This window comes from Exiguobacterium alkaliphilum, from assembly GCF_018138125.1.
Taxonomy (GTDB): domain Bacteria; phylum Bacillota; class Bacilli; order Exiguobacteriales; family Exiguobacteriaceae; genus Exiguobacterium; species Exiguobacterium alkaliphilum.
Genome location: NZ_CP073101.1, coordinates 1,272,782 through 1,388,124 on the forward strand (window position 1 = coordinate 1,272,782; position 115,343 = coordinate 1,388,124).

Annotated in this window: 107 protein-coding genes, 1 pseudogene, 1 riboswitch and 2 other annotated features (2 of these 111 running past the window's edge); of the genes and pseudogenes, 78 read left to right on the top strand and 30 right to left on the bottom strand. The window is 53.1% G+C overall.

Going from position 1 to position 115,343, the window contains the following annotated elements; genetic code table 11:
- Positions 1 to 831 (top strand): annotated as a pseudogene (ptsG, locus tag KB235_RS06615) (glucose-specific PTS transporter subunit IIBC); its annotated part reaches 669 nt to the left of the window's first position; the annotation flags it as partial.
- Positions 832 to 969: 138 nt separating this feature from the next.
- Positions 970 to 3,000 carry a glucose-specific PTS transporter subunit IIBC gene (gene ptsG, locus KB235_RS06620; RefSeq protein ID WP_211780810.1) on the top strand — a complete coding sequence of 677 codons (2,031 nt, stop codon included), beginning with the start codon at positions 970 to 972 and terminating at the stop codon, positions 2,998 to 3,000.
- A 46-nt stretch (positions 3,001 to 3,046) separates the two neighbouring features.
- Here the strand turns inward: ptsG (KB235_RS06620) and ptsP are convergent, their stop codons facing one another.
- Positions 3,047 to 4,765, bottom strand: a complete 1,719-nt coding sequence (gene ptsP, locus KB235_RS06625; protein WP_034814656.1) for a phosphoenolpyruvate--protein phosphotransferase — start codon at positions 4,763 to 4,765, stop codon at positions 3,047 to 3,049.
- Between the two features lie 330 nt (positions 4,766 to 5,095).
- On the opposite strand from ptsP, the gene KB235_RS06630 reads away from it, so the two are divergent.
- Positions 5,096 to 6,535 carry a leucyl aminopeptidase gene (locus KB235_RS06630; protein WP_034814658.1) on the top strand — a complete coding sequence of 480 codons (1,440 nt, stop codon included), beginning with the start codon at positions 5,096 to 5,098 and terminating at the stop codon, positions 6,533 to 6,535.
- A gap of 135 nt (positions 6,536 to 6,670) precedes the next feature.
- Positions 6,671 to 7,330: a DUF429 domain-containing protein gene (locus KB235_RS06635; protein WP_034809149.1), complete on the top strand. Its 660-nt coding sequence runs from the start codon at positions 6,671 to 6,673 to the stop codon at positions 7,328 to 7,330.
- A 4-nt stretch (positions 7,331 to 7,334) separates the two neighbouring features.
- On the opposite strand, the gene ytvI is transcribed toward KB235_RS06635, so the two are convergent.
- Entirely contained in the window at positions 7,335 to 8,465 is a 1,131-nt protein-coding gene (ytvI, locus tag KB235_RS06640) for a sporulation integral membrane protein YtvI (RefSeq protein WP_211780811.1), read from the bottom strand.
- 84 nt (positions 8,466 to 8,549) lie between these two features.
- Between ytvI and KB235_RS06645 the strand changes: the two genes are divergently transcribed.
- Entirely contained in the window at positions 8,550 to 9,326 is a 777-nt protein-coding gene (locus KB235_RS06645; protein ID WP_211780812.1) for a MazG nucleotide pyrophosphohydrolase domain-containing protein, read from the top strand.
- Positions 9,327 to 9,453: 127 nt separating this feature from the next.
- Positions 9,454 to 11,367, top strand: coding sequence for an N-acetylmuramoyl-L-alanine amidase family protein (locus tag KB235_RS06650; RefSeq protein WP_211780813.1), 1,914 nt, complete (start codon positions 9,454 to 9,456; stop codon positions 11,365 to 11,367).
- A gap of 199 nt (positions 11,368 to 11,566) precedes the next feature.
- On the opposite strand, the gene KB235_RS06655 is transcribed toward KB235_RS06650, so the two are convergent.
- The 3 genes from KB235_RS06655 to KB235_RS06665 are packed head-to-tail and all read right to left on the bottom strand — an operon-like array spanning position 11,567 to position 15,370.
- Entirely contained in the window at positions 11,567 to 12,607 is a 1,041-nt protein-coding gene (locus KB235_RS06655; RefSeq protein WP_034814664.1) for a ribonucleotide-diphosphate reductase subunit beta, read from the bottom strand.
- Positions 12,564 to 13,070 (bottom strand): flavodoxin domain-containing protein, encoded by a 507-nt coding sequence (locus KB235_RS06660; RefSeq protein ID WP_034814666.1) that lies wholly within the window; start codon positions 13,068 to 13,070, stop codon positions 12,564 to 12,566. The genes KB235_RS06655 and KB235_RS06660 overlap by 44 nt, the downstream gene beginning before the upstream one ends.
- 23 nt (positions 13,071 to 13,093) lie before the next feature.
- Positions 13,094 to 15,370: a ribonucleoside-diphosphate reductase subunit alpha gene (locus tag KB235_RS06665; protein WP_211780814.1), complete on the bottom strand. Its 2,277-nt coding sequence runs from the start codon at positions 15,368 to 15,370 to the stop codon at positions 13,094 to 13,096.
- Positions 15,371 to 15,870: 500 nt separating this feature from the next.
- On the opposite strand from KB235_RS06665, the gene KB235_RS06670 reads away from it, so the two are divergent.
- The 12 genes from KB235_RS06670 to KB235_RS06725 all read left to right on the top strand — a co-directional run bounded on the left by KB235_RS06670 (position 15,871) and on the right by KB235_RS06725 (position 25,829).
- Entirely contained in the window at positions 15,871 to 16,104 is a 234-nt protein-coding gene (locus tag KB235_RS06670; RefSeq protein WP_211780815.1) for a DUF1871 family protein, read from the top strand.
- Positions 16,105 to 16,116: 12 nt separating this feature from the next.
- Complete coding sequence (locus tag KB235_RS06675) at positions 16,117 to 16,365, top strand: NifU N-terminal domain-containing protein (RefSeq protein ID WP_034809163.1); 249 nt, start codon at positions 16,117 to 16,119, stop codon at positions 16,363 to 16,365.
- Positions 16,362 to 17,162: a glycosyltransferase family 2 protein gene (locus KB235_RS06680; RefSeq protein WP_211780816.1), complete on the top strand. Its 801-nt coding sequence runs from the start codon at positions 16,362 to 16,364 to the stop codon at positions 17,160 to 17,162. Before KB235_RS06675 ends, KB235_RS06680 begins: the two co-directional genes overlap by 4 nt.
- 4 nt (positions 17,163 to 17,166) lie before the next feature.
- Positions 17,167 to 17,661 carry an Lrp/AsnC family transcriptional regulator gene (locus tag KB235_RS06685; RefSeq protein ID WP_034809167.1) on the top strand — a complete coding sequence of 165 codons (495 nt, stop codon included), beginning with the start codon at positions 17,167 to 17,169 and terminating at the stop codon, positions 17,659 to 17,661.
- Positions 17,658 to 18,842 (top strand): aminotransferase, encoded by a 1,185-nt coding sequence (locus tag KB235_RS06690; protein ID WP_034814671.1) that lies wholly within the window; start codon positions 17,658 to 17,660, stop codon positions 18,840 to 18,842. Before KB235_RS06685 ends, KB235_RS06690 begins: the two co-directional genes overlap by 4 nt.
- 58 nt (positions 18,843 to 18,900) lie before the next feature.
- On the top strand, positions 18,901 to 20,151 hold the full coding sequence (locus KB235_RS06695) for a lysine N(6)-hydroxylase/L-ornithine N(5)-oxygenase family protein (RefSeq protein ID WP_211780817.1): 1,251 nt from the start codon (positions 18,901 to 18,903) through the stop codon (positions 20,149 to 20,151).
- 194 nt (positions 20,152 to 20,345) lie between these two features.
- Complete coding sequence (yugI, locus tag KB235_RS06700) at positions 20,346 to 20,738, top strand: S1 domain-containing post-transcriptional regulator GSP13 (protein WP_024371302.1); 393 nt, start codon at positions 20,346 to 20,348, stop codon at positions 20,736 to 20,738.
- A 90-nt stretch (positions 20,739 to 20,828) separates the two neighbouring features.
- Positions 20,829 to 21,827, top strand: a complete 999-nt coding sequence (locus KB235_RS06705) for a Gfo/Idh/MocA family protein (protein ID WP_211780818.1) — start codon at positions 20,829 to 20,831, stop codon at positions 21,825 to 21,827.
- Between the two features lie 68 nt (positions 21,828 to 21,895).
- Positions 21,896 to 23,059: an iron-containing alcohol dehydrogenase gene (locus tag KB235_RS06710; RefSeq protein ID WP_034809175.1), complete on the top strand. Its 1,164-nt coding sequence runs from the start codon at positions 21,896 to 21,898 to the stop codon at positions 23,057 to 23,059.
- Between the two features lie 106 nt (positions 23,060 to 23,165).
- Positions 23,166 to 24,518, top strand: a complete 1,353-nt coding sequence (locus KB235_RS06715) for a glucose-6-phosphate isomerase (RefSeq protein ID WP_034814677.1) — start codon at positions 23,166 to 23,168, stop codon at positions 24,516 to 24,518.
- Positions 24,519 to 24,616: 98 nt separating this feature from the next.
- Positions 24,617 to 25,090 (top strand): RNA deprotection pyrophosphohydrolase, encoded by a 474-nt coding sequence (gene ytkD / locus KB235_RS06720; protein ID WP_034814679.1) that lies wholly within the window; start codon positions 24,617 to 24,619, stop codon positions 25,088 to 25,090.
- On the top strand, positions 25,071 to 25,829 hold the full coding sequence (locus KB235_RS06725) for an alpha/beta hydrolase family protein (RefSeq protein ID WP_211780819.1): 759 nt from the start codon (positions 25,071 to 25,073) through the stop codon (positions 25,827 to 25,829). The genes ytkD and KB235_RS06725 overlap by 20 nt, the downstream gene beginning before the upstream one ends.
- Positions 25,830 to 25,859: 30 nt before the next feature.
- Here KB235_RS06725 and pckA read toward each other — a convergent pair whose 3' ends face one another.
- Positions 25,860 to 27,431: a phosphoenolpyruvate carboxykinase (ATP) gene (gene pckA, locus KB235_RS06730; protein ID WP_034814683.1), complete on the bottom strand. Its 1,572-nt coding sequence runs from the start codon at positions 27,429 to 27,431 to the stop codon at positions 25,860 to 25,862.
- Between the two features lie 316 nt (positions 27,432 to 27,747).
- A riboswitch (SAM riboswitch) is annotated at positions 27,748 to 27,864 on the top strand.
- 130 nt (positions 27,865 to 27,994) lie between these two features.
- On the opposite strand from pckA, the gene metK reads away from it, so the two are divergent.
- Entirely contained in the window at positions 27,995 to 29,203 is a 1,209-nt protein-coding gene (metK, locus tag KB235_RS06735; RefSeq protein ID WP_211780820.1) for a methionine adenosyltransferase, read from the top strand.
- Between the two features lie 39 nt (positions 29,204 to 29,242).
- Here the strand turns inward: metK and KB235_RS06740 are convergent, their stop codons facing one another.
- Positions 29,243 to 29,740: a hypothetical protein gene (locus tag KB235_RS06740; protein ID WP_211780821.1), complete on the bottom strand. Its 498-nt coding sequence runs from the start codon at positions 29,738 to 29,740 to the stop codon at positions 29,243 to 29,245.
- Positions 29,741 to 29,904: 164 nt separating this feature from the next.
- Here KB235_RS06740 and KB235_RS06745 point away from each other — a divergent pair, with 164 nt between their 5' ends.
- Together KB235_RS06745 and KB235_RS06750 are read left to right on the top strand one after the other, a co-directional pair.
- Positions 29,905 to 30,372 (top strand): GNAT family N-acetyltransferase, encoded by a 468-nt coding sequence (locus KB235_RS06745; protein ID WP_034809183.1) that lies wholly within the window; start codon positions 29,905 to 29,907, stop codon positions 30,370 to 30,372.
- 88 nt (positions 30,373 to 30,460) lie between these two features.
- The gene (locus tag KB235_RS06750; RefSeq protein WP_034809184.1) at positions 30,461 to 31,177 is read left to right on the top strand and encodes an alpha/beta fold hydrolase; all 717 of its coding nucleotides are present in this window, start codon (positions 30,461 to 30,463) and stop codon (positions 31,175 to 31,177) included.
- Positions 31,178 to 31,202: 25 nt separating this feature from the next.
- Here the strand turns inward: KB235_RS06750 and mnmM are convergent, their stop codons facing one another.
- Entirely contained in the window at positions 31,203 to 31,772 is a 570-nt protein-coding gene (mnmM, locus tag KB235_RS06755; protein WP_211780822.1) for a tRNA 5-(aminomethyl)-2-thiouridylate-methyltransferase MnmM, read from the bottom strand.
- Positions 31,726 to 32,709: a tRNA modification radical SAM protein MnmL/YtqA gene (gene mnmL / locus KB235_RS06760; RefSeq protein ID WP_211780823.1), complete on the bottom strand. Its 984-nt coding sequence runs from the start codon at positions 32,707 to 32,709 to the stop codon at positions 31,726 to 31,728. The genes mnmM and mnmL overlap by 47 nt, the downstream gene beginning before the upstream one ends.
- Before the next feature lie 170 nt (positions 32,710 to 32,879).
- Here mnmL and KB235_RS06765 point away from each other — a divergent pair, with 170 nt between their 5' ends.
- The 5 genes from KB235_RS06765 (at position 32,880) to KB235_RS06785 (ending at position 39,371) form a co-directional block, all read left to right on the top strand.
- Positions 32,880 to 34,070 (top strand): MDR family MFS transporter, encoded by a 1,191-nt coding sequence (locus tag KB235_RS06765; protein ID WP_246514383.1) that lies wholly within the window; start codon positions 32,880 to 32,882, stop codon positions 34,068 to 34,070.
- Positions 34,071 to 34,187: 117 nt separating this feature from the next.
- Entirely contained in the window at positions 34,188 to 34,943 is a 756-nt protein-coding gene (locus KB235_RS06770; RefSeq protein ID WP_034809188.1) for a bacteriorhodopsin-like, read from the top strand.
- A gap of 57 nt (positions 34,944 to 35,000) precedes the next feature.
- Positions 35,001 to 35,217 (top strand) — a binding site (T-box leader).
- A gap of 41 nt (positions 35,218 to 35,258) precedes the next feature.
- On the top strand, positions 35,259 to 37,661 hold the full coding sequence (gene leuS / locus KB235_RS06775) for a leucine--tRNA ligase (protein ID WP_211780824.1): 2,403 nt from the start codon (positions 35,259 to 35,261) through the stop codon (positions 37,659 to 37,661).
- A gap of 118 nt (positions 37,662 to 37,779) precedes the next feature.
- Positions 37,780 to 38,847, top strand: coding sequence for a hypothetical protein (locus KB235_RS06780; RefSeq protein ID WP_211780825.1), 1,068 nt, complete (start codon positions 37,780 to 37,782; stop codon positions 38,845 to 38,847).
- Positions 38,848 to 38,861: 14 nt separating this feature from the next.
- A complete protein-coding gene (locus tag KB235_RS06785) occupies positions 38,862 to 39,371 on the top strand; it encodes a pyrophosphohydrolase domain-containing protein (RefSeq protein ID WP_211780826.1) in 510 nt (169 codons plus the stop codon).
- 26 nt (positions 39,372 to 39,397) lie between these two features.
- Here the strand turns inward: KB235_RS06785 and KB235_RS06790 are convergent, their stop codons facing one another.
- The gene (locus KB235_RS06790; protein ID WP_200871122.1) at positions 39,398 to 40,669 is read right to left on the bottom strand and encodes a BaiN/RdsA family NAD(P)/FAD-dependent oxidoreductase; all 1,272 of its coding nucleotides are present in this window, start codon (positions 40,667 to 40,669) and stop codon (positions 39,398 to 39,400) included.
- A 140-nt stretch (positions 40,670 to 40,809) separates the two neighbouring features.
- Here KB235_RS06790 and KB235_RS06795 point away from each other — a divergent pair, with 140 nt between their 5' ends.
- Complete coding sequence (locus KB235_RS06795; protein ID WP_211780827.1) at positions 40,810 to 42,507, top strand: putative polysaccharide biosynthesis protein; 1,698 nt, start codon at positions 40,810 to 40,812, stop codon at positions 42,505 to 42,507.
- Complete coding sequence (locus KB235_RS06800) at positions 42,507 to 43,217, top strand: pseudouridine synthase (RefSeq protein ID WP_034809201.1); 711 nt, start codon at positions 42,507 to 42,509, stop codon at positions 43,215 to 43,217. The genes KB235_RS06795 and KB235_RS06800 overlap by 1 nt, the downstream gene beginning before the upstream one ends.
- An 84-nt stretch (positions 43,218 to 43,301) precedes the next feature.
- On the opposite strand, the gene KB235_RS06805 is transcribed toward KB235_RS06800, so the two are convergent.
- Positions 43,302 to 43,523: a DeoR family transcriptional regulator gene (locus tag KB235_RS06805; protein ID WP_034809203.1), complete on the bottom strand. Its 222-nt coding sequence runs from the start codon at positions 43,521 to 43,523 to the stop codon at positions 43,302 to 43,304.
- Between the two features lie 306 nt (positions 43,524 to 43,829).
- Between KB235_RS06805 and pepV the strand changes: the two genes are divergently transcribed.
- From pepV to KB235_RS06835, 6 genes are all read left to right on the top strand, one after another.
- Positions 43,830 to 45,215, top strand: a complete 1,386-nt coding sequence (gene pepV / locus KB235_RS06810) for a dipeptidase PepV (RefSeq protein WP_034814696.1) — start codon at positions 43,830 to 43,832, stop codon at positions 45,213 to 45,215.
- A 61-nt stretch (positions 45,216 to 45,276) separates the two neighbouring features.
- Positions 45,277 to 46,428 carry an MFS transporter gene (locus KB235_RS06815; RefSeq protein WP_200871123.1) on the top strand — a complete coding sequence of 384 codons (1,152 nt, stop codon included), beginning with the start codon at positions 45,277 to 45,279 and terminating at the stop codon, positions 46,426 to 46,428.
- Between the two features lie 5 nt (positions 46,429 to 46,433).
- Positions 46,434 to 47,009 (top strand): RNA 2',3'-cyclic phosphodiesterase, encoded by a 576-nt coding sequence (gene thpR, locus KB235_RS06820; RefSeq protein WP_034809497.1) that lies wholly within the window; start codon positions 46,434 to 46,436, stop codon positions 47,007 to 47,009.
- Complete coding sequence (locus KB235_RS06825) at positions 46,979 to 47,818, top strand: NERD domain-containing protein (protein ID WP_034809211.1); 840 nt, start codon at positions 46,979 to 46,981, stop codon at positions 47,816 to 47,818. The genes thpR and KB235_RS06825 overlap by 31 nt, the downstream gene beginning before the upstream one ends.
- Before the next feature lie 21 nt (positions 47,819 to 47,839).
- Positions 47,840 to 50,005, top strand: a complete 2,166-nt coding sequence (gene pulA / locus KB235_RS06830; protein ID WP_211780828.1) for a type I pullulanase — start codon at positions 47,840 to 47,842, stop codon at positions 50,003 to 50,005.
- Positions 50,006 to 50,055: 50 nt separating this feature from the next.
- Positions 50,056 to 50,841 (top strand): phosphotransferase family protein, encoded by a 786-nt coding sequence (locus tag KB235_RS06835; protein WP_211780923.1) that lies wholly within the window; start codon positions 50,056 to 50,058, stop codon positions 50,839 to 50,841.
- 48 nt (positions 50,842 to 50,889) lie between these two features.
- Here KB235_RS06835 and cydS read toward each other — a convergent pair whose 3' ends face one another.
- Positions 50,890 to 51,000 (bottom strand): cytochrome bd oxidase small subunit CydS family protein, encoded by a 111-nt coding sequence (cydS, locus tag KB235_RS15820; protein WP_420834626.1) that lies wholly within the window; start codon positions 50,998 to 51,000, stop codon positions 50,890 to 50,892.
- 136 nt (positions 51,001 to 51,136) lie between these two features.
- Here cydS and trmB point away from each other — a divergent pair, with 136 nt between their 5' ends.
- Entirely contained in the window at positions 51,137 to 51,784 is a 648-nt protein-coding gene (trmB, locus tag KB235_RS06840; RefSeq protein ID WP_034814706.1) for a tRNA (guanosine(46)-N7)-methyltransferase TrmB, read from the top strand.
- 105 nt (positions 51,785 to 51,889) lie between these two features.
- On the top strand, positions 51,890 to 52,399 hold the full coding sequence (locus KB235_RS06845) for a hypothetical protein (RefSeq protein WP_235193473.1): 510 nt from the start codon (positions 51,890 to 51,892) through the stop codon (positions 52,397 to 52,399).
- Positions 52,400 to 52,702: 303 nt separating this feature from the next.
- Here KB235_RS06845 and dhaM read toward each other — a convergent pair whose 3' ends face one another.
- The 4 genes from dhaM to KB235_RS06865 form a co-directional block, all read right to left on the bottom strand.
- Positions 52,703 to 53,065: a dihydroxyacetone kinase phosphoryl donor subunit DhaM gene (dhaM, locus tag KB235_RS06850; RefSeq protein WP_211780924.1), complete on the bottom strand. Its 363-nt coding sequence runs from the start codon at positions 53,063 to 53,065 to the stop codon at positions 52,703 to 52,705.
- 1 nt (position 53,066) lies between these two features.
- Positions 53,067 to 53,657 (bottom strand): dihydroxyacetone kinase subunit DhaL, encoded by a 591-nt coding sequence (gene dhaL / locus KB235_RS06855; RefSeq protein WP_034814709.1) that lies wholly within the window; start codon positions 53,655 to 53,657, stop codon positions 53,067 to 53,069.
- Positions 53,658 to 53,676: 19 nt separating this feature from the next.
- Positions 53,677 to 54,654, bottom strand: a complete 978-nt coding sequence (dhaK, locus tag KB235_RS06860) for a dihydroxyacetone kinase subunit DhaK (protein ID WP_211780829.1) — start codon at positions 54,652 to 54,654, stop codon at positions 53,677 to 53,679.
- Between the two features lie 100 nt (positions 54,655 to 54,754).
- Complete coding sequence (locus tag KB235_RS06865; protein WP_024371334.1) at positions 54,755 to 55,057, bottom strand: PepSY domain-containing protein; 303 nt, start codon at positions 55,055 to 55,057, stop codon at positions 54,755 to 54,757.
- A gap of 134 nt (positions 55,058 to 55,191) precedes the next feature.
- On the opposite strand from KB235_RS06865, the gene KB235_RS06870 reads away from it, so the two are divergent.
- From KB235_RS06870 to KB235_RS06880, 3 genes are all read left to right on the top strand, one after another.
- On the top strand, positions 55,192 to 56,265 hold the full coding sequence (locus tag KB235_RS06870; protein ID WP_211780830.1) for a M42 family metallopeptidase: 1,074 nt from the start codon (positions 55,192 to 55,194) through the stop codon (positions 56,263 to 56,265).
- 110 nt (positions 56,266 to 56,375) lie between these two features.
- Positions 56,376 to 57,703 (top strand): IS3 family transposase gene (locus KB235_RS06875; protein ID WP_211780831.1). Its coding sequence is split into 2 segments (ribosomal slippage): positions 56,376 to 56,775 and positions 56,775 to 57,703, totalling 1,329 coding nucleotides; the frame shifts between segments, so codons are not numbered across the junction.
- Positions 57,704 to 57,852: 149 nt separating this feature from the next.
- The gene (locus KB235_RS06880; protein ID WP_211780832.1) at positions 57,853 to 58,869 is read left to right on the top strand and encodes a PTS sugar transporter subunit IIC; all 1,017 of its coding nucleotides are present in this window, start codon (positions 57,853 to 57,855) and stop codon (positions 58,867 to 58,869) included.
- Positions 58,870 to 58,904: 35 nt separating this feature from the next.
- Here the strand turns inward: KB235_RS06880 and KB235_RS06885 are convergent, their stop codons facing one another.
- Positions 58,905 to 59,237, bottom strand: a complete 333-nt coding sequence (locus KB235_RS06885; RefSeq protein ID WP_081825909.1) for an MLKL N-termimal domain-containing protein — start codon at positions 59,235 to 59,237, stop codon at positions 58,905 to 58,907.
- Positions 59,238 to 59,352: 115 nt separating this feature from the next.
- On the opposite strand from KB235_RS06885, the gene KB235_RS06890 reads away from it, so the two are divergent.
- The 6 genes from KB235_RS06890 (at position 59,353) to KB235_RS06915 (ending at position 64,024) form a co-directional block, all read left to right on the top strand.
- Positions 59,353 to 59,664: a thioredoxin family protein gene (locus KB235_RS06890; protein ID WP_034809227.1), complete on the top strand. Its 312-nt coding sequence runs from the start codon at positions 59,353 to 59,355 to the stop codon at positions 59,662 to 59,664.
- Between the two features lie 4 nt (positions 59,665 to 59,668).
- Positions 59,669 to 60,463, top strand: coding sequence for a DUF1444 family protein (locus KB235_RS06895; RefSeq protein WP_211780833.1), 795 nt, complete (start codon positions 59,669 to 59,671; stop codon positions 60,461 to 60,463).
- 48 nt (positions 60,464 to 60,511) lie between these two features.
- Positions 60,512 to 61,132, top strand: a complete 621-nt coding sequence (ytpR, locus tag KB235_RS06900; protein ID WP_034814718.1) for a YtpR family tRNA-binding protein — start codon at positions 60,512 to 60,514, stop codon at positions 61,130 to 61,132.
- Positions 61,133 to 61,185: 53 nt separating this feature from the next.
- The gene (locus KB235_RS06905) at positions 61,186 to 62,079 is read left to right on the top strand and encodes a hypothetical protein (protein ID WP_034814720.1); all 894 of its coding nucleotides are present in this window, start codon (positions 61,186 to 61,188) and stop codon (positions 62,077 to 62,079) included.
- Between the two features lie 87 nt (positions 62,080 to 62,166).
- Complete coding sequence (murC, locus tag KB235_RS06910) at positions 62,167 to 63,474, top strand: UDP-N-acetylmuramate--L-alanine ligase (RefSeq protein WP_034814722.1); 1,308 nt, start codon at positions 62,167 to 62,169, stop codon at positions 63,472 to 63,474.
- Positions 63,475 to 63,571: 97 nt separating this feature from the next.
- Positions 63,572 to 64,024, top strand: a complete 453-nt coding sequence (locus KB235_RS06915; protein WP_034814724.1) for a Dps family protein — start codon at positions 63,572 to 63,574, stop codon at positions 64,022 to 64,024.
- 33 nt (positions 64,025 to 64,057) lie between these two features.
- On the opposite strand, the gene KB235_RS06920 is transcribed toward KB235_RS06915, so the two are convergent.
- Complete coding sequence (locus KB235_RS06920; RefSeq protein WP_034814726.1) at positions 64,058 to 65,170, bottom strand: aminopeptidase; 1,113 nt, start codon at positions 65,168 to 65,170, stop codon at positions 64,058 to 64,060.
- 170 nt (positions 65,171 to 65,340) lie between these two features.
- On the opposite strand from KB235_RS06920, the gene KB235_RS06925 reads away from it, so the two are divergent.
- The 4 genes from KB235_RS06925 to ccpA all read left to right on the top strand — a co-directional run bounded on the left by KB235_RS06925 (position 65,341) and on the right by ccpA (position 68,937).
- Positions 65,341 to 65,856 (top strand): DUF948 domain-containing protein, encoded by a 516-nt coding sequence (locus tag KB235_RS06925; RefSeq protein WP_034814728.1) that lies wholly within the window; start codon positions 65,341 to 65,343, stop codon positions 65,854 to 65,856.
- A gap of 23 nt (positions 65,857 to 65,879) precedes the next feature.
- Positions 65,880 to 66,572 carry a YtxH domain-containing protein gene (locus KB235_RS06930; protein ID WP_034814730.1) on the top strand — a complete coding sequence of 231 codons (693 nt, stop codon included), beginning with the start codon at positions 65,880 to 65,882 and terminating at the stop codon, positions 66,570 to 66,572.
- A 133-nt stretch (positions 66,573 to 66,705) separates the two neighbouring features.
- On the top strand, positions 66,706 to 67,797 hold the full coding sequence (locus KB235_RS06935) for a bifunctional 3-deoxy-7-phosphoheptulonate synthase/chorismate mutase (protein ID WP_034814732.1): 1,092 nt from the start codon (positions 66,706 to 66,708) through the stop codon (positions 67,795 to 67,797).
- Between the two features lie 126 nt (positions 67,798 to 67,923).
- Positions 67,924 to 68,937, top strand: coding sequence for a catabolite control protein A (gene ccpA, locus KB235_RS06940; protein WP_211780834.1), 1,014 nt, complete (start codon positions 67,924 to 67,926; stop codon positions 68,935 to 68,937).
- A 40-nt stretch (positions 68,938 to 68,977) separates the two neighbouring features.
- Here ccpA and KB235_RS06945 read toward each other — a convergent pair whose 3' ends face one another.
- The 3 genes from KB235_RS06945 to KB235_RS06955 are packed head-to-tail and all read right to left on the bottom strand — an operon-like array spanning position 68,978 to position 71,417.
- Positions 68,978 to 70,147: an acetoin utilization protein AcuC gene (locus tag KB235_RS06945; protein ID WP_211780835.1), complete on the bottom strand. Its 1,170-nt coding sequence runs from the start codon at positions 70,145 to 70,147 to the stop codon at positions 68,978 to 68,980.
- Complete coding sequence (locus KB235_RS06950) at positions 70,144 to 70,776, bottom strand: acetoin utilization AcuB family protein (protein ID WP_034814736.1); 633 nt, start codon at positions 70,774 to 70,776, stop codon at positions 70,144 to 70,146. The genes KB235_RS06945 and KB235_RS06950 overlap by 4 nt, the downstream gene beginning before the upstream one ends.
- A gap of 11 nt (positions 70,777 to 70,787) precedes the next feature.
- Positions 70,788 to 71,417 (bottom strand): GNAT family N-acetyltransferase, encoded by a 630-nt coding sequence (locus KB235_RS06955; protein WP_034809260.1) that lies wholly within the window; start codon positions 71,415 to 71,417, stop codon positions 70,788 to 70,790.
- A 155-nt stretch (positions 71,418 to 71,572) separates the two neighbouring features.
- On the opposite strand from KB235_RS06955, the gene acsA reads away from it, so the two are divergent.
- Positions 71,573 to 73,279: an acetate--CoA ligase gene (gene acsA / locus KB235_RS06960; RefSeq protein WP_211780836.1), complete on the top strand. Its 1,707-nt coding sequence runs from the start codon at positions 71,573 to 71,575 to the stop codon at positions 73,277 to 73,279.
- A gap of 44 nt (positions 73,280 to 73,323) precedes the next feature.
- On the opposite strand, the gene KB235_RS06965 is transcribed toward acsA, so the two are convergent.
- The gene (locus KB235_RS06965) at positions 73,324 to 75,783 is read right to left on the bottom strand and encodes a transglycosylase domain-containing protein (protein ID WP_211780837.1); all 2,460 of its coding nucleotides are present in this window, start codon (positions 75,781 to 75,783) and stop codon (positions 73,324 to 73,326) included.
- 165 nt (positions 75,784 to 75,948) lie between these two features.
- Positions 75,949 to 76,146 (top strand) — a binding site (T-box leader).
- Positions 76,147 to 76,194: 48 nt separating this feature from the next.
- On the opposite strand from KB235_RS06965, the gene tyrS reads away from it, so the two are divergent.
- Positions 76,195 to 77,442: a tyrosine--tRNA ligase gene (gene tyrS / locus KB235_RS06970; RefSeq protein ID WP_211780838.1), complete on the top strand. Its 1,248-nt coding sequence runs from the start codon at positions 76,195 to 76,197 to the stop codon at positions 77,440 to 77,442.
- Positions 77,443 to 77,544: 102 nt separating this feature from the next.
- Positions 77,545 to 78,171 carry a GTP pyrophosphokinase gene (locus KB235_RS06975; protein WP_211780839.1) on the top strand — a complete coding sequence of 209 codons (627 nt, stop codon included), beginning with the start codon at positions 77,545 to 77,547 and terminating at the stop codon, positions 78,169 to 78,171.
- A 42-nt stretch (positions 78,172 to 78,213) separates the two neighbouring features.
- Here KB235_RS06975 and rpsD read toward each other — a convergent pair whose 3' ends face one another.
- Positions 78,214 to 78,813, bottom strand: coding sequence for a 30S ribosomal protein S4 (rpsD, locus tag KB235_RS06980; protein WP_034814744.1), 600 nt, complete (start codon positions 78,811 to 78,813; stop codon positions 78,214 to 78,216).
- A gap of 222 nt (positions 78,814 to 79,035) precedes the next feature.
- On the bottom strand, positions 79,036 to 79,518 hold the full coding sequence (locus KB235_RS06985; protein ID WP_211780840.1) for a GAF domain-containing protein: 483 nt from the start codon (positions 79,516 to 79,518) through the stop codon (positions 79,036 to 79,038).
- A 236-nt stretch (positions 79,519 to 79,754) separates the two neighbouring features.
- Between KB235_RS06985 and ezrA the strand changes: the two genes are divergently transcribed.
- Positions 79,755 to 81,485, top strand: a complete 1,731-nt coding sequence (gene ezrA / locus KB235_RS06990) for a septation ring formation regulator EzrA (RefSeq protein WP_211780841.1) — start codon at positions 79,755 to 79,757, stop codon at positions 81,483 to 81,485.
- Positions 81,486 to 81,560: 75 nt separating this feature from the next.
- Positions 81,561 to 83,132: an amidohydrolase gene (locus KB235_RS06995; protein WP_211780842.1), complete on the top strand. Its 1,572-nt coding sequence runs from the start codon at positions 81,561 to 81,563 to the stop codon at positions 83,130 to 83,132.
- Positions 83,133 to 83,172: 40 nt separating this feature from the next.
- On the opposite strand, the gene KB235_RS07000 is transcribed toward KB235_RS06995, so the two are convergent.
- Positions 83,173 to 83,991, bottom strand: coding sequence for an NAD kinase (locus tag KB235_RS07000; protein ID WP_034814752.1), 819 nt, complete (start codon positions 83,989 to 83,991; stop codon positions 83,173 to 83,175).
- A 152-nt stretch (positions 83,992 to 84,143) separates the two neighbouring features.
- On the opposite strand from KB235_RS07000, the gene tpx reads away from it, so the two are divergent.
- From tpx to KB235_RS07020, 4 genes are all read left to right on the top strand, one after another.
- Positions 84,144 to 84,632 carry a thiol peroxidase gene (gene tpx, locus KB235_RS07005; RefSeq protein WP_034814753.1) on the top strand — a complete coding sequence of 163 codons (489 nt, stop codon included), beginning with the start codon at positions 84,144 to 84,146 and terminating at the stop codon, positions 84,630 to 84,632.
- 98 nt (positions 84,633 to 84,730) lie between these two features.
- Entirely contained in the window at positions 84,731 to 85,618 is an 888-nt protein-coding gene (locus tag KB235_RS07010) for a class I SAM-dependent methyltransferase (protein ID WP_034814755.1), read from the top strand.
- A 125-nt stretch (positions 85,619 to 85,743) separates the two neighbouring features.
- The gene (locus tag KB235_RS07015; protein WP_034814757.1) at positions 85,744 to 86,955 is read left to right on the top strand and encodes an acetate kinase; all 1,212 of its coding nucleotides are present in this window, start codon (positions 85,744 to 85,746) and stop codon (positions 86,953 to 86,955) included.
- 443 nt (positions 86,956 to 87,398) lie between these two features.
- Positions 87,399 to 87,989 carry a 3D domain-containing protein gene (locus KB235_RS07020; RefSeq protein ID WP_034814759.1) on the top strand — a complete coding sequence of 197 codons (591 nt, stop codon included), beginning with the start codon at positions 87,399 to 87,401 and terminating at the stop codon, positions 87,987 to 87,989.
- 39 nt (positions 87,990 to 88,028) lie between these two features.
- On the opposite strand, the gene KB235_RS07025 is transcribed toward KB235_RS07020, so the two are convergent.
- Entirely contained in the window at positions 88,029 to 88,466 is a 438-nt protein-coding gene (locus KB235_RS07025; RefSeq protein WP_034814761.1) for a universal stress protein, read from the bottom strand.
- 183 nt (positions 88,467 to 88,649) lie between these two features.
- Between KB235_RS07025 and KB235_RS07030 the strand changes: the two genes are divergently transcribed.
- Positions 88,650 to 89,375: an SDR family oxidoreductase gene (locus tag KB235_RS07030; protein ID WP_211780843.1), complete on the top strand. Its 726-nt coding sequence runs from the start codon at positions 88,650 to 88,652 to the stop codon at positions 89,373 to 89,375.
- A 10-nt stretch (positions 89,376 to 89,385) separates the two neighbouring features.
- Complete coding sequence (locus tag KB235_RS07035) at positions 89,386 to 90,108, top strand: metallophosphoesterase family protein (RefSeq protein ID WP_211780844.1); 723 nt, start codon at positions 89,386 to 89,388, stop codon at positions 90,106 to 90,108.
- Positions 90,109 to 90,144: 36 nt separating this feature from the next.
- On the opposite strand, the gene KB235_RS07040 is transcribed toward KB235_RS07035, so the two are convergent.
- On the bottom strand, positions 90,145 to 91,242 hold the full coding sequence (locus tag KB235_RS07040) for a M24 family metallopeptidase (protein ID WP_034814879.1): 1,098 nt from the start codon (positions 91,240 to 91,242) through the stop codon (positions 90,145 to 90,147).
- Positions 91,243 to 91,402: 160 nt separating this feature from the next.
- On the opposite strand from KB235_RS07040, the gene KB235_RS07045 reads away from it, so the two are divergent.
- Positions 91,403 to 92,713 (top strand): DRTGG domain-containing protein, encoded by a 1,311-nt coding sequence (locus KB235_RS07045; RefSeq protein ID WP_034809290.1) that lies wholly within the window; start codon positions 91,403 to 91,405, stop codon positions 92,711 to 92,713.
- A 41-nt stretch (positions 92,714 to 92,754) separates the two neighbouring features.
- Here the strand turns inward: KB235_RS07045 and KB235_RS07050 are convergent, their stop codons facing one another.
- Positions 92,755 to 93,069: a YtpI family protein gene (locus KB235_RS07050; protein ID WP_034809293.1), complete on the bottom strand. Its 315-nt coding sequence runs from the start codon at positions 93,067 to 93,069 to the stop codon at positions 92,755 to 92,757.
- Between the two features lie 77 nt (positions 93,070 to 93,146).
- On the opposite strand from KB235_RS07050, the gene KB235_RS07055 reads away from it, so the two are divergent.
- A complete protein-coding gene (locus tag KB235_RS07055) occupies positions 93,147 to 94,112 on the top strand; it encodes a DHH family phosphoesterase (RefSeq protein ID WP_051690242.1) in 966 nt (321 codons plus the stop codon).
- Between the two features lie 16 nt (positions 94,113 to 94,128).
- Here KB235_RS07055 and KB235_RS07060 read toward each other — a convergent pair whose 3' ends face one another.
- On the bottom strand, positions 94,129 to 94,320 hold the full coding sequence (locus KB235_RS07060; RefSeq protein ID WP_034809296.1) for a YtzJ family protein: 192 nt from the start codon (positions 94,318 to 94,320) through the stop codon (positions 94,129 to 94,131).
- A 101-nt stretch (positions 94,321 to 94,421) separates the two neighbouring features.
- On the opposite strand from KB235_RS07060, the gene dnaE reads away from it, so the two are divergent.
- The 15 genes from dnaE (at position 94,422) to coaE (ending at position 114,050) form a co-directional block, all read left to right on the top strand.
- Positions 94,422 to 97,592: a DNA polymerase III subunit alpha gene (gene dnaE, locus KB235_RS07065; protein WP_211780845.1), complete on the top strand. Its 3,171-nt coding sequence runs from the start codon at positions 94,422 to 94,424 to the stop codon at positions 97,590 to 97,592.
- Positions 97,593 to 97,669: 77 nt separating this feature from the next.
- Positions 97,670 to 98,224 carry a FadR/GntR family transcriptional regulator gene (locus KB235_RS07070; protein WP_034814771.1) on the top strand — a complete coding sequence of 185 codons (555 nt, stop codon included), beginning with the start codon at positions 97,670 to 97,672 and terminating at the stop codon, positions 98,222 to 98,224.
- 14 nt (positions 98,225 to 98,238) lie between these two features.
- Positions 98,239 to 99,093, top strand: a complete 855-nt coding sequence (gene accD / locus KB235_RS07075; RefSeq protein WP_211780846.1) for an acetyl-CoA carboxylase, carboxyltransferase subunit beta — start codon at positions 98,239 to 98,241, stop codon at positions 99,091 to 99,093.
- Positions 99,086 to 100,021 carry an acetyl-CoA carboxylase carboxyltransferase subunit alpha gene (locus tag KB235_RS07080; protein ID WP_211780847.1) on the top strand — a complete coding sequence of 312 codons (936 nt, stop codon included), beginning with the start codon at positions 99,086 to 99,088 and terminating at the stop codon, positions 100,019 to 100,021. The genes accD and KB235_RS07080 overlap by 8 nt, the downstream gene beginning before the upstream one ends.
- A gap of 160 nt (positions 100,022 to 100,181) precedes the next feature.
- Entirely contained in the window at positions 100,182 to 101,150 is a 969-nt protein-coding gene (gene pfkA, locus KB235_RS07085; RefSeq protein WP_034814773.1) for a 6-phosphofructokinase, read from the top strand.
- A gap of 95 nt (positions 101,151 to 101,245) precedes the next feature.
- Positions 101,246 to 102,988: a pyruvate kinase gene (pyk, locus tag KB235_RS07090; RefSeq protein ID WP_211780848.1), complete on the top strand. Its 1,743-nt coding sequence runs from the start codon at positions 101,246 to 101,248 to the stop codon at positions 102,986 to 102,988.
- A gap of 68 nt (positions 102,989 to 103,056) precedes the next feature.
- On the top strand, positions 103,057 to 103,521 hold the full coding sequence (locus KB235_RS07095; RefSeq protein WP_138859195.1) for a DUF441 domain-containing protein: 465 nt from the start codon (positions 103,057 to 103,059) through the stop codon (positions 103,519 to 103,521).
- 185 nt (positions 103,522 to 103,706) lie between these two features.
- Positions 103,707 to 104,819, top strand: a complete 1,113-nt coding sequence (citZ, locus tag KB235_RS07100; protein WP_211780849.1) for a citrate synthase — start codon at positions 103,707 to 103,709, stop codon at positions 104,817 to 104,819.
- A gap of 113 nt (positions 104,820 to 104,932) precedes the next feature.
- A complete protein-coding gene (gene icd / locus KB235_RS07105) occupies positions 104,933 to 106,201 on the top strand; it encodes an NADP-dependent isocitrate dehydrogenase (protein ID WP_156028763.1) in 1,269 nt (422 codons plus the stop codon).
- 30 nt (positions 106,202 to 106,231) lie between these two features.
- Positions 106,232 to 107,167 (top strand): malate dehydrogenase, encoded by a 936-nt coding sequence (gene mdh / locus KB235_RS07110; RefSeq protein WP_034814780.1) that lies wholly within the window; start codon positions 106,232 to 106,234, stop codon positions 107,165 to 107,167.
- A gap of 185 nt (positions 107,168 to 107,352) precedes the next feature.
- Complete coding sequence (locus tag KB235_RS07115; protein ID WP_034814782.1) at positions 107,353 to 108,057, top strand: response regulator transcription factor; 705 nt, start codon at positions 107,353 to 107,355, stop codon at positions 108,055 to 108,057.
- Positions 108,054 to 109,781, top strand: coding sequence for a two-component system histidine kinase PnpS (gene pnpS, locus KB235_RS07120; protein ID WP_034814784.1), 1,728 nt, complete (start codon positions 108,054 to 108,056; stop codon positions 109,779 to 109,781). Before KB235_RS07115 ends, pnpS begins: the two co-directional genes overlap by 4 nt.
- Before the next feature lie 208 nt (positions 109,782 to 109,989).
- Positions 109,990 to 112,587, top strand: coding sequence for a DNA polymerase I (polA, locus tag KB235_RS07125; protein ID WP_211780850.1), 2,598 nt, complete (start codon positions 109,990 to 109,992; stop codon positions 112,585 to 112,587).
- Between the two features lie 20 nt (positions 112,588 to 112,607).
- Positions 112,608 to 113,432 carry a DNA-formamidopyrimidine glycosylase gene (gene mutM, locus KB235_RS07130; RefSeq protein WP_034814787.1) on the top strand — a complete coding sequence of 275 codons (825 nt, stop codon included), beginning with the start codon at positions 112,608 to 112,610 and terminating at the stop codon, positions 113,430 to 113,432.
- Between the two features lie 12 nt (positions 113,433 to 113,444).
- Positions 113,445 to 114,050 carry a dephospho-CoA kinase gene (coaE, locus tag KB235_RS07135; protein WP_034814789.1) on the top strand — a complete coding sequence of 202 codons (606 nt, stop codon included), beginning with the start codon at positions 113,445 to 113,447 and terminating at the stop codon, positions 114,048 to 114,050.
- A 45-nt stretch (positions 114,051 to 114,095) separates the two neighbouring features.
- Here the strand turns inward: coaE and KB235_RS07140 are convergent, their stop codons facing one another.
- Positions 114,096 to 114,578 (bottom strand): site-2 protease family protein, encoded by a 483-nt coding sequence (locus tag KB235_RS07140; RefSeq protein WP_034814791.1) that lies wholly within the window; start codon positions 114,576 to 114,578, stop codon positions 114,096 to 114,098.
- A 154-nt stretch (positions 114,579 to 114,732) separates the two neighbouring features.
- Here KB235_RS07140 and KB235_RS07145 point away from each other — a divergent pair, with 154 nt between their 5' ends.
- Positions 114,733 to 115,343: the 5' portion of a glyceraldehyde-3-phosphate dehydrogenase gene (locus KB235_RS07145; protein WP_211780851.1), read on the top strand. Its footprint extends 421 nt past the window's final position; only the first 611 of its 1,032 coding nucleotides appear in the window; the start codon lies at positions 114,733 to 114,735; its stop codon lies beyond the right edge, outside the window.

A 115,343-nucleotide genomic window follows, 5' to 3' on the forward strand; every position in this document is an offset into this window, starting at 1 on the left:
CCGTTCGGTCTCCACCACATCTTCTACTCACCGTTCTGGTTCGAGTTCGGTCAATACACAGATGCGGCGGGTAACATCGTCCGTGGTGACCAAGCGATCTTCTTCGCACAGATTCGTGATGGCGCTGAGTTGACAGCTGGTACGTTCATGACTGGTAAATACCCGTTCATGATGTTCGGTCTTCCGGCTGCAGCACTCGCGATGTACCATGAAGCACGTCCAGAACGTAAAGCAGTCGTCGGTGGTCTCTTGGCTTCGGCAGCACTCACATCGTTCTTGACTGGTATCACTGAGCCGATCGAGTTCTCATTCTTGTTCGTCGCTCCACTCTTGTTCGCTGTACACGCCGTTTTCGCTGGCCTTTCATTCATGGTCATGCACATCTTGAACGTCAAAATCGGGATGACGTTCTCGGGCGGTTTGATCGACTACCTTCTCTTCGGTGTACTTCCTAACCGTACAGACTGGTGGCTCGTCATTCCGGTCGGTCTCGTGTTCGCAGTCGTTTACTACTTCGGATTCCGTTTCGTCATCCGTAAGTTCAACCTTAAAACACCGGGCCGTGAAGATGAAGTCGTTGAGCAATCAACTGCTACAGGTTCGGAACTTGCACAAGATATCCTCGTTGGGTTCGGTGGTTCACAAAACATCAAACACTTAGACGCTTGTATCACACGTCTTCGCGTCGAAGTGAAAGATAAGAACCAAGTGAACAAAGAAGAGTTGAAACGTCTTGGGGCAGCTGGTGTCCTTGAAGTCGGAAACAACATTCAAGCCATCTTCGGACCACGCTCGGATGCATTGAAATCAGAAATGCAAGCCGTTATCGCGTCAGGTAACGAAAAGAAAGCCAACTAATTCTAGTGGAAAGCCAATCCTTCAGGGGGTGGCTTTTTTGTGTCCGGAAACGGTTTCAGGCATATGTCAGATGGGGAAAAGTAAGTATTCTGACAAAAGGAGGGAACCAAGATGTGGAAGAAAGTGTTTGGTGTCTTGCAACGGATCGGGAAGGCACTCATGCTTCCGGTTGCGATTTTACCGGCAGCCGGTCTTTTACTCGCGTTCGGTACCGCATTCCAAAACCCTGATCTCGTCGCGCTCTTACCTTTCTTGGCAAACGATTCACTCGTCCTCGTCTGGCAGGTCATGACCGATGCCGGGGATATCGTGTTTGCCAATCTCGGCTTGCTGTTCGCCGTCGGTGTCGCCATCGGGCTAGCCAACGGGGACGGGGTTGCCGGGTTAGCAGCTATCGTCGGGTATTTGATTATGAACAAAGTTATTAGCACATGGAACGGGATCACTGCAGAAATCGTCCAAGGGGACCCACAGTATGCGACCGTGCTCGGGATTCCGACGCTCCAGATGGGGGTGTTCGGGGGGATTATCGCCGGTCTCGTCGCCGCATTTGCCTACAACAAATACTTTAACATCAAGTTGCCAGAGTTTTTAGGGTTCTTTGCCGGCAAACGGTTCGTCCCGATCGCCACTGCGGCGTTCAGTTTGATTATCGGGATCGCACTCGCCTATGTCTGGCCGCCAATCGGGGTCGCGATTAACACGTTCTCGCGTACGATCATCGAAGCGAACGTGGCCGTCTCGGCTTTCGTTTTCGGTCTGGTCGAGCGTTCGTTGATTCCGTTCGGGCTTCACCACATCTGGTACTCTCCTTTTTGGTTCCAGTTCGGTGAATATACGAACCAAGCTGGTGACCTCGTCCAAGGGGACCAGCGCATCTTCTTCGCGCAGCTTCGTGACGGGGTCGAGTTCACAGCCGGGACGTATATGACCGGGAAATTCCCGTTCATGATGTTCGGGTTGCCGGCTGCTTGTCTTGCGATGTATCATACCGTACCGAAAGAACGTCGGAAAAACGTCGAAGGCCTCTACTTCTCGGCAGCGCTCACGTCGTTCCTTACAGGGATCACAGAGCCGGTCGAGTTCTCATTCGTCTTCGTTGCGCCACTCTTGTTTGCGATTCACGCCGTCTTCGCCGGTCTCTCCTTCATGACGATGCACTTACTAAACGTCAAGATCGGGATGACGTTCTCCGGTGGATTGATTGACTACTTGTTGTTCGGGGTGTTACCGAACCGGACCGCATGGTGGCTCGTCATCCCGGTCGGTCTCGTATTCGCCGTCATCTATTACTTCGGATTCCGTTTCGCGATTCAAAAATTCGACTTGAAGATTCCGGGTCGTGAAGCCGCGGTCGAAGGGAAAGAAGGGCGTACTTCCGTCGGAGACGATTTACCGCATGAAGTACTTGTCGGTCTCGGCGGTCCAGAAAACATTAAACACCTTGACGCTTGTATCACGCGCCTACGTGTCACGGTCAACGACGTCAAGCAAGTCGATAAAGATTTGCTGAAAGACCTCGGCGCAGCGGGCGTGCTCGAAGTCGGGGATAATATCCAAGCGATCTTCGGACCGAAGTCGGACACGCTCAAGTCACAGATTGCTGCGATCATCGAAGGAGGCGAATATAAGCCGAAAGAAAAAGCGGTCATCACATCGGAAGCTGCCGAACAGGCGGACCATCGCTTCCTCGCACCGATGTCCGGTGTCATCCTCTCGCTCGATGACGTGCCGGACCAAGTGTTCTCGGGCCGCATGATGGGTGAAGGTTTCGCCATCGAGCCGAGCGCGGGCCAAGTCGTGTCACCGGTCACCGGTCAAATCACGACGTTCTTCCCGACGAAACATGCGATCGGGTTGCTCGCGTACGATGGACGCGAGATTCTCATCCACGTCGGTCTCGATACGGTCAATTTGAAAGGGGAAGGTTTCACCTCGAAAGTGAAAGAAGGCGACCGGGTCGAGGCGGGAGACGTGTTGCTTGACGTCGACCTCAACCTCATTCGCGACCGGGTGCCATCGCTCATCACGCCGATTATTTGGACGAACGGGGATGGCAAACGCGTCATCGTACCGTTCGGGGAAACCGTCGTCGCCGGTGAGGCGCTCGATTTCAGAACGGATGACAAAGGAGCAGAATAAATAACAAAAGATGGCTCTCGCACACTCGCGAGAGCCATCTGTTTGATTACGCTTTAATGTCGAACTTTTCGCTTAAGAAGTTCACGACTTCTTCTGCTGTGTCCATGTTGAGTACTTCGTTGACGATCGCTTCTGTTTCTGACTTCGTCAAACGCTTCACGAGGCTACGTGCACGCAAGACGCTCGAAGCCGACATCGAGAACTCGTCAAGTCCAAGTCCGAGAAGGATTGGAATCGCGAGCTCTTCCCCTGCCATCTCGCCACACATGCCGACCCATTTGCCTGCTTTGTGTGCTTCTGTGATGACGTTGTGGAGAAGGTTCAAGATGGCCGGGTTGAACGGCTGATACAAGTACGAGACCTTCTCGTTCATGCGGTCCGCTGCCATCGTGTATTGAATCAAGTCGTTCGTACCGACCGAGAAGAAGTCGACTTCTTTCGCGAACTGCTTCGCCATGACGGCAGTTGACGGAATCTCGACCATCATCCCTGTCTCATAGTTACCGACAGCGATGCCTTCTGCTTTCAATTTCGCTTCTTCTTCGAGAAGGAGGGCTTTCGCCGCACGGAACTCTTCGAGTGTCGCGATCATCGGGAACATGATGGCGAGGTCGCCGTGAGCCGACGCCCGGAGAAGGGCGCGGAGCTGAGTGCGGAACAAGTCCGTCTCTTCGAGGCAAAGGCGAATCGCGCGATAGCCGAGGAACGGGTTCATTTCTTTCGGCAAGTCGAGGTAAGACAATTCTTTGTCGCCGCCGATATCGAGTGTACGGATGACAACTTGTTTGCCTTCCATACCTTCGAGCACTGATTTGTAGGCGTTGTACTGTTCTTCTTCTGTCGGGAACGTCTCAGAGTCCATATAAAGGAACTCGGTACGGTAGAGGCCGATTGCGTCTGCTCCGTTTTTGAGTACGCCTTCAAGGTCGTTCGGTGTCCCAATGTTGGCCGCAAGTTTCACTTTATGACCGTCCGCCGTGACCGACTCTTCGTTGACGAGTTGCTTCAATTCTTCTTTGTATGCTTCGAACGACTCACGTTTTGCAACGTATTCGTTGAGGAGCTCTTCTGAAGGATTGACGAACACGTCGCCTTCTGTTCCATCGATGACGACGACATCGCCATTTTTGATTTCTTCAAGTGCCACTTTCGTTCCGACGACAGCCGGGATTTCGAGTGAGCGTGACATGATTGCCGAGTGAGATGTACGTCCGCCAATGTTCGTTGCGAACCCTTTGACGTACTTACGGTTAAGTTGTGCTGTGTCAGATGGCGTCAAGTCTTCTGCGATGATGATGACTTCTTCAGAGATTGAAGCCGGTGTCATGAATGTCACGCCGAGGATGTGGGCCATGACGCGTTTTGTGACGTCACGTACGTCTGCTGCCCGCTCACGCATGTACTCGTTGTCCATTGATTCAAAGATCATGATCATCGTCTGCGCGACTTCGTCGAGCGCTTTCGCAGCGTTCATGTGTTCGCTTTCAATTTTCTCGTTCACTTGGGAAACGATTTCCGGATCTTCCACGATGAGCAAGTGTGCCGAGAAAATCTCTGCCTTGTCTTCGCCGAGCTCACGGAGTGTGATTTCGCGAATTTCTTCAAGTTCGACTTTCGATTGCGCGATTGCCGCATCGAAGCGAGCCTTTTCAGCTGCTACATCCTCGATTTTGTTCGTTGGGATGTCGAATGAAGGTGTTTCCATGACGAATGCTTTTGCGACTGCGATTCCTGCAGATGCGCCAATACCTTTAATGTGTGACATAAGCGTAGTCCCTCTCTTCAAAGAAATAGTGTGCTTCCGACGTTACCTCGTTAGTTCTTACCCGAAATGAAAAAGGAATTAACGAAAGTGCGGAAGATTAGAGTAGCAACGGTCTGCGACTAGGGGAAGCCTCGACCGAACAAAATGGCCTCACCTCAACTGTGAGGGATGCCGGATTGCGTACTTACCTATCCTATCATAAAATAAATCGTCGTCACAACGAGGAGATAGCGCTTGAATTCGAAGATTTCTTGACTCTTGCGCATACCGTTTCATTATTTCAGAGAAGTTCGTTATGCTAACTATATATAAAGAAGGGAAGTGGCACATATGTATCAAGTGAAAGAGCTAGATTGGAACGGGTCGTACGAGACGATCGTGGTCGGAATCGGGGCGGCCGATACGATTGAGGAAGGACTCGACACGCTTTATAACGGGCGCGTCAAGTCGCTCATCCAAACCGCTGACATCTCGACGAAGACAGGGGAAGTCTCAATCGTCCCGACGTTCGAAGGTTCAGTGAAGCGCGTCGTCTTCGTCGGCCTCGGACAACGAAACGACATCACGACGGAACAGATGCGCAAATGGTTCGGCAAAGTCGCCAAGGAAGTCAAGACACGAGGATTCGCGGACGTCGCCATCGCCCTCGAGACGTTCGGTGCTTCCGGTGAGCTTTTCGCTGAGGCGTATGAGTTGGCCACGTATGAGCATCCTACATACAAATCGGACCCGAAATCGGCCGTGGCTGACGTGACGATCACCCTTTGTGGTGACGTCGACGAGGCCGCGGTCCAAAGAGGCGCGGCAAGAGGCCGTGGTGTGAACATCGCCCGTTCGTTGACGATGATGCCGGCGAACATTTTGACGGCCGAAGCACTCGCTGACTATGCGGTCGAATTGGCGGAGCGGAACGGATTCAAGCATCGTATCCTCGACAAGGAAGAGATGGAGGGGCTCGGGATGGGGGCGCTCCTCGCCGTCAACCAAGGGTCGACGTTGCCGCCGAAGCTGATCGTTCTCGAATATAACGGCGCAGGGGAAGACGCGCCGATTGCGATCGTCGGGAAAGGCGTCACGTTTGATACGGGCGGTTACTCGATTAAACCAAAAGACGGAATCGTCGGCATGAAAGGCGACATGGGCGGTGCGGCGACGGTGCTCGGCTTGTTCGAGACGCTTGCGACGACGAAACCTGCCGTCAACGTGCTCGGTGTCATCCCGGCGACAGACAACATGATTTCAGGTGATGCGTTCAAGCCGGATGATGTCATCACGGCGATGAACGGGAAGACGATTGAAGTGTTGAACACGGACGCGGAAGGACGCCTCGTCCTCGCGGATGCGGTGACGTTCGCGAAGACGTATGAGCCACAAGCAATCATTGACGTGGCGACGCTCACGGGCGGTGTCCTCGTCGCACTTGGTACGGAAGTGACGGGCTGTTTGACGAATGATGATTCGCTCTATGGTGCGCTCGAGACGGCGAGCCGGGAAACGAACGAGCTCGTCTGGCAGATGCCGTACTTTGACGTGTTCATCAACCAAGTGCGGAAGTCGGAAGTGGCCGACTTGAACAACTCGCCAGGCCGTTACGGGCATATGATTTTCGGTGGCGCGTTCGTTGGTGAGTTCGTCGGCGACACGCCGTGGCTTCACCTCGATATCGCCGGCACGAGCGATCGTGCTACGGCGAACGAACTCGGTCCAAAAGGACCGACGGGCGTCATGGTCCGCACACTTTCTACTTTACTCGACGGGTGGAATCGGTGAAACTAGGATTGGGATTGGTTGGCCTTGCCGCTCTGACCGGATTCGGTTACACGGCTTGGCCATCCCAATGGTTGTTAGGGATCACCGTGTTTTGTGCGGTGTTCGGGATATTGGTTTTCATGCAGGAGGTACGCCGTGGTAGGAGTAGGAATTGATGGGGCACGCGGGAGCTGGGTACGCATCACGTACGATAGCATCTCGCTTTGTCTGACCATCTCAGAGCAGTTAGAAGATTTGTTGATCGATGGGGCCGTCCATTTCGTCGACATGCCGAAAACGTTAGGTACGGTCGCACAACCGGATCGAGCGTGCGATGCGTATATGCGATCAGAGTTGACGAAGCGGAAGTCGTCCATCTTCACCCCGCCGATTCAAGAGGTGTTAGGAGAAGCGACGTACGACGCGGCGAACACGATGAGCCGCGAGCTCGTCGGAAAAGGAATCAGCAAGCAGGCGTGGAACCTCACGCCGCGCATCCGTGAGTTCCAAAAGCTCGACCGTGACGACGTGTACGAGTCGCATCCGGAAGTATGCTTTGCCGTGATGACCGGGCAAGAAGCGCAGTTTAGTAAGAAGACGGCGGAAGGCGAAGCGGAGCGGATTGAAATGCTTCGCCGTTACTCGAACAGTTCCCCGTGGAAGTGGAAGATGTCGAACGTGCAGGTCGACGACATTATCGACGCCTGTATCCTCGCCGTCGCTGCTTACGAGGCCGGTACGACAGGTATTACGACGGTGCCAGACCAAACTGAAGGCGCGCCTTACGTGGCGGTCCCGACAAAGAAAGAGCGATGATGCGTCATCGCTCTTTTGGTATGGGCGCGGGGCCGATGATGAAGCGCCAAATGTAGTGAAACACTTGGGCGTTGTACAACGCCTTGAGCAAGACGGCGAACACGGGTCCCAAGATGAAGCCGAGGACGCCGAACAGTTTCAACCCGACGAAAATCGAGACGAGCGCCGCGAGCGGATTCAATCCGATATGCGAACCGACGATTTTCGGTTCGGCCAAGTTGCGCTGCACGATGACGATCAAATAGAGAACGAGCACGCCGATGGCGACGAACCAGTCACCCGTGATGGCGGCATAGGCCGCCCACGGAATCAAGAGCGTGCCGACCCCGAGATACGGCAACAGGTCGAAGAAGGCGGCGAGGAGCGCGAACGAGAGTGGGTTGTCGACACGAAGGATGAACATGCCGATGAGGACGATGACGAACGTGATGGAAATGAGCGTCACTTGGGCCCGGGCGTAGCCGAACAAGGCGGAGCGCAAGTTGAACATGACGGCCTCGAACTCTTTGAACCCTTTGCGTTCATTCAACCGTTCGATTTGGCGCATGTAAGACGGCCAATCTTTCGTGATGAAAAACCAGGCGAGCACGATGACGATGAAAAGCAACAAGACGAGCGGTAACGCGCTCAGTAGTCCTTGGAGCGTGCCGGCGATGCCGCGAGACAAGACCCCGATCGCTGCGCCGAGCTGGACGCCGAGCTCGGTGATTCCACCTTCGATGGAAGTCGTCTGGCTCGGATTTAGCTGTTCGAGGCTGTCGTAAGCATCGTTGACGAACGGCGCGATGCGTTCATTGAATACGCGTTGAGCGAAACTCGTCAGCGTCTCGATTTGATTAGGAAGTCTGTCCGCCGCAATCGTGGCGTACCGAATCAACTGAGAGATCACGATCACAATCATCCCGGACACGATTCCGATGACGATTAATAAGGAAGCGAGCGTCCCGAGCGCACGCGGCAAGTTCGCCTTCCGTTCGAACCAGTTGACGAGCGGCACGGTCAACAAGGACAACAAGAAGGCGAGGACGAAAGGATACGTGTAGGCGAAGATGATTCCGAGCCCCCAAATGACGGCCGCGGTACCGGCGATGACGAGGATAAGCCGAACGAGTTGCCACAGTTTTGCGGATGACATGAGGCACTGCCCCTTTCCGAACGTTTCGATTGAGCATAGTATACCATGAGGCCGGTTAATAGAGCAGAAGGATAGGTGAAGGAAATGAGAGAAATTCAGCAACAAGTCGATCACATGATTATTCATTTAGGTGGCTATTGGCGACCGCTGTCGGGCCTGGCTCGATTGTTAGAAGAAGTGGGGGAAGTCGGTGCGGCCCTCTATGAAGGCGACTCTGCGGCGCTTGACGAGGAACTGTTAGACGTCTTCGTCATCTCGACATGTCTGGCTAACCAATATGCGATTCGTCTCGATGCTCCTAAAACGCCAGATGGTGACGTCCCCGTTCACGTGACGTATTACGCGCTCGTCCGTGAAGCGGGTGAGGTCGCTAGAATTTTAAACGCCTATGAAGGCGACAAGAAATTGAAAGCGACGGCGAAGCCTGGGTCGCTGCAACGTCATCTTGAAGGGGTGCAACAAGCTGTCTTCGAAATCGCGAGAACGATCGGACTCGACGTCTATGCGTCAATCGGGGCGCTCGTCGAAGCGAAGTCGTCCCGTGACTTTGGTCGATTCGATCACACCCCGGACCCAATCACGGAAAATTCGGTCCGAACTTATCCGCTCCGAGCAGAGGGACGATATTGGGGTGGAATTGAGGCTAAAGAAAACGAATCGTTCGACCGATATATTGAACGAGAATATAATTTACGTCGCTTTTTAAAGATTGCTTCTGTCGAGGGACTCGACGGGTTCGTCATTTCTCCGCCTGTATCAGGATGGAACTTGACGGCAGCGAAGCACGAGCTTCCTGGAGTGGATGTGCAGGAAGAAAATTTTGGGAATGGGGATTTCTTAGTCATTCGACACGTTAACTAAAAATTATTCCCCTTTTTATCAAAAATATTCATCTTTTTTTCAAATACTTACTTTTTTTTTAAAAGCATTATGCTAATATGAACTTGTTGTTAGTAGTAAATAGCGCGAGAGGAAAGGAATATTTTGAATGAAAATGAAGCTATTAAAGGTTGCCCTCATTCTTTCGCTTCTCTTGTTCGGCGCCCAACTGCCAACGGTTGAGGCCTCGACTTTAGATGGCGAGACGACTGTCAACTTGAACGTCCGCTCGACAGCGAGCACAACGGGAACGCTCATTACGACGTTGCCGAAAGGTACGAAAGTGAAATATGGTACTCATAACCAATCATGGCATAAAGTGTATCTAAACAATCGTACATACTATGCCTCGGCGCAGTACATCAAACCGTTAGCGCCGGCTCCAATCACGACACAAGCGGCATCATCGACAGGGGTGACGACGGAGAACTTGAACATCCGGATCACGTCCCATCGCGATGCCCAAATCGTGACGACACTTAAAAAAGGGACGGAAGTCCAGTACGCTGCCCATAACACGTCGTGGGTGAAAGTCTTTTTGAGTGGCAAGACATATTATGCGGCAAAAGCGTACATTGCACCGAAAGTCGTCACAGCGACACCGCAAAAACAGACAGGCTACACGAACCGGACAATCGAGTTGTTCAACCGGACGTTGCAGACGTCTCCGGTCGTCAAAACGATTCCGGCTAACCGTACCGTCACGTTCAGTATTCACAACTCAAGTTGGTCGGTCATCTACGAAGGGACGAGCACGTTCTTTACCCCGACACGAGGGATTACGGCCGGAACACTTCAACCTTCGGTGACGAAAGAGAACGGGTATGCGAACCGTGAGATGAAGTTGTTCGAGACGCGCAATCAAGCTTCAAAAGTCATGAAGGTGCTTCCAATCAACTCACCGGTCGTATCGAGTAAATACAACTCGAGCTGGTCGGTCGTCTATGACGGGAACGCCACGTACTACACACCGACGGCATGGATCACACCTGGTCCGGCACCGGTTCAACCACCGACGACGACGACGCCTGAACCGGCAAAAGTGCAAGGTTATGCAAACCGCAATGCCAACTTGTTCGGTCAGACGCATCAGAGCTCACCGGTACAACTCGTCTTGCCGCAATATACGGCTGTGACGTATAGTGCCCACAACTCGAGCTGGTCGGTCGTCTATATCGGGACGAAGACATACTTCACGCCGACGTCTTGGTTGACTGCCGGTAAAGCCCCGGCCGCACCAGCTCCGGCACCGCAAGGAAAAGTGTATACGAACACGCCAGGTGACGCGTTGAACGTACGTTCAGCTGCCACAGTAAACTCGACGGTTCTCGGGAAGTTAGCACATGGAACAGAAGTTGAACATTACGGTTTGACGAGCGGATTCTATAAGATTAAATACAACGGCCGTGACGGGTTCATCTCGGCAGGATTCACGATGGCGACGAAGCCATCTGTCTCAAAAGGACCAGTTATCGTGATTGATCCGGGGCACGGTGGGAAAGACCCAGGTGCGTTGAACGGATCGCTTTACGAAAAGACAGTCGTTCTCGATGTGTCAAAACGTATCGAATCGTACCTCAGTTCAAAATATAACTACCAAGTACGTTTAACCCGTTCGACTGATATTTATTACACGCCACAACAACGTCCGACAATCGCACGAGATCTTCGCGGTGAATTATTCGTTAGCATTCATGCGAATTCATCAACAGATAAGACAGCGAATGGAATTGAAACGTTTTACTCAGGTTCGACATCTCAAAGTGCTCGTAGCCGTGTATTGGCAACGAACATTCAAAACAATCTTGTTTCGAGTATGTCAGGAACCGGCATGCGGAACCGTGGTGTGAAGACGGCTAACTTTGCTGTTATTAACCATAGCTTGATGCCATCAGCACTCGTTGAGCTCGGATTCATCACGTCACCGACGGATGTCGTCCACCTTCGCAGTGAAGCGTCACGCCAACGGATGGCGCAAGGGATTGCGGAAGGCATTGCCCAATACGTAAGAACTTATTATTGATCCGTTTCTGCTCGCGCAGGACAGCGAACCCTCGACGAATCAGTCGAGGGTTTTTCGGTACACCAAAACGAGGCTGGGACATAACTAGCCAGTTCTAAAGTATTTCAATCAAAAGGAGAAGAGGCCACCTGGCGCGAACGAGTCGCGCCAGGTGGCCTCTTTCTTATAAATCTACTGAGTTATGTCCCAGCCTCGTTTGTTAGAGGTCGTCGAAGCCGTTGGCGTCGGTGACTTTCGCGTAAGAGCGTGATTTTTGCTCGAAGAAATCGGATTTTGTCGCGTTGAGCGAGTCATCCGAATAGGCGCGAATCCAAGGCATGACGTCTTCGTTGAACCCTTCATACAAGTCGTTCAATCCGATTACCCGGAGTCGCTTGTTGGCGAGGTACTTCACGTAGTCGCGCATCTCGCTCACGTCGAGTCCGTCGAGGTCGCGGAGCACGTACTCACACCATTCGATCTCTAAGTCGACGGCTTGCTTCATCGTGTCGTAGACGAATTCGCTGAAGCCACCGTCCGCGTCAATCTGTGGATTTTCTGTCAACACGGCACGGAGCAACTGGCTGACGAAGTAAGAATGTTGCATCTCGTCACGCTGGATGTAGCTGATCATCGTCGACGTGCCGACCATCTTCTGATGGCGGGCCAAATTGTAGAAATAGGCGAAGCCTGAGTAGAAGTTGATTCCTTCGAGAATGATTGAAGCGACGAGCGATTTTGCGAACGTCTCGGCCGTCTGTTCTTCCCGGAAGTCTTCGTATAAGTCCAAGATGAATTGATTGCGTTTCATGACCATCTCATCGTCCTTGGCGATATCGAAGATTCGATTCTGTTCGCTGAGCGGGACGAGGCTTGAGAGGACGTAGCTGTAGGATTGATTGTGGACGACTTCTTGCTGGGCGATGACGGCGAGAACGGCGTGCACCGACGAGTCCGACGAGAACATCGACGACTCGAGGATGTAGCGCGTTTGCACCGAATCGAGAATCGACAATAAGCCGATGATGCGTTTGAACGCGTCTTGCTCGCGTTCGCTTAACTGCGGCCATTGCTGCATGTCTTTTGACATCGAAATCTCATCTGGAATCCAGAAGTTTGAGAGCAGTTGCTTATAAATCGTATAAAATTGCGGATAGGCGATGTCATTCCAGTTGACGATAGAACTTGTCTCGCCCCCGATAATCGCTGTCGCCCGGTTAGGATGTTTGGGCGACAGTAGTTTGATCTTTTGAATGGTCATTGGCGTATACTCCTTCTTCGGCGTTTCGTGCCAACCGTTCGGCCCAGTGTCGGACGTTGTATGGTTGGTTGCGCGGCGACTGTTCAATTTTAAGCAGTTCACCGGCGAGGGGAATCCCGTATTTAGACAGGTGGTACGCCATCTCGTCGACGGCCCGGCAGAAGTGGACGAACATTTTGTCCCCGGTACCGAAGACGGCCGCTTGGCGAATCGGCACGTTAAGTTCTTTTAAGATGAGACGGAACGTGTCTTTCATCTCATCTGGCAACACGCCGTCGGCCCACGTGTACGAACCGAAATAGACGAGGTCGTACGATGCGAGGGCAGCCGCCTCGCGATGCCCGATTCGGTCCGACTCGAACAGGGCGACATGGTCGCCTCGTTCGATATGGGCCGTCTCAACGAGTGACGCGACTTCTTCCGTATTTCCGCTCATTGAACTGTAGACGATTGCGATGTTCATGGTCGGTCCCACCTTTCTTTATATTACGAAGCGCATGATTCGCACTCATCGACTTCGACGGTCGTTGAGCGTGTGTAGTAAATCGACTTCATGCCGAGCGACCACGCCTCAAGGTGCATCGTGAGGAGTTCCGTCGCTTTGACATCGTTCTTGACGTACAAGTTGAAGCTGATCGCTTGGTCGATATGACGCTGACGCGCCGCGTTTTGGCGGATGCTCCATAACTGGTCGACTTCGAACGCTGATTTATAGAACCAGTTCGTCTCCGGGTTGAGATCGGGTACTGTGACCGGAATCTTGTAGTTTTTCTTCTCTTCTGAATACACTTTTTTATAGACCGGATCGATCGATGCCGTGCTGCCTGCGATGATGGCAGTCGACGAGTTCGGCGCGACGGCCATCATGTAGGCGTTCCGGACGCCATTTTGATGGACTTTTGCGGCGAGTCCGTCCCAGTCGAGGTCGTCGTGCGAACGATAGTTACGACGTTTGAAGTACTCACCGGTATGCCATTCCGAACCTTCAAACACACCGAACGCACCTTTCTCTTTCGCAAGTTCCATCGAAGCTTGAATCGTGAGGTAAGCGATTTTCTCATACAGTTTTTCTGCGTATTGCACTGCATCGACCGATTCCCACCGAATTCCTTCAAGGGCGAGCAAGTGGTGCCAGCCGAACGTTCCGAGACCGACGGCACGATATTTTTGGTTCGTGATCATCGCTTGCGGCACTTCGATCGTGTTCAAGTCGATGACGTTGTCGAGCATACGCATTTGAATCGGGATGAGTCGCTCGAGCACGTCCGACTTGACGGCACGGGCGAGCGCGATTGAGCTCAAGTTACAGACGACGAAATCGCCTGGCGTCTTCGTGATGACGATTTTCCCGTCTTCCGTATACTCCTCGTCGATGACGGTCGGTGACATGTTTTGCGCGATCTCTGAACAGAGGTTCGAACTGTAAATCATGCCGGCATGTTTGTTCGGGTTGGCACGGTTCACCGCGTCCCGGAAGAACATGTACGGCGTCCCCGTTTCGAGTTGCGAGCGCATGTAACGTTTGACGAGATCGATTGCCGGTACGGTCACGCGGGTGAGTTCTGGCGTGTTGACACATGCCATATATTTCTCCGTGAACGAACCGCCGTTCTCTGTCTCGTCATAGAAGTCTTCGAGACTGAAGCCCATGACCGTACGAATCTCGTGCGGGTCGAACAAATGCCAGTCACCTCGGGCTTCGACCGTGCGCATGAACAAGTCTGGCAGACAGACCCCTGTGAACAAGTCGTGCGTCCGGAGGCGCTCATCGCCGTTATTCAATTTCGCATCGAGGAACTCGAAGATATCTTTGTGCCAAATGTCTAAATAGACCGCAATCGAACCTTGGCGCATGCCGAGTTGGTCGACCGAGACGGCCGTGTTGTTCAATTGTTTCATCCAAGGGAGTGCCCCGCTTGAGACGCCTTTGAACCCTTTAATGTCGCTGCCGCGTGAGCGAATCTTGCCGAGATAGACACCGATTCCACCGCCGCCTTTCGAAAGGGTGGCCACGTCTGTGTTCGAGTCATAAATGCCACGAAGTGAATCGTCGACCGTGTCGATGAAGCATGAGCTGAGCTGACCATATGATTTCCCGGCATTCGAGAGCGTCGGTGTGGCCACGGTCATATACAAGTTCGAAAGGGCCCAATATGCTTCTTCGACGAGTTTCACGCGCTGTGCCGGCGCTTCTTTTTGCATGAGCGTCATCGCGATGACCATGAACCGTTCTTGTGGAAGCTCGAACAAGTTTTTGACGTGATCGCGTCCGAGGTAACGGTCAGACAATGTGCGTAAGCCGATATACGTGAACAGGCGGTCGCGCGACGGGTCGATTAACGTCTCCAAATAGTCGATATCTTCTTTTGAGTACGTGTCGATGAGGGCGGATGTGAAGATGCCCTTGTTCGTCAGCGTCTCAATCATCGGATAGAGCGCACCGTAACGCATCGAGGCATCGTAGCCACGATTCCGTGCAGCTTCTAAGTAGAGGCGGTTCAAGTACATCTCTGTCGCGACGAACGTCCAATCCGGTTCTTCGGCCTGCAACATATCAAGGGCGTGCATCGTCAAGAGTTCATATACTATATCTTGTGTCAGCGTTTTAGACTCGAGCGCCCGAATCGCTCGTTCTTCATATCGTTCCACACTCAGTTGTGGGTAGCGTTGTTTGATGGATTGAATCAGTTTCGAGACGTCTTCAAGCGTTGGCGCGTGGGCCAACATCGTCTCGTGTTGGATAGGGGATGTCAAAACGATCACTCCTTCGTCAGATGTAGATGTTATCAAGATATAGTAGAACGTGTCCGATTTAACGTCAATAGCCATTACGCGTAGTAAAGTACCGTTAACTATATATTGACGTTTTTTTGTCTTTTTAATCATAAATCACCTATATTTAGTTTTGCAATCCTTGACATTCGATGAACTGCAGTGTGATGGATTACTTTCACCCGAAAACGGCGCTGTCATCCGATTTGAGATGAGATTTGAGATAGAAAAAAGTTTGGTATCGAAGCGAGGTCGTATAGCTTGTGTTTTATGTAAGCGGTCAATTCCAAAAAAACGTCGACATCATCCGGTTCAAAGTGACAATTTTCACACGATATCTTAAGTGGCGAGTTATGTGAGTCACCACTATATATGGTAGTGCTCGTTTTTGAAAAATAGGGGAATCCGGGGCCGAGGTAGCGTCGAGGACGAAAGTGCGGTAGATTGAGGAGGTAAGGTTTGAAAATCGTATCAAAAGAAGGGTTTAACAAATGAGAGCAGAAGACTTATTATTAGCATGGGACCCACTCGGTTACGGAGTCGGGTCGTATGGACCTGAGTTCGATGATATCGCCGTGGCGCTGACCGAAGTCGGGACAGAGGAAGAACTGTCTATGCGGATCCGTCATATTTTGACGGATGCGTTCGATGAATGTCCGACCGAGTCCGACACGCGGGCCATGGCGAGACGACTACTCGCGTCTTCACAATCTTGTCAACTATAAGGGGGAACTTACATGTTACGCATCGATCCAACACCGAATCCAAACGCAATGAAAATCACACTTCCGGAAAACGTCTTCGGGGCGAAAAGCCAGAGCGTGAAAGCTGGAGAAGCGACGGACCAGCCGCTCCTCGCGAAACTCGTTCAAATCGAAGGTGTCGAGAGCGTCTTCGCTTACGGCGACTTCGTCACCGTGTCAAAAGAGAACGGCGTCAGCTGGGAAACGATTTTGCCGCACGTCGAGACAGCTTACCGCGGATGAGTCCGCTCGTCACGATCGTCATTCCGGTCCATTCGCGTGAAGCGGAATTGACGGAACTGTTAGACAGCCTCGTTGTCCAGACGTATCAGCAGTTTGAAGTCGTTGTGATCAATAATGACGGGCCGCCAAAACAACATCTTTTGGCGCCTTTTTTGAACCGATTGACGATTCGCTACATTGAGCTCGGTGAGAACCATCACGTCAAGGCACGCAATCGCGGCGTGCGTGAGGCGGCCGGGGAGTATATCTTGCTGCTCGACGATGATGATTTGCTGATGCCGACCCATATCGAGCAAGCGCTCGAGGACATTCGTTCGGCCGACCTCGTCTTCACGGACGCCGAACTGTTTCGCTTCGAGTGGCAAGACGGTCATCGTGTCGTCACGGACTGGGAAGCGTTCGCTTACGACCTCGACTTGGTCCGGTTGCGGCAAGATTCGACGTATATTCCGTCGGGCACGCTCTACCGGAAACGGCTGCACGATGCGATTGGACCGTTTGACGAGGATGTCTATAATTATTGGGACTGGGATTTCATATTACGCGTCAGCGAACAGGGGACGATCACGCATCCGGCACGGGCGACCGTGCTCTATGCCTTCAACGGTACCGACAACTTATCGGCGAAACAAGACGAGACGCGGCGGCGATATTTTGACCGTTTTTGCGAGAAGCACGGTCTCGTCAACATGGAGATGAAAAACTTTCATATCGTCCAAGCCGAACGGCGTGATTATGTGAGACAGACAGAGAGAACGTTCACGGGAGCGTTCCCCGGTAGAACGGAAGGAGAATGACAGAATGTATACAACAAAAGAGTTAGAACTGCTCGAGCTACTCGAGGAAAAAGGATACATGGAAACGAAAGTCCTCGCGGATATGCTTTCGACCGACGAAGCGACTGTCGACGCGATGCTTGAGAAGTTCAAGCAAGACGGGATTTTGCTCGGCTTTCGCGCGATGGTCAACTGGCAAAAAATCAATCGGCATGACGTGACGGCGTTCATCGACGTCAAAGTGACGCCGAAACGCGGTCGTGGGTTCGATGAAGTCGCCGAACGGATTTACCGCTTCCCTGAAGTGACGGCGCTCTACTTGATGTCAGGGGCGTACGACCTTCAAGTCGTCATCCGGGCTAATTCGCTCCAAGACGTGGCGTCGTTCGTATCGGATAAACTGTCGCCGCTCGATTCGGTCGTTTCGACGACGACCCACTTCAAACTGAAGACGTATAAACATGATGGCATCTTGTTCACCCCACAAGTCGAAGACAAGCGGTTGAACATCACGCCATGAAGTCACTCTCGAATCAAGTCGTCTCGATGAAGCCGTCGGGCATCCGCCGTTTCTTTGACTTGGCACAGACGATGGAGAACGTCGTCTCTCTCGGGGTGGGAGAGCCGGACTTCATCACGCCGTGGAACGTGCGCGAAGCGAGCTATGCGGCGCTTGAACAAGGTTATACGGCGTATAGTGCCAATGCCGGACTTCTCGAGTTGCGGCAAGAGATCTCGCATTATATGAAGCAACGGTTCGACGTCGCGTACGACCCGGCGACCGAGCTCATCGTCACGACAGGCGCCTCACAAGCGCTCGATATCGCATTTCGGGCCCTCTTAAACCCGGGCGACGAAGTCATCGTCGTCGAGCCGGCGTTCGTCTCCTACGGCCCGCTCATCGAGATGGCGGGAGGGACGGTCGTGCCGGTGGCGTGTCGTCCTGAATCCGGGTTCCGCTTGAGCCGGGAAGACGTCGAGGCCGCCATCACCGAGCGGACGAAAGCGATGCTCCTCTGTTTCCCATCGAATCCGACAGGGGCGACGATGACAGGGGAAGAGCTCGCGGACATCGCCGAACTCGCGACGAAGCACGACCTCTGGGTCGTCAGTGACGAGATTTATGCCGAGCTGTCGTATGATGAACCGTTCACGAGCTTTGCGACGTTACATGATATGCGTGAGCGCACGATCGTCGTCAACGGGTTCTCGAAAGCGTTCGCGATGACCGGTTGGCGCCTCGGTTTCACGTGTGCCCCGGAGGTCGTGACGCGCGAGATGCTCAAAGTCCATCAGTACGGCATGATGTGTGCACCGACGCTCGTTCAGTTCGGCGGTCTTGAAGCGCTCCGGAGCCGAGAACAACACGTGCCGAAGATGGTGAAGAGCTATCGCCAACGCCGCAACTATTTCATCCAAGCGCTGAACGACGCCGGCCTGCCGACACATATGCCGGGAGGCGCGTTCTATGCGTTCCCATCGATTCGCCATACCGGTCTATCGAGCGAGGAGTTCGCCGAGCGGCTCTTGCTCGAAGAGCGTGTTGCGGTCGTCCCAGGCAACGCCTTCGGTGCGAGCGGAGAAGGGTTCGTCCGCGCGAGTTACGCGACATCGATTGAACAACTGCAAGAAGCGATTCGTCGCATCGATCGGTTCATGAGCCAGTTCGAAGTGACGGTGACGACAGACTCTCAGCAATGAGGGTCTGTTGACGTTTTAGCGGTATAGTGAGCGGGAAAGAATAGGCGAGGTGAAACATATGGAACAAGTAGATTTTGTCGCCATCGGTTGTGGACCGTACAATTTAGGGTTGATGGCGTTAGCGGAGAAGACGACGTTACGAGGCGTTTGTTATGAACAACGACCTGAGATGATGTGGCATGAAGGGATGCTCATCGACGGAATGACGATGCAAACGCATTATTTGCAAGACCTCGTCACGGTCGCCGACCCGACGAACGAAGCAAGCTTTTTAAATTATTTGAGTGAGGCAGGACGACTTCAAACGTTCATCACGCAAGAGCGGAATACGATTCCCCGGACGGAATATAATCGTTACCTCAGGTGGGTGGCCGAAAGCTTGTCGACCGTCAAGTTCGGGCACCGGGTGTCGGATGTGACGGCCGACGGGGAAGGGTATGTCGTGACCGTGGAGTCAGCCGGAGAGACGATTCAGATTCGCGCTACACACGTCGTGCTCGGTACGGGCATGACGCCGCTCGTTCCAGACGGATTCGAACAAGTCATCCATACGAGCGAATATATGACATATCGAGATGTGTTGAAGGACAAGTATCGTGTCGCCGTCGTCGGTAGCGGACAAAGTGCGGCGGAAGTGTTCCTCGACTTGCTCGGCGACGCGACAAATGAGCAACGGGTCGACTGGATTACACGGTCGGACCATTTCGAGTCGCTCGAGGCGGGGAAGTTAGGTGATGAGATTTTTAGTGTGGACTACGTTCGGTACTTCCACGCTCTATCGTACACGTCACGTCAAGCGTTGCTCAAGTCGTTCGAACGGTTCCGTCACGGGGTGAACCCAGAGACGATGACAGCAATTTATGAGACGTTGTATCATCGGACGGCAGAAGGAGAGTCGACCGAGCAACAGGCGGCGTTACTCACGCAAGTTGAAGTCGAAACGATCACGTACGACTGGCTGACGCATCGGTTGACGGGTAAACACGTGTATACTGGGGAAGCGATTGAACGGACGTACGACCTCGTCGTCGTCGCGACAGGATACCGACCGTTGCTTCCGTCTTGGATTGACCGATTGCCGATCGTCTGGGAAGCCGAGAAGGAATGGCGAGTCAATGAGACGTATGAGATTCAGATGGAAGGTCGATTCGGTGGGAAGTTGTTCACGCACACGAACATCGAACACTCACACGGTCCTGCGGCGACCAACCTCGGCATGGCCGTGTATCGAAACGCGATCATCTTGAATGAGATGGCGGGAGAAACCCTGTATGAAGTGAGTGTCCAGAAGCCGTTTACAACGTTTTGAACAAAAAAAGGGCTAGGCCAAAGCCTAGCGGAATCAGGGGGGAATACTTGAAGTCTTGCTTGATTTGTATTTACCCCGCCTTTAGACTTTGAAACGTCGAAATCTTTCCGAATAATCTTTTTTACTAATTTCTACACTTTATCGAAAAAAGTATGTTATAGTAAGTTGATGAATTTAGCATAGGAGTGTTTGTAATGGCAAAATACGAAAAAGATCAAGTTTTAAAAGGTAAAGTAACAGGAATCCAACCTTTCGGTGCGTTCGTCGCACTCGACGACGAGACACAAGGTCTTGTCCACATCTCTGAAATCTCACACGACTACGTGAAAGACGTGAACGAGTACGTTCAAGTCGGTCAAGAAGTTGAAGTGAAAATTCTTGAAGTTGATGAAGCTTCTAAGAAAATCAAGCTTTCGATGAAAGCGACTCAAGAAGCTCCAAAACGCGAAAAGTCGGCTAAACCGGCTCGTCGTGGTGGCCAACGCCGCAACGAAGCTTCTAACTTCAAGCAAGAAGAAGCACCAGGCTTCACAGTCCTCAAGGACAAGCTCGAAGACTGGATCAAAAACACGAACTTCAAGAAGTAAGTGATCGAGGCGACCTAGCGATAGGTCGTCTTTTTTTGTACAGGAAAACAAGTCGCTTGTCCCGAACAGTACAAAAAAGGAGTGAACGCGATGAACATTGGAATAATCGGAACAGGTGGGATTGCCACGACGGCACACATCCCGCAATACATCGCCGCCGGTGCGAACGTCGTCGCCGTCATGAACCGCACGCGCGCGCGAGGAGAGGCGGCGGCACGACAATTCGGAATCGAACGCGTCTATGAGACGGTCGAAGAGATGCTTCAAAATGAATCGCTTGATGCCGTCAGCGTCTGCACGCCGAATGCGCTTCACAAAGACCAAGTTCTCGCGGCGCTCGCAGCGGGATGCCACGTACTTTGTGAAAAGCCGCCGGGCATTTCGGCTAATGAAGCGAGCGAGATGCGGGATGCTGCCGAACGTGCGAAGCGGACGCTACATTATGGCTTCCATTATCGACATCGAGCGGATACGGTACTGTTGAAGCGAATGATTGAAGCCGGTGAACTCGGTCAGATTTATGCGGCGACCGCCGTCGCCCTTCGGCGTCGCGGCATCCCGGGATGGGGTGTGTTCACGGATAAAGAGCTTCAAGGCGGTGGGGCGCTCCTCGACCATGGCGTCCACATGCTTGATTTGGCGCTTTATTTGATGGGGTACCCGAAGCCAATCGACGTGATGGGCCACATCGGGCAATATCTTGGCACGCGCCCGGGCGTCGGATTGATGGGAACGTGGGACGCCGAAACATTTTCTGTCGAAGACACGGCGCGGGCGATGGTGAAATTCGAAAACGGAGCTTCCCTCATGTTCGACGGCAGCTTCATGGCGAACGTCGGACCGCGTGACACGATGCGTGTCGAATTGCGCGGGACGGAAGGAGGTGCGACACTGTTTCCGCTCCATCTCCATACGGAGGCGCACGGTGCGTTGTTCGACCAAACCCCGGCGCATTTGGAGCATGTCGACCCGTATGCGGTGCAAATCCAAGCGTTCCTCGAGGCGTGCCGACACGAGCCGACCTACGAACAGGCCGATCAAGCGGTCATCTTACATTCCATTATCGATCGTATCTACGAACAGGCATGATGCTTTTCATTCAGGAAAAACAGGGTATATAGTGTAGGTGTTACATATTTTCTTGAGGAGGCTGACTTATGCACAACTTTGAATACAAAAACCCGACGAAACTTATCTTCGGGACGCATCAGATTGAAAAACTTGCTGACGAGCTTCGATTGCTCGACGCGAAGAAAGTGATGCTCGTCTATGGAGGCGGGAGCATCAAGAAGAACGGGACGTACGAGGAAGTCGTCGCGGAATTGAACAATGCGTCGATCGACTTCGTCGATTTCGCTGGTGTCGAGCCGAACCCGCGCATCGAGACGGTACGCCGTGCCGTCAAACAGGCGCGTGAAGAAAACATCGACGCGTTGCTCGCCGTCGGTGGCGGGTCGGTCATCGACTGTACGAAACTCATCTCGGCGGCCATCCCGTACGAAGGCGATGCGTGGGATATCGTCCTTCGCGACCACATCCCGACCGAGGCGGTCCCGTTTGGTACCGTGCTCACGCTCGCTGCGACAGGTTCAGAGATGAACTCGGGCTCGGTCATCACGAACTGGGAGACGCAAGAGAAATACGGCTGGGGCCACCCGCTCGTCTATCCGACGTTCTCAATCCTCGACCCGCGCTATACAGTGTCGGTCCCGAAAGACCAGACGATTTACGGCATCGTCGACATGATGAGCCACTGCTTCGAGCAATACTTCCATCCGAATCACGCCCCGGTCCAAGAGCGCATGACGGAAGGCGTATTGAAGGCGGTTGTCGAGTCGGCACCAAAGCTTGTCGACGACTTAGAAAATGTCGAATTACGTGCCATCATCTTGTTCGCCGGGACGATCGCCTTGAACGGCGTCTTGCAGATGGGCGCATCAGGGGACTGGGCATCACACAACATCGAACACGCGGTGTCGGCCGTCCATGACATCCCGCACGCAGGCGGACTCGCCATCTTGTTCCCACGTTGGATGGAGCACGTCCTTGACGCGGACAATGCAGCGCGCTTCGCACGACTCGGCACGGAAGTGTTCGACGTCGAACCGGCAGGAGACGACCTCGAGACGGCGAAACAGACGATTGAGGCAATCCGGGCGTTCTTTGACAAGCTCGGTGCTCCGAGCTCGCTTCGCGATTATGACATCGATGCGTCGTCGTTCGACGCAATCCTTGATTCTGCGATGAAACGTGGGGCGTTCGGTAATTTCCGTACACTAGAACGGGAAGATGTGGCACACATTCTTGAGTTGAGCAAATAAGGCGATTTGATGCCTATTTCGCAATAATGATTGAACGAATCCAACGTTTCCGTTTATGATGGGTCATGTATGGCTCTTAAATGAGCGATTTAAAGGAGGAAATGACATGTCAACTGTACGTTTCGATTATTCAAACGCCCTATCTTTCGTCGGGGAACACGAAATCGATCAAATGCAAGAAACGGTGAAAGCACTCCACTCGGTCATCCACGACCGGAGCGGGGCAGGCAGTGATTTTCTAGGATGGGTCGACCTTCCGACGAACTTCGATACCGATGAGTTCGCCCGCATCAAAGCGGCAGCGGAGCGTATCCGTGACAACTCGGACGTCCTCGTCGTCGTCGGGATCGGCGGTTCGTATCTCGGTGCGCGTGCGGCCATCGAGATGCTCCAGCACTCATTCTTCAACGTCTTGTCGAAGGAAGAGCGTCAAGCGCCACAAGTGTTCTTCGCCGGACATAACATCTCGTCAACTTACATGACAGAATTGCTTCACGTCTTAAAAGACAAAGAAGTGTCGGTCAACGTCATCTCGAAATCGGGGACGACGACAGAACCGGCCATCGCGTTCCGTGTCCTTAAACAGTTCATGGAAGACAAGTATGGACAAGACGGTGCCCGTGAGCGCATTTACGCGACGACGGACCGTGCCCGCGGTGCTTTGAAGACGCTCGCGGATGCGGAAGGGTATGAGACGTTCGTCATCCCGGATGACGTCGGCGGACGTTTCTCGGTCCTCACACCGGTCGGCCTCTTGCCGATCGCTGCGGCCGGCATCGACATCGACGCGTTGATGGAAGGTGCACGTGACGCGCAAGAAGCGTATAGCTCACCTGAACTTTCAGAGAACGAGGCGTACCAATACGCGGTCGTCCGTAACGCCATGTACGCGAAAGGGAAATCGATTGAGCTTCTCGTCAACTACGAGCCGGCACTCCATTACGTCTCGGAATGGTGGAAGCAGCTTTACGGCGAGTCGGAAGGAAAAGACAACAAAGGGATTTTCCCGGCGGCGGTCGACTTCTCGACAGACCTTCACTCGATGGGACAATACATCCAGGAAGGGCGTCGTGATTTGTTCGAGACGGTCATCCGTGTCACAAACGTGCGCCATGCGATGAACGTGCCAGAGGATGCACAAGACCTTGACGGCTTGAACTTCCTCGCCGGTGAGACGATTCAATTCGTCAACGACAAAGCGGCAGAAGGAACGCTTCTCGCCCACACGGACGGCAACGTGCCGAACCTCGTCGTCGAATTGCCGGAGATGACGCCATACCACCTCGGCTTCTTGTTCTACTTCTTCGAGAAGGCGTGCGCGATGAGCGGCTACATCCTCGGGGTGAACCCGTTCAACCAGCCGGGCGTCGAAGCATACAAAGCGAACATGTTCGCGCTTCTCGGAAAACCTGGCTACGAGGAACAAAAGGCAGAGCTCGAAAAGCGTTTGAACCAATGATTTTACGTCGGTCCACTTCGGTGGGCCGATTTTTTTGTTTGAAACTAGGGTGAGACAAGGTAAAGTGAGAGTAGACACGGGAAAGAAAGGGATGGACTATGTTGACATTCACGGACTACTATCATAATCAAGTCGAGTTGAGCTTCACCCATTATCCGTTCTCAGATACACCGCTCCACGTCTGGGTCGTCGCCCGTTACGGGGACAAATGGGTGTTGACGAAACATAAGCAGCGCGGTCTCGAGTTCCCCGGGGGCAAAGTCGAACCGGGCGAACACGAGGATGATGCGGCGATACGCGAAGTATTCGAAGAGACGGGGGGCATCGTCAAATCGCTCCATTACCTCGGCCAATATCGGGTGCTCGGACGAGGTGACACGGTCATAAAGAACATATACTTTGCCGTCATCGACCGTTTCGAGGACCATCCGGCCGTGGAGGAGACAGACGGTGCCGTACTCCTTGACGAACTGCCGAAAAACCTGCTCCGCAACAATCAATACAGTTTCATGATGAAAGATCGCGTCTTGCCTGAGACGATGAAGGTGCTGCATGCAAAAAACATGGTTTGACCGGATTGAGCCCCTCGCTCCCTACGCGGGCTATCGCATTCATCGAGGGTGGTACGAGACGCGTGACGGGGAAGACGTCGTCGCGTATACGATCACGTCGAAACGCCCGAACGGCCATGTTCTGTTTTACTTGAGAGGCGGGACGGGCCGCATCGGGGACGTCCGCTTGCCACGCTTGATGCAATTCGCGGCGCGTGGCTTTCACGTCGTTGCCCCGGTGTATCGGGGCAATCACGGCGGGACCGGCAAAGAAGATTTCGGGGGCGACGATTTAGAGGACGTCTTGTCGCTCTATGACCGGGTGCAGCAGACGAATCCACGGATTCATGCACTCGGCTTCTCACGGGGCGGGATGATGGCGCTATCGCTCGCTTCCGTCCGTCCGCTCGTCTCCGTCACATCATGGGCCGGTGTGACGAATTTGAAATGGACGTATGAGGAGCAACAGACGATGCGCAAAATGCTTCGACGGATGACGGGCGGGGACCCGGAGACGGCGAGTGCGGCGTATATTGAGCGGTCGCCGCTCTATAAAGACTGGGACGCGCCGACGCTGTTGATTCATGGGACGGACGATGAGCAAGTCCGGCTCCGCCATGCGACGGCTGTCGCCGAAAAGCTCGGCGCACAGGCCGAGCTTTGGGTCGTCCCGTTCGCGCACCAATTGCCGTTTTGGGACAAGTGGGAGACGACGGAGCGGGCGATGGATTGGATGCTGAAGCAAACGAAACAGGGCTAGTGCCACATGTGCACTAGCCCTTTCTTTAATTTAGAAGACGATTGGTCCGGCCGCGATGACCGACTCGTTCGCTTTCGTGAACCGTTTGAAGTTATCTTGGAACTTGATCGCGAGCGCGCGCGCCTCGGCGTCGTACTTCGCTGAATCTTTCCATGTGTCACGCGGGTTGAGGACGTCGCGTGGCACACCTTTGATGTCGACTGGGATGTCGACATTGAAGATGTCGTGGCGGATCGTCTCGACGTCACGGAGTTCTCCGTTGACGGCCGCGTTCACCATCGCGCGCGTGTAAGCGAGCTTCATCCGCGACCCTTCGCCGTATACGCCGCCCGTCCAGCCTGTGTTGACGAGATAGACGTCGACGTCGTGCTTCTCGATCAACGTGCCGAGCATATCAGCGTAGCGTTCTGGTGCGAGTGGCAAGAACGGAGACCCGAAGCAAGTCGAGAACGTCGCTTGCGGCTCGGTCACACCGCGCTCCGTACCAGCCAGTTTCGACGTGTAACCAGACAAGAAGTGATACATCGCCTGCTCTTTCGTCAATTTGCTGATTGGCGGTAATACACCGTACGCGTCAGCCGTCAAGAACACGATCGTGTTCGGATGTCCGGCGCGTGATGGGAGCATGGCGTTATCAATGAAATCGATCGGATAGGCGGCTCGCGTGTTTTCCGTCAAGGAAATGTTTTTGTAATCAGGTGAACGGTCATCATTCAAGACGACGTTCTCGATTAAAGATCCGAAACGGATCGCGTCATAGATTTGCGGCTCGTTCTCACGCGACAAGTTGATCGTCTTCGCATAGCAGCCACCTTCAATGTTAAACACGCCGTCTGGAGACCAGCCGTGCTCATCATCACCAATCAAGTGACGTTCTGGGTCGGCCGATAACGTCGTCTTCCCGGTTCCCGATAGCCCGAAGAAGAGTGCGGTCTCGTTGGCGTCGTTGACGTTTGCCGAACAGTGCATCGAGAGGACGTGTTGCTCCGGGAGCAGGAAGTTCATGACAGAGAAGATTGATTTCTTGATTTCACCACCGTACTCTGTTCCCCCGATCAGAATCGTACGTTTGGCGAATGAGACGAGAATGAACGTCTCGGAGTTCGTGCCGTCGACAGCCGGATCTGCCTTATAGCTCGGTGCATAGATGACCGTGAACGGGTCGAACGCACCTTTTGTCGGCCATTCACGAAGGAACAGTTGCTTCGCGAACAAGCTGTGCCATGCATATTCTGTGATGGCGCGAACCGGAAGCGTGTAATGCTCATCCGCACCTGCTGACGCTTCAAGATAGTAGAGCTTTTGTTTTTGCTCAAGATGGGTGAGCACCTTATCGAGCAACGCTGTGAACTTCTCTTCGGCGATCGGTTGGTTGACCGGTCCCCAGTCGACTAAGTGATTGCTGACTTCATCTTGCACGACGAATTTGTCTTTTGGTGACCGGCCTGTGAATTTGCCTGTACTGACAGATAAAGCCCCGTCTTTCGTCAGCACACCTTCCCCGTTTTGAATGGCTTCTTCCACCAATTCTGGAACCGTCAAGTTCCGTTTCACGTCGGCACCGTTAATTAATTCTTCGATTTTCAGGAGCGTTGTCGCCATCCCGAATCCCACCTTTCCCCTAAATAGATGTGGATGAAATCCGCATACTTCCGCAGTTAATTAGTATGACGTTTTTATTATATGTGACACACTAATTAAAAACAAGCGTTTCTTCACTTTAACAAGTAAGCGCTTTCTTACATTGTCATTCTAACATATTCTGTACCAGGTCATAGAACAAAATCGGAAACCGTCATAAAAATGTTTGTTATTTCACAAACATAACTATTTGCCCGTTCGTGAAAAGTTTTACGAATTCGGTCGATACGCTTGACAGAACGGTACGTCATTTATATGATGGTGTTCGTAACGGATACTCTTATTCTGAGCGGTGGAGGGAACAAGGCCCTACGAAGCCCAGCAACCGTCCGACGGAAATGTAGTCGGAAAAGGTGCTATCCTGAAGCGAAGCGTAAGCTTCGAACGATAAGAGGGTAAGGAAGAACGATTCAACCTTTCCCATTGAACGTGGCGAAAGGTTTTTTTCATTACCGTCCCAAAGCAACGCGTAAGGGGAACGAGTACCGTCCACACATCACCCTTATTATAGGAGGTTTTTTGAAATGTCAAACTTGAACCGTCGACTTTTCACTTCGGAGTCCGTCACTGAAGGACACCCGGATAAAATTTGTGACCAAATCTCAGACTCGATTTTGGACGCGATTTTAGCAGAAGATCCAAACGCCCGCGTTGCGGCTGAGACGTCTGTCACGACAGGTCTCGTGCTCGTAGCTGGTGAAATCACGACATCGACATACGTCGATATCCCGAAAGTCGTCCGTGAAACGGTCCGTGAGATCGGTTATACACGCGCGAAATACGGCTTTGATGCCGAGACATGTGCTGTCTTGACGTCAATCGACGAGCAGTCAGTCGATATCGCCCAAGGTGTTGACCAAGCGCTCGAAGCACGTGAAGGTCAAATGACTGAAGAAGAACTCGATGCAATCGGTGCAGGGGACCAAGGTCTCATGTTCGGTTATGCAACGAAAGAAACGCCTGAACTCATGCCGCTTCCAATCTCGCTCGCACACAAATTGTCACGTCGTTTGGCGGAAGTCCGCAAAAACGGCACGCTCCCTTACCTCCGTCCGGATGGTAAGACGCAGGTGACAGTCGAGTACGATGAAGCGAACAACCCGGTTCGCATCGACACAATCGTCATCTCGACGCAACACGCCGAGGAGATCACGCTCGAGCAAATTCAAGCCGACCTTAAGAAACACGTCATCGATGCGGTCATCCCGACTGAACTAATCGATGCGGAGACGAAATACTTCATCAACCCGACTGGCCGTTTCGTCATCGGCGGACCACAAGGGGACGCAGGTCTCACAGGACGTAAGATTATCGTCGACACGTACGGTGGATACGCACGTCACGGTGGCGGCGCGTTTTCTGGTAAAGATCCTACGAAAGTTGACCGTTCTGCAGCATACGCGGCTCGTTACGTGGCGAAGAACATCGTCGCAGCTGGCCTCGCGGACAAAGCAGAAGTTCAACTTGCATACGCAATCGGTGTCGCACACCCGGTATCGATCGCGGTCGATACGTTCGGCACTGGTAAATTGAGCGAGACCGAGCTTGTAGAACTCATCCGTGAGAACTTCGACCTCCGTCCGGCCGGCATCATCAAGATGCTCGACCTTCGCCGCCCGATCTACAAGCAGACAGCAGCATACGGCCACTTCGGTCGCACGGACGTGGAACTCCCATGGGAGCAAACGGACAAAGCAGCAGTACTTGAAGAAGGCGCGAAACGCTTCGCGTAATCAAAGAAAAACGACCTTTCACGCGAAAGGTCGTTTTTGTTATGCCTGTGGCTTATGGTCAGTCGACTCGTGTCCTTGTCCTAACGCGGTATCTTTCGCCTCGACGACTTTCTCGCCGATCGATTGTAAATCCGATTTCGCCTCTTGGGCCGTCTCGACGACTTTATTGACGTCTTGTTTGACCGTGTCGGCTTCGCCGGCCACTTTTTCATAGACGTTTTGGACGTCTGTCGCGACTTCTTGGATGATGCCTGAGGCCGCCTTCACTTGATCGATGACTTGTGAGGCCTTACCGGCCGGATCTTCTTTCACCGTCTCGACGAGTCCGCCGACAGAAGCTTTCGCACTCGAGAATGACTGTTTCGTGTTCTCTCGGTTTGATGAGCTGAGGAGGGCGAGGAGCCCGCCGACGAGGGCACCGAGCACCATGCCGGTGACGACGTTGATTTTTGGACCGTTCGACGACTCATGGTCGAATTGACGGTTCGGGTTGTTCGCTTGTGTAGCATGCGAGTCGTGTTGCAATGGTGGTTGCATAAAAACACTCCTTTTCTGTAAGTTGGCATTGGTACCTTTATACCCGTGTCAAATTGGAACATAACCCGTTCGCTCATTTCGTCATGAAAAAGTAATGAAGGGGCAGGATATTTTTGGCGGGATGGGGAATGATAGTACTAGATTGGCCAAAAGGGGGAGCTGTCATGAAGATGAGGGAAGCCGTGCCGGAAGATGCCGCTCTAATTCGAGAAATCGCGCTCGCGACGACCGACGCGGACAACGCGCGTGCGCGCGTGATGGAACGGGCGTATCAGCTCGAGGAAATCGTGCGCGCCATCAGTTCGAGTGAAGAAGCGAAAGAACAGTTGTTCATCGTCGGTGAGACGGACGGCGACGTCATCGGGTTTTATCATGCGATTGACCGGGGCGATACGTGGGAAGTGCTTCGTCTTTACCTCCATCCGGCCCATCACCGTCAAGGGTTAGGGGCAGAGCTGTTGACACACCTTGCAGGACGAAAACGCCAACCGGTCGAACTGTACGTTGAGAGTTCGAACGAGCAGGCGCTCGCCTTCTTGAACCATCAATCGTTCGTCGAATTGAACCGGATTCAAGAAGAAGTGTACGATGAGCCGATGGAGCTCGTTCACTTGCGATACGACCCACGCTAAGACTCCAGACGGATTTTGATTGAAACATCAGTCTCGGCTGATGTTTTTTGTTAGAATAAAACAGACATACTAATAATGAGGTGACAGCATGACATACGAAGAACCATCACGAAAAGGGGTCATCGTGATTGTATACCCGCTCCAGTTCACGTCTCGTGTCAGCGAGGCGTTCCTCGATCGGTTGCGGACGGACTACGAAGTGCTCGTCGTTGCCGGGCCGACGCTCGGCTTGACGGCTGAAGACCATAAACTGCTTATTAAGAACACGCTCCGTGAAGCCGGACAGTACAAATTGCCGATTCACGTCGTCGCCTTCAGCCTTGGTGCGCTGTTGACGAACCGACTGTTACAGGAGTATGATGTCCCGCTCGGCAGTTTGACGTACATCTCCCCGCTCTTTGACTGGCATTCGTCCCGTCAAATCGGCGGATTGAAACAAGTCGTCGCTTCCGCCGTCGATCGCTTCCGCCCCGATTTGCCGCTCGGTATGATGACGTTCACCGGGGGCGGCGAAGAGTCATCCCGGTTCGGCGAGATCACGTACGCCCAGTACCGGGAGATTGAAGAAGAGATCGTCGAGCATCAGGAAGAGAAAAAACATTTGCCGCGTTTACCGCTCGCCTGTTTTTACGCGCCGGACGACCGTTTCGCCGATGTGAAGCTGACGCTGAACGTCTGCCGAAAAATCGGAGGCGACCAAGTTTACATCCGTCGTCTCGAAGGTTTCCCACACTTCGGCTATGAACGACTGAACACGAAGTTCGCCGAGACGCTGTTGACGTTTTACGAATTGATTCAAGAATAAAGGCGACTCGTCCGAGTCGCCTTTATCATGCCCGTTTTTCGATTGCGATGATGAACGGGGGATGATTTACTTGATTGATGAAGCCGTATCGCAGGACACCGGCTTGTTTTTGGTCGAGCGACTCGACGTAAGCGAGCACCTCGTCCCGTTCGATTTTACCGCTGTCATGCCCATGGTAGATGACGACGACGATGACACCGCCGATCGCCATGACGTCCTGTAACTGGCGCAGCGCGTCAATCGTCGTCTCGCCTATCGTCGTGACCGTCTTGTCGCTACCCGGTAAGTATCCGAGGTTGAACACGGCCGCGGTGATCGGACGGGTCTCGTCTGCGACGACGGTTTGGACGGTGTGGTGGCTGTCGTGGATGACGCTGACCCGTTCGGACATGCCGGCTTCCTCGAGTCGCTGTCGTGTCGCCACGACCGCTTCTTCTTGGACGTCGAACGCATAGACGTGCCCGTCACCGACGAGCTCGGCTAAAAATAATGTATCGTGCCCGTTACCGGCCGTCATATCGATGGCGACCGTGCCGGGGACCACATGTTCACGTAACAGATGTTTCGCGAACGGCAACACTCTCATTAATCCCATATCTCTCATCCTTCTTTTTTCCTTGGAAGGAATCACGGCGTTCCAATTCGGCATGAATGGCGTTCAAGACGGCCATCTTCTGCCGGCTCCACATCGGCCCAATCAATAAGTCGGGCGGACCGTCACCCGTCAACCGGTGGACGATCACGTCTTCCGGTAACAGTTCGAGCTGGTCGCAGACGAGCGAGACGTACGTCGTCTCATCCATCAAATCGAGGAGCCCTAATTCATATTGCCTTGCGAGCGGCGTCCGTTTCAAGACGTGGAGCAAATGGATCTTGATTCCTTGTATGTCCATTTTAGCAACTTCTCGCGCCGTGTCGAGCATCATCTGTGGCGTCTCGCCCGGTAGTCCGTTGATGATATGGACGCACACCCGGATATTGTGGCGGCGAAGTTTCGCCAGTCCGTCACAGAACGTCGCATAATCGTGGCCGCGGTTGATCTTTTTGCCGGTCTTGTCGTGGATTGTCTGCAGACCGAGTTCGACCCAAAGCGACGTCCGCTCGTTCAGTTCGGCGAGGTAGGCGACGACTTCGTCCGGGAGGCAGTCGGGCCGTGTCGCAATCGATAGTCCGACGACACCTTCTTCTTCGAGCGCTGACTCGAACAGTTCACGTAGACGTGTGACCGGGGCGTACGTATTACTGAACGCTTGGAAATAGGCGATATACCGTGCTTCTTTCCATTTACGGTGCAACCGGGCCTTCCCTTCAGCGAACTGGACCGAAATTGGGTCACACGCATTCCCGGCAAAGTCGCCGCTCCCATCATCGGAACAGAACGTACATCCTCCTTTTGAAACGAGGCCGTCCCGGTTCGGACAAGTGAACCCACCGTCGAGCGGGACTTTGAACACCTTTCCGCCATACTCCCGGCGATACGCTTCGTTCAACTCATTGTATCTGGCTTCACCAAATGGGTTAATCATCTTCATCCTCTCCTTCTTTGCTCATGTTATCACATACTGTTTGATGCAAAACTTCAGAATGAGTACTTTTTCTTGACAGTTATGGACCGTTCCGTTAGCTTGGAGAAGGACTAATTTTGGATTCGGCCGTCGTGCCGAATTTTTATCGTTTAGGCGATGGGAAAGGAGGAGTTGGCGTGAACAAGAAAATGCCGATCTCAATATGGATTTTGGTCATCGCGATGGCGCTCAATACGACGGCGGCGTCTTTTTTATGGCCGTTCAACACGTTATATATTAATGGATATTTAGGAGAATCGATGACGCTCGCCGGTATCGCCCTCCTCGTCAACTCCGCCCTCGCCATCGTCGGGAACTATATCGGCGGGACGTTGTTCGACCGACTCGGTGGCAAGACGACGCTCGTGATCGCGGTATCACTGCTCCTTGCCAGTTCGCTCGGATTTCTGTTGTTCCATGCGACGTTCTTCGGATACTTGGTCTGGCTCGGGCTCATCGGCTTCTCGGGCGGGCTCGTCTTCCCGACAGTGTATGCTTTCGCCGGCTTGATTTGGCCGGAAGGGGGGCGCCGTTCGTTCAATGCGATATATGTCGCCCAAAACGTCGGTGTCGCGCTCGGTACGGCGATGAGCGGACAAGTGGCGCGCATCAACATCGAATGGATCTTTTATGCGAACTTCTTTTTGTCGGTCTTGTTCGTCGTCGTGCTTTTGTTCGGCTTCCGTTACTTGAAAGAAACGACTCGTCCGGTCATTCAGTCGCAACTTGAGGCGGCCGCGACGACGTTGTCCGGTGCGACGATGAAATCGATGTGGTATGTTGCCATCGGTTACGCCGCCCTCTGGTTCGTCTACGTCCAGTGGCAAGGGACGATCGCCGTCCACTCGCAAGGGCTTGGCGTGACGATTAGTGAATACTCGCTACTCTGGACGGTGAACGGGGCGATGATCGTGTTCGCCCAACCGCTCCTTAACCGGATGTTGCGTCAATTTGAAGACGACTTGAAGCGCCAGCTCATCATTGGTGGCGTCATCTTCCTTGCGGCCTTCCTCGTTGTGCCGTTCGCCGGAGGTTTTGCGATGTTCATGGTCGCGATGATCGTCATGACGGTTGGCGAGATGTTTATCTGGCCGGCGGTCCCGACGATTGCCGCCAAACTCGCACCGGCAGGGAAAGCCGGTCAATATCAAGGACTTGTTAATATCGCGGCGTCGGTCGGGCGCATGATTGGCCCGACGATGTCCGGGCTATTATATGACGTGTTCGGTATCAATGCGGTCTTCGGACTCATGATTCTTCTCAGTGCAATCGGTCTCTTCTTCTTCATTAAAACGGGTTCACTGAATCGACAAACATCGGAAGAATGAGCATATTTGCTGCATCTTCATATACGTTGCACCATTGAGTTGTGCATTAAAATGAAGTAAAGGATCCTTTCACATCGTAACGCCGGGTCGTCTTTCGTCTTGTCTCATGTGAAGGAGATGGACAATGTGAGTGAAGAAGTGAACTTACTTGTATTGGCGACACAGTATATGTTTTGGGTCGGCTTTGTCGGCATGGCTGCGGCAACGCTATACTTTTTGGTGGAACGAAACAGCTTAGACCCTGAATATCGTTCCGTCGCGACGGTTGCAGCGCTCGTCACGTTCGTCGCAGCGATTCATTATTACTTTATGAAAGATGCGGTCGGCGATTCAGGTCTGCTATCGGAAATCACAGGATTCCCGACGGAGATTCGCTATATCGACTGGCTCGTCACGACGCCGCTCTTGCTTGTGAAGTTCCCGTTGCTGTTGAGTTTGAAAGGGAAGATGAAGACGGGGTTACTGACGAAACTGATCGTGGCCGACGTCATCATGATCGTGGCCGGTTATCTCGGGGAATCGTCAATCAACTTGAACGGTGGCTTCACGCAGCTTGGGCTATGGGGTTATTTAGTCGGTTGTTTCGCTTGGCTCTATATCATCTATTTGTTATTCACGAACGTCACGAAAGCGGCGGAGTCGTCTCCGGCACCGATTCGGAAAGCGCTCCTCAACATGCGTCTCTTCATTTTAGTCGGGTGGGCGATATATCCGATCGGCTATGCGGTGACGCTGTTTGCGAGCGGCGTTGAGGTCCAGCTCGTACGGGAGCTGATTTACAACGTGGCGGATTTAGTGAACAAAGTCGGGTTTGGACTCATCGCGTTCTTTGCGGTCAAAACCATCTCGACGATGAAACAAATTAAGACGTAACGAAAAGTTCACATTGACGCGGTTTTTTATCTTGGGATAGAATGAAAGGGTAGATAAACTATCGCGATGAAAAGGAATAGTATCGTCTTGTCTGTATCGTAGAGAGCCGGTGGTTGGTGCGAACCGGTATATGGACGTCGAGAACTCGCCTTGGAGCAGTTTGCCTGAACGAGAGTAGGGTAAACCGGAGTTACGCCACGTTATCGGCGTCTCAAGTGGCAGAAATGCAACATGGGTGGTACCGCGGAGAGCTTTCAAGCCTTTCGTCCCATTACCGGGGAGGAAGGCTTTTTATTATGCAGAGGAGGATGAATTTTGGACTATTTTAAACATCAAGACATCGAGCCGAAATGGCAAAAGCGTTGGGAAGAGAAGGATGCGTTCCGGACGACAGAAGATCCGGACAAGGAGTGTTTCTACGTCCTTGACATGTTCCCATATCCGTCAGGAGCCGGACTTCACGTCGGTCACCCGGAAGGTTACACGGCGACGGACATCATTGCCCGCATGAAACGGATGCAAGGCTTCAACGTGCTCCATCCGATGGGATGGGACGCGTTCGGTCTTCCGGCCGAGCAGTATGCGTTAGACACAGGGAACGACCCGCGCGAGTTCACAGAGCGCAACATCGGCACGTTCCGACGCCAGTTAAAAGAACTCGGTTTCTCATACGATTGGGACCGTGAAATCAGCACGACGGACCCGAAATACTATAAATGGACGCAATGGATCTTCACACAGCTCCACGACCGCGGACTCGCCTACGTCGACGAAGTCGCCGTCAACTGGTGCCCGGCCCTCGGGACTGTGCTTGCCAACGAAGAAGTCATCGACGGGTTATCGGAGCGCGGAAACCATCCGGTCTATCGTGTGCCGATGAAACAGTGGGTGCTTCGCATCACGGAATACGCCGAGCGCTTGCTCGACGATTTAGAGGGGCTTGACTGGCCAGACAGCGTCAAAGAGATGCAACGCAACTGGATCGGCAAGTCGGTCGGGGCCGAAGTCGATTTCAAAGTCGACGGTCATGATAAAGTCGTGACGGTGTTCACGACACGTCCGGATACACTTTACGGCGCGACATACGTCACGCTCGCACCGGAACACCCATTCGTGAAAGCGATCGCGACACCTGAACAAGTCGTCGCCATCGAAGCGTACGTCGAAGAAGTCTCGAAAAAGACAGACCTCGAGCGGACCGACCTCGCCAAAGAGAAGACGGGTGTATTCACCGGCGCTTACGCGATCAACCCGGTCAATGGCGAGAAACTTCCGATTTGGATTGCCGACTATGTGTTGTCGACATACGGCACGGGCGCGGTCATGGCCGTACCTGGACATGATGACCGCGACTATGAGTTCGCGAAGACGTTCGACCTCCCAATCCGCGAAGTCGTCACAGGCGGCAACTTGGAGGAGGCGGCTTACGTCGAAGACGGCGTTCACGTCAACTCAGGCTCGCTTGACGGGCTCAACAAAGCCGATGCGATTGCCAAAATCATCGAAGAACTCGAATTCGCCGGCACGGGCCGCGCCAAGACGACGTATCGTCTCCGCGATTGGTTGTTCAGTCGCCAACGCTATTGGGGCGAGCCGATTCCAATCATTCATATGGAAGATGGCACACTCAAGACGGTAGCGGTCGAAGAGCTTCCGCTCGAACTCCCGATCATCGATGAAATCAAACCGTCGGGTACGGGCGAATCACCGCTTGCGAACGCGGACGAGTGGTTGACGTACACGGACCCGGTGACAGGAGAGAAGGGTCGTCGCGAGACGAACACGATGCCACAGTGGGCCGGCAGCTGCTGGTACTACATTCGCTTCATCGATCCGCATAACGAGGACATGATCGCCGACCCAGAGAAGTTGAAGCGCTGGCTCCCGGTCGACTTGTATATCGGTGGTACGGAGCATGCGGTCCTTCACTTGCTCTACGCACGTTTCTGGCATAAGGTGCTCTATGACATTGGCATCGTTCCGACGAACGAGCCGTTCCAAAAGCTCTATAACCAAGGGATGATCCTCGGTGAGAACAACGAGAAGATGTCGAAGTCAAAAGGCAATGTCGTCAACCCGGACGACATCATCAAATCGCACGGTGCCGACACGCTCCGTCTATATGAGATGTTCATGGGACCGCTCGACGCGGCCATCGCCTGGTCGACGAACGGACTTGACGGCGCTCGTCGCTTCCTCGACCGCGTCTGGCGCTTGTTCGACCAAACGGAGCTCACAGACGGCGCGCCGACGGCCGACTTCGAGCGGACGTATCATCAGACGGTGAAAAAAGTGACCGAAGACTACGAGGCGCTCCGTTTCAACACGGCCATCTCGCAACTCATGGTCTTCATCAACGAGGCGTACAAACAAGACACGCTTCCAAAACAAGAGATGGTCAACTTCATCAAGATGCTCGCCCCGGTCGCGCCACACTTGGCCGAAGAGTTGTGGGAGCGTCTCGGCATGACGGAAGACTTGACGTACGCGGCCTGGCCGACGTTCGATGAGTCGAAACTCGTCAGCGACACGATTGAAGTCGTCATCCAAGTGAACGGGAAGCTTCGTGCGAAGATGCACGTGGCCCGTGACGCTTCGAAAGAAGTACTCGAGGCTGATGCGCTCGCGAACGAACGCGTTCAAGAGTTCACGGAAGGAAAGACGGTCCGCAAAGTGATTGTCGTACCTGGTAAACTCGTCAATATCGTCGTAGGATGACCGGAGAGAACGTGTGACATTGTCACATGTTCTTTTCTTTTTCCTGACGCCGTTTTCTTTTTCGAGAGGGTTTGTTACACTAAAGGGCGATACTGCAGAAAAAGGGGACAAACCGTCCATGAAACGTTCTTACGTACTATATACGACCTCGTTCGCCTTGTTGGTCGGGATGATTCTCTGCTACGTGCTCGTCTTTTCCGACGAGGAGATTCAACGACAAATCGGCGCGACGTTTGATAAAATCGAGATTCAGACGAGCCATCAAGCGACACCGCTCCCGCCGGTCGAGGCCTCGCCCGACGATGAGGACATCGATACGACCGATGCGCTCGAACAGATTCAAAAGATTGACGAAGTGTACTACAGCGACACGATTGGTGCCTACCTCGTCTTGACGGATAATCGTGAGTTCTTCGAAGTGAGCGGAAACGCCAACCGTGTCATCGCTTCGCTCCAACTCGAAAACGAAGGACAAACGTTGAAGCTGAGCGAGTTCATCGGCATGCGGATGATCACCGAGACGAAAATCTTTGCGGTCACGGACAAGGGCGTCCTCGTGACGATTGAACGGGAAGGCGGTCGCTGGGTCGAGCAAGAACGAAAAGCGATTGCCGGCATCCGACCGAACGACCGCTTGTTCGGTCTCGGCTTTGACCAGACGACCGAACGCTTAATCATCATGAACCGTGAATCGGGAACGACCGACGTCGAGCTCCTCTACATCGAAGAGCGCATCACGGAAGTCGAGACGGAGGAACGGGACGAGCCAGAGGGCGAGTCAAGCGCTGACGACGAAGCAACGGGAGAAGAGACGATTGATGTCGATGCGGTCTCACCAGAAGACGAAGCGTTACAGACTGAGGCCGAACCTGATCCGGAACCGCTCAGCGAGTGGGCGATTGAATCGCGCAAAGCGCTCACGACGACCGGTATGAGCGCCTCGATTCAACAAAAATTCGAGAAGTTCCGCGGCGTCGGGCTCGTCGAACGACAAGGCCGGATTTACGTCCTTGACTCCGAAGAGCTCGTCTTATACACCATCAACCCGAATGAAGGAACGATGAACGGCCAGATGGTGACACCACGCGTGTACGGATCGACCGGGATGTTCCTGCAAGACAACGAGATTTTTGCAATCGTACGACCAGACGTGTTCGACCTGGACGCTTTCGTCTCGGTCGACTGATAGGAGAGGGTACTATGAGTAAACGCTATTTTTTTGAAGAGGTCCGCCAGTTCCATGAGACGTTCGGACACCCGGAAGCGAAGACACCGGAACCACTCGTCCTTGACCGTGCCGTCAAACGCTCGGTCTGGACGGCCGAAGAAGCGGTCGTCGAGTTTTTACACCAATCGTCTCGTAACGAAGCGGAATTTTTAGAGGCCGTCGCCGCATTCAAGCAAGGTCTAGACCAAGCGGTCGAGAAGTCGTTATCGATGCCGTTGCCCGAATCGGACGTCGAGCGTCTCGTCGGACAAGGCGATGCGCTTACGGACGCGCTCTACTTCGTCATGGGCAGCTTCGTCGAGCTCGGGCTTGACCCGGTGCCGTTGTTTGAAATCGTACAACGGGCGAATATGGCGAAACTCGGTCCGGGCGGCAAACCGATTTTGCGCGAATCGGACAATAAAATCATGAAGCCAGAAGGGTGGATGCCGCCTGAGCCAGAGCTCGAGGCTGAAGTGCTCCGACAGATGGCAAAAAAATAAGAGTAGGTGGTCGCGACCACCTACTCTTATTTTGCTTCAACAGAAGCGAACTCGGCTGCATGCGACCCCGCGCAATGCCCGGTCGTGAATGCCGCCGTGATGTTATAGCCGCCCGTATAACCGTGGATATCGAGCACTTCGCCGGCGAAGAATAGGCCAGGTGCCTTTTTCGACATCATCGTCTGCGGGGCGATCTCTTTGACGGAGACACCGCCGCCGGTGACGAACGCCTTGTCGAAGTCGAGCGTGCCGATGGCATGAAGCTCGAACGCCTTCAGCTGAGTCGCGAAATCGAGGACCGATTGCTTCTTCAACTGGCTCGCGTCTTCTTCACCGAACGCGAGTGCCGCGAGCAACAAGTCGAGCATCCGTTCCGGGATGAAACCTTTCCAGACGTTTTTGACGGCTCGTTTCGGTTGCGACTGAACTTGTTTGAGTAGTTCTTGATACAGTTCGTCGCGCGCCATGTCCGGGAACAAGTCGAGCGACAACGTCACGACACGTTCTTTACTACGCTTACGCTCTTTAATCGTATACTGGCTGCAACGAAGGGCAATCGGTCCGGAGATACCGAAGTGCGTGAAAATCATGTCCCCGCGATGCGTCTTGATCGGCTTCCCTTTTTTACCGTGGACGGTGAGGGCGACGTCTCGTAGCGAGAGGCCTTGCAGTTCCTTCGTCCCGATGAAGGCGTCGTTCAATTTGATGGGCACCTCGGTCGGGAACAGTTCGGTGATCGTGTGACCGGCCTTTTCGGCCCAAGGGTAGCCGTCGCCAGTCGATCCGGTATGCGGGACCGACTGTCCGCCGACGGCAATCACGCATGCGTTCGCCTCGATACGTTCCCCGTCTTCGAGTTCGACGGCTGTGAACTCGTTTTCTTCATTAAAATGGAGCGTCTTTACTTTGGCGTTCTTTCGAATCTCGACGCCGAGGTCGTCGATGGCACGGAGCAACGTATTGACGACGTCTTGTGCCTTGTCGGTCACCGGGAACATCCGACCGTTGTCTTCTTCTTTCAACGGGATGCCGAATCCGGTGAACAAATCAATGATGGATTGATTGTCGAACTGGGCGAGGGCGCTGTAAAGGAAACGACCGTTCCCGGGGATGAACTGGACAAGTTCGTCGACCGGTTTCCGATTCGTCACGTTACAACGGCCGCCGCCAGAGATCGCGAGCTTGCGCCCGAGTTTTGAGCCTTTGTCGATGAGGAGCGTGCGCGCGCCGGCTTTCGCCGCGGCATAAGTGGCCATGAGACCGCTCGGCCCGCCTCCGATGATGATGACGTCTTTCATGATGGTATACCTCGTTTCTATCAAATCGATCGGTAAAATTATCGTAACTTTATTATCCGCAACAGTAAGAGTATAATGAGAAACAGTTGTTTTGTAAAACGAAGTCATTTCATGATGAACCGAATAGATGGAGGTAACGCATGTCATCAAGCGTCAAACAAGATTCAGGAAGAGAGTCGTTCGTCAGAGGGACGCTCCTTCTATCCGCCGGGAACTTGATTTCTCGGATGCTCGGGTTGTTATATACGTTCCCGTTCCAAGCGATGGTCGGGATTGCCGGTGTCACGCTCTATCAGGCGGCGTATACGTATTACGCACTCATGATCGCCATCTCGACGGCGGGCATTCCGGTCGCCGTCTCGAAGTTCATCGCCAAGTATAACGCGCTTGGCGAATACGGGACGAGTCAACGCTTGTTCCGACAAGGGATGAAACTTATGCTCGCTACCGGCGTCGTCGCATTTCTCATCTTATTTTTTGCGGCACCTTGGCTCTCGGAGCTGATGGTCCGTAACTCCGACAACAATCAGCAATATGTCGACTCGCTCACGCTCGTCACGCGCAGCGTCAGCTTCGCACTCCTCCTCATCCCGGCGATGAGCATGGTCCGTGGTTATTTCCAAGGTCATCAAGACATGGCACCGACGGCAATCTCACAAGTGATCGAACAGATCGTCCGCATCTTGTTCCTGCTCAGCGGGACGATGCTCGTCTTGTTCGTCTTAGCGGATTCGGAATTGATTCGACCGCTCGCCGATACGCTCGGCGGAACCGGTGCGGTCGAGACGACAGAGTTGAACGGATTAAAAGTGCTCGCCGTCACGATCGCGACGTTCAGCGCGTTCATCGGAGCGATCGGTAGTATCGTCGTGTTGGCCATTTACTGGCGGAAACGAAAGCTGATCCACACGAATACGGAAAATCCGGAAGGAACGCCGGTCCGGTCGATGAAGTCGCTCTTGCTCGAGCTACTCAGCTATTCGATTCCAATCGTCATGGTCGGACTGTCGACACCGCTCTATCAGTTCGTCGACCAGTTGACGATGGTGAACACGCTTCTCAATTCAGGGAAGACGGTGTCCGAGGCGACGTCGGCGTTCGGATTCTTGACTGGGAACGCCCATAAAATCGTCTTGATTCCCGTGTCGATTGCAGCGAGTGTGTCGATGGCGACCATCCCGCTCGTCACGCGTTCGTTTACGCACGGAGACATGACGAAAGTGCGCAACCAAGTGAATCACATCTTCCAAGTGTCGTTCTTCGTGACGATTCCAGCCGTCATCGGTCTCGTCGCATTGGCTGAACCGTTGTTCGGGACGTTGTTCCCGCGTGACCGGGAAGGGTGGGTGTATTTACTTCACTACGCGCCGAGTGCGTTCTTCTTGGCGTACTACTCGGTAGCGGCCGCGATTCTACAAGGAATCAATCGGCAATATTTCACCATCTTTGCCACGGCGATGGGACTCTTCGCTAAAGTCGTCTTGAACGTCCCGTTCGTCTATTTGCTCGGCGGCATCGGGGCCGGTTATGCGACGATTGCCGGCTATATCGTCGCCATCGTCCTCATGGTTTGGAAGATTCAACGGGCGCTCCAGTTCCCGTATAAACAGTTGCTCCGCCGAACGATGCTCATGTTCGCGATGGGGGCTGTCATGTTTATCGTCGTCTATGGGTCGTTGTTCGTTACGTTGAATCAAGAACCGAGCTGGGGGAATGACATTCTCGCGACGTTCGTCGGCTTCGGTCTCGGCCTCATCGTCTACGGCTATCTCGGTTGGAGAAGTCATTTGGCCGGTAAGTTGTTAGGGAAACGATTCGAGTATCGGAGGAAAGCATAATGCGGATTGATAAATTATTGGCCAATATGGGGTATGGATCCCGAAAAGACGTCAAGCTGTTATTGAAACAAGGCGCTGTTCAAGTGGATGGTCAACCGGTGAAAGATGCGAAGCGGCATGTGAAACCAGAGACAGAGGTTGTGACCGTGTTCGGTGAAGCGGTCGACTATAAACCGTTCGTCTACCTGATGATGAACAAACCGGAGGGTGTCGTCAGCGCGACCGAGGATCAAGTCGAGACGACGGTTCTCGAATTGATTGATCCGTCCTACGCACATTACGAACTGTTTCCGGTCGGACGGCTCGACAAGGACACGACCGGGCTACTGTTGTTGACGAATGACGGGGCGTTCAATCATGCGCTCATGTCCCCGCGAAAGCACGTCGATAAAGTGTATGTCGCTGAAATCGATGGCGAGATGACCGTCGACGATGTGCGCCGGTTCGCCGAAGGCGTCGAGCTCGAAGACGGATACACGACGAAACCGGCCCGTCTTGAAGTGATTAGCCGGAACGGTCGTCGCTCGATGATTCGCCTGACGTTGTCTGAAGGCAAGTATCATCAGGTCAAACGGATGGTCGCGGCCGTCGGGAAACACGTCGAACGGCTCGAACGGATTCAAATCGGGACGCTCGAACTAGACCCGACGCTCGAGCGGGGTGCTTACCGGGAGTTGACGCAAGAAGAATATGACGCCTTGTTGGCGTGATGAAGCGACCGATGGACGAGTTGTCCATCGGTTTTCTTGCGCAAAAAAAGAAGCCTCAACTTGAGACTTCCACGTAATTTTTATTCAGTTTGCCGTCTTCAGCGACCGTTTCGATGCGGTCCACGTTCCGCGGCTCGGACTCTCAACAAGATTATTGTACTCAAGCACGTTCAAATCACGCTGGACAGTGCGCGATGTGATTCCGAACTCTTCTACTAGTTCTGAAGTGGTGACGCATTCCCTTTCGTTTATGAACAAATAAATGGACTTGATGCGGGTTAGCATACGATCTGTTGAACCTTTCATTGGATGACCTCCCAATGCGTAGAATGGTAAAGACATAACCGACGAACGACAAAATGAAATATGAAATTGTTATTTTCTAAAATTACACCTTTAGTATACCGCTCTCGGATAGAATTGCAAGTGAAAAGCACGAACGTTTCAAATGTAAAGTTGATGTTACGAACGTAAAAATCGAATGAATAATTTGTAAAACAGGTAAAATCAAGCTAAAAGACGAACGAAAAAAACTTTTCGAAATGAATGTTCGTCTTTCTAACATTTGGATATACTAATATAGGAGACAACATTCGCAAAGGGGAGATTGACATGAACTGGAGACAAGAAGTCGATACACGAAAAGAGGCATTTCTAGACGACTTACACGGATTGCTTCGCATCCCGAGCGTGCTCGACGAATCAAAAGCAGGACCGAATGAGCCGTTCGGACCGGACGTGCGCCAGGCCCTCGACTACATGCTCGAGCTCGGTCAGCGGGACGGGTTCACGACAAAAGACGTCGGCGGATACGCCGGACACCTCGAATACGGGGAAGGGGACGAACTCGTCGGCATTCTTTGCCACTTGGACGTTGTGCCGGCCGGGGAAGGTTGGACGTATGGGGCGTTCAACCCGACGGTCGCGGACGGGAAAATTTTCGCGCGCGGCAGCAACGACGATAAAGGGCCGACACTTGCCGCGTATTACGGGTTAAAGATCGTGAAAGAGCTCGGTCTGCCGCTCTCGAAACGGGTTCGGCTCATCGCCGGGTGTGACGAAGAGAGTGAGTGGCGTTGCGTGCGCGAGTATTTCAAACAAGAAGAGATGCCGACGTACGGATTCGCCCCAGACGCGGACTTTCCCATCATCAACGCGGAAAAAGGATTGTATGACGGGGTATTGAAACAAGTCCCAATTCAACGGGTACCGGGAGTGAAACATCAATTGATCTCGTTCATGAGCGGGGAACGTCCGAACATGGTCCCGGATTACGCGACGGCCGTCTTGAAGACGGACGATGTGCTCGAGGAGAAGTTTGAAGCTTACCTTGAAAAATATGAGGCGGACGGGACGTGTGTCTACGATAAAGGGGAGTACACGCTCACGATGCGTGGTGTCGCGGCCCATGCGATGGAGCCGGATAACGGCGTGAACGCGGCCTACGTCCTCGCTGGATTCTTGTTGCCGCTGCCACTTGATATTCAAGGAGAGCGTTACATCGAATTCATCCGCCACGTCTTTGCCGATTCGCGGGGCATCTCCCTCGGAATCGAAGCGAGTGACGAGACGGGCGACTTGACCGTCAACGGCGGCGTGTTCCGTTATAACGAGGATGAGCGCACAGCGACGCTCAACATCCGTTATCCGTACACGGCGAAATTCACGGAACGGTTGCAAAACTTGAAAGAAATCGCCTTGTCGTTCGGCTTCGAACTGTCAACACGTCACCATATGCCACCGCATCACGTCGCGGAGGATCATCCACTCGTCAAGACGCTTCAAGCTGTATATGAACGGCAAACGGGCGAGTCGGCCAACTTGATGGCGATTGGCGGGGGGACTTACGCCCGTTCGCTCGAGGCCGGTGTCGCGTTCGGCGCGCTGTTCCCTGGTGCAAAAGATGTGGCCCATCAAGTCGATGAATACATGGAAATTGAAGATTTGTTACGGGCGGCTGCGATTTATGCGGAAGCCATCTATGAGCTCGCTAAATGAAAAACACTCGGAGAGCTGACTGAATCGGTCAGCTCTCTGTCTATTCGAAAGGAAGTTTATTGTGAATCAGCAAAAACGGTTATACCAATCGATTTATGTCGCCATCTTTTTCGCCCAAGGTGCGTTAATTCCATACATGACGTTATTTTTCTCTCAATCCAGATTTGATTTGTCTCCGAGTGAGGTCGGGACGATCGTCGCGATTCTGCCGATTCTCTCCATCGGGGTGCAGCCGCTATGGGGAATGCTCGCCGATCGGACCGGTCGCGTCCGAGCTTGGCTCGTCCTCGCGATGATTGGCGCTGCCGCCATCTCGATCACGTTTTTGTTCGCGACAGCTTACTTGTGGATCGTTCTGTTGATGGTCGCCTGGTCGATTTTCCAATGTGCCCACATCCCACTCGTTGACATGATGACGCTCGACTATACGGCCCGCGCTAAAATCGATTACGGTGCGATTCGACTCTATGGCTCCGCCGGGTTCGCCATCGCTGTGTTCATGATGGGCCGAATCGCCGACACACCATGGGGGCTTTCGAGCACGTTCCTCCTCAGTGCGATCGTCCTCGTCCTTGGGAGTATCATCTTGCGGCGAATCGACGAACCGGGGTTGGCCCGGACGACGACCGTCGCGCCATTCGCCTGGTCGGCCGTGTGGAACGTCCCGTTCGTCGCTTTTTTAATCGGAGGGATGCTCGTCTTCGGTCCGATTTATGCGAACAACTATTACTTCGGCATTTACGTGACGAGTATCGGTGGGTCGACGACGCTCGTCGGGACATTATTTTTAGTCGCCGTGCTCTGTGAGATCCCATTCATGAAAGTCGCGTATCAAATCGTCGCAAAACTCGGCACGGTGAACGTGCTCGCGGGCGCCGCCTTCATCTCGGCCATCCGAAACGGCTGGCTCGCCCTCGAGCCGCCACTTCTCGTCGTCTGGATCTTGGCAATCGTCCAAGGGCTCGTCGTCGGCTTGCTCATCCCGGTAGCGCTTCAGTTCGTAAGGAGCCTCGTCAGTCTGAACGTGACCTCGACGGCGATTGGCGTCTATATGGCACTCACGTCAGGTTTGGCGACGGCTGCCTTCAACCAATTGAGCGGAATCATCATTGAAGTCGACAGCATCATTGGTGTATTTTGGATGTACACCGCAGTCAGTCTTCTTGGAGCGGCTTTGTTTTTAGGCATGAGACGGTTCCGTGAGAAAGGATGATTCCGATGACGACACATTATTTTATCGCCTTGCCGATAGAAGCAGACGAGTTCGCACGCATTCAACGGGAAGTACTCCCTTATTATTCCTACCGCCGTGTCTATCGACCGGACGAGTTCCATTTGACGCTTCAGTTTCTTGGGGCGCTCGATGACGATCAAGTCGAGGCCGTGAGAGAAATCACGAAACAAGTGGCGAATGAGACGAGACCGTTCACGTTGACGTTCGAACAGATTGATTTCTTCGGTCGACCGGATCGTCCGCGCGTCTTGACGATCATTCCAGAAGCGTCGCCTGCACTCACCGCGTTCGTGAGCACGTTGCGGGGACGATTGCACGATGAAGTACCGGGGCTCGACCGAAAAACGTTCGTCCCGCACGTCACACTCGCAAAAAAATGGGACAGTGGCCATGTCGTGCCGCACATGGCACCGACGTTCCATGTTACCGAAACGATTGACGCGGCCGTCTTGTATCGAATCAACCCGAGTCACACCCCTGCTTATGAAGCGGTGGACGTATTCCCGTTAACACGCTCAGAGGAGGACACATGGCGATCCCGATTAAAATTTTTGACGTGACGTCGAAGTATGAACGAAACGTCTTGGACCAATATAACCGTTACCAAGAATATGTGGAGTCCGATACGGCCCGCATGCGACGCTTGCACGAGCTCAATCGTTTGAATCCGCCCGAAGTCGTCGAGTTCGACAACCCGTGGTGGAAATTTTGGCGCAGAACCGAACGCATCGAACTCGAGCCGACCCCGTTGACCGATTCACAGTTTCAGGCGCTGTTGGCGTCGCGAAAGAAGATGCAAAAGTTGCAGTTCGCGTGCGAGGGTGCGACCGAGGCGGACGCCCCGTTGCTCGCATTTTTACGTGACTTCGGCTACCGGAACATGTTGACGGAATGGAATGAACACCATTTCTTCATGTTCCGTCCGGTCGTCCGTTGGAACGGGGCGACGGTGGAGTTGAGTCATCTCATCATCGGTCCGTCCCATCTCTATATCGTCGAATGGCTCGAAGGGGACCGGAGCATCTATCACATATCAAAAGAGAAGACATGGATTCATCAGCCGCTCAAAGGGGAAAATACCCGTGTAGTCAATCCGCTCATCGCTTTGACGCGAACTGAGGAGATTGTCCGTCTGTTTCTTCCGTCCTATGACGGGGTCTTACAGAAAGTGACGGTGGCCCCGAACGGCTATTTCGATCATGTACCTACATCAAGCACGACCCAGTTCATCTCACGGTCGGACTATGACCAGTGGCTCAAACAAGTGAACGGGCGTGCCCCGATCGTGAAAGCCCAACAAATTCGAGATGTGGCGACACTTCTAGACCAGACAGCTCAGATGCCGTTTCGACAATTTATGGATCAGTAGGTAGGAGAGGATGGAACGCGTATGCATCACACACCTGACCAACAGACGACGACACATGCGACAATCGAGCGAGCGTCTTTATTATCGTTCGAATTGATTCGGCTCGAGGTCGTCCCAGAATATGAAGCCATTCCAGTGCAGATCGAACAAAATGGGCGCCCTGTCGACTATACGATTGTCGACGAACGTTGGACCGAGACGGGGACGATGGAACGGGACGTGAGATTGAGCCGGCCCGTCTCGCTCGAGACCGTCTATACCGTCTTCCACCCGGGCCATAAGACGATCGTCGCAGTCCCAAGAGAGATCGTCCAGACCAAAGAGTTCGAGCGGCGTTATGCGTATGACGGCCCGCTCGGTCTCGTCTTTGGTGCAACCACGATTGAAGCGTTCATTTGGTCACCGGTCGCCTTCTCGATATGGGTGACGGTGCACGATGAGACGACCTCCCGTGAAATTGAACGGTTTCGGATGACGCGACAAAGTCGCGGCGTCTGGCATGCCGACATTCCGCGATTATATGAGGGGCTCCTCTATCGGCTGCACGTGAAGACGCCGGTCGAGACGAACGATGTCGTCGACCCTTACGCGAAAGCCGTCAGTCTCAACGGCGAGTTTGGCGTACTGGTCGATGTCGAGTCCCATCTCGCCTCAAGCGTCGAACGAGTGGAGCGGCCGCCGCTTCGAAAAGCGACAGATGCCGTCATTTACGAGTTACACATCCGTGATTTCACGAGCCATCCGTCATCGACGAGCCGCATGAAAGGGTTGTACGGAAGCGTGGCAGAGACGGGACTCACGACACAAGCCGGACATAGTGCCGGGCTCGACTATATCAAACAGCTCGGCGTGACCCACGTCCAACTGCTTCCGGTCCATGATTTTGGAAGTGTCGATGAGGCGACCCGCATGCCGTACAATTGGGGATATGACCCGATTCATTGGTTCGCGATTGAAGGCAGTTACGCGAGCGAACCGAGGGCGCCGTTGTCCCGCGTGACCGAGTACGCCGAGCTCGTCACCGACTTGCACCGCGCCGGCCTCCGGGTCGTTGTCGACGTCGTCATGAATCACGTTTACGTTCGGGAGCAATCCGCCCTCGAGGCGCTCGTCCCGTATTATTTCTTCCGCTACGAACATGACGGGACTGTGGCGAACGGCACCGGGGTCGGGAACGATACCGCGTCCGAGCGCTACATGATGCGGCGCATGATCGTCGACTGTGTGACCTATTTCGCGTCGGCATATCACGTGGATGGATTCCGGTTCGACTTGATGGGGATCCATGACGTAGAGACGATGAATCAAGTGCGCATCGCGCTCGATAAAATCGATCGCTCCATCCTGATTTATGGGGAAGGGTGGGACTTGGCGACACCGCTCAGTCCGTCAGTGAAAGCGACGTCGCATAACGCTTCCCATATGCCGCGCATCGGTCACTTCAACGACATGATGCGGGATGCGCTCAAAGGCTCGACGTTCAACGACCGCGAGCGTGGGTTCGTCTCCGGTAATGAGTGGCGAGAGTGGGAACTGAGAGAATGTTTGACCGGTGCCGTTCAAATTCCGAACGTGACGGTCGGCCGCTTCCCGAGCCCGCAATATACGATCAATTATGTCGAGGCGCACGACAACTACACGACGTATGACAAGTTGAAGCTCGCATGCGAGGACATCGACGAGGCGACACGGCTACGGATGCAACGATTTGCCACGGCCATCGTCCTCACCTCCCAAGGCGTGCCCTTCTTACACGCAGGACAGGAGTTCGGTCGGACGAAGCATGGGGTCGAGAATAGTTATAACGCACCCGACCGAATCAACCATCTCGACTGGGACCTCCGCGACGAGCGTGCTTGCGAAGTCGAATATGTGAAAACGTTGCTCAAGCTGCGGCGTCGCCATACGTGCTTCCGGTATGACACACGACAAAAAGTCATCGAGCAGTTCAAGTTTTTACCGTCTCCCGCTGGCGTCATCGCCTACGAGGTGACGGCGAGCCATTCGTATGATGCGTGGCAACGTGTCCGCGTTTATTTGAACGGGACGTTTGAAGACGTGACGTTCCATGCGGAAGGGGATTGGAACGTGTTCGTCCAGGGCGAGACGGCGAGCTTGACGCCGATTGACCGGAATCCAGCCGAGATTCGAGTCGAGTCGTTGTCAATGACGATTATCGCGTGTTAATATGGTGATTGTATCTTTTTAACTTCTTATGAGATTTGAGCGTGATGACTATGTATTCAGATATAATCGGTGCGCTCGGCGAGGAATGGACGGTCGCCTCCGCAGGCGGCATCACTGGCGAGGCATACGTGGCGACGACGCGCCAACAAAAAATCTTCGTCAAGCGAAATTCGTCTCCATTCTTGGCGATTTTATCTGCCGAAGGCATCGTTCCAAAATTGTTATGGACAAAACGGATGTACAACGGTGACGTCCTCAGTGCCCAACAGTTTATCGAAGGTCGTGAACTGTCGCCAGCCGATATGCAACGTTCGGACGTGGCGGCACAACTTGGAAAAATCCATCATTCGAAAGAGCTATTATTCATGTTACAGCAATTAAATCATACACCCGTCACGTCGTCGCTTTTGCTCCGGCAATGTGTCGCCTACGGCCAAGATGAGTCGAACCGAATAATCGACGAGGCCATACAGTGGCTCACCCGCCATCAGCCGGCCGATGACGACCGAGAGCTCGTCGTCTGTCATTCGGACTTGAATCATAACAACTGGCTAGAAGATGAATCCGGCCAACTGTACTTGACCGACTGGGACGATGCGATTATCGCTGATCGTGCCTTCGACTTGGCGATGGTGCTCTACAGTTACGTCGATGAGGCGGGCTGGGAGGATTGGTTCCGTCAATACGGCGTCGACTTGACGCAGTCGTTGCATGAACGCATGCATTGGTACGCCGTCGCGCAAACCGTGCTTACGATTTATGGGGAACAAAGTGATCTCGAGCGGCTCGAAGGTCTCGCGGTGTTGAAAGAACTTCTCGAGGAAGCCGATGAATGAACGAAAAAAGGGATGGCCCGGTAATCGGGTCATCCCTTTCCATATGCATCACACATCATCTGGTTTCATAAAGAACGCCCATACGAACGTCGCGATGACGGCGCCGAAAAATGTTAACGGGGCCGCATAAAAAATCAAAAATTGGTCCAACGTGCTCATCAATCTAACCTCCCTATGAAGGATGATATACGTTCATTAAACAATGTTTTCGTGTATAATCGCAAGGGGACTGCTTGCTCGATGGGCCACAGTCGGAATAAACTTGAACATTTCATGAACGAAAGGTAGGATTTTCATGCGATTACGCCATAAGCCTTGGGCGAAAGATTATATGCAAGCTCAAGAACACGTTTTTATCTCCGAACCAGAGACGCTGAAAGGGAAGTGGAACGAGGAGTTCGGTAACGAAAACCCGCTCTATATCGAGGTCGGGTCCGGGAAAGGTCAATTTATTTTTGGGATGGCCACACAATTCCCAGACGTCAACTTCATTGCCATCGAGTTGTTCGAGAGCGTAGCTGTGTCAATCGTTCAAAAGTTGGTCGAGACGCCGATGCCGAACGTGCGCGTCTTGACGGTCGATGCGAAACAGCTCGTTGACTATTTTGATGCCGGTGAAGTCGATCGCATCTACTTGAACTTCTCGGATCCATGGCCGAAAACACGTCACGCCAAACGACGCTTGACATATAAGACGTTTCTCGCCACGTACGAGGCCGTATTGCCGCGTGGGGGCGAGATTCACTTCAAGACGGATAACCGCGGTCTATTCGAATACTCACTCGAAAGCATGAGCCAGTACGGCATGTACTTCACCGATATTTCACTTGATCTTCACGTAAATGAACCGGCCGATAACGTTAGAACCGAGTATGAAGAGCGGTTTAGCGCCATGGGGCAACCGATCTATCGTATGGAAGCCGCGTTCCGATCGAAAATTTGACACGCTTTTTTCTTATTTTAATAGCATTTTCTTCACACTTTTTTCTTTCTTCTTGGTACAATAGGAATGACGCTAAATTGGAATTAAAGAAGGGGGAACATGGGGATGTTGAAAAAAGCATGGGCAAGCCTGCTTGCAGTAATCTTCATTCTGACAATCGCACCACTGAATCCGTCGGCGAACGAGGCGTTCTTGGACGCCCTCGAAGAGGATTTAAAAGCCACGCACTATGATTACAAAGAAGGAACGGCTGAAATTATCAAGCAAGAGACGCTTACGTCTTCGAACGGTAATGAAATCATTGCGGCGGTCGTCGAACTCGATACGATTCGTGACGGGATCTTCATCACACGCAAGACCGAGTTCCATTATTTCGATGCGACAGAAAACAAGATTTTAGAAACGGCGGACCTTGCTGAAGTCGAGGGTGCGACAGAGTTTTCAGATGCGAACATCGATTTGCTCGGACAAAAAGTCGTTTACTGGTTACCAGTTTTAATCATGTTATTGTTGATTGCGATTCCAGCACTCATCTTGTTCTTCGTCGTGCCACGTTTCTACTCGACGACTGAATACATGAACCCGATTTACGAGAAAAACGATAATCCACGCTAAAAAAGAGCCAAAAGGCTCAGCTTGTTGACTTACATCAATTGAATCGCTCGTCCTTCCGGCGCTTACGTTTTCCGCAGGCAATCCCGGAGCCGCATCGCGACTCGCGTCGCTGCCGGGTCTCCGTCGGATTGCTTTTCCTGCCGGAGTCGGGGCGCCGTCGGACGAGCAACACAAACGGTCGCCGTCGGGTGGCCGTTTGTGTTTTTCTAGGGGGGCTCGATCTCTTAGAACACAAAAAAGACGAACCGATCCGCTTTTTGCGAAGGGGTTCGTCAACAGCTTGAGAGCCGAAAGGCTTTTTTTTCATGCTTCTTGTTTCAGTTGATCCATGATTTGATCGAGCTCCATCCCGTTTCCAGACGAGACGGCTGCGACGAACGCACTCTCGACAATCGGACCGTCATAGAACTGGACGGCTTTATCGCCTTCATACATATCGATTGCCAATTCGGCGTTCATCGTCGCCGAACCGATATCGGATAAGAGGAGCGCCTCTTTGTCGACGGCTTCAATCGCCTCGAGGATTCGAGTCACATCGGTCCCGATGCTCCCATCTTCGAGTCCGCCGGCGAGATGGATTGGGACCGTCGGCGCCATTTCTTTCAACAAGTCTTGGATCCCTTCAGCAATTTTTTTACTGTGGGAGACGATGATAAGTTCGACGATGTTAACCGACCTCCTTCATGATGGCTTTCAAGATGATGGCGCTCGACATTGCACCGGGGTCGACCGTGCCCCGAGAGTTCTCTCCGAAGTATGAAGCACGGCCTTTCGTCGCTTTCATATCTTCCGTGTCATGGACGAGACGGTCGAGCTTTTCTGCGTAATCGTCCGAATCGGACAACCCCTTCAAAAACGGTTCCCATACATCGACCATCGTCTTTTGACCGACCTCGGATTTTCCGCGTGCCTTGATGGACGCGGCGCCTTCTTCTAACGCTTGCTTGACGAGCGGGAAGTCGGCCTCGGTCGCATCGCCGAACGCTGTCGCGGCTTTGACGAAAGCGGACCCGTAAAGCGGACCGGCTGCTCCGCCGACTTTTGCCATGAGCGTCATGCCGACTTTTTTACTCAGCGCGCCTAACGATTCATAGTCGTCATCAAGAATGGCGGAGACGGCATCGAACCCACGGGACATGTTGATCCCGTGGTCCCCATCGCCGATAGCGCGATCTAGGTCGGTCAACGTGTCTTTATGTGCTTCGATCTCTGATTGGGCGTTTCGTAGCGCTTTTTTCAATCCATCAATCGTTAACATGCGATCAACACCTCGTTTGTTAAATTTTAAATCCGTGTGCGGCCGAAGGCGCGTCTAAATATCTTGTGATTTCATCGTCGAGCGGCAAGAGCGTGATGGAGAAACCATGCATCTCGAGCGATGTCATATAGTTGCCGACGTATTTCCGTATGAGCGTATAGCCGGCGGCTTCTAATTTTTTGGCGACGAAATGATACGTCACGTATAGTTCGGACAGCGGGGTGCCGCCCATTCCGTTGACCATGACGGCCACTTCGCCGGGTTCGACTTCTTGTTTCAAGTGATCGAGTAAGTCGTCAACGATTGAATCAACGCTCGTCGTCGGTTTGCGCTCGACGCCGCGCTCCCCGTGAATCCCGATGCCAATCTCCATCTCTTCCTCGTTCAAATCGAAGCCTGGTTTACCGCTCACCGGCATATAACAAGGCTCGACGGCCATCCCCATTGAGCGGACGTGGCTCGCGACTTTCTCAGCGACGGCTTTCACTTCTTCGAGCGACTTGCCGCTCGCTGCTGCCGCACCGGCGACTTTATGGACGAATACAGTCCCGGCAACACCACGGCGGTCGTCTTTGTTTGAGATGGCGACATCGTCGGCGACGACGACGTGGTCGACTTTGATCCCTTCGGCGTCAGCGAGTTCGGCCGCGAGTTCGAAGTTCATGACGTCACCGGCATAGTTTTTCACGACGAGGAGGACACCGTTTCCGCCGTCCGCTGCCTTGATGCCCTCGAGCACCATATCCGGTGTCGGTGAAGTGAACACTTCTCCACACACCGCCGCATCGAGCATCCCATCGCCAACATAACCAGCGTGCGCAGGCTCGTGACCGCTTCCGCCGCCTGAGACGAGACCGACTTTTCCAGACTTCGCACCATCGGCCCGACAGATGACGTTTACCCCTTCGACACGACCGTACACGTCGGGATGGGCATGGACCATCCCTTCCACCATTTGCGATACGAGCTCATTTGCTTCACCGATCAGTTTTTTCACGTGGGATCACTCCTTTTCGATTTAAAAAAGTACCAATTACATTTTTCCACTCTTTCTAGACGTTTAAACAAAAAAAGCCGGCGAGTGTTCGCCGACTTGATTACGCATATTCAAGTAGTGCACCAGTCTCTGAATCGACTGTGAACTGGTACGTTTTTTCTTCGTCATTCTCGAGAACCGAGATGCCGCCTTTGAAGACGTCATACTCGCGCCCGTCATACGTGTACACTTCTGGTGATGCCGAGATCCATGCCCCTTGGACATGACCTTTGGCAGAAAATGCGCGTTTCGTGTATTCGAGTGCGTCCTCGGCCGATAAGCTTCGTTCATCCAAAACTTTCTTCGTCATAAGTGCGGCAACGACAGCGACCCCGATTCCAACTAACCAATACCTTTTCTTCATATGACTACCTCCCTTGAACTATGGCTATCATGTATATCGTACCAAAACCTGTACCCCATTGGAATGAAAAGCATTCGCATCTCATGAAAACTTCTGTATATAATGGTGGCACAACGGTTGAAGGGATGAGACAGATGAAACAAAAAACGAGAGACTTATTCAAGACGCTGACCGAGCTGCCGGGGGCACCGGGGTTTGAGTCTGACGTCCGTCAGTTTGTGCGCGACCGCATCACACCGCATGCGGATGAAATCATGACGGACGGCATCGGCTCGATTTTCGGAAAACGGACCGGGGACGAGGCGGGACCACGCATCATGGTCGCAGGCCATTTGGATGAGGTCGCGTTCATGGTGACGCGCATTACGGACAACGGCATGCTATACATACAACCACTCGGCGGCTGGTGGAGCCAAGTGCTCATGGCGCAACGATTCGACATCGTGACAAACGATGGCAAAATCCCTGGCGTCGTCGCTTCGACACCGCCGCACTTGCTCGGACCGGATGCGATGAATAAACCGATGGACATGAAACAAATGTTCATCGATATCGGTGCCGACTCGAAAGAGGAAGCGGAATCGTGGGGCGTCCGACCAGGTCTTCCGGCCGTGCCTACGAGCGACTTCACGCCGCTCAAACATCCGAAAAAAATCATGGCGAAAGCGTGGGATAACCGATACGGTGTCGGGCTCGCCATCGAGTTGCTCGAGGAGACGACGAAAGCCGACCACCCGAACATCCTCTTCTCAGGAGCAACCGTTCAAGAAGAAGTCGGCCTTCGCGGTGCGCAGACGGCTGCCGAAATGATTCAACCGGACGTCGCGCTCGTACTCGATGCGTCACCCGCGAATGACGCGTCAGGCAACAAGACGGAGTTCGGCCAACTCGGGGAAGGGGCGCTTATCCGAATCCTTGACCGCGTCATGGTCATGTCACCGGAAATGCGCGATTTCTTGCTCGATACGGCGTCGGACGAGAACATTAAAACGCAATATTTCGTCTCACCAGGCGGGACGGATGCCGGACGGATTCATTTGAGCGGACAAGGGGTGCCGACGGCGGTCATCGGTGTCGCGGCGCGATACATCCATACGCATGCCTCGATTTTGCATACGGATGATTACGACGCAGCGAAGGCGCTTCTCAAGGCGCTCGTCAAGCGACTCGATCGTTCGACGATGGAGACGCTGCACGGCTCACGTTAAAAGGGGAACGTCACTTCTAAACTGTACCCTGAGTAGTAGACACTAAAAAAAAGTCTACTGCTCAGGGTTTTTGTGTACACTGGACTAAATCATATTGGGAGTGAATTCGAGTGTCGAAGAAGATATTTACGTCAAAAGAAATAGATGCGCTAGCCGCAAATCCTTACGTTAAATCTGTGAGCCCGAAAGGGATCACGTATACCGATGAGTTTAAGGAACTTTTTATAGCACAGACGTTGGAAGGAAAGTTCCCTGTGGAAATCTTCCGGGGATGTGGATTCGATGTGGAGGTACTCGGTGAACGGCGTATGAGTTCTTGTAAAAATCGTTGGACACGAGCTTACCGAAAAGATGGGGTAATGGGGCTGCGCGATACACGATCAAGTAATTCAGGACGTTGGAGAGATAAAGAGCTGTCGACAGAAGAACGGTACGCGAAGCTCGAGGCCGAAAACAAACTGTTGAAAGCAGAGGTCGAACTATTAAAGGAGATCCGCCTGGCGGAAGGGAGAGGAAAGCTGGACTTAACGCATCGCAAAAGTATGAGCTGATTCAAGGTGTCATCATCAAGCACAAAATGAAGGGGATGGTCAGCCATCTCTGCCAGGTGGCCGGGGTGTCACGTCAGGGATACCACGCCTATTTCTCGAAACGGAGGAGACAGATCAGACAGGAGCGCGAATCGAAAGACGTGGCTCTTCGTGACCTCGTTCTGAAGGCGTTCCACTTCAAGAAGCGCAAGAAGGGTGCTAGGCAGATCAAGATGGTGCTGTCTGGTCATTTCGGTGTGACGATGAACCTGAAGTGTATCCGACGTATCATGCGGAAATACAACATCGTGTGTCCAATCCGCAAGGCGAAGCCATACAAACGGCTCATTAAGGCGACGGCCGAGCACCGGGTGGTGCCGAATCGCCTCAAACGCGAATTCAAACAGGGCACTCCCTACAAGGTGCTTCTCACCGATATCACCTACATATTTTACGGGAACGGTAAGCGGGCCTATCTTTCGACCATCGTGGACGGTTCGACCAATGAGGTACTGGCGCATCAACTCTCTGAGAACATCAATCTCGACATTGTATTGGATACGTTGAAGCGTTTACGGAAGAACCGGAGGATTCGCTTGGACAAGGACGCATTCATCCATTCAGATCAAGGAGGGCACTACACGAGCCCGACCTACCAGAAAGAGGTGAAGCGTATGAAGCTAGGTCAATCCATGTCCCGACGGGGCAACTGTTGGGATAACGCTGTCCAGGAATCATTCTTTGGACATTTCAAGGATATCGTCGAGTTAAAGGCCTGTACCACGTTCGATTCACTACAGCGTGAAATCCGAAAAGCCATTAACTATTACAACCATCATCGTTATCAATGGAACATGGAAAAGATGACTCCCGTACAGTACAGGAATCATCTCCTTGAAGCAGCATAAGTTTTTTTATTAATGTCCTTTACAAGGGGTACAGATTATTCTAAAGTGGCGTTTTTTTTTTATTGCTATTTGCCTAGAAACGCTTATACTAAAAAACGTGTGAAGACATAAACTTTACGACTGACAAGACAATGAAAAGAGGAAGGTCCATGTTAAAGAAGAAAGGCATTACGTTAAGCCCGTCGCTGTATTTCGTGACGGCGCTCAGTTATATGGCGCTCGGTCTATTCAGCACGCTCATTATCGGGCTGATCATGAAGACGATTGGGGGACAACTGAGTGAGGCGGGAATCGGTCCGTTCGGTACGACGCTCATCGCCATCGGAGACGTTGCGATCAGCTTGACCGGGCCGGCCATCGGAATCGCCATCGCCTATGCCTTGCAGGCACCGCCGCTCATCTTGTTCGCCGCGCTCGTCGTCGGGACGTTCGGCTATGAGTTCGGACCGGCCGGAAGCTACGTGGCGACGCTTCTCGCCGTCGAAGTCGCAAAACTCGTCTCGAAATCGACGAAACTCGATATTCTCGTGACCCCGTTCACGACGATCGCTGTCGGCTATATGAGCGCGACGTATATCGGAAAGTATGTCGGTCTATTCATGACGCAGCTCGGGACGTGGATTGAATGGGGGACGGAACAACAGCCGCTGTTCATGGGGGTCGTCGTTGCCACACTCATGGGACTCGCATTGACGGCGCCGATTTCGAGTGCGGCCATCGCCCTCATGCTCGGTTTGAGTGGAATCGCCGCTGGGGCCGCCACCGTCGGATGTGCCGCTCAAATGATCGGCTTTGCCGTCACTAGTTATCGGGATAACGGTATCGGCGGGGCCGTTGCCCAAGGGATTGGCACGTCGATGCTCCAAGTCGGAAACATTGTCAAAAATCCATGGATTCTTTTGCCACCGACGCTCGCTGGAGCCGTGCTCGCACCAATCGCCATCTTATTGTTCGAACTTGAAAGCGTCGCGGCGGGCGCAGGGATGGGGACGAGTGGCCTTGTCGGACCAATCGTGATGCTCGAGACGATGGGATTCAGTTGGCATACGGTCATCGTCGTCGCAGGCTTCCTGTTCGTCGGACCGGCGCTTCTCAGCTTTGCGGTTTATCAAGTGCTCACTCGTATGAACCGAATCCGGCCGAACGATATGAAAATCGAATATTGAGCACAAAAAAAGCGTTTCTTGAGCAGAAACGCTTTTTAGATTCCAAAAAATTGCCGAACCGCCTCGACCGTCTCGCGGGGCACACGAAAGCTCGCTAAGAAGAGGGCGAGGAGCAAAACGTAGACGGGGATGAGGAACCGTTTCCGAACGATTGGTAAATAACGGGCCGCCTTTTTGAACGCCTTCTCGACAACGTAAATGACCGCGAAGCCGACGACGAGCCATATTAAAATCTCGGTCCGACTCTTGTCCGTATCGATGAACAAATAGCCGTAACGGAGTATGGCGAGCATACCGACGACGCCGACGAGTTGCTCGAGCGGATGTTTCATTTCCGGGTTCAATTGTTCCCGCGTCCATTTAGTCATATCGTCACCTTTTTCTAATAGTCTTCGCCCTCGATTATAGCAAAACGTGAGAGCGGAATGTAAGAACGGACATATGCTATCATGAATGAGGAAAAAAGAACAGGAGTGGTGAAAAATGAATCAATTGACATCTTTAGAACAGTATACGAATGCGAAACAAGAAAAGAGCGTCTTCATGTTCTCGGCGACATGGTGTGGCGATTGTCGTTTCCTCGACCCGTTCATGCCGGAGATTGAAGCAAAATTCTCCGATTGGACGTTCTATTACGTCGACCGCGACGAATGGATGGAACTCGCACAAGAGCATGACATCTTCGGGATTCCAAGTTTTGTCGCTTTCAACAACGGGCAAGAGGTCGATCGTTACGTCGGCCGTGAACGGAAGACACCGGAACAGGTCGAAGCGTTCTTGAACGGATTAGGGTGATCCCATGGAACGGAATGAACTGAGACGACACATCGAACGTCATTTCGCGGAAGGGTACCGGACGTCTTATGATCGCGAGAACGAAGTGCTCCGCATTGAACGGACGAGCGATCGCGTCGGCGTCAACATCCGACTTGCCCCACTCGTCGCGAAAGCAAAAGTGCGTGGCGTCGTCGCCATCGAGGAAGTCGTCGAATACATTCAAACGGCCCTCGCGGCAGATGAGTCGGTCACGCTGATTGGTAATGAGAAAAACATCTATCCGGTCATCCGGGCCGCCTCGTTCGCGAAAGAGACGAAACAAGGCGAGGCGCTCGTCACAACACCGCATACGGCCGAAACGGCAATCTTTTATGCCCTCGATTTCGGGAACGGATATCGTTTGATTGAAGAGCGCCATTTGACGGAATCGATGACGCGCAAGCGTCTTGAGGACATCGCGCGTGACAACGTCATGACGTTGCCGACCGAGTTGAAACGAGACGAGGTTGCCGGGAATACGTTTTATTTCTTGGCAGCCCGTGACGGGTACGAGGCGTCTCGAATCTTGAACGATGATTTTTTACGGGTCATGGAGCGACGGATGGAGGGGGACATGCTCGTCGGTGTCCCGCACCAAGACGTGTTGATCATCGCTGACATTCAAAATGATGCCGGCTACGATGCGATGCAACAGCTCATGTTCGACTTTTTCACGAACGGACGCATCCCCGTCACGGCGCTCGCGTTCCATTATGAGGCCGGGACACTCGAACCAATTTTCATTGTTGGAAAAAAGAACCCACCAACCGACGCATAATCTGCTAAACTATGTGTGTCTAGTTTGAAAGAAGGGGCGTATTTACGTATGCAAATCAATGCTTTTTATAACCGTCAAGGAATCGGCGATGTGCTCATGGTGTTATTGAGAGAAGGCGATCGTCATCGCCAAATCGTCGAACGGAAAGACGATGTCGCCATCGTCAAGTCGACAAATGGAAAAGTGAACGGATACAACATTTTCAATGCGAGCAATTACTTTAACGTGGCCGACTGGCACGGGCCGGTCGAATTGACGGCAGAACTGATTGAAACGCTCGGTGTCATCTTGCGCAAGCAAAACATCGAGGCCGATCTTTCTGGCGTCGATTTCACGCCGAAGTTTGTCGTCGGGTACGTCGAATCGGCAGAGAAACACCCGGATGCGGATAAATTGTCGATATGCCAAGTCGAGACCGACCAAGGGACCGTCCAAATCGTCTGTGGCGCCCCAAACGTCGCGACCGGACAAAAAGTCGTCGTCGCCAAGCCGGGAGCGGTCATGCCGTCAGGGTTGATCATTCGTCCGTCTAAACTTCGTGGTGAGTCGTCACAGGGAATGATTTGTTCGGCCCGCGAACTCAATTTGCCTGACGCACCGCAAGAAAAAGGGATTTTAGTATTAGATGACGAATATGAAGTAGGGAAAGCATTTGAAATCGGTCGCTAAACTCGACCGATTTTTTGCTAAATAGGATTGAGTGAAAAAGCGAGGAATCGAGTATGGATGCATATGAACGTTCATTAAAACAACAGGCCGAGCGTATTCGCCGGGAATTGTCCCAAGAAGGAAAAAAGGCGGTGCCGGTCCCGAAAGTCGAGACACCAGAAGAGTTCATCCCGTCGGACGTCCCGTCACCGATTTACGGCTACGCGCGTCCGAAACCGAAAATCAATTTGCCATCTGAACATTCGCCGGAGACACGCTCCGATTTGAACGCTGATTCAAAATATGTGGAAGAGGCATCGACAGCAGAACCGTTCGTACCAGAGGCGACCGAGGAAACGGTAAATCGGGCCGAGCTGTTCCACGGGGCGCAATCGCCCCCAGTCGTCTCGGAGACGGTCGAAGAGGAGACAGAGACGGAAGAGTCGGTCGATGAAACGGTAGACGTCGAACGTGACTTGGCAGTCGAGCCAGAAGCTGCGCCGGAGACATTGGTTGAAGTGCCGGCGAACGAGGTCACGATTTCCCCGGAAATTGAAGAACCGACCTTCGATGCTACGCAAGGAGAGCCAGTTGACGAGATTGAGGAGAAGACGGGTCTTGGCGACGTATCCATCCTTGAAGGCGGATTTGCTTCGGTATTTATGGGGTCGACTGAGTTATCACCTTCAAAAGTCGTCATCCGTGACGAGAAAGAGGCCGCGTCATCCGAACCGATCAACGTCGAGGAAACTTCTGTTGAACAAGTCGCACCGATTGTCGAGGATGTTGCAAAGACATTACAGACCGACACCGAGCAGACTGTAGTAGAAGATGGAGCGGAACTGACGCCTGCTGTTAGCGTATCCTACAAAGCAGAAGGCCCGCCGCTGAACGTCATGATGACACCGCAAGACCGAATGGCGATGTATCGCAAGCGGCGTCTCGATCAAAAAAACAATAATCTGTAATAGCATGACACCTAGAGTTTTGCTATAATGACAAAGGTTTGTCGCATTTTTTCGCAAACCGCAATGAATTAGGGGGGCTATTTACAGATGAACCGTTATCACTTCGTCGGAATTAAAGGAACGGGCATGAGTCCTTTAGCGCAAATTTTAAATGATATGAATAATGAAGTCCGAGGCTCGGACGTTGAAAAAGCATTTTTTACTGAAGAAGCATTGAATCGCAAAGGAATCGAGATCCTGCCGTTTGATCCTGAAAATATTACAGAAGGTCAAATCGTCGTGCAAGGGAACGCGTTCACTGACGACCATCCTGAAGTCGTCCGGGCGCGCGAGCTCGGATTGACGATCTATAAATATTACGAGTTCCTCGGTGAACTCGCGGATCATTACACGAGCGTGGCCATCACCGGCTCACACGGGAAGACATCGACGACAGGTCTGTTGGCCCACGTCATGCGCGGCATCGAACCGACGTCGTTCTTGATTGGCGACGGGACGGGCGAAGGGGTCGAAGACTCTAAAAACTTCGTTTTCGAAGCGTGCGAATACAAGCGCCACTTCCTATATTATCGTCCTGACTATGCCATCATGACGAATATCGACTTTGACCATTCGGACTATTTCTCTGGACTCGATGATGTCATTGACGCGTTCCAAGAGATGGCGAAACAAGTCAAAAAAGGAATCATCGCATGTGGAGATGATGAGAATCTCCAACACATTCAAGCAAACGTACCAATTGTGTATTACGGATTCGGTGCGCACAACGATTTCCGGGCTGAAAACGTTGAATCGACCGATCGCGGCACGACGTTTGACGTGTTCCTACGGGACGACTTCTACGGTACGTTCCGCATCCCGGGTTACGGTAACCATAGCGTCTTGAACGCGCTCGCTGTCATCGCGACGTGCGACTACGAGAACTTGCCAAAAGAGCTCGTCAAAGATCGCCTCGAGACGTTCAATGGCGTAAAACGTCGCTTTAGCGAATCGACGCTCGGGAATCAAGTGCTTGTCGATGACTACGCGCATCACCCGCGGGAGATTAGTGCGACCGTCGAAGCAGCTCGCAAGAAGTACGCGGGCCGTGAGGTCGTGGCTGTATTCCAACCGCACACGTACACCCGTCTCAAATCGTTCATGGACGATTTTGCGGCGTCGCTCGCTGAAGCGGACGCGGTCTACTTGTGTGACATTTTCGGTTCGGCTCGCGAGCAAGAAGGGACGGTCACAATCGAAGACCTCCAATCACGGATCGAAGGGGCGAACGTGTTGAAACGTGGCGGCACACAGGTGCTTCGCGCACACGACAACGCCGTGCTCTTGTTCATGGGCGCTGGGGATATCCAGACGTATCAACGAGAGTATGAAGAGATTGTTCGTCAAGAAGCATAAGTTGCGAGCGGCTGCGGCCGCTCGTTTTTTCGTGTTTAATTTTCTTATAAGACGGAAATAATACTATCGACTGATTACGGAAAAGGAGATGTTATGAATGGCAAGTCAAGGCGCATTGAACACGTTAAACAAAGAAGTGGCCAACTATGGCCTCTTGTTCGTGAAACTCCACAACTATCATTGGTATATTAGCGGGCCACACTTCTTCACGTACCACGAGAAGTTAGAGGAACTGTATAACCTCGTCGCGGAACTTTACGACGACGTGGCGGAGCGACTGCTCATGAATGACGGCGAACCGTATGCGACGATGAAAGAGTATTTAGAGCATTCGACGCTTCAAGAAGGAGATCGTCACGCCGAGACGGATCAGATGATCAAAGACATCATCGGCGACTTCAAACAGATTCGCCAAGAGATGCAAGATGCGATGGAGAACTTCGAGGACGGGGACGAAGCGATTGAGGACACGTTCGTCTCTCACATCGAGCGTCTCGAGAAAGAGATTTGGATGATGTCGGCAGCGCTCGGCAAGAAGACGAAGCTGTAAGCAAAAAAGCGTGCCACCGGGGCACGCTTTTTGTTATTTCAAATTTTCTGGATTGAGTGGCAAGAGCGAGTCGACGACGAAGCGACCGTCTTTCCGAATCAACACGTCATCGAACCAAATCTCGCCGCCGCCGTAGTCCGGGCGTTGGATGTTGACGAGGTCCCAGTGGATGGACGAGTCGTTACCGTTATAAGCGTCGTCATACGCCTGACCCGGTGTGAAGTGGAAACTACCATCAATCTTCTCATCAAACAAGATGTCTTTCATCGGGTGTTGGATGTATGGGTTGACGCCGATGGCGAACTCGCCGACGTAACGGGCGCCTTCGTCCGTATTGAACACGTCGTTGATACGGTCCGTATCGTTTGCCGTCGCCTCGACGATCTTTCCGTCTTGGAACGTCAATTTCACGTTCTCGTACGTGAACCCGTGATACGGTGACGGCGTGTTGTACGTGATGACGCCGTTGATTGAGTCTTTCACCGGCGCTGTGAACACTTCACCGTCCGGGATGTTCATTTGGCCCGAGCATTTGATGGCCGGGATGTCTTTGATGGAGAACGTGAGGTCCGTTCCCGGTCCTGTAATCGTCACGCGGTCGGTCTCGTTCATGAGGCTGACGAGGGCGTCCATCGCCCGGTCCATCTTGCCGTAGTCGAGCGTGCAGACGTTGAAGTAAAAGTCTTCGAACGCCTCGGTCGATTTCCCGGCGAGTTGGGCCATCGACGGCGACGGATAGCGGAGTACGACCCAGCGCGTCCCTTTGACGCGGTCTTCTGTGTGCATTTTCCCGATTGTCGCGCCGACAAGTTTTTGCTGTTCGGCCGGCACATCGGATAATTCATTGATGTTGTCCCCGGCACGAAGACCGATATAGGCGTCCATTGCTTGCATCTGTTTCCGTTCGATATCTGCCATCAGCTCGAGCTGTTCTCGGCTCGCTCCCATGTAGAGCTTGCGCAGGATTCGACTCTCTTTCAACAAGACGAATGGATGACCACCTGCTTCGTACGCCTTCTCGACGAGTGCCTCGACGAGCGATTCTTCGACTCCAAAATTCTCGATTAGCACGCGTTCCCCCGGCTTCAATTCAACCGAATAGTTGATTAACCCATCCGCGAGTTGCGTGATTCTTGGATCTCTCATACGTCCACCCCTTAACTTTTTTAATTTTTTTCTATTTTAGTGTAATCGAAAACATAAAAACGGGTAAAGGAATAATCAGACCGGATGGCGAAAACGGTTGAGACAAATCTTTTCAGTCATAATGGTGCTATAATGAAACCACCATATTATTGAACAGGAGGAATGATTGGATGGAAATCACATTGGGAGGCATCGCGGGACTGATTGCCGCACTCGCGTTTGTCGTACTCGTCTTTTTCTTGGCGCGTGTCTTATCGAACGTGAACCGGACACTCGGTAGCGTCGCGAACACGACCGAGAATTTAGAACGACAGTTGGATGGGATTACGATGGAAGTGACGGCGCTCTTACATAAGACGAACCGTCTCGTGGATAACGTAGAAGAGAAAACAGAATTGCTCGCACCAGTGGCTCACGCCCTTGACGAGCTCGGCACGTCACTCAATGAAGTGACCGAGTCAGTCCGGACAGTGTCTTCGTCTGTACACGTGGCAGCCGATGAAAACAAAGAACAAATCGCGCAAGCGGTCCGATGGGGATCGGTCGCTGTGGAATTATTCAAGAAAAACAAAAGCGAGACTGGCAACGAACGTCCATCTCGTCGTCGTGGACGACGTGAACGGAAAGAAGAAACACCGTCTGTCTCACCGGGTGTCGTCGCAACGGATGACACATTAAAATCTTAATCATCTCTAGGAGGAACGTACACATGACATACGACAAAAACAATTCACAACACACACAACAGTCATCAGGCGGAGGCTTTTTAGCCGGAGTCGTACTTGGGGGAGTCATCGGGGCGGCGGTCGCGCTTCTCACGTCGCCGAAGAGTGGACGTGAAGTACGGACGTACCTTGATGAGAAGACGGCCACTTCACGTGAGCGTTTGACGGTCAAATCGAAAGAAGTCCGTGAGAAGGCCGAACCGGTCGTCGGAGAATGGATTAAAGTCGCAAGCGACAAGTCGGCTCCGCTTCTTGAGAAAGCAGCACCGGTCCTTAACCTCGTGAAGGACAAAGCCCGTGAAGCGGCCGAGCTCAAACAGCAGGTCGACGAAGATGAACTGTCGATTGAAGAAGCGATGGAGAAGGCCGACCAACTCGTCGCTGAAGCAGAGGCGGAAGTGAAAGAGCAACTCGATCGAGCGGCAGACGAGACATCGAACGACTCGAAGGAAGCAACGAAAGATGACTCGAAGAAAGCAACGAAAGATGACTCGAAGCAAGCTGACTCATCTTCTGGCCAAGCCAAGAAACAAGAACAGGCCAAACCGGAGAGTAGTCGTGATGAGTCAACGAACCATGAATCGGAGTTTGAAGCACCGATTAAGGATTTGCTCGATGACGAGTCGAAACAAGAACTTAAAGAGTTGAAACAAGATTTGAAGAACGGCAAGAAATAAACGGTGATACCCAGGTCTCCTGGGTATTTTTTTTGTGGAATCTGTGTCGGCGACCATTTGTCTATGACAAAGCGAGAGAAGTTCGATATAATTAGGTTTCTGGAAAGAACGGCTTAGAAATGAGAGGGTAATTATGAGTCCACAAGATCAATTGAACCGATTACGTCGTGAAATGGATGAATTGAACCGAGAAATGCTTGATTTGCTCAGTCGTCGAGGAGAACTCGCGGTCGAGATTGGTAAAGTGAAACGTCTTCAAGGCGTCGAACGATACGATCCCGTACGCGAACGCGAGATGCTCGATTTTATTGCGGCCGAGAATCGAGGTCCTTTTGAGACGCCACGTCTTCAACATCTATTTAAAGAGATGTTCAAAGCGTCTGCCGAGCTGCAAGGGGAGGACCGTGATAAAACGCTCCTCGTCTCGCGGAAACGTCAAGCTGAGGATACGGTCGTCACGCTTGGCGGGGCGACGATTGGCAACGGACGCCCCCAATTGATTGCGGGGCCATGTGCCGTCGAATCATTCGAACAAGTGAACGCCGTCGCTGAGAAACTCGCCTTGTCCGGTGTGAAGATTATGCGCGGTGGCGCGTATAAGCCACGGACGTCGCCATACGATTTCCAAGGGCTCGGCTTTGACGGGCTCAAGCTGTTGAAACAAGCGGCCGACCGTCACGATTTACGAGTCATCTCTGAAATCATGACGCCAGGTGCGATCGACTCAGCGCTTCCATACGTGGACATCATCCAAGTCGGGGCCCGCAACATGCAGAACTTCGATTTGCTAAAAGAAGTCGGGAAGACGGATAAACCCGTGCTCTTGAAACGCGGGCTGTCGGCTACAATCGAAGAGTTCATCTATGCGGCGGAGTACATCATGGCGAGCGGGAACCATCAAATCATCCTTTGTGAGCGCGGCATCCGGACGTATGAACGGGCGACGCGCAACACACTCGATATCACGGCCGTGCCGATTTTGAAGCAAGAGACACATTTGCCGGTTATGGTCGATGTCACCCATTCGACCGGGCGCCGCGATTTGTTGCTTCCGGCTGCGAAGGCGGCACTTGCTGTCGGGGCCGACGGTGTCATGGTCGAAATGCATCCGAATCCGGCCATCGCCTTGTCCGATGCCCAGCAACAGCTCGATTTCGACCAGTTTGATGAATTTGTGAACGGTTTGACGACACAATTCCCTCAACTTGATTTGGTAAAAAAGTAAGCTTTCCAATTGGAAACGTTTTATATGGCGTGAAGACAGGGTAAAATGATGACAGATACCTGTCTTCCTTTTTTGACACGTTTTTTGAAAATCGTTTGAAAATCATTGCTTGTAGGAGGAGTTTTAATGAATAGTAACAATGTAACGATCTATGATGTCGCACGAGAGGCCGGGGTGTCGATGGCGACCGTCTCTCGTGTCGTCAACGGAAACCCGAACGTCAAACCGACGACCCGTAAGAAAGTCCAGGACGCAATTGACCGTCTCGGTTATCGTCCGAACGCTGTCGCACGTGGTCTTGCGAGCAAGAAGACGACGACGGTCGGCGTCATCGTACCGGATATCTCGAACATTTTCTTTGCCGACCTTGCGCGCGGTATCGAAGACGTCGCGACGATGTACAAGTACAACATCATCCTCGGGAACTCGGATGCGAACCGGGATAAAGAGATTCACTTGTTGAACACGCTTCTCGGGAAACAAGTCGACGGCATCATCTTCATGGGCGGCCGTCTTCACGAAGATCTCGTCGAAGAGTTCAAGAAATCACCGGTTCCAATCGTCTTGGCCGCGACGTTGAACCAAGGCTATGACCTGCCGGCGGTCAATATCGACTACGAGCAGGCGGCATATGACGCGACCGAAATGTTAATTGGCCACGGCCACAAACAAGTCGGTTTCATCACAGGCCCGCTCGAGCAACAAATCAACGGCGAGAAGAAGTTCGCCGGTTATCGCCGGGCACTCGAAGATGCCGGTCTTCCGTTCCAGGAGAACGACGTCATTCTCGGTAACTACACGTACGCCTCGGGCCTCGAAGCGATGCAGAAGATGCTTGAGCGTGACGATTGCCCGAAAGCCATCTTCGCTGGAACGGATGAGATGGCGCTCGGCGTCATCCATGCGATTCAAGACGCGGGATTCTCGGTCCCGAACGACTTTGAAGTCGTCGGCCACGATAACACGCGACTCGCGACGATGATTCGTCCGAAATTGACGACGGTCGTTCAACCGATGTACGACATTGGTGCCGTGGCGATGCGTCTCTTGACGAAGATTTTGAACGCGGAAGAAGTCGAAGAGAAAAACGTCGTCTTGCCACACCGCATTGAGCGCCGTGACTCGTTACGGAACGACTAAACGGAAAAACACTTAAGCCGTCGACGGCTTAAGTGTTTTTTTATAAATAGAGTGATTTTCGGTCATTGGAGATGAATGGCCAAAATGCCCGTTTCGTCACTTCCCAATTCTTTTCCTCGATTTGCTGCCGTCGAGGGATGTGGTCGAACGAATAGGTCGTATCGTCCCATCGCGTCGGTAACGGTTGATCGGCCCGATGCTGCCATTGCGCAATCCAATCGGCCGGAATGTCACCATGATAGGGTGCCTCGCGTGTCAGACCGGCCCACACTTGCGCCCAAGCGCGTGGTACGGTTCTGAACCAGTCATAACCACCACCGCCGAGGGCGACGAGCCGTCCCTCTGTATATTCATCGGCGAGCCGGGATGCAATTTGCGGGATTTGCTCGAACGTCCGAATCGTCGAGGCAAGGTGGGTGAGCGGGTCGAACGCATGTGCGTCGGCCCCGTTTTGCGTCAAAATGATGTCCGGCTTGAACCAAGCGCACGCCTCGCGTAACACCGTCTCATAACAATGAAGGAACGAGTCGTCCTGCGTGAAGGCGTCGACCGGGACGTTCCAACTGTAGCCGTATCCGTTCCCGTTCCCACGCTCGGTGACGGCACCTGTGCCAGGGAACAAGTAGCGTCCGGTCTCATGAATCGAGAGCGTCATGACGTCCGGGTCGTCATAAAACAGCCACTGTACGCCGTCCCCGTGATGGGCGTCAGTATCGACATAAAGCACCCGCATACCATACTGCTTACGGACGTGGGCGATGGCGACGGCCGCATCGTTATAGACGCAAAAACCGGACGCCTTCCGCTGCATGCCGTGATGTAGTCCGCCTCCGACGTGAAAGGCGCGTTCGACTTTCCCGCTCGCGACGAGGTCGAGCGCAAGCATCGTCCCACCGACGAGGCGGGCCGCCCCTTCGTGAATCGTCGGGAAAATGGGGGTATCTTCCGTACCGAGCCCGAACTTGTTCGCTTTTAGCCCGGTGAGCGTGCCGGCTGCCGCCGCTTGGACCGCCTCGATATAATCGCAGTCGTGGACGAGCGCCAAGTCTTCAATCGAAGCGAGTGGCGGGGCGATGCATTCATCACGTGACAGTTTTCCCGCTGTCGTCAAGAGCGAAGTCGTCAGCGCTAAACGAATCGGGTTGAACGGGTGGTCCGCATGGAAACGGTACGACGTCTCGTTTTCCCCGAATATGTAAGCCGGTCTCATTGCGACATCTCCGGCCCGAGCACGTCATAGCCTTCTCGTTTCAACCGTTCGATGATGCGGAGCGGGTTCATCGTCTGGACCCGGAACGAGATGATCCGTTTATACGGGTCTTCCGTCGGGTGGACGAAGACGTTGATGATGTTGACGTTCGTCTTGGCGAGAAGGCGCGTCACTTTCTCAAGCGTGCCGGTCGTGTTCTCGACAAGAATCTCGATTTGCGAACTCGGCTCAAGGGCACCGGTCAGCTGAACGAAATAACGAAGTAAATCGGTCTCGGTCAACACACCGACGAGTTTGCCTCGTTCGACGATCGGAAGGCACGTCAACCGGTGTTCATAGAACAGCGCGGCCGCATCTTCGAAAAAGTCGGCCGGGTGTGCCGTCACAAGATCGGTTCGCATGATGCTCGACACCGGGTTTTGAAAGTCGGCGCTCTCACTCTCCGGATGGAACACGCTCGTCGCTCCGCTCATCTCGAACTGTCCAATGATTCCGATGACTTGCCGGGCCGGATTCGTGACGATGAGGTGACGCACTTTATGGTCACGCATGAGCTTTGCCGCGTGGGCAATCGTATTCGTCGGTTGAATCGTCACGACGTGGCGATTCATCATTTGTTCAATCAGCATCGTAGCCCTCCTCAGTCATACATGAACCGGCGGCGGAGCCGGAGCGAGTCGAAATGGTCAATCGATTCTTGGCGGACGTTCTTGCCGATTCGTGCCATGAGACAGTTGGCCGGATGCGAGGCGATCTCTGGGTCGTCGGTCGGGAAGAAGACGAGCCCGCCGTGATTCATCATCTTCTCCATCACGTTCCGGTAGTCCCAAATCGATAGCCCGCTTCCTTTCAAATCCCAGTGCCAATAATATTCTGTCGTCAAAATCAAAAAGTCATCCATATGCGGGTCCATCATCGACACTTCGAGCAACTGTTTGCCAATGCGTTGGCCGCGATAGCGCGGGCTGACCTCAATCGCTCCGAGCTCGAGGATGTATGGGTCGTTCCCTTCGCTCCAGCGCTCATACGGGTCTGGATATAAGTACGTCACATAGCCGATAATCAACTCATCGACCCGGGCGACGATGATCCGGCCTTCTTTCAAGGCAGCGATTTCGACGAGCGCCTTATGTTGGTCTTCCGGCTCCCGGAACGCCGTCAATCCTTCGTCGAGGCGATACGTCGCAAGAACGTCACTCTCAATCGGTCCATCGATGATTACGGCTCCGAGTGAGGTTTCCCACACTTTTGAATGATACTGTTTTTCCATGGAGTCACCACCTTTTCCACTTCTTATTATAGCGCTTTCACGACCCGAGTTTCACACCGTTTTGGAGTTTTTGGAAATTCATTGATTTGTCATAATATTAACACTATACTGAAAGTGGTTATACCATTCATTACAGGGGAGGCGAATCTTTAACGATGGAAAAATTGAAAGCGTTATCAGGGGAACATCAATTGGCGTCGTATGAAGATGCTTGTCAGTCGTTCGAGTGGACGCAAGCAGAAGCGTTATTGTCTTGGAATTTGACCGGGAATGTCAACATGGCGTATGAGGCGATTGATCGTCACGCAGAAGGGGAACTCGCGACGAAATTGGCCTTGCTCTACTTCGATGGGGATCGGGAAGAGCGCTACACGTACGCTGACATGAAACAAGAAAGCAATCGGGCCGGAAATGTTCTGAAATCGGTCGGGGTGGAGAAAGGCGACCGCGTCTTTATCTTCATGCCGCGGAGTCCAGAACTTTATTTTATTTTACTCGGTACACTTAAACTTGGTGCCATCGTCGGCCCGTTGTTTGAGGCGTTCATGGAACAAGCGGTGCACGACCGGCTGCTCGACTCCGAGGCGAAAGTTATCGTGACGACCGAGGCGTTGTTGCCGCGCGTCCCGGTCGACCAGTTGCCGCACCTCGAGACGATTCTGATCGTCGGGGACGACGTCAACGAGTCGGGGAAAGTCATCGATTATCGGAAGTTGGCACAACGCGCCACGACCGAGCTCGATATCACGTGGGTCGATCGTGAAGACGGCATGATCCTGCATTATACGTCCGGCTCGACAGGGAAACCGAAAGGCGTGTTGCACGTCCATAATGCGATGATTCAACATTTGATGACAGGGAAATGGGTGCTCGACTTGCAGCCGGACGATGTGTATTGGTGCACGGCCGACCCAGGTTGGGTGACGGGCACGAGTTACGGCATCTTCGCACCATTCTTGAACGGCGCGACGAACGTGATTGTCGGGGGACGTTTCAATCCGGAGTTTTGGTATTCGGTAATTGAGCGTTTCGGCGTGACGGTCTGGTATAGCGCTCCGACGGCATTCCGGATGCTCATGGGAGCCGGGGATGAGGCGTTCGCGAAGTACGACTTGTCGTCACTCCGTCATATCCTCTCGGTCGGTGAGCCGCTCAACCCGGAAGTCATCCGCTGGGGCAACGAGTCGTTCGGGTTACGTATTCATGATACGTGGTGGATGACCGAGACCGGGGCGATGATGATTTGCAACTATCCGACGATGGACATCAAACCGGGTTCGATGGGGAAAGCCATCCCGGGTTGTGAGGCGGCCATCTTAGATGACCGTGGACAACCGCTCCCGCCGCATCGGATGGGCAATTTGGCACTCAAGACGCCATGGCCGTCGATGATGCGCAAGATATGGAAAAATGATGCGAAGTATGAAAGTTACTTCTGGGGCGATTGGTACGTCTCGGGTGACTCGGCTTATATGGATGAGGACGGGTATTTCTGGTTCCAAGGCCGTGTCGACGACGTCATTATGACGGCAGGCGAGCGTGTCGGACCGTTCGAGGTCGAGAGTCGTCTCGTCGAGCATCCAGCTGTCGCCGAGGCCGGTGTCATCGGGAAACCGGACCCGGTCCGCGGCGAAATTATCAAGGCGTTCATCGCGCTCCGGAAAGGCTATGAGCCGTCCGACGAGTTAAAGGCGGAGATTCAAAAGTTTGTCAAAGAGGGGCTCGCGGCGCATGCGGCACCTCGGGAAATCGAGTTCAAAGACAAGTTGCCGAAGACGCGCAGCGGTAAGATTATGCGTCGTGTCTTGAAGGCATGGGAATTGAACCTCGAGACAGGTGATTTATCGACAATGGAAGATTGATTGAAAAAAAGGTCGACACCGCGGTGTCTACCTTTTTGTCTTGCTTATTCGTCCGCGTCAGCCTCGGCATCCGCTTCTTCTTGGGCTTTCTTTTCAGCCTCGGCTTTCTTCTTGGCTTCTTCTTCCGCCTTTTTCGCGTCTTCTGCCTTCTTCTTCGCTTCCGCCTCGGCTTTTTTCTTCGCCTCAGCTTCTGCTTTTTTCTTTGCTTCTTCGTCTTGCTTTTCAGCAGCTTCGCGTTTCGCGTCTTCCGCCTCTTGCTTGGCCTCTTCCGCTTTTTCTTTCGCTTCTTCTGCTTTCTTCTTCGCTTCCTCTTCCTTCTTCTTCTCTTCGACTTTCTTCTTCTCTGAGAACGTTCCAGAGTCTTGGAAGTCTTTTGACGTCACGCTAGATGGTTGCGTGAAGCGTGCGTTCGTGAACGTCTCCGGCTTATCCGCATACACGCGGTTCACGATTTGTGACCAAATCCGTTGCGTCCGCTGGTAGTATGGGCCGTATGGGTAAGCATCGGTCATCCCGAGTTTTTGGTTATCGTAACCGGACCAGACTGCGAGTGTGACGTCTGGCGTCGAGCCGACGAGATACGAATCTCGTTTCTCTTGTGTCGTTCCAGTTTTGCCCATCCAGTCGCCCGGGGCGTTCAAAAGTGACTTGGCGTACGTCGCCGTACCTGACGTGTACACGTCACGCAACATATCGACGACGAGGTAGGCCGTGCGATCGGAGTAGATCCGTTTCTTCTCAGGCTGGGCCTCGAAGATTGTCTCGCCTTGGAACTCGACTTTATCGACGAAGTACGGGCTGACGTGTTCGCCGTAGTTGGCGAGCATCGCATACGTCGACGCGAGGTTGACCGGGCTGACTTCACCGACACCGAGTGCCATCGAGGAGGCTTTTCGGTTCGTATCCGATACGCCGATGCCCATATCGATGAGTTTCTGTGTGTCAGCCTCCATTTGGTTCCGTTCTTCATAAATTTTGACGGCAGGAACGTTCAATGATAGTTTGAGCGCGTCGCGGACAGTGACTGGGCCGCGGTACGTTTTCCCTTCGTTGTTGACCGGGTCTTTCCGTTCGCTGTAATCATATTGATAGAAGTATTCTTCGTCGATAATCGTCGTCGCAGGTGTGATCATGCCTGCCTCGATCGCATTCGCATAAACGAGAATCGGTTTTGCGGTCGATCCGATTTGACGAGTCATCTGCGTGGCGTGGTTATATTCTTCAGTCTTTCCGTTAATATAGCGTCCACCGACGAAGCCGAGCACACGGCCCGTCTTGTTCTCGAGCATGACCGCGGCGGTCTGTTCCGGATAGCTCGTCCCGTCCGCATTTTGGTTCGGACCGAAGTTATCGGCATTTTTAGCCGGCTGTTGCATCGATTCGTGGATTTGCTTATCGAGCGTCAAGTGAATCTTATAACCGCCTTGACGGAGCGCGTTGTGCGCCCGTTTCCCGTAAGTCGAACGGACTTCGTTCCGTTCGTTTGGTCCGAGTTCGTTCAGGTTGATTCCGTCTTCTTGTAAGAAGTGGTTCGTCACGATAGCGAGCGCCTCACGTTCCGCTACGTCAACGAGATACGGATAACGGTCGCGCGGCTTCGATTGTGTCTTCATGAAGTCTTGCGTGATATCGTAGTTATACGCCGCATCATATTCTTCTTGTGTGATTTTCCCGGCGACGTACATTCGATTCAGTACCGTCTTCATCCGGTTGATACCGGCGGTGACGTCTTCTTTAATGACTCCGCCTTGATAATATGGCGTGTAGAGGAACGGGTTTTTCGGAATCCCGGCAAGGAATGCCGCTTGCGGGAGTGTCAAGTTCTCTGCCGACGTGTTGAATACGCCGCGAGACGCTGCTTCAATCCCGGAGATGTTGCGTCCCATCGAGTTGCGTCCGAACGAGACGACGTTCAAGTAGGCGTTCAAAATCTCATCTTTATCCATCGCTTTTTCGAGGCGGAGCGCGAGCAAAATCTCTTTCGCTTTCCGCTCGAACGACACTTCGTTCGTCAACATCTGGTTCTTGATGAGCTGTTGGGTGAGTGTCGAGCCGCCGGTCCGCTCTTCTGAACCGGTCGCTTCTTGCAAGATGGCACGGAGCGTCGCTTTCGGGACGACCCCGTCATGTTCATAAAACTCGACATCTTCCGTCGCTAAGAGCGCGTCGATGACGAACGGCGATACTTTATCGACTGGAATCGGCGTACGCACTTCATCGGTCGTGTAGTTCCCGATCCGTTCTCCGCTTCCGAAGTAAATGTCAGAGGTCGACGAGTACGTGTTGATTTGGGACGTCATCGTCTTATAGGCAGGGGTTGGCATGTCCTTGACGAGCGATGCGAAATACCCGGCGCCGATTCCGGCGCCTAAAAAACCGATGAGGACAACGGAGATGATCGTGAGCAGGAGTACGTTCCACGACACATCGTAAAATACATTGGCATAACGGCGGGCTTTCAAGGACGTTGGATTGTTCCATAAGTCTCGAATCTTTTGCAGCATGACAGCCTCCTTCATATGGTGTAAATCGATTGCAGACAGTAATATATTCGATTATAGCACAAGTCTTTCCCCACCTTATCGTGAATCGACCTTTCGTTGCAAGTTTCAATCTTGTTATTGACAACGTGGAAACCAAACTTATAAAATGAATGGCATAGTCATTATATCGATGCAATGAAGAAAGCGAAGTAGTCGGTGGACCGCTTGTCCAGAAAGCTAGTGGATGCTGTGAACTAGCCAATGTCAACTGATGAATTACACTTTTGGAGCATGCCGTTCGGCCGGGTCGAGACCGTTATCTCTCATGTAAAGTGGCCACAGCTGTGGCAATTAGGGTGGTACCGCGGAATCTCCGTCCCTTCTCGATATGAGAAGGGGCGTTTTTTTATGTCAATCGAAGGAGTGGGACAAATGGAATTATTGAATGATTTAGCATTTCGAGGACTCGTCAACCAAATGACGGATGAAGCAGGATTGAAAGAACAGTTGAAGAAGCCGACGACGCTTTACACGGGATTTGACCCGACAGCGGATTCGCTCCATATCGGGCACTTGTTGCCGATTTTGACGCTCAGACGTTTTCAAGAGGCGGGACATCAAGTCATCGCCCTCGTCGGTGGAGCGACGGGGATGATCGGCGACCCGTCTGGACGCTCGGACGAACGGTCACTGAACACGCTCGACACGGTCAAAGAATTCTCGGACCGTATTAAAGATCAGTTGAGCCGTTTCCTCCCATTAGAAGGAGAGAACCCGATCAAGATTCGCAACAACTACGAATGGACGGCCGAGCTGTCAATCATCGACTTCCTGCGCGATATCGGAAAGCATTTCCCGATCAGCTACATGCTCGCGAAAGACTCGGTCGACTCGCGTTTAGAGAATGGAATCTCGTACACGGAATTCTCGTACATGTTATTGCAATCGTTCGACTTTTTGAAGTTATACGAAACAGAGAACTGCCGCCTTCAAGTCGGTGGGAGCGACCAGTGGGGGAACATCACAGCTGGACTCGAACTCATCCGCCGTTTCGGTCATCAAGAAAAGGCGTTCGGTCTCACCGTGCCGCTCGTCACGAAGTCGGACGGTCAAAAGTTCGGGAAAACGGCTGGCGGCGCGGTCTGGCTCGATGCTGACAAGACGACACCGTACGAGTTCTACCAGTTTTGGATTAACGTCGATGACGCCGACGTCATCAAGTTCATCAAATACTTCACGTTCATGACGCACGAAGAGATCGATGCGCTCGCGGAAGAAGTTGCAGCTGCTCCGGAGAAACGTGCTGCCCAGCGCCGTCTCGCCGAAGAGATGACGAAGCTCGTCCACGGGGAAGCCGGTCTTGAACAGGCTGAGCGAATCACGAACGCATTCTTCAGCGGAGACCTCGCGTCACTGAAACCGGAAGACATGGACGCGGCGTTCAAAGGGATGCCGCAGTACGAACTCGATGGTGAGCGTAACCTCGTCGACCTTCTCGTCGAGGCGGGGATCGTCCAATCGAAACGTCAGGCACGGGAAGACGTGCAAAACGGTGCCATCTATTTGAACGGCGAGCGTGAACAAGCGCTCGATAAGACGGTGACACGCGCCGATACGCTCGGTGAGTTCACGATCATCCGTCGTGGTAAGAAAAAATACTTCGTCATTCGCCACGTCTGATGCAACCGTCCATTCTCGTCACGTTACGAGAATGGACGGTTTTTTATGTATGGAACGTACGTTTGTTTGGTACGATGGAAAGGGAAAAGAGGAGGAGAGACTATGGAAATCGAAGAGTTTTTCGGCGAGCAGTTTCATCATTGGCGGGAGCGGTTCCGTTATTACGAGATGGCGATCACCGAGCTCGAGAGCGATCTTGGCATCATCGATCTCGACTGGCAGACGCGGCTCGGCTACTCCCCAATCGAGCATGTGAAGACGCGAATGAAGACACTTCCGTCCATCGTCCGGAAGATGAAGCAAAAAGAATTGCCGCTCGAAGTGGACGCGCTTTGGGATCACGTGCATGACGTCGCCGGTGTCCGCATCGTCACGAGTTTCCGGGACGACATCTATGCGATTCTAGACCATTTGAAGAAGCGGGACGACCTTCAAATCGATGAAGTGAAAGACTATATCAAACATCCGAAGCCGAGCGGATACCGGAGCCTCCATCTCATTGTCCGGACGAAAGTATATTTGGCCGAGCGCGTCATCTGGGTGCCGGCCGAGATTCAAATCCGGACATTGGCGATGGACTTTTGGGCGGCGACGGAACATAAACTCCAATACAAGTATCAGCAGCAAATCCCTGAGGCGTCCCGGCATGAGCTGACCGAGGCGGCGAACATGGCGGATGCGCTCGATACCCAGATGGGCCGGATTCGTGAACAGATTTTAAAGAAATGAAAAATCCCCTTTCCTGCCGAGGCGGGAAAGGGGATAAAAGCATTAACGTGAGTAGTACTCGACGATCAATTGCTCTTTGATTTGGTCGTTGAGCTCAGCGCGCTCAGGAAGACGTACGTACGTACCTTCGAGCTTTTCAGCGTCGAACGTGACGAAGTCTTTTGTAGCTGGTGCTACTTCGAGCGCTTCAGCGATCGCTTTGAAGTTTTTAGACTTCTCACGAACTGAGATGACTTGACCTGGTTTTACACGGTAAGACGCGATGTCTACACGTGAACCGTCAACTTGGATGTGACCGTGGTTGACGAGTTGGCGCGCGCCGCGACGTGTGCGAGCGAGGCCCATACGGTAAACGAGGTTGTCAAGGCGTGACTCGAGCAAGAACATGAAGTTCTCACCGTGAATTCCTTGCATTTTCCCTGCATCGTTGAAGATGCGACGGAATTGCTTCTCGTTGATTCCGTACATGTGACGGAGTGCTTGCTTCGCTTGAAGCTGAAGACCGTATTCAGAGATTTTACGACGACCATTGCCGTGTTGGCCTGGTGCGTAAGGACGTTTTGCTAATTCTTTACCCGTTTCGCTAAGCGAGATGCCTAAGCGACGCGAGAGTTTCCAAGCTGGACCTGTGTAACGAGCCATGTTTGGACTCCTCCTTGTTGTTCATGTATTTTGCACAAAAGAACAACGGTGTCAAAGACGGGTGACGCCCCTTTCAAGGTTCAAGCACCTTCACTTGATAGCGAAGCTACGAGATGCTCCTCCGACAAAGTCGAGGCCCGAAAGGTGGATACGTCTGTCGATGACTGCTATCGTCATTTCATGCACAAAAAATAGTATACGATGAATAAAACAGCTTGTCAATCAGATGAAGCGAAGTAATGTCTGGCAAAATTGCTCGAGGCCTTGACGGTCGACTTCTGAGAAGCGATCGAACTCGGGGCTGTCGATATCGAGCACGCCGATCGTCTCGCCGTCGCGAACGAGCGGGACGACAATCTCTGAGTTCGATGCGGCGTCACAGGCGATATGCCCTGGGAACTTGTGGACGTCCGCCACGAGTTGCGTTTCTTGCGTTGAAGCGGCTGTCCCGCATACGCCTTTCCCAAATGCGATATGGACGCAAGCTGGGAGACCTTGGAACGGGCCGAGGATGAGCGCGTCGTCACCGTTCTTCATATAGAAGCCGACCCAGTTGATCCGATCTAGAAATTGGTTAAGGAGCGCGCTCGCGTTGGCGAGGTTCGCGACTTCGTTCGTTTCGCCTTCTAACAGTGCAGCGAGTTGTTTGTTCAGCAGTTCATAGCCGGCGGCCAAGTCGCCAGAGTAAGCAGTCGTTTGAAACATATGATTCCCTCCTATATGAATACAAGCTCAGATATGCATCATCGTACACGCATTTTTTCAATTTGTCTTCCGAAACGTTTTTATGAGCGCGCAACATTCTCACGTCAAACCATTGGAAAACCTATGCAAATCCACAGTTGTATAATATGATTAAGTATATCTATACTTATAAAATACATCATTTTCTTCTTTACGATACATAAGTCCATGAAAGCGGCTTGGAGGTTGTTACAAAGATGGATTACGGATTATATGGGATTTTAATTGGAATCATCGTCATCGCGCTAGGGGCCATGCTCGCTAGTATGCTCATTCGAAGAAAGTATTACCAAAAAATTGATGATTTGGATATTCGCAAACAAAGTATTCTCAGTGCGAGTATCCCGGCCGAGCTTCAAAAGTTCAAGCAGTGGCCGATGGAAGGCGAGACAAAAGAGAAGTTCGATCGCTGGCATCAGTCGTGGGACGAACTCGTCAGCGTCCATACCGGCCAAATCGATGAATCGCTTTATCGGTCGGAAGAAGATCTCGATAAGTACCGCTTCTTGAAAGTGAAATCGGACTTGGACGCGACGGAACAGTTGATTGAAGAGCTCGAGACGATGGTACACGCCATGCTCGACGAGATGGATGAGTTCAATCAACATCATGACTCGCTCCTCGACATCGTCAAGAAAGACGAAAAAGAGCTATACCAGCTACGGAAGACACTCGTTTCGCAAAACAACGCCTTCGGACCGACGTATCCTCTCGTCGAAGCCGAGATTGCAGCCGCTGAGGCGAAGCGAAACGAGATGATGACACTCAAGCAAGAAGGCCAAGTGTCGGATGCGTTCTTAGCCGGACAGGACTTATCGGCGAAAGTCACGCACATCCGTGAACTCGTCGGCGTCATCCCGCAGTTCGTGCGGACCGTCCAAGTCGACTTGCGTCAGCAGCTCAACCAACTTCGTTCGGGTCATAAAGAGATGCAGATGGACGGATACGCCCTTGAACCGCTTGGTTTAATGGAAGAAATCGAACAAGCGGAAGACCGGCGTCAAACGCTCATGGAACGGATTGAACGGCTCGAGTTCGATCATTTCGAGACGGATATGCAACAATTGAGCTCGGATATCGATCAATTGTTCGAAGCGTTCCGCACCGAGGTCGACGCGCGTCAATACGTGAAAAAAGAGTTCGCGACCGTCCGTGAACGTGATGAGAAGACGACAGAACTGATGACGCGTCTGAACGAAGAGATGTCTCGCCTGATCAGCAACTATGAGATTAACGCCCGAGTTGGCGAAGAGTTCGAGCAGCTCGAGCGGGAACGGACGACGCTATCGGCGAACGTCCATGACATCGAGCAAGCGCTCAGCGCCCAAATGCTCCCGTTCAGCCTCGTTAAATCGAAAGTGCAGGAAGCGAAACGATCGCTCGATCAATTTGCGGCCATGCATGAACGGTTCATCGAGAACACGAATTCGCTTCGAAAAGAAGAGCTCGAAGTGCGCAATAAACTTGAAGGATGGAAACGCGAACTATCGGCGCATCGTCGACTCCTCGCGAAAAGTGCGATGCCGGTCGTGCCGAACGATTTGATGAACGACATGCGCCAACTGCAAAAGAGCGTCCAGTCGCTCGATGAGCAGTTCGAGAAAGCACCGTTCAACATGACGTACATCGTCGGCTTGAGCCACGACATCGAAGAGACGATGGATAATTTCCGCGACCGAGTGAAGGCGCTCCTTCGTCAAGTCACGTACGCCGAACAGCTGTTACAGTATGCGAACCGCTATCGCCGTCGTGACAACGAGGTGCACATCGCCTTGACGCTCGCTGAGAACAAGTTCTTGCACGGGGAGTATGGGACGGCCGTCGAAATCGGCGAGCGCGTACTCGGCCGTTTCGATGAAGCGGCGCCGCGTCAGATTCGTCAACGTGTCGAAAAGGGAATCGAGCACCAAGAATTGCTTCGAAAATAATCTATGCATGAAGATTGACGTAAACGGGAATTAACGTAGACGTCAATCTTTTTTGAATCGAGGAGGAGTTATGTGATGGGAACGTTATGGGTGAACGGAAAGATTTATACGTTGAATAAAGAAGGCGAGATGAGTCGGGCGATGTATGTCGAACATGGCCGCATCCTGAAGATGGGGGAAGAAGGGCAGCTGCGCCGTACATATGCGGGGCGTATTCAGGACATCGTCAATCTTGAAGGAAAGAGCGTCTATCCGGCGTTCACAGACTCACATATCCATTTAATCGGATACGGGGAAGCGCTCGATCGGGTCGATGCGACGGAGACGACCGATTTGAACGCGTTGCTTGAGACGATGAAACAAAAGGCGAGCGGGGATGATTGGCTCGTCGCGGAAGGGTTCAACGATCGGCTGCTCGGCGAGATGCCGACGCGCGAGATGATCGATGCGGTCATCCCGGACCGTCCCGTCGTCTTGAAGCGGGTGTGCCGCCACGTGGCCGTCGTCAACTCGAAAGGACTCGAGCGGCTCGGCTTGATTCATCATACGGTTATCGAGGGCGGAAAGCTCGGGCGCGATGCGGAAGGGAAGCTGAACGGGGTGCTCTATGACGCAGCGCTCGACTTGTTGCACCGCGAACTCGGTGGCAACAAAGAGAAGAACGTCGCCTCGATTCGACGGGCCGTCGACGCCTTGTTCAGTCACGGCATCGTCGGTGCCCATACCGAGGACTTATTCTATCACGGTGACCCGCTCGAGACGATTCAGGCGTATGAAGACGTGCTCGGTGACGTCCCATTTCACGCACATCTGCTCGTCCATGAACAAATCGTCGACCGTGTGCTTCAACACGATGCGCTCTACAAGCGACCGCGCTTTGACTTCGGGGCGATGAAACTGTTCGTCGACGGCTCGTTCGGCGGCCGGACGGCGCTGTTGTCCGAACCGTATACGGACGACCCGGTCCAACGTGGCATCGAAGTGCATCGGCCGGACCATCTCGAGGCGCTCGTGAAAAAAGCCCGGTCCTACGGGATGAACGTGGCGGCCCACGTGATCGGTGACGCAGCAGCTGAACAGTTCATCGGCTTGCTTGAGAAATATCCGGCCAAACGGGGGACGCGCGATCGTATCATTCACGCGTCGCTCCTCGATGACGCGCTGTTGAAGCGCATCTCGGCGTTGCCGGTCTTGATTGATGCGCAGCCGGTCTTCCTGTCCGACGACATGGAACTACTCTTCGACCGCCTCGGCAACGAACGCGTCGACAACGCCTATCGCTTCAAATCGATGGTGGCAACGGGGGCGTTGTTCCTCGGTGGGAGCGACGCCCCGATTTCGGACGTCGACGTTCGAAAGGGGCTTTACGCCGCTGTCACCCGCCAGTCATTCGCCGGCTCGAGCACGCTCGCGCCGAACGAGCGTCTGTCGATGTATGAGGCGCTCCGGAGCTTCACGTACTCGCCACGCGTCGCCACGAACACGCACGGACGTGACGGCTTGCTCATCCAAAGCTATAATGCGACGTTCACCGTATGGGAGGAAGACTTCTTTGACCTTCGGGGGATGGACATCTTGAACAACCGTCTCGTCATGACCGTCGTCGAAGGGACGCCGGTATATGAAGCGGACGTCATCACGACGTAACAAGAAAGAGCCTCCGCGCAGGAGGCTCTTTCTTTAGGGATTAGAAGAATGAACGTTGAACTTTATGCCAGAACGAGTTGTTGCGGAGCTTCACTGTCTTGACGACCTTGTCCGACAGTTCGATGTCGATGCGGTCGGTATACTTCAGGCTGAGCGCTTCATTGTCCATGCCGATAATCGGATAGTCGTTGCCGTCCTCGATGATGCGGAGCGACAGTTTGCGTGACTCGTGGACGATGAACGAAGAACCGAGCGTCCGGTAACGGTTGTTGTTGACCGAGGCAATCTCGCTCACTTGCATGCATGGGATGAGCGGGTCGACGACGGCGCCTGTAAGCGATTTGTTGTAAGCCGTCGAACCGGTCGGTGTCGAGACGACCATTCCATCTCCACGGAACGTCTCGAAATGAAGATCGTCGATGTATACCTCGATTGCGAGCGATTTGATGATACTCGATTTGATTGACGCCTCGTTCAGACAGAGAAGCGGTGTCGATTCGTTGATGGAAGCCGAAAGGAGCGGATATTTGCGCACTTCGAGCCCGGCCTCGATGCGGGCCGTGTTGTCCGAGAACAAGCGGTCGACTTCATCGAGTTTATGTATGTCGAAATCACAATAAAACTCGTTCAAGCCGCGGCCGAAGCCGACGTAAATCGCATCTTGGCGGAACCCGGTATAGCGGACGGCCTGGAGAAACGCGCCATCTCCCCCGATGGCGACGATGATGTTGGCATCCTCAGGGCGTTCGACGACGTTAAAGCCGTGCTTTTCCCCGATTTCCCGTAGTTTTTTCACTTCTTTTGTGAAATCGTTGACGTTTCGGTGATACAAATACACGTTGTTTCTCATTTGAGTCATCCCCTTTGTCGTATGTGTCTTCCCTATTATACCGTGTTTTGTTAATTGGATATAGGGAAAAACTGAAAAAGCGTCGAAGCAGGATGCTTGTCATGACGCGTGTGCCATCGATATGATGGGGACGTACAATTCCGCTAAAAGGGGATGGAACAATGCCAACATTTAAAGGGAACAACGTAACGCTTCAAGGGAATCCAGTGAAAGTAGGCGACCAAGCGCCTGACTTCACGGCACTGACGACTTCATTAGACGAAGTGACACTCGCGGCCTATCCGGGGAAAAAGCTGATTAGCGTCATCCCGTCAATCGACACAGGTGTGTGCGATGCGCAGACGCGTGCGTTCAATGAGAAGGCGTCATCGCTTGGCGGAACGGTACTTACCGTCTCGAACGACTTGCCGTTCGCACAGCGTCGCTGGTGCTCGGCAGCGGGAATTGATAACGTCGTCACGCTTTCGGATCATCGTGATCTCTCCTTTGCAAAATCGTTCGGTGTCTTGATCGAGGAACTTCGTCTTTTGGCCCGTTCTGTCTTTGTCGTCGATTCAAACGGCACGGTCCAATACGTGCAGTATATGGACGAGATGACGGACGAAGTTGACTTCGATTCAGCGCTCGCAGCGTTCGCGGCAGCAAACTGATTCGCTTGGCGAATTCTCCGGAATCGTCTACACTAATAGAAGTGAAACGACCGGCTCTCAGTTAGAGAGCCGGTTTTGTATGGAAAGGATGAACGAAGATGGAACGATTCGAACAACTGTACCGAGATTGGAAACAAGATGTGAAAAAATTGGTGGCTGACCTAGATGTCTTACCGCTCGAAGCGTTGATTGAAGTGCTAGAGCGCGTCGACGTGGCGTCAGAGGACATGGATGATGTACGGAAGGCGGTCAGCCTGCTCGTCCTCGAGGAGACGACGACGCTCCCCCCGAACCATCAGCCGACGCCGGATGCGGTCAGTCTGTTTATCGGGTATTTGGCGACGAAGCTCGTCGAGGACAAGGCGACGCTACTCGAGCTCGGCAGCGGCACGGGCACGCTCGTCCATGCCGTGTTGTCGCAATTGAACGAGGCGACGGCACAGGCCGTCGAAGTCGATGAGACGATGCTCCGCTTGTCTTATGCCATCAGTAACCTGCTCGAGAAGCCGGTTTCCTATTTCCATCAAGACGCGCTCGAGCCGCTGTTCGTTGAACCAGCAAACTTGACGCTCGTCGACTTACCAATCGGCTATTATCCGAATGATGAGGTGGCGAAGACGTACGATCTGCACCGGACCGACGGCCACGCGTACGCTCACTTTCTGATGATGGAACAGGCGATGCGGCATACGGTTCCGGGTGGTCACGGCCTTTTCGTCATCCCGAACAATTTGTTTGAACAAGATGACGAAGGGAAATTAAAACAGTGGATGGACCGAGAGGCCGTCGTCAAAGGCGTGCTTCAGTTGCCTACGACGATGTTTAAAGACGAGCGGTATGCGAAGAGTTTGCTCCTGCTTCAAAAGCTCGGAGAAGGCGTCAAACGACCGAAACAAGCGCTCCTCGTCGAACTGCCATCGTTCACGGACGTCCGCGCTGTCGCCAATATCGTGAAACAGATTGATGATTGGTTTAAAACAACATAATTTTATTAGGCAAAAGACTTGAAAAACATATGTCATATCAAGTATCTTCATTATGATACAGTTATCGGTTTTCAAAAGAACAGATAAAGATACCCGTTTAAATCGAAAGGTAAGAGGTGTATGACATGACAAAAATTATGGCAGTCAACGCAGGTAGTTCGTCATTGAAGTTCCAACTTCTCGAAATGCCGTCTGAACACATGCTCGCGGTCGGTCTCGTCGAGCGCGTCGGGAAAGACGATGCAATCTTCACAATCAAATACGGCGAAGGACAGAAGTTCAACGTCGTGACACCGCTTCACACGCACAAAGAAGCGGTCGAGCTCGCGCTCGAAAAATTGATTGATCTCGGAATCATCGCATCGTTCGATGAAATCGCAGGGGTCGGGCACCGTGTCCTTCACGGAAAAGAGTTGTACGCAGATTCGGTCGTCATCGACGATGAAGTCATGAAGAATATCGAATCGTTCGTTGAACTCGGACCGCTCCATATCCCACCGAACTTGACAGGGATTCGTGCATTCCAGACGATTTTGCCGAACGTCCCGCAAGTCGCGGTGTTCGATACGGCGTTCCACCAATCGATGCCGGAAGAGAACTTCTTGTACAGCCTCCCGTACGAGTATTACACGGAGCACGGTGTCCGGAAATACGGTTTCCACGGGACGAGCCACAAGTACGTGACGCAACGTGCGGCCGAGCTTCTCGGACGTCCGCTCGAAGACTTGCGCCTCATCTCGTGCCACCTCGGCAGCGGTGCGTCAATCGCAGCGGTAGCCGGTGGTCGTTCAATCGATACGACGATGGGCTTCACACCACTCGAAGGAATCACGATGGGAACGCGCTCGGGATCGCTTGACCCGGCCCTCATCCCGTTCCTCATGCAGAAGACGGGCAAGTCAGCTGAAGACGTCTTGAACGTCATGAACAAAGAGTCGGGCGTTTACGGTCTCTCGGGGATCTCGAGTGACTTGCGTGACATCGAGCAGGCGGCAGCTGAAGGCAACCATCGTGCCGAAGTGTCACTCAAAATCTTCTCGAACCGCATCCACGGCTATATCGGACAATACGCGGCAGAGATGAACGGTGTTGACGCCATCATCTTCACAGCCGGCGTCGGGGAAAACTCGGACGTCATCCGTGAGCGTATCCTCCGTGGCCTCGAGTTCATGGGCGTTTACTGGGACCCATCACTCAACAACGGTGCACGCGGCAAAGAGTTGTTTATTAACTATCCGCATTCACCAGTCAAAGTCATCATCATCCCGACGAATGAAGAGTTGGTCATCGCGCGCGACACGGTCCGTATCGCGAACCTCGTCGAGACACACGCCTAATCAATCGTAACGTAAGGCCATCTTGTTCACATAGAACAAGATGGCCTTTTTTTAGTGCTGTGGACCTAATTCACGCAAATTCTCGATAGGAGAATGGTCAGCTTAGTGATCCTCGTTTGTAACAATCAGGACGAAAAAACGAAACTTTGTAACGATCACGTCATAATAAAACCATTAAATGTAAATTAATATTACGAAAGTTCAATCCTTGGTGTAATAACGTCATCATTCTTTAAAAACAAGAACTTTTGTAACATAACCGTAACTTTCATGTCACTCAAATGAAGTTTAGTTGTAAACGCATATCGTCTAGATTCGTCATATAGTTATCTGGACGAAACATACTCGTCTTGACTCATCGGATTACTGTACGCGTATCGAACACCTTAGAACATGACAACATGAACAACGACAAACAAACCGACTAGGAAAGGACGAACCACATGCTAAAAAAAATTGGAACGGTCTTATTACTGACGGTCATGACATTCGCCATGCTATTACCACAACAACAAGTCGAGGCAGCTTCTAAAACGTATGTCCAAAGCCAAGTGAACGGGTTGAACGTTCGGGCGGCGGCGCACGTGGAAGGGAAAGTACTCGGGAAGATCAATAAAGGGCACCAGTTGGAGCGCACCGGTTCGAAGGGCGCTTGGATTCGCGTCAACTATAAAGGGAAGACGGCCTGGATCGCCACGAAATACTTACGCACGGTCAAACCGGTCGCCAAGTCGAGCGTGAAAACGTATACGATGAACGCATCGGCCTACACGCCTTACTGCAAAGGCTGCTCGGGCAAGACGGCACTCGGCTGGAACGTTCGCACGCAAAAACATAACGTCGTCGCGGTCGACCCGCGCGTCATCCCGCTCGGTTCGAAAGTACAAGTGTACGTCGGCGGGAAGTTGATGGGGACTTACACGGCGGCAGACACGGGTGGCGCGATTAAAGGGAACAAAATCGATATCTTGATGTACTCGCAAAGTGCAGCGCTCAAGTTTGGGCGCAAGACGGTCACCGTCAAAGTGTTATAAATGAAAAAGAGACCAGCGCCGGCGCTGGTCTCTTTTTCATTATTGACGGACGATGAGGACGTCGCACTTGGCATAGCGGACGATGCTCTCGGAGACGCTACCGATGAAGAAGCGCTCGACGGCGTTCAAACCAGTCGCGCCACAGATGATGAGGTCGATTTCATTGTTCGGTGCAATCTTCTTGGCGATCGTCACTTTCGGGGAGCCGTACTCGATGACGGTCTCGACTTCTTTGACGCCCCGCTCACGGGCACGGTTGACGTAGTCATCGAGCAACTCTTTCGCATACGTCTCGGCGCGCTCGGTGATTGTCCGGTCATACGCCTCGACCGTGGCGAACGTCCGCGTATCGATGACGTGACCGATATACAGCTTCCCATCGTTACGAAGCGCGACGTCGATAGCTGTTTCGAATGCACGTTCCGCCTCTTTCGAGCCGTCGACGGCAGAGAGGATATGTTTGTAGACAATTGCCATGTAAATCCCAACCTTTCGCTTGAAATGTACGTGCGGCTTACATGTATAGTATACCACTTCTATAAAAATTCACGCCCGCTTCTGGCGAGATTGTGTGAAAATTTCACAACTTTCTTCGCGAGCAGGTTGAAGTTTGGAAATGGGGCGCGGGAACGGGTAAGATGTTACAGAGGAGGGATGACGATGAAACACGTGGTCATCACGGCCGGGGCCAAAGGGATCGGCCGGGTTGTGACAGAACGGTTGTTAGAGGAAGGATGGCACGTCAGCGTGCTACAACGGAGTCCGATTGATTGGACGCACGAACGGCTACATATGATTGAAGCGCCGCTCACGGACCGAGAAGCGGTGCTTGACGGTTTCGAGCAGGCGGTGGCGCGGTTCGGTGAGCCGGATGCGCTCATCTTGAATGCAGGGCCCTACATCTTCGACCGCAAATGTCTCATCGACTTATCGGACGAAGAGTGGGACGAGGTCATCACTGGGAACTTGTCGGCCTCGTTTTGGCTCATGCGGCGGGCCATCCCCGCAATGCGCGCGAAACGGTTCGGGCGCATCATCACGTACGGCTTTCCGGAAAGCGCGACGGCCCCGGGCTGGCTGCATCGCTCCGCCTTCGCCGCAGCGAAGACCGGTCTCGTCAGTTTGACGAAGTCGGTGGCGCTCGAAGAGGCGGCCCATGGAATCACGGCGAATATGATCAACCCGGGGAACATCGTCGGGGCGCAAAAAGAAATGCGGATTGACGCAGCCGAGGCCGACGACCAGACACCGGTCGGTCGGCACGGGACAGGCGAGGACATCGCCCGGATGATCTTGTTCTTGCTCGCCGAAGAGTCGGACATGGTCACGGGAGCAGTCATCGATGTGACCGGGGGCGTGAACGTCGTCCATCAATACCGGAAGTGAGGGGATTCAGATGAAATTGGCCATCTTGACGGATATCCATGGGAACGTCCAGGCGCTCGATGCCGTCTTCAACCAGTTGGACGCGGCAGGCGTCACGGACGTGTGGAGTCTCGGGGATATGATTGCGATGGGGCCGGACTCGAACGAGGTCATGGCCCGTCTGCTCGACCGCGGCGTCCAGATGATCACGGGGAATCACGATGAGGCCGTGCTGTCGCTCCTTGAAGGGAAAGGCCATCCTGCGAGCTATGCGCATACGCGCCCGCACCACGAGTGGGTCGCCCGGACGTTGCGTCCGGAGTACGCCGATGTTTTATTTCAGTTACCGCGAACGATAGACCGAGTCGTAGGCAACGAGCGGGTTTATGGTATCCATTATCATATTCCTTTGGCGAAGCGAGCGGCGCCGATTGTCGAGGACCCGTTCCATGAGATTCTCGAGGCGACGCTTCCGAACATGCAACAACTGTTCGGCGACTATGAGGCGGACATCATCTGCTTCGGACATCATCACCCGATCCATTCGTTCGAGGACGAGTCGAAGCGCTACCTCAACCCAGGTGCGCTCGGCGTCGCGCGGGACGACTTGGCTCGATACGGCATCCTCTCACTCGATGAGTCCGGGGTCTCGATCGCGCTACAGGCCGTACCGTATGATAAGCGTGCGTTTCTCGAACGGATGGAACGGTTTGATGTGCCACAACGGGACGTCATGTATCGTTTGTTTTATTAAGTCCATAAGAAAAACCAGCCGCGCGGGCTGGTTTTTTTATTTGATCTCTTGAAGTGCTTTCGGATAACTCGTCAACAAGATCGGGCCGCTCTCGGTCATGACGACGTCGTCCTCGATACGGACACCGCCGACGCCTGGAAGGTAGATGCCAGGTTCGACTGTGAACGTCATCCCGGCTTGGGCGGTCATGTCGTTGTTGGCTGCCATCGATGGGAACTCGTGGACTTCGATGCCAATCCCATGGCCCACGCGGTGCGTGAAGTATTCACCGTATCCGGCCGTCGTGATCACTTGACGGGCTGCGATGTCAATCGAGCCGAGCGTCGCGCCGAGGTTCGCCGCGTCGATTGCGGCGAGCTCTGCTTGGAGGACCGTCTCGTATATCTCGCGCTGTTTCGTGCTGGCCTCGCCATATACGACGGTCCGCGTAATGTCGGAGCAGTACCCTTGCCAGACGACACCGAGGTCGAACAAGGCGAAGTCACCTTGCTTCAACCGGTTGTTTCCCGGTACACCGTGCGGGTCGGCGCTGTTCTCGCCGAAGAGGACGAGCGTGTCGAAGGACATCTCACGGACGCCTTGTCTCTTCATCGCATACTCGATTTCGGCAATGACCTCGAGCTCGGTCACGCCTTCAAGGAGGGCGCGAATCCCCGCCTCGATGGCCATGTCGGCGAGTTCGGCGGCGCGCTTCATGACACGGACCTCGTCTTGCGACTTGATCATGCGGAGCGCTTGCAACTCCTCGGTCAAATCGATGATTGAAAGTCCGGCGAAACCGGCCCGGAGTTGTTCGACCCGGTTATATGTCAAATGCTCGCCTTCGATGCCGATGCGCTCTGGGACGATTTGTTGGTCGAGGAACAGTTTGACGACTTTGTCCCACGGGTTCTCATGGTCCATATAGGTGACGATGTCGCCCGTCCAGTCGCTCGCCTCGACAATCCCTTTCTCAAGGGCGGGGCAGACGATGGCCGTCGTCCCGTTCTTCAAGACGAGGATGGCAATGAGCCGTTCGTGGGCCTCGGCGTAGACGCCTGAGAAATAAAAGACGGACGCTTTCGAGGTGATGAACGCGGCGTCCAACCCTTTCGTCGCCAAAGATTGTGCGATTTGGTTCGTTCGTTGGTTCAAGTCGATCCCTTCCTTCTCGTTCAATGATGTTCGAACTCATTATATCGTTTTCAAAATCAGAAAGGAAATGTAACCATTTCATTAGTACAGTTTGAACAAGTTGGACTGATACAGTATACTAAAAGTGACAGAAAATGTATTAAGGGAAGGGACTCGTGACATGACAACAAAACATGAACAGATCATTGCACATATCGAGTCGCTCGATGTGGGAGCCAAGATTTCTGTTCGCCAAATCGCAAAAGAGTTGGCGGTCTCAGAAGGAACGGCTTACCGGGCCATCAAAGAAGCCGAGAACTTGGGATTCGTCTCGACAATCGAACGGGTCGGCACGATTCGCATCAAGCGGAAGCATAAAGAGAACATTGAAAAGCTGACGTTCGCCGAAGTCGTCAACATCGTCGACGGGCAAGTGCTCGGCGGTCGCGACGGCCTTCATAAGACACTCTCGAAATTCGTCATCGGTGCGATGAAGCTCGAGGCGATGATGCGTTATATCGACGTCGATTCGCTCGTCATCATCGGGAACCGGGAGAAAGCACACGAGCTCGTCTTGCAGTCTGGCGGAGCCGTCCTCATCACCGGGGGCTTCGATACGACGGACGAAGTGAAGCGAATGGCCGATAAATACAGCATGCCGGTCATCTCGACGTCGTATGACAGCTTTACGGTGGCGACGATGATCAACCGGGCCATCTACGACCGTTTGATTAAAAAGGAGATTTTACTCGTATCCGATATCGTCATCCCGCTGCACGACACGTTCTACTTGAAGGCGGACGATACGGTGAAGCGTTGGCACGAATTGAACGAGCGGACGAAACATAACCGCTATCCCGTCATCGATGACCAAATGAAAGTCGTCGGGGTCATCACGGCGAAGGACATCATCGATCGGTCTCATGACACGGAGATTGAGAAAGTGATGACGAGAAGCCCGATCACCGTTGGCGTCCAGACGAGCGTGACAAACGCCGCCCATCAGATGGTATGGGAAGGCATCGAGATGTTGCCGGTCGTCGACAACTATGGCCGTCTACTCGGCATCATCAGTCGACAGGATGTGTTAAAAGCGCTCCAGCTCGCCAACCGGCAGCCACAAGTCGGCGAGACGTTCGACAACATGATCACGAACCAGTTGAAAGAAGACCCGACCTCGAACGGGACGGCGTTCACCGTCGAAGTGGCACCGCAGATGACGAGCCATATGGGGACGGCATCGTCAGGCGTGTTGACGACGCTCCTCGTCGAGGGGGCGACGCGAAGCTTGCGTCACATGAAAAAAGGGGATCTCGTCGTCGAGAACATCACCGTCTATTTCATGAAGCCGATTCAAATCGAGAGTCAAATCCGCGTCTCGGCCAACGTGTTCGATCTCGGACGGAAGTTCGGGAAAGTTGACGTCGAGATGACGCAAGGGACGCAACTCGTCGCCAAGGCGCTCGTGACGGCACAATTGATTGACCGCTAATAAAAATGAGCTGATGGATTCATCAGCTCATTTTTATATCATCACGATTGGTGAATCGGTTCATCGGCAGCGAGCGGATAGAGTTTCCGGTAGCGGATGAACCCGACGATGGCATTGCCGACACCGAGAACGAGCATGACGATGCTGACAATCCAGCCGACGGTCGAGTCGAGAATGAACCCGCCAATCATTTGGTTGATCGCGAACAAGGCGAGGAACATGCTGAGCCAAATGAGGGCCTGCGTGTTGAACAATGCTTTTCGATACGGCGTTTTCGTAAGATAGGCACGTCGTTTATAGACGAAGTAAGCGCCGAGGGCAAACAGGATGAGCCCGATCAGAACAAGTTGAGCCAAGTGAAGAAACCCCTTTCAGACAAGTAATCTGTTATCATCATACCATAGAATAACGTTCAAGAAAGCGAGGAATGGCTATGGCACATTGGCCAGAAGCAGCAAGCATCAAACAAGCAATCGAAGAGGCGAAGACGATTTTGATTCACCGCCACGTCCGTCCGGACCCGGATGCCCTTGGCAGTCAGTTGGGGCTAAAACGCATCATCGAACGCGCGTATCCAGAGAAGGACGTGTATGTCGTCGGTGGAATCGTGCGCGATTTAGAGTTTTTAGGGAAGATGGAACACGTCGAACCGGAGATGTACGACGAAGCGCTCGTCCTCGTCCTCGATACGGCCAACCACGAGCGAATTGACGGGCCACATGCGCTCAAAGGGAAGAGGGTCGTCAAAATCGACCATCACCCGGATGAAGATCCGTACGCGACACAACAGATCGTCGACACGTCGGTCAGTTCGACGTCTGAGATGATTGCTGAGCTCGCAGAGGCGTGGGGGCTCGCGCTCGACGAAGAATCAGCCTTCCTCTTGTTTGCCGGCATCGTCGGGGACACGGGGCGTTTCCAGTTCCGTAACGCGACGCCACGGACGTTCGAAGTGGCGGCGAAGCTGTTATCGTTCGGCATTGACACGGGCCGGCTATATCGTCAAATGTATAAGACCGATTTGGCGACGTTGCAACTTCAAGGTTATGTCTTACAAAACGTCCACGTGACGGACGCGGGGGTCGGCTATGTGAAAATCGATGCGGATGTGCTCCGGACGTTTCATGCGACGCCCGAGGCGGCGTCACAACTCGTCAACAGCTTCTCGGGGCTCGAAGGCTTAAAGTGTTGGGTCATGTTCGTCGAGAACAAGGATGAGATTCGCGTCCGCATCCGTTCGAAAGGCCCGGTCATCAACGAGGTGGCGAAGCGGTATCGTGGCGGCGGGCATCAAATGGCCGCCGGAGCGACGATTGACAAGTGGGAAGAGATGGAGGACGTCATTGCGGCGCTTGACGAGGTGGCGCATCCGTATACGTTCGAAAATGAAGAGAGCTGACCGCGGTCAGCTCTCTTCATTTTGTCTCGTCTGCTTTTGGGATGAACCACGTGCCGCGATCGGTCACGTCCTCGACGACATCGAGTTGATATTCGGTGATGTACTTGCGGAGCCGTTCGATGATCTCCGGGCTGTCGGCGAACACGGTCTGTCCATTTTGCAAATCTGCCAGTTTATCGCGCGCGATTTGTCCCCGATTAATAATCATACGCTTTTACCCCCTTTTACGATGACTTTTGTCTATAATTATTGTATCAGAGAAGTGGTGATAGGAGTTTGACAATAATCAAAAAAGAGAGGAGGGGTCAGATGCTTCATTTGAATGTCCAATCGGCGTATAGTCTGATGCAGAGCACGGTTCGGTTGGAAGCCTATGTGGCACAGATGGCCGAACGTGGTAGCCGTGCCGTGGCGCTCGCCGACGACGCATATTACGGCGTCCCTCAATTTTTTCGGCTGTGTGCGCGTTATAACGTCAAACCGGTCATCGGTTTGCGTACGGTGCTACGGGTCGGCGGGCTGGACGTGGCGGTGCTCGCGTACGCTGTCGAGGCGAGCCACATCGAACAGTTGTACCGGTACGTTGGGGGAGGGGCAATCACCGAAGCGACGGAACTCGCCATCGTCGTCTTACCTGATAATTGGAAGACGAGCGACCCGATGCATCGTCGTCGCCTCTTCCATCAATTGCTCAATCACGTAAAAGAGGACCGACTATGGCTCGGTCTGCCTGCACCGCAGACGACAGAGCACGTCCTCGTGTTGAAGCAGCTGCGGGCAATGCGTGAGGAACTCGGTGTCCGGCTCATCCCCGCTCCGGAGACGCGGTATATGCGCCAGGACGACTTTGAGGCGTATCGCGCTTTGGTAGCGATCGGGGAAGGGGACGTCATCTCGGAAGAGGACATCCATCACCGAGGGCGCCATGTGCGTCTGCCTAGCGAGATGAACGATTGGTTCGATGCAGACGAGCTCGCCGAATTGGAGCGTTTCGAGGCAGGCGTCGAGCCGATTCAGTTGCCGGAAGCGGCTGCTGCCATCCCTGAATTGTCGGAAGCCTATCCACGATTGAAGCGGCTCGTCGCCGAACGGCTAAAGCAGAAGGGGTTGCTCCGTGAACCGTATCTCGAGCGGGCGCGCTATGAACTCGAGGTCATCGAACGGACCGGCTTCGCCTCGTACTTCCTCATCGTCGAGGACATCGTTCGTTTCGCCAAGGGTGAAGCGATTGAAGTCGGGCCGGGGCGCGGATCTGCGGCCGGTTCGCTCGTTAGTTTCGCCCTCGACATCACCGAGGTCGACCCGGTTCAGTTTGACTTGCTGTTCGAGCGTTTCTTGAACCCGGAACGTGTATCGATGCCTGATATCGATTTGGACTTCGAAGACGAGCGCCGTGAGGAAGTCGTCCGCTACGTGCTCGAGAAGTACGGGGCACATCATGCCGCCCAGATTGGGACGCTTGCCACGTTCGGGGCGAAAGCGGCACTCCGCGACGTCGCCCGTGCCCTCGGCATGACGCTCGAAGAAGGGCAGGCGGCCAGCAAACAAGTGCGCGATGACGGTCTTCAAGGCGTGCGGTCTAATCCGACGAAGATGAAATGGTTCGCCGGCAGTAAGAAGCGGTCCCAGTTATTGAAGATCGCCTCGGAGCTCGAGGGATTGCCCCGCCAAGCCTCCATCCATGCCGCCGGACTCGTCCTCAGCCGGGAGGCGTTAGAGAACGTCACGCCGCTCCAACCGACGGATGGCGAACAAGTGACGCAATATAATATGAAGGATCTCGAGGCGCTCGGTCTTTTGAAAATTGATTTACTCGGCTTGCGGAACTTGACCCGGCTCCGGCAGATGGAGACGCTCATCCGTGAGTCCGACGCGATGTTCTCGTTGAAGACGATCCCGCTCAACGATGCGAAGACGCTTCGTCTGTTGGCCCGTGGTGACACGGATGGCATTTTCCAATTCGAGTCGGATGGGATGAAACAGGCGCTCCGTCAAGTGAAGCCTTCCGCATTCGAAGATATCGTCGTCACGATGTCGCTCTATCGTCCGGGACCGATGCAGTTTATCGAGACGTACGCGAAGCGCAAGCACGGCATGCCCTATCAGCCGGTCCACCCGGTCGTCGGTGAACTGATGACGACGACGCACGGCGTCCTCGTCTATCAGGAGCAAGTGATGCGTCTATTGCGTGAACTGGCCGGTTACTCGTACGCCGAGGCGGATTTGGTACGACGGGCCATCGCCAAAAAAGATGTCGCGACGATCGAAGTCGAGAAGGCGCGTTTTCTCGAGCGGTCTGCCGCTTCTTACGGAGAGGACTCGATGCGTCAAGTGTTCTCGTGGATCGAGAAGTTTGCCGGCTACGGATTCAACCGTTCGCACGCGGTCGCATACAGCCTGATCAGCTACCGGCTCGCCTATGTGAAAGCCCATTTTCAACGGGTGTTTTATGTCACGACGTATGACAAGACGAGTCAACTCGTACGGATGTTGCGAAAAGATAAAATCCCAATCTATCCGCCTGACGTGTTACACGGACAAGCCGGCCCGTTCCTTGAAGGTCCGGGCGTGCGACTCGGGCTCAAGGCGATCCTAGGCTTGACGAAGCGGGACGTCGAGCGTTTAATCGCGCATCATGAAACGTTTAAGGATGTAGGACAGTTGCGAGAGTTGATGGAGTGGGGCGCAAAAGACGAGTTGAAGCTGCGGCGATTGCTCGGTGCCGGTGCGCTCGATCGCCTCTATCACGGTGAGCGTAGACAAGCGTTCCTCGCCGTGACGCGTCTACGCGAACAAGCGGATACCCATCTCTTGCCGGATGAACTGTCCGCGCTCGGTTTGAAACGGACAGAGCCGGTCGAACCGAACTGGTCGGAAGAAGAGCGGGAGGCGCTCGGGACGTGGATCGTCCATTCACCATTAATGACAGTCGCACCGCTCAATGTGACGACCGTGACGCTCGATGAAGTATCAGTGGGGGAAAGGGGATTTGTCGTCGTATACGTCGATGCGATTCGCACGTTCAAAACGAAGAAGCATGAGGACATGGGTGTGATGATGGTCGACGACGGCGTCACCCAAGACGAAGTCGTCATCTTCCCGCGCGTGTTCCAAGCGTTCGGCCGATCGCTCTATAGCGGCAACGTCCTATTGCTCGAAGTCCATTCGAATGAGCGTGACGGCCGCCGCCAATGGATCGTCGAACGCGTGCGGCCATTGCACGGGCAGGCGTTGTTCGTCCGTCTTCGGCGCGAGACGTTCGCGGAGCTCGAAGAGTTGCTACATGCGTCACCGGGCGATGTGCCGGTCGTCTGTCGCTTTTCGGACTCGAAAGAAGTGAAGCAGCTCGCTTCCGCGTATTCGGTCAATCCGACGGAATCGTTGATGCAGGCGTTGAAGAAACGGTTCGGTGAGACGGAAGTCGTCTTGAAACGAGTGGACTCGAAAATGGCTGGTACGAAAACTAGTACCAAGTCATAAAAAGTGGTATAATCTGATTAATTGGTCTGACCACTTTAGAGAGAATGCCATGTTAAATAAGGGAGTTGAACGGTCAGATGCATGGAAAACACGCGTCCTCATTTCACGAAAACATTTCGAAAATACGTTCGTTAATCGTTCAGGCGTCATTGAAACCGGGAGATCGTCTCCCGTCAGAGCGCGAACTCGCCGAGACGTTGTCGATTAGCCGGTCCTCGGTCCGAGAAGCGTTGCGCGCCCTCAGTTTTTTAGGGATCGTCGAGACGCGGCACGGTGGCGGCACGTTCTTGTGTGAGCAAGATCGACATCGCTACATCGAGATTTTGTCTGAGTTTATCGTGACGAAGCAGACGAAAGCGACCGACATTGTCGAGATGCTCCGTTTGCTCGAACGATTGGCGTTCTCAGAAGTCGAACCGACGAGAGAGCGCGTGCAGGCGCTCGAAGCGGTCTTGACCTCGGACCGCTTGTTCCGTCAACAGCTCATCTTCAGTTTGAAGAACGAGTTGTTCATCCGCATTTGGAGCGAGGTCAACCGCTTTTATGATGGGACGGAGACAGGTGACTTATATAGCCTAGACGAACGAACGGAACTGTTTGAAATGTGGCGTAAAGTGGGGATGCCGGAATGAACGAGGGGGAAGCGATGACTGCTTTTTTCAAGAAACCAAAACGATACATGCCGTTGCGCCAACGCGAACCAAAGATTGATGCGCCGCAAGGGTTGATGACAAAATGTCCAGCTTGTAAATATATGCATTACACGAAACAGTTGAACGAACACCATAAAGTATGCGACTGTGGGTATCATTTCCCGCTCAGTGCCGATGAACGCATCGCGATGCTCGTCGACAGCGGCTCGTTTGAACAGTTTGCAGGACCGAATGTGTTGCGAAATCCGCTCGACTTTCCTGAATATGAAGAAAAGTTGGCGAAAGACAAAGAGCGGACCGGAATCGAAGAAGCCATCGTCTGCGGACGGGCAACGATATCTGGTCAACCGTTCGTCGTCTGCGTCATGGACGCACGCTTCCGGATGGGTTCGATGGGCGCCTACGTCGGGGAAGCGATCGCTTCAGCCGTAAGAAGAGCGACCGCCGAACGCTTGCCGGTCGTCTTGTTCACCGCTTCTGGCGGCGCGCGTATGCAAGAAGGGATGGTCAGCCTCATGCAGATGGCGAACACGTCAATCGCATTGAAGAAACATGATGAGGCCGGCCTTCTTTATATCGCTTACTTAACGCATCCGACGACGGGCGGGGTCTCCGCGAGCTTCGCGATGCTCGGCGATTTGAACGTAGCCGAGCCGGGCGCGCTCATCGGGTTCGCCGGTCGCCGGATTATCGAACAGACGATTCGTGAAAAGCTTCCGGAAAACTTCCAAACCGCTGAGTTTTTATTAGAGGCGGGTCAGCTTGACGCCGTCGTTCATCGTGAACAGATGCGTACGTTTTTACACAACATGATCACGTTACATGGTGGAGGTGTGAACCGTGTTTGATCCAATCAAAGAAGTGAACGAACAACTTTATAAACTTCGCGAGACGGCCGAGACGAAAGGGATTGATTTGTCTCGTGAGATTCGCCATCTCGAAGCGAAGTTACACCGATTAGAAAAAGACATTTATGGGAATATGAAACCGTGGGATCGCGTCCAGTTGGCTCGGAACCCGAAACGGCCGACGACGCTCGATTACATCAATCAATTGTTCCCAGATTTCATTGAACTTCACGGTGACCGGCACGGATATGACGATGCGGCCATCGTCGCAGGGATTGCGACGCTCGACGGTGCACCGGTCACGATTATCGGACACCAACGCGGGCGGAACACGAAAGAGAACATGGCGCGGAATTTCGGGATGCCCCATCCGGAAGGGTATCGAAAAGCATTGCGCTTCATGAAACAAGCGGAGAAGTTTAATCGCCCGGTCATCACGTTCATCGATACGAAAGGGGCGTATCCGGGTAGAGCCGCCGAAGAACGCGGACAAAGTGAAGCGATTGCGCGCAACTTGTTCGAGATGGCGACGCTCAAGACGCCAATCGTCTCGGTCGTCATCGGGGAGGGCGGATCTGGCGGTGCGCTCGGCATCGGTGTTTGCGACCGTCTGCTCATGCTCGAGAACAGCACGTACTCCGTCATTTCGCCGGAAGGGGCGGCCGCATTGCTCTGGAAGGATGCGAAACTTGCGGAACGTGCTGCTGAGACGATGAAGATTACAGCACAAGACTTGTATGGATTGGGGATCGTCGATGAAGTCGTCACGGAAGTGTTCGGAGGCGCGCATATGGATGTGTCATTACAGTCTTCACTTCTGAAGCCTGTATTAACACAACACATCAAAGACTTAGGACAACAGAGCCGAGACGAGCTGTTAAGCGGTCGTGCCGCCAAATATCATCAAATTGGCACAATTGGCTCGTGAAAACGGTAACAACCGCATAGCCAAACCGTTCAATCGTTCACCGGTTGACCGTTTCCGAACGTACCCCATGTTTTTTTTTCACATACTTGTGTTGTAAAACAAAGGTCAGACATGGTATTTTATTTTCAGATTTCGTTAAAACACATAAGAGGTGAGTGACGTGAATTTAAAACGTATTGCGGTATTGACAAGTGGGGGAGACGCCCCTGGAATGAACGCTGCAGTCCGTGCCGTGACCCGAAAAGCAATTTTCGAAGGTCTAGAAGTGTACGGTGTGTATAACGGCTATCAAGGTCTAATCGAAGGAGATCTCGTCGAATTGAACCTCGGTTCGGTCGGCGATATCATTCAACGCGGAGGAACATTCTTACGTTCGGCCCGTTGCCCTGAGTTTAGAACGGAAGAGGGTCGTGCGAAAGCGGTCGAGCAGTTGAAGAAATTCGACATCGATGCGCTCGTAGTAATTGGTGGAGACGGTTCATACCGTGGCGCCCAAAAGTTGACGGAACTCGGTTTCCCGACGATTGGACTTCCAGGTACGATCGACAATGACATCCCAGGAACGGACGCGACAATCGGTTTCGATACGGCGCTCAACACGGCGCTCGACGCAATCGACAAGATTCGCGACACGGCATCATCCCATGAACGGACGTATGTCATTGAAGTGATGGGCCGTGACGCAGGTGATATCGCACTTTATGCCGGTCTTGCCGGTGGTGCCGAGTCAATCCTCGTCCCAGAACGTCCAGAAGACTTGAGTGCGATCGTGGAACGCATCAACCATGGTGTGGCTCGCGGTAAGAAACACTCGATCGTCGTCGTCGCTGAAGGCGCCGGCAGTGCGGAAGAGATCGGAAAAATGATCGCTGAGAAGACAAACTCAGAGACACGCGTGACGATTCTTGGACACATTCAACGTGGCGGTTCCCCAACTGCTGCGGACCGCGTGCTTGCGAGCCGCATGGGTGCTTACGCTGTCGAGATTTTACTCGAAGGCAAGGCAGGACGTGTCGTCGGCATTCGTGCCGGTAAGTTGATGGATCTCGATATCGACGAAGCGCTCGATCACAACAAGCACACGCTCGATATGCAGTTGATCGATCTTTCGAACCAACTTTCGATTTAACGAGTACCAGTGAACTCCACAGAGACGGGATCAGGTCGGTTGACCCCCCGTTTTCTGTGTGTAAATGTAATACATCCCCTAGGAGGTTTTTATTTATGCGTAGAACGAAAATTGTATGTACGATTGGACCAGCTTCAGAGAAACGTCTTCCGGAAATGATTGAAGCCGGTATGAACGTCGCCCGTCTCAACTTCTCACACGGTGACTATGAAGAGCACGGCGCACGTATCCGCGACATCCGCGAAGCAGCAAAAGCTGCCGGCAAAGTCGTGACGGTTCTTCTTGACACGAAAGGTCCTGAAATCCGTACACATACGTTTGAAGACGGAAAAGCACTCCTCGAAAAAGGAAAAGAAGTCATCATCGTCTCGACAGAAGAAATCGTCGGAACGAAAGATCGTTTCTCGGTCACGTACGAAGGTCTCTACGAAGACGTTGAAGTCGGGTCACGCATCATGCTCGATGACGGACTCATCGGTCTCCTTGTCGTTGAGAAGCTCCCGAACCGTGATCTTCGCTGCGTCATCGAAAACGAAGGCGTTATCAAGACGAAGAAAGGTGTCAACTTGCCTAACGTCAAGGTAAACCTTCCTGCCCTTACAGACAAAGACATCGCCGACATCGAGTTCGGGATTTCACAAGACATCGATGTCATCGCGGCATCGTTCGTCCGCCGTGCGTCTGACGTCGTTGAGATTCGTCAACTTCTTGAACGCAACAACGCGTCACACATCAAAATCTATCCGAAAATCGAGAACCAAGAAGGTGTCGACAATATCGACGAAATCTTGGCGATTTCTGACGGTTTGATGGTCGCTCGTGGTGACCTCGGAATCGAGATCCCAACGGAAGAAGTCACACCAGTTCAAAAAGAATTGATCAAGAAGTGTAACGACCTCGGGAAACCGGTCATCACGGCTACACAAATGCTTGATTCAATGCAACGCAACCCGCGTCCAACACGTGCGGAAGCATCTGACGTTGCCAACGCCATCCTCGATGGTACGGATGCGGTCATGCTTTCAGGTGAGACGGCAGCAGGGGACTACCCAATCGAGTCAGTTCAAATGCAAGCAGCAATTGCTGTTCGTACTGAGCAAATGCTCGACTACAAAAACTTGCTCAAAGATCGTCAGAAGCGCAGTGAGCACACGGTCACGGATGCAATCTCACAAGCGGTTGCCCACACGGCAATCAACTTGAACGCAAAAGCGATCTTGACACCGACACAATCAGGTTACACGGCTGCTCGTACAGCGAAGTATCGTCCAGAGGCGAACATCATCGCGGTCACAGAGTCAGAGCGTGTGGCACGTCAATTGAACCTCGTTTGGGGCGTGTACCCAATCGTGGCTGACACGATGCCGAACAACACGGATGAGATGTTGGTACAAGCTTCAGAAGCGGCTCGTCACGCTGGATTCGTCACAGATGGTGACCTCGTCGTCATCTCGGCAGGTATCCCGGCTGCGACTGCTGGAACGACGAACATGATGAAAGTTCACATCGTCGGTCACGCCCTCGCGAACGGACGCGGCATTGGTGAGCGCGGTCTCGTCGGCGAAGTCGTGGTTGCGAACAATGCGGAAGAAGCGAACGCGAAAGCGAAAGAGGGTATGATCCTCGTCGCACCGTTCACAGATAAAGAAATGATGCCAGCGATCGAGAAAGCGGCTGGAATCATCACTGAAGACGGCGGATTGACGAGCCATGCCGGCATCGTCGGGCCATCACTCCGTAAACCGGTCATCGTCGGTGTCGAGTCTGCGACATCAACGCTCCGTGACGGTCAGATGATTTCAATCGACCCACTCACTGGTAAAATCTACAACGCGTAATCGAATGCCAATCGAACCGACCTTAGCGATGAGGTCGGTTCTTTTTCCATTCAGAAAGAAGGAGTCATATGAGTGCGTATTTATTCTTATTGTTGCTCGTCTTGATCGGGGTTATCTCCCATAACCAATCGGTCATCATCGCCAGCAGCGTCCTATTGATTATTAAAGCCGTTGGGTTCGGTGATCAACTGTTCCCGACACTTGCCTCGAAAGGGATCCATTGGGGCGTGACGATTATCACGATTGCCGTTCTCGTCCCGATTGCGACCGGTGACATCGGGTTTAGGGAATTGTGGAATAGTATTAAAGGGCCGGTCGGCATCATCGCTTTCGGCTCAGGAATCTTCGTCGCGCTCGCCGCGGCCCAGGGCGTTCAACTGATGCGAATCGAACCAGTCGTGACGACAGCACTCCTCGCCGGTACCATCCTAGCCGTCGGTTTCATGAAAGGCGTGCCGGTTGGACCGCTGATTGGAGCCGGGATCGCCGCTTTGATTTTAGGTGGATTTAGCCTGTTAGAAAAATGGTTCTGACATTTTTTGACGGTTGGATACGCTTACATTTCTTTTTTTCAGTAAATTGTTTATACTAGATAAAGGACAGGGTGGAGCGAGCTCGAAACGGATTGGGGAAAGTGTTCGACTTCCCGCCCTTATTCCCTACACAACAGACTGTATGATGCGGTCGATCACTTTTAAAGACTGAGGGGGAGTTATTGATGTCAACGACAAAAGGATTAGAAGGAATTGTGGCAGCGGCCTCAAAAGTCAGTTCGATCATCGACGGACAATTGACTTACGGAGGATACACAATCGACGATTTGGCGGACCACGCCACTTTTGAAGAGGTTGTTTTCCTATTATGGAACGACCGTCTTCCAAAAGCAGATGAATTAACTGAGCTCTCTGAAGCGCTCGTGAAAGAAGCCAAATTACCAGAAGAAGTCATCGGGACGCTCGAACGGGCGCCGAAATCGGCGAACGCGATGGCGACGATTCGCACAGCGCTCTCGCAACTCGCTCTTTATGACGACGAGTCAGAAGATATGAGTGACGAGGCGAACATGCGTAAAGCGATTCGGCTTCAAGCGCAAATCGCGACGATCGTGACGGCGTTCGCACGACTTCGTAAAGGGGAGCAACCCGTCGCGCCGAAGCAAGGCTTGTCGTATGCGGCCAACTTCCTCTACATGTTGAACGGAGAAGAGCCGAGTGAAGTCGCTGAGAAGACGATCGACAAAGCGCTCATCTTGCACGCCGACCACGAATTGAACGCATCGACGTTCACGGCCCGCGTCTGTGTCGCGACACTCTCGGATATGTATTCGGGCGTGACGGCGGCGATGGGTGCATTGAAAGGCCCGCTCCACGGCGGTGCCAACGAGGCGGTCATGAAGATGTTGCATGAAATCGGATCGGTCGATAAAGTCGAGGATTACGTTCGCGGCAAGTTCGAGCGTCGTGAGAAAATCATGGGCTTCGGTCACCGCGTCTACAAGGACGGCGACCCACGGGCGAAACACTTGAAAGAGATGAGCCGTCAATTGACAGCCCAAATCGGTGAGCCGGAATGGTACGAGATGTCGGAGAAAATCGACCACCTCGTCGAGACGGAAAAAGGCTTGAAGCCGAACGTCGATTTCTATTCGGCATCCACATACTATGCGCTCGGTCTTGACGAAGAGTTGTTCACGCCGATTTTCGCCGTGTCACGGATGTCTGGGTGGATCGCCCACATCCTCGAGCAATACGCAGACAACCGTCTCATCCGTCCACGTGCGGAATATGTCGGCGAAGCGCATCGTTCTTACGTGCCGGTCAACGAGCGCTAAGGCGAACGAAAAAGATCGAGTCACAATTTAGACATAAACTTTGGTAAACTAACAAGTGACGTAGGTCGGCGCGAGCGTCGGCCTACAGTAATGTACTTAGGGGGATTCATATGTTGACACAAGGTCAGAAAATTACTGTAGAAAACGGTGCGCTCAACGTACCAAACGTACCAACGATTCCATTCATCATCGGGGACGGCACAGGTCCTGATATTTGGAACGCAGCAGTTCGCGTCTTTGATGCAGCTGTCGAGAAGGCATATGGCGGCGAGAAGAAAATCGAATGGATGGAAGTGTACGCTGGGGAGAAGGCGTTCAACCAAAAAGGTGAATGGCTCCCGAACGAGACGCTTGATGAAATCCGTGAATATTTGATTGCCATCAAAGGTCCATTGACGACGCCGGTCGGCGGCGGGATTCGCTCACTCAACGTCGCACTCCGTCAAGAACTCGACTTGTACACATGCTTGCGCCCGGTCCGTTACTTTACAGGCGTTCCTTCACCGGTCAAACGCCCAGAGGATACAGACATGGTCATCTTCCGCGAGAACACAGAAGACATCTACGCAGGGATCGAGTACGCATCAGGCAGCGACGAAGTGAAGAAGTTGATTACTTTCTTGAAAGAAGAGATGAACGTCAACAAGATCCGTTTCCCAGAAACATCTGGTATCGGCATCAAGCCGGTCTCGTCTGAAGGAACGAAACGCCTTGTTCGTGCCGCGCTCGAGTACGCGATCGCGAACAACCGTAAATCGCTCACGCTCGTCCATAAAGGCAACATCATGAAGTTCACAGAAGGCGCCTTCAAAAACTGGGGCTACGAGCTCGCTGAGGAAGAATACGGCGACAAAGTCTTCACATGGGCACAGTATGACCGCATCAAAGAAGAGTCAGGCGAAGCGGCTGCAAACGATGCACAAGCTAAAGCCGAGGCAGAAGGTAAAATCATCGTAAAAGATTCGATTGCCGACATCTTCTTGCAACAGATTTTGACACGTCCGCGTGAGTTCGATGTCGTCGCGACGATGAACTTGAACGGTGACTACATCTCGGACGCACTCGCTGCCCAAGTCGGCGGAATCGGGATCGCACCTGGAGCGAACATCAACTACGTGACAGGCCACGCCATTTTCGAAGCGACACACGGGACGGCACCGAAGTATGCCGGCCTCGACAAGGTCAACCCGTCATCGGTCATCTTGTCTGGAGAAATGATGCTCCGTCATATGAACTGGAACGAAGCGGCTGACCTCATCATCAACTCGATGGAGAAAACGATCGCTTCAAAAGTCGTCACGTACGATTTTGCCCGTCTCATGGACGGCGCGACAGAAGTGAAGTGTTCAGAGTTTGCGGATGAATTGATCAAAAACATGTAAGACATCAGCCAAACCAAGGGGGAGAGCACAATGATTCGTCGCAATAAGATCTCGGTGATCGGTAGCGGATTCACAGGCGCCACGACGGCACTGTATTTGGCTCAAAAAGAACTCGGTAACGTCGTCCTGCTCGATATGAAAGACAACGAAAACCCGACGAAAGGAAAGGCGCTCGATATGCAAGAGACGGCGCCGATTCAAGGGTTTGACTCGTGGATCACCGGGACGTCAGACTATGCGGACACGGCCGGGTCAGATATCGTCGTCATCACGGCAGGCATCGCGCGCAAGCCAGGCATGAGTCGGGACGACCTCGTCTCGACGAACGCCAACGTGATGCGAGCGGTCACGAAAGAAGTGGCACGATATTCACCAGATGCGATTTTGATCGTCTTGACGAACCCGGTCGACGCGATGACGTATGCCGCGTTCAAAGAGTCGGGCTTCCCGAAAGAACGTGTCATCGGACAATCGGGTGTCCTCGATACGGCAAGATTCCGGACGTTCGTCGCCGAGGCGTTGAACGTCTCGGTGAAAGACGTCTCCGGCTTCGTGCTCGGTGGGCACGGGGATGACATGGTCCCGCTCATCCGCTATTCGTATGCAGGGGGCATCCCGCTCGAGAAACTGTTGTCGCATGACCAAATCGAAGCGATTGTGAATCGGACTCGAAAAGGTGGCGGAGAAATTGTCCAGCTCCTTGGGAACGGGTCGGCCTACTATGCGCCGGCTGCCGCCATCGTCGAGATGGTCGAAGCGATTTTAAAAGACCAGCGTCGAATCTTGCCGGCCATCGCGTATCTCGACGGCGAATACGGTTTCCACGACCTCTACCTTGGTGTCCCGACGATTCTTGGCGCGAACGGGATTGAGCGTGTGCTCGAACTTGAGTTGACGGAAGACGAGACGGCTGCGCTTCAGCGTTCAGCCGACTCCGTCCGGTCTGTCTTGAACGTCCTTACATGACGAGGAAGTCCTGTCCACAATCGTGGGCAGGACTTTTTTGTGGAGATGAAACGGATTGGACCGTGCTACACTTGGGATAGAACGTGGATTTGTTTTGTTTTTGTAAAGATTTGCTTTGAAGTTGGTGTCGGGCGCGATTGCTTTGTAAAATGGAACATGAAGAAGACATTAGAGGAGGAACACGTGTGGCCGATAAAGTGATTGTTGTCGATGATGAAGTGTCGATTGCGACGTTGTTGAAATTTAACTTGGAGCAAGCAGGATTTGAAGTGGAGACTGCCCATGACGGGAAGACCGGTCTTGAGCTTGCGGAGAGACAAGACGCGGTACTCATCGTGCTCGATTTGATGTTGCCGGAGATGGACGGGCTCGAGGTATGCAAGCGACTGCGTCAACAAAAAGTAAATACTCCAATCTTGATGCTGACAGCAAAGGATGATGAGTTTGATAAAGTGCTCGGTCTCGAGCTCGGGGCGGACGATTATTTGACGAAACCGTTCAGCCCACGAGAAGTCGTCGCCCGCGTGAAAGCGATTCTTCGACGTTCGGCCCCGGCCGAGGTCGCCGCGGTCGATGAGGATGTCATCGAGATTGGTGACGTGAAGATCGTCACATCGAATTACGAGGTGTTCAAAAAAGGGGAACGTCTCGAACTGACCCCGAAAGAGTTCGAACTCCTCGCTTATTTGGCGAAGAACAAAGGGCGTGTCTTGACGCGAGATCAACTCTTGTCTGCGATTTGGAATTACGACTTTGTCGGGGACACGCGAATCGTCGATGTGCACATCAGCCACTTGCGCGAAAAGATTGAGCCGGTGACGAAGAAACCGTCATATATTAAGACGATTCGTGGACTCGGCTATAAGATGGAAGAGCCGATGTCCGAATGAAGACGTATCGCTCGCGCTTTTTAACGACGCTCATCCTGCTTGTCACGGGTGTGTTGCTCACGCTCGGGATCGTGCTCGGTCAGCTGTTCAAAGATTTCTACTTGGACTCGGAGCGCGACCGTTTGAAAGAAGATACGAAACTCGCCGCCCTATATCTCGATGGCGGGGAGTTGAACGAGATTCAAGATTATGTGGGCCAAATCGATGACGAGAGCAGTTTCGATATCTTACTGCTCAATCGAAACATGCAAGTCATCGCGGGTACCCCGTTCCGTGTCGGGTCGTTCGAATATCGCGTTGACCCGGAGACGATCTCGAGTGACGGGGAGTTCGGGAACGCCACACGTGACGACTTGATTCAGTTCACGAAACCGATCACGTTGTCGTCGGAGGAAACGGTGTACCTCAGCTTCATCCGTTACGTCTCGGATTTAGAGAGTGTATACAACCGCATTTGGATGACGATCGCTTTTGCCTTGTTCTTTTCATTCTTCATCATCTTGTTCGTGCTCCACAATTTGACGAACCAATTCATTCGGCCAATCGATGAGGCGACGATCGTCTTGCGCGAACTCGCCGATGGGAACTATCGGGCCCGCGTCTATGAGTTGCGAAACGATGCCGAGACGGGGAGTCTGGCCGGATCGATTAACGTCCTCGCGCGGAACCTCGAAACGATTTCACTCGGAGAGGCGGTCCAGCGGGCACGGCTCGAATCGCTCATCGAATATATGGGGGCCGGTCTTTTACTCGTCGACGAACGCGGCATCGTCACGCTCGTGAATCGGTCGTATCGGGACATGTTCCAATACGATGAGTTGATGATTGGCCAGTTTTATCACGGGATTTTACCGAGTCCGGACGTCGAGACGTTAATCGAAGACGTCTATTTGACCGAAGAACCGCATCGGCGTCAATTGTCGATTCGGACCGGATTCAATCAACGGACGTATATGGTATCGGCGGCGCCGATCTTCAGCGATACGGGGATGCTCCGTGGCACGACTCTCTTGTTCAACGATATTAGTGAACTGAAGCGGCTCGAGAAGATGCGCAAAGACTTCGTCGCCAACGTCAGTCACGAGTTGAAGACGCCGCTCACGTCGATTCGTGGCTTCAGTGAGACGCTCCTCGACGGGGCGAAAGAAGTGCCGGAGCTGCGAGACCAGTTCCTCGATATCATTCAAAAAGAAGCGACTCGGATGCAGATGCTCGTCGAAGATTTACTCGAATTGTCGCGGCTCGAACGGGAAGATTTTCATTTGGAGTTCACGCCAGTGCAGTTGAATCAACTTGTAGAAGAAGTAAGTCTCGTCTTGAGCCAGAAGGCTGAGCGGAAATCGATTCAACTCGAGACGCGGCACGACGGGGAAGTGATGCTCCAAGCCGACATGAACCGAATCAAGCAGGTGATTTTAAACCTCGTCGCGAACGCGATCAACTATTCACCGGAAGGCAGCCGGGTCGAAATCGCTGTCGAACGAAATGACGCGATAGGAAGGTTGATTGTCAAAGACAATGGCATTGGTATCGCCGAGAAAGAGATAAGCCGCATCTTTGAGCGGTTCTATCGCGTCGATAAGGCGCGGAGTCGGAACTCCGGTGGGACGGGACTCGGACTCGCTATCGTCAAGCACATCGTCGACCTCCATCATGCGACGATTCAAGTCGATAGCGTGGAAGGGGAAGGGACGACGTTCACGATTGAATTCCCCTTGCCTTAACAAGGAGTTCACGTTCTGTTCATACCGTCTTAACAAAGACTTGCTATTCTATAGACGAGACCTCTTCATCATCTCGTGTCGTGTCCGGTGCTCATCTCCACACGGGCGCGAAGGAGACCCTTTTCTAGTCACTAGAAAAGGGTCTTTTTTTTCGAACGCATGTGCCCGTATGATATGATGGAGTCAGAAGCGAATGGAGGTTACTAGAATGAATAAATTGCTGCTCCTTGATGGGAATTCTCTGACGTACCGTGCATTTTTCGCGCTGCCTCCGATGACGGATGCATCGGGCCGGAACACGAATGCGGTGTACGGGTTCACGATGATGCTATTGAAATTGATGGAAGATGAGCGACCGACGCATTTCGCTGTCGCGTTCGATGCCTCGAAGAAGACGTTCCGCCACGATACATATGCGGACTATAAAGGGGGACGCGAGAAGACGCCGGGTGAGCTACGTGAACAGTTCCCGATCGTCCGCGAGATTTGTGAGGCGTTTGGCATCCAAGTGCTCGAGCTCGACAACTATGAGGCTGACGATATTATCGGGACGCTCTCGAAGCGAGACGAGTTCGACAACGTGACGATTGTGACAGGGGATAAAGACTTGTTACAACTGATTGATGACCGCGTCACCGTCTACTTGACGAAGCGGGGCATCACCGATGTCGAGACGATGGATGAAACGGCCTTTAAAGAGCGCTATGACGGTCTGAACCCGCGCCAGATGATCGATTTAAAAGGACTCATGGGCGACAAGTCGGATAACATTCCTGGTATCCCGGGTGTCGGAGAGAAGACGGCGCTGAAGCTATTGAACGCCTACGGATCGGTCGAAGGGTTGTATGCCCACACGGCTGAACTAAAAGGGAAACAAAAAGAGAAGGTAGAGGCGAACGAGCATGAAGCGAAGCTGTCGAAACAGCTCGCCACGATCCATACGGACGTACCGATTGAGGTCGACGTCGACCAGCTGGCGTTCCACCCGTATGACGTCTCGAAAGTGAAATCACTTTTCATGAGCCTGCAATTCAAATCGCTAATCGGCAAGCTTCAAACGGATGAAGATGCAGTCGAACCTGCCCCAAGGCAGGAGGTGACGCACATCGAGCTCGACGCCCAGGACTTGTCGCGTGCCGTGTTGTTCCTCGAGCAACTGCGTGAAGATTATTTCGAAGAACCGATGATCGGTGTCGCCATCGCCTCGAGTGCGGGCGTGACGGTCGGTGACGCCTCGCTCCTTAAGACCGATATCGTTAAAGAATGGCTGGCGGATGAAGCGCGCAGGACGATCTGTCTCGATGCGAAACAGACGATCATCCAGCTGAAACGAAACGGGCTCAAGCTTGTCGGGTACGAGGACTTGCTCGTGGCCGGTTATTTGCTCAACTTGTCAGGCGGGACGACGCTCGATTCGATTGCGGCCCACTTTGAACACACGTTACCGGAAGACGATGCCGTCTACGGCAAAGGGGCGAAGCGCCACATCCCGGAACGTGACGTGCTCGAGCAACATCTCGCCGAGAAAGCGATGGCGATCTTGTCGCTCTTCGACCATGTCGCCGCGGCGCTCGTCGAGAACGAACAGACGTCGCTCTATGAAGACTTAGAACGTCCGCTCGTCTCGGTCCTCGCCGAAATGGAATGGGCCGGTATTCACGTCGATGTGGCGACGTTGCAGGCGATGGAGCAAGATTTAGGTGGTCGGATCGAACAACTTGAGTCAGAGATTCACCATCTTGCCGGTGAAGCGTTCAATATTAACTCGCCGAAACAACTCGGCGTCATCTTATTTGAGAAGTTGGCGCTCCCGCCGGTCAAGAAGACGAAGACCGGCTATTCGACGGCGGCGGACGTGCTCGAGAAGCTGGCACCGCTCCATCCGATTATTGAACACATCATGCATTACCGAGAGCTCGGAAAACTCCAATCGACCTATGTCGAAGGGTTGCAAAAAGTCGTGAAGGAAGACGGGAAGATTCATACCCGTTACACGCAGACGCTGACGCAAACCGGGCGTCTCTCTTCGGTCAACCCGAACTTACAGAACATCCCGATTCGACTCGAGGAGGGACGCCGGATTCGTAAGGCGTTCACAGCAAGCGAACCGGGCTGGGTACTGTACGCGGTCGACTATTCACAAATCGAGTTACGGATCATGTCGCACATGTCCCAAGACGAGAAGATGCTCGATGCGTTCTTGCATGACGAAGACATCCATACCTCGACGGCAGCGAACGTTTTCAAAGTCGCCAAAGAGGATGTGACGTCACTCATGCGCCGCCAAGCGAAGGCGGTCAACTTCGGCATCATCTATGGCATCAGTGATTATGGATTGTCACAAAACCTTGGGATTAGTCGAAAAGAAGCGCAAACGTTCATCGACACGTATTTCGAACAGTTCCCGGGCGTGAAACGATTCATGGACGAGGCGATTGAACGGGCACGTAAACACGGATACGTCGAGACGATGCTGAAGCGTCGTCGCAACATCCCAGACATCCATTCACGCAATTTCAATCTGCGTGGGTTCGCGGAGCGGACAGCCATCAACACCCCGATTCAAGGGACGGCGGCTGATATCATCAAGAAAGCGATGATTGACGTCGATCAGGCGCTTCGAACCTCGACACTCCAGTCGAAGTTATTGTTACAAGTGCACGATGAACTCATCTTTGAAGGACCGAAAGAAGAGACCGAGGCGCTCGAGAAGCTCGTCAAACAGGCGATGGAGCACACGATTCAACTCGATGTACCGCTTCGCGCCGACGGCTCGTTCGGCGAGACGTGGTTTGATACAAAATAAAGACTAGAAAGGAACTTGTTATGCCTGAACTACCTGAAGTGGAGACGGTCTGTCGTCGATTACGGCCGTTCGTCTCCGGAAAAACGATTGAAGCCGTAGACGTGTTTGACGCAAAAATCATCCGTGGGCACGAGCCGGATCAGTTCGTCGAGCACTTGCTCGGTGAGACGATTCTAGACGTCGAGCGGCGTGGAAAGTTCATCTTATTCAAATTGACGAACGGATATCTCGTTTCGCACTTACGGATGGAAGGGAAATTCTTCCCGCATGACGAAAGAGTCAGTCCGGTCAAACATTCGCATGTCGTCTTCACGTTCACGGACGGGACGACGCTCCATTACAATGACGTCCGAAAGTTCGGGACGATGGAGTTGAAGACGAATGAGGAACTATTCGTCACACCCCCGCTGTCGCTTCTCGCGCTCGAGCCGTTCGATCCGGATGTCACGGCCGAAGCGTTACACAGACGGCTGAGCCGGATGAACGTCCGCGCCATCAAGACGGCGCTACTTGACCAATCCATTTTTGTCGGACTCGGTAACATCTATGTCGATGAGACGCTGTTTCGGGCCGGTGTCCATCCGACCCGACCGGCAGCGAGCTTGTCATATGCTGAAGTTGAGACGGTCCGGCAAGAGGCGATTGCCGTCTTGACCGAGGCGATTGAGCGAGGGGGGAGCACGATTCGGAGCTACACGAATCCAGACGGGGCGACCGGCACGTTCCAAGAGACACTTTACGTCTACGGACAGACCGGCAACCCGTGCCAGAAGTGCGGCCGGTCGATTGAGAAGATGAAACTAGGCGGACGGGGTACGCATTACTGTCCGCACTGCCAACAGTAAGAGGTGGAGAAGATGTTGAAGATTGGTTTGACAGGCGGAATCGCGACCGGGAAGTCGACCGTCTCACGCCTGTTTCGACAACGTGGCATCCCAATTATCGATGCCGATCAAATTGCCCGTAAGGTCATCGAGCCAAATGGAAAAGCGTTCGCCGCAGTCCGTGAAGCGTTCCCGGCGTGTTTCGACGGGGATCGATTGAATCGACCGGCGCTCGGGCGCGAGATTTTTCATGACGATGCGAAACGTCAACTCCTCAATCAACTCATGCACCCCGCCATCCGGGAAGAGATGGTCGAAGAGATGAAAGGGTACGCAGAGTCGGGCGAGACGGTCGTCATCTTCGACATCCCGCTCTTGTTCGAAGGGACGATGCGCGATCTTGTCGACTACACGGTCGTCGTCTATTGCCGGGAAGAGATTCAATTGATGCGGCTCATGGAACGGAACGGCTTGACGAAAGAGGAAGCACTCGCCCGGATTCATGCCCAAATCCCGATTGAAGAGAAAAAACATCAAGCAGACTACTTGATTAACAATAACGGGGCGCTCGGTGAACTGCCGCCTCAAGTCGATCGGCTCGTCAATCAGTTTCGGGACACGAAAAAAGAAGGCGTCTGACGCCTTCTTTCGTGAAGACGCATCCTCATTCAAGGGGTGCGTCTTTTAATTGAGCGGGTCGGATTCGGGTCTACCTTTTCGCCACGTGTCATAGATGGCGCGACCGTCGCTCGGGTGACCGTTGGAATAGTAAATCGGGTAAAGCGAGAAGAAGATATAGTAGAACGAGAAGTAGGCGAACTGATACGTATAAATGGTCGGTTCGATTTCCCGTGCCAAGATGAATCCGTTCACGATTAAGATGCTCGCCAAGTTGAAAAGCGATCCGCCGGCATAGACGAGGCTCCTCGTCAGACGATTGCTCACTTTTAAATCGGTGAATTGACACCACGCATCATAAAAGTAGACGCGATTGAACTGCAATCGGCCGACTTTGAATAATTTTTTCCCCGTACCAATCTCCATGTCGAGTGATCCACCGAACAGTTTCGCGAAAAAGAAATGACCGAATTGATGAATCAATGTCACGATCGGCAAGATGATGAAAAATGAAATGACGAATTTATCGATGTCGCCCCAACCAAACATAAAACATTGCTCCTTTCCAAGCTCTAGAACGAATTTCCCTCTTTTATAAAACTCAAACTGTAAAAAAGTGAAAGAAATGTGACGATTGATAGTGAAAACGCTTCCAATTATCCGTTATAATGGTGTCGTAACGCAGAAAAAAGGGGGAACTAGAATGGGGACGAAAGTGGCGATCAATGGATTTGGACGAATCGGGAGAATGGTGTTCCGGAAATTGATGCTTGAGGGCCGGCATGAGGTCGTGGCCATCAATGCGAGTTATCCAGCCGATACGCTGGCGCATTTGATTAAACATGACACGGTCCACGGACCGTTCGGGTTGACGGTTCGAGCGCATGGGGATGCGCTTATCGTCGACGGGAAGCGAATCGAACTCGTGGCCGAGCGAGACCCGGAGAAGTTGCCGTGGCGCGAGCTCGACATTGAAATCGTCGTTGAAGCGACTGGGAAGTTCAATTCAGACATCGGTGCGTCGAAACATTTGACGGCCGGAGCGAAGAAAGTGATTTTGACGGCGCCTGGTAAAGGCGACGTGCGGACGATCGTGATGGGGGTCAATGATCGGGAGTACACACCGGAGCACGACCACATCATCTCGAACGCCTCGTGTACGACGAACTGTCTCGGACCGGTCGTCAAAGTGCTCGACTCGACGTTCGGGATCGAGACCGGTCTCGTGACGACGGTGCATGCGTACACGAACGACCAAAACAACATCGACAACCCGCATAAAGACTTACGTCGGGCCCGTGCTTGTGGTACCTC

Bases quoted from the DNA above. Each gene is read 5' to 3' on its own strand.
- ptsG (WP_211780810.1), top strand. From the start codon at position 970: ATGTGGAAGAAAGTGTTTGGTGTCTTGCAACGGATCGGGAAGGCACTC.
- ptsP (WP_034814656.1), bottom strand. From the start codon at position 4,765: ATGTCACACATTAAAGGTATTGGCGCATCTGCAGGAATCGCAGTCGCA.
- KB235_RS06630 (WP_034814658.1), top strand. From the start codon at position 5,096: ATGTATCAAGTGAAAGAGCTAGATTGGAACGGGTCGTACGAGACGATC.
- ytvI (WP_211780811.1), bottom strand. From the start codon at position 8,465: ATGTCATCCGCAAAACTGTGGCAACTCGTTCGGCTTATCCTCGTCATC.
- KB235_RS06645 (WP_211780812.1), top strand. From the start codon at position 8,550: ATGAGAGAAATTCAGCAACAAGTCGATCACATGATTATTCATTTAGGT.
- KB235_RS06650 (WP_211780813.1), top strand. From the start codon at position 9,454: ATGAAAATGAAGCTATTAAAGGTTGCCCTCATTCTTTCGCTTCTCTTG.
- KB235_RS06655 (WP_034814664.1), bottom strand. From the start codon at position 12,607: ATGACCATTCAAAAGATCAAACTACTGTCGCCCAAACATCCTAACCGG.
- KB235_RS06660 (WP_034814666.1), bottom strand. From the start codon at position 13,070: ATGAACATCGCAATCGTCTACAGTTCAATGAGCGGAAATACGGAAGAA.
- KB235_RS06670 (WP_211780815.1), top strand. From the start codon at position 15,871: ATGAGAGCAGAAGACTTATTATTAGCATGGGACCCACTCGGTTACGGA.
- KB235_RS06675 (WP_034809163.1), top strand. From the start codon at position 16,117: ATGTTACGCATCGATCCAACACCGAATCCAAACGCAATGAAAATCACA.
- KB235_RS06680 (WP_211780816.1), top strand. From the start codon at position 16,362: ATGAGTCCGCTCGTCACGATCGTCATTCCGGTCCATTCGCGTGAAGCG.
- KB235_RS06685 (WP_034809167.1), top strand. From the start codon at position 17,167: ATGTATACAACAAAAGAGTTAGAACTGCTCGAGCTACTCGAGGAAAAA.
- KB235_RS06690 (WP_034814671.1), top strand. From the start codon at position 17,658: ATGAAGTCACTCTCGAATCAAGTCGTCTCGATGAAGCCGTCGGGCATC.
- KB235_RS06695 (WP_211780817.1), top strand. From the start codon at position 18,901: ATGGAACAAGTAGATTTTGTCGCCATCGGTTGTGGACCGTACAATTTA.
- yugI (WP_024371302.1), top strand. From the start codon at position 20,346: ATGGCAAAATACGAAAAAGATCAAGTTTTAAAAGGTAAAGTAACAGGA.
- KB235_RS06705 (WP_211780818.1), top strand. From the start codon at position 20,829: ATGAACATTGGAATAATCGGAACAGGTGGGATTGCCACGACGGCACAC.
- KB235_RS06710 (WP_034809175.1), top strand. From the start codon at position 21,896: ATGCACAACTTTGAATACAAAAACCCGACGAAACTTATCTTCGGGACG.
- KB235_RS06715 (WP_034814677.1), top strand. From the start codon at position 23,166: ATGTCAACTGTACGTTTCGATTATTCAAACGCCCTATCTTTCGTCGGG.
- ytkD (WP_034814679.1), top strand. From the start codon at position 24,617: ATGTTGACATTCACGGACTACTATCATAATCAAGTCGAGTTGAGCTTC.
- KB235_RS06725 (WP_211780819.1), top strand. From the start codon at position 25,071: ATGCAAAAAACATGGTTTGACCGGATTGAGCCCCTCGCTCCCTACGCG.
- pckA (WP_034814683.1), bottom strand. From the start codon at position 27,431: ATGGCGACAACGCTCCTGAAAATCGAAGAATTAATTAACGGTGCCGAC.
- metK (WP_211780820.1), top strand. From the start codon at position 27,995: ATGTCAAACTTGAACCGTCGACTTTTCACTTCGGAGTCCGTCACTGAA.
- KB235_RS06740 (WP_211780821.1), bottom strand. From the start codon at position 29,740: ATGCAACCACCATTGCAACACGACTCGCATGCTACACAAGCGAACAAC.
- KB235_RS06745 (WP_034809183.1), top strand. From the start codon at position 29,905: ATGAAGATGAGGGAAGCCGTGCCGGAAGATGCCGCTCTAATTCGAGAA.
- KB235_RS06750 (WP_034809184.1), top strand. From the start codon at position 30,461: ATGACATACGAAGAACCATCACGAAAAGGGGTCATCGTGATTGTATAC.
- mnmM (WP_211780822.1), bottom strand. From the start codon at position 31,772: ATGGGATTAATGAGAGTGTTGCCGTTCGCGAAACATCTGTTACGTGAA.
- mnmL (WP_211780823.1), bottom strand. From the start codon at position 32,709: ATGAAGATGATTAACCCATTTGGTGAAGCCAGATACAATGAGTTGAAC.
- KB235_RS06770 (WP_034809188.1), top strand. From the start codon at position 34,188: ATGGACAATGTGAGTGAAGAAGTGAACTTACTTGTATTGGCGACACAG.
- KB235_RS06780 (WP_211780825.1), top strand. From the start codon at position 37,780: ATGAAACGTTCTTACGTACTATATACGACCTCGTTCGCCTTGTTGGTC.
- KB235_RS06785 (WP_211780826.1), top strand. From the start codon at position 38,862: ATGAGTAAACGCTATTTTTTTGAAGAGGTCCGCCAGTTCCATGAGACG.
- KB235_RS06790 (WP_200871122.1), bottom strand. From the start codon at position 40,669: ATGAAAGACGTCATCATCATCGGAGGCGGGCCGAGCGGTCTCATGGCC.
- KB235_RS06795 (WP_211780827.1), top strand. From the start codon at position 40,810: ATGTCATCAAGCGTCAAACAAGATTCAGGAAGAGAGTCGTTCGTCAGA.
- KB235_RS06800 (WP_034809201.1), top strand. From the start codon at position 42,507: ATGCGGATTGATAAATTATTGGCCAATATGGGGTATGGATCCCGAAAA.
- KB235_RS06805 (WP_034809203.1), bottom strand. From the start codon at position 43,523: ATGAAAGGTTCAACAGATCGTATGCTAACCCGCATCAAGTCCATTTAT.
- pepV (WP_034814696.1), top strand. From the start codon at position 43,830: ATGAACTGGAGACAAGAAGTCGATACACGAAAAGAGGCATTTCTAGAC.
- thpR (WP_034809497.1), top strand. From the start codon at position 46,434: ATGACGACACATTATTTTATCGCCTTGCCGATAGAAGCAGACGAGTTC.
- KB235_RS06825 (WP_034809211.1), top strand. From the start codon at position 46,979: ATGGCGATCCCGATTAAAATTTTTGACGTGACGTCGAAGTATGAACGA.
- pulA (WP_211780828.1), top strand. From the start codon at position 47,840: ATGCATCACACACCTGACCAACAGACGACGACACATGCGACAATCGAG.
- KB235_RS06835 (WP_211780923.1), top strand. From the start codon at position 50,056: ATGTATTCAGATATAATCGGTGCGCTCGGCGAGGAATGGACGGTCGCC.
- cydS (WP_420834626.1), bottom strand. From the start codon at position 51,000: ATGAGCACGTTGGACCAATTTTTGATTTTTTATGCGGCCCCGTTAACA.
- trmB (WP_034814706.1), top strand. From the start codon at position 51,137: ATGCGATTACGCCATAAGCCTTGGGCGAAAGATTATATGCAAGCTCAA.
- KB235_RS06845 (WP_235193473.1), top strand. From the start codon at position 51,890: ATGTTGAAAAAAGCATGGGCAAGCCTGCTTGCAGTAATCTTCATTCTG.
- dhaL (WP_034814709.1), bottom strand. From the start codon at position 53,657: ATGTTAACGATTGATGGATTGAAAAAAGCGCTACGAAACGCCCAATCA.
- KB235_RS06865 (WP_024371334.1), bottom strand. From the start codon at position 55,057: ATGAAGAAAAGGTATTGGTTAGTTGGAATCGGGGTCGCTGTCGTTGCC.
- KB235_RS06870 (WP_211780830.1), top strand. From the start codon at position 55,192: ATGAAACAAAAAACGAGAGACTTATTCAAGACGCTGACCGAGCTGCCG.
- KB235_RS06880 (WP_211780832.1), top strand. From the start codon at position 57,853: ATGTTAAAGAAGAAAGGCATTACGTTAAGCCCGTCGCTGTATTTCGTG.
- KB235_RS06885 (WP_081825909.1), bottom strand. From the start codon at position 59,237: ATGACTAAATGGACGCGGGAACAATTGAACCCGGAAATGAAACATCCG.
- KB235_RS06890 (WP_034809227.1), top strand. From the start codon at position 59,353: ATGAATCAATTGACATCTTTAGAACAGTATACGAATGCGAAACAAGAA.
- KB235_RS06895 (WP_211780833.1), top strand. From the start codon at position 59,669: ATGGAACGGAATGAACTGAGACGACACATCGAACGTCATTTCGCGGAA.
- ytpR (WP_034814718.1), top strand. From the start codon at position 60,512: ATGCAAATCAATGCTTTTTATAACCGTCAAGGAATCGGCGATGTGCTC.
- KB235_RS06905 (WP_034814720.1), top strand. From the start codon at position 61,186: ATGGATGCATATGAACGTTCATTAAAACAACAGGCCGAGCGTATTCGC.
- murC (WP_034814722.1), top strand. From the start codon at position 62,167: ATGAACCGTTATCACTTCGTCGGAATTAAAGGAACGGGCATGAGTCCT.
- KB235_RS06915 (WP_034814724.1), top strand. From the start codon at position 63,572: ATGGCAAGTCAAGGCGCATTGAACACGTTAAACAAAGAAGTGGCCAAC.
- KB235_RS06920 (WP_034814726.1), bottom strand. From the start codon at position 65,170: ATGAGAGATCCAAGAATCACGCAACTCGCGGATGGGTTAATCAACTAT.
- KB235_RS06925 (WP_034814728.1), top strand. From the start codon at position 65,341: ATGGAAATCACATTGGGAGGCATCGCGGGACTGATTGCCGCACTCGCG.
- KB235_RS06930 (WP_034814730.1), top strand. From the start codon at position 65,880: ATGACATACGACAAAAACAATTCACAACACACACAACAGTCATCAGGC.
- KB235_RS06935 (WP_034814732.1), top strand. From the start codon at position 66,706: ATGAGTCCACAAGATCAATTGAACCGATTACGTCGTGAAATGGATGAA.
- ccpA (WP_211780834.1), top strand. From the start codon at position 67,924: ATGAATAGTAACAATGTAACGATCTATGATGTCGCACGAGAGGCCGGG.
- KB235_RS06945 (WP_211780835.1), bottom strand. From the start codon at position 70,147: ATGAGACCGGCTTACATATTCGGGGAAAACGAGACGTCGTACCGTTTC.
- KB235_RS06950 (WP_034814736.1), bottom strand. From the start codon at position 70,776: ATGCTGATTGAACAAATGATGAATCGCCACGTCGTGACGATTCAACCG.
- KB235_RS06955 (WP_034809260.1), bottom strand. From the start codon at position 71,417: ATGGAAAAACAGTATCATTCAAAAGTGTGGGAAACCTCACTCGGAGCC.
- acsA (WP_211780836.1), top strand. From the start codon at position 71,573: ATGGAAAAATTGAAAGCGTTATCAGGGGAACATCAATTGGCGTCGTAT.
- KB235_RS06965 (WP_211780837.1), bottom strand. From the start codon at position 75,783: ATGCTGCAAAAGATTCGAGACTTATGGAACAATCCAACGTCCTTGAAA.
- tyrS (WP_211780838.1), top strand. From the start codon at position 76,195: ATGGAATTATTGAATGATTTAGCATTTCGAGGACTCGTCAACCAAATG.
- KB235_RS06975 (WP_211780839.1), top strand. From the start codon at position 77,545: ATGGAAATCGAAGAGTTTTTCGGCGAGCAGTTTCATCATTGGCGGGAG.
- rpsD (WP_034814744.1), bottom strand. From the start codon at position 78,813: ATGGCTCGTTACACAGGTCCAGCTTGGAAACTCTCGCGTCGCTTAGGC.
- KB235_RS06985 (WP_211780840.1), bottom strand. From the start codon at position 79,518: ATGTTTCAAACGACTGCTTACTCTGGCGACTTGGCCGCCGGCTATGAA.
- ezrA (WP_211780841.1), top strand. From the start codon at position 79,755: ATGGATTACGGATTATATGGGATTTTAATTGGAATCATCGTCATCGCG.
- KB235_RS06995 (WP_211780842.1), top strand. From the start codon at position 81,561: ATGGGAACGTTATGGGTGAACGGAAAGATTTATACGTTGAATAAAGAA.
- KB235_RS07000 (WP_034814752.1), bottom strand. From the start codon at position 83,991: ATGACTCAAATGAGAAACAACGTGTATTTGTATCACCGAAACGTCAAC.
- tpx (WP_034814753.1), top strand. From the start codon at position 84,144: ATGCCAACATTTAAAGGGAACAACGTAACGCTTCAAGGGAATCCAGTG.
- KB235_RS07010 (WP_034814755.1), top strand. From the start codon at position 84,731: ATGGAACGATTCGAACAACTGTACCGAGATTGGAAACAAGATGTGAAA.
- KB235_RS07015 (WP_034814757.1), top strand. From the start codon at position 85,744: ATGACAAAAATTATGGCAGTCAACGCAGGTAGTTCGTCATTGAAGTTC.
- KB235_RS07020 (WP_034814759.1), top strand. From the start codon at position 87,399: ATGCTAAAAAAAATTGGAACGGTCTTATTACTGACGGTCATGACATTC.
- KB235_RS07025 (WP_034814761.1), bottom strand. From the start codon at position 88,466: ATGGCAATTGTCTACAAACATATCCTCTCTGCCGTCGACGGCTCGAAA.
- KB235_RS07030 (WP_211780843.1), top strand. From the start codon at position 88,650: ATGAAACACGTGGTCATCACGGCCGGGGCCAAAGGGATCGGCCGGGTT.
- KB235_RS07035 (WP_211780844.1), top strand. From the start codon at position 89,386: ATGAAATTGGCCATCTTGACGGATATCCATGGGAACGTCCAGGCGCTC.
- KB235_RS07045 (WP_034809290.1), top strand. From the start codon at position 91,403: ATGACAACAAAACATGAACAGATCATTGCACATATCGAGTCGCTCGAT.
- KB235_RS07055 (WP_051690242.1), top strand. From the start codon at position 93,147: ATGGCACATTGGCCAGAAGCAGCAAGCATCAAACAAGCAATCGAAGAG.
- KB235_RS07060 (WP_034809296.1), bottom strand. From the start codon at position 94,320: ATGATTATTAATCGGGGACAAATCGCGCGCGATAAACTGGCAGATTTG.
- dnaE (WP_211780845.1), top strand. From the start codon at position 94,422: ATGCTTCATTTGAATGTCCAATCGGCGTATAGTCTGATGCAGAGCACG.
- KB235_RS07070 (WP_034814771.1), top strand. From the start codon at position 97,670: ATGCATGGAAAACACGCGTCCTCATTTCACGAAAACATTTCGAAAATA.
- accD (WP_211780846.1), top strand. From the start codon at position 98,239: ATGACTGCTTTTTTCAAGAAACCAAAACGATACATGCCGTTGCGCCAA.
- pyk (WP_211780848.1), top strand. From the start codon at position 101,246: ATGCGTAGAACGAAAATTGTATGTACGATTGGACCAGCTTCAGAGAAA.
- KB235_RS07095 (WP_138859195.1), top strand. From the start codon at position 103,057: ATGAGTGCGTATTTATTCTTATTGTTGCTCGTCTTGATCGGGGTTATC.
- citZ (WP_211780849.1), top strand. From the start codon at position 103,707: ATGTCAACGACAAAAGGATTAGAAGGAATTGTGGCAGCGGCCTCAAAA.
- mdh (WP_034814780.1), top strand. From the start codon at position 106,232: ATGATTCGTCGCAATAAGATCTCGGTGATCGGTAGCGGATTCACAGGC.
- pnpS (WP_034814784.1), top strand. From the start codon at position 108,054: ATGAAGACGTATCGCTCGCGCTTTTTAACGACGCTCATCCTGCTTGTC.
- polA (WP_211780850.1), top strand. From the start codon at position 109,990: ATGAATAAATTGCTGCTCCTTGATGGGAATTCTCTGACGTACCGTGCA.
- mutM (WP_034814787.1), top strand. From the start codon at position 112,608: ATGCCTGAACTACCTGAAGTGGAGACGGTCTGTCGTCGATTACGGCCG.
- coaE (WP_034814789.1), top strand. From the start codon at position 113,445: ATGTTGAAGATTGGTTTGACAGGCGGAATCGCGACCGGGAAGTCGACC.
- KB235_RS07140 (WP_034814791.1), bottom strand. From the start codon at position 114,578: ATGTTTGGTTGGGGCGACATCGATAAATTCGTCATTTCATTTTTCATC.